At 30.4% G+C, this 115,343-nt stretch carries 113 protein-coding genes and 3 tRNA genes (2 of these 116 only partly in view); 74 read left to right on the forward strand and 42 right to left on the reverse strand.

Going from position 1 to position 115,343, the window contains the following annotated elements; translation table 11 throughout:
• Both MED152_RS08860 and mutS read right to left on the reverse strand, forming a co-directional pair.
• Positions 1 to 268 carry the 5' portion of an RNA methyltransferase gene (locus tag MED152_RS08860; RefSeq protein ID WP_015481528.1) on the reverse strand. 191 nt of this gene lie to the left of the window's left edge, so the window shows 268 of its 459 coding nt (coding positions 1-268); the start codon lies at positions 266 to 268; its stop codon lies beyond the left edge, outside the window.
• Positions 258 to 2,876, reverse strand: a complete 2,619-nt coding sequence (gene mutS, locus MED152_RS08865; protein WP_041383545.1) for a DNA mismatch repair protein MutS — start codon at positions 2,874 to 2,876, stop codon at positions 258 to 260. The genes MED152_RS08860 and mutS overlap by 11 nt, the downstream gene beginning before the upstream one ends.
• Positions 2,877 to 2,996: 120 nt before the next feature.
• Here mutS and MED152_RS08870 point away from each other — a divergent pair, with 120 nt between their 5' ends.
• Positions 2,997 to 3,530, forward strand: a complete 534-nt coding sequence (locus tag MED152_RS08870; protein ID WP_015481530.1) for an RNA methyltransferase — start codon at positions 2,997 to 2,999, stop codon at positions 3,528 to 3,530.
• Positions 3,531 to 3,649: 119 nt separating this feature from the next.
• Here MED152_RS08870 and mgtE read toward each other — a convergent pair whose 3' ends face one another.
• Genes mgtE through MED152_RS08890 form a run of 4 tightly spaced genes read right to left on the reverse strand, consistent with a single transcriptional unit; the run spans position 3,650 to position 7,945 of the window.
• Positions 3,650 to 5,002, reverse strand: a complete 1,353-nt coding sequence (gene mgtE / locus MED152_RS08875; RefSeq protein ID WP_015481531.1) for a magnesium transporter — start codon at positions 5,000 to 5,002, stop codon at positions 3,650 to 3,652.
• Positions 4,992 to 5,795 (reverse strand): 16S rRNA (adenine(1518)-N(6)/adenine(1519)-N(6))-dimethyltransferase RsmA, encoded by an 804-nt coding sequence (gene rsmA / locus MED152_RS08880; RefSeq protein ID WP_015481532.1) that lies wholly within the window; start codon positions 5,793 to 5,795, stop codon positions 4,992 to 4,994. Before rsmA ends, mgtE begins: the two co-directional genes overlap by 11 nt.
• A gap of 4 nt (positions 5,796 to 5,799) precedes the next feature.
• Positions 5,800 to 6,129, reverse strand: coding sequence for a DUF4286 family protein (locus MED152_RS08885; RefSeq protein WP_015481533.1), 330 nt, complete (start codon positions 6,127 to 6,129; stop codon positions 5,800 to 5,802).
• Positions 6,130 to 6,139: 10 nt separating this feature from the next.
• Positions 6,140 to 7,945, reverse strand: a complete 1,806-nt coding sequence (locus MED152_RS08890) for a tetratricopeptide repeat protein (protein WP_015481534.1) — start codon at positions 7,943 to 7,945, stop codon at positions 6,140 to 6,142.
• Between the two features lie 123 nt (positions 7,946 to 8,068).
• Between MED152_RS08890 and MED152_RS13740 the strand changes: the two genes are divergently transcribed.
• On the forward strand, positions 8,069 to 8,212 hold the full coding sequence (locus MED152_RS13740; protein ID WP_015481535.1) for a hypothetical protein: 144 nt from the start codon (positions 8,069 to 8,071) through the stop codon (positions 8,210 to 8,212).
• Here MED152_RS13740 and serS read toward each other — a convergent pair.
• Entirely contained in the window at positions 8,205 to 9,479 is a 1,275-nt protein-coding gene (serS, locus tag MED152_RS08895; protein WP_015481536.1) for a serine--tRNA ligase, read from the reverse strand. The genes MED152_RS13740 and serS overlap by 8 nt on opposite strands.
• 60 nt (positions 9,480 to 9,539) lie before the next feature.
• On the reverse strand, positions 9,540 to 10,472 hold the full coding sequence (locus MED152_RS08900; protein ID WP_015481537.1) for a bifunctional riboflavin kinase/FAD synthetase: 933 nt from the start codon (positions 10,470 to 10,472) through the stop codon (positions 9,540 to 9,542).
• A 191-nt stretch (positions 10,473 to 10,663) separates the two neighbouring features.
• Here MED152_RS08900 and MED152_RS08905 point away from each other — a divergent pair, with 191 nt between their 5' ends.
• From MED152_RS08905 to MED152_RS08925, 5 genes are all read left to right on the forward strand, one after another.
• Positions 10,664 to 13,477, forward strand: a complete 2,814-nt coding sequence (locus tag MED152_RS08905) for a TonB-dependent receptor (protein ID WP_041383547.1) — start codon at positions 10,664 to 10,666, stop codon at positions 13,475 to 13,477.
• An 18-nt stretch (positions 13,478 to 13,495) separates the two neighbouring features.
• Complete coding sequence (locus MED152_RS08910) at positions 13,496 to 15,031, forward strand: SGNH/GDSL hydrolase family protein (protein ID WP_015481539.1); 1,536 nt, start codon at positions 13,496 to 13,498, stop codon at positions 15,029 to 15,031.
• Positions 15,032 to 15,190: 159 nt separating this feature from the next.
• A tRNA-Gly gene (locus tag MED152_RS08915) sits at positions 15,191 to 15,262 on the forward strand.
• Between the two features lie 22 nt (positions 15,263 to 15,284).
• Positions 15,285 to 15,370, forward strand: a tRNA-Leu gene (locus MED152_RS08920).
• 167 nt (positions 15,371 to 15,537) lie between these two features.
• Positions 15,538 to 16,983 (forward strand): BLUF domain-containing protein, encoded by a 1,446-nt coding sequence (locus MED152_RS08925; RefSeq protein ID WP_015481540.1) that lies wholly within the window; start codon positions 15,538 to 15,540, stop codon positions 16,981 to 16,983.
• Positions 16,984 to 16,987: 4 nt separating this feature from the next.
• Here the strand turns inward: MED152_RS08925 and MED152_RS08930 are convergent, their stop codons facing one another.
• Complete coding sequence (locus MED152_RS08930) at positions 16,988 to 18,019, reverse strand: helix-turn-helix transcriptional regulator (protein WP_015481541.1); 1,032 nt, start codon at positions 18,017 to 18,019, stop codon at positions 16,988 to 16,990.
• A 140-nt stretch (positions 18,020 to 18,159) separates the two neighbouring features.
• Here MED152_RS08930 and MED152_RS08935 point away from each other — a divergent pair, with 140 nt between their 5' ends.
• The 14 genes from MED152_RS08935 to MED152_RS09000 all read left to right on the forward strand — a co-directional run bounded on the left by MED152_RS08935 (position 18,160) and on the right by MED152_RS09000 (position 32,299).
• Positions 18,160 to 18,741 (forward strand): HupE/UreJ family protein, encoded by a 582-nt coding sequence (locus MED152_RS08935; protein WP_015481542.1) that lies wholly within the window; start codon positions 18,160 to 18,162, stop codon positions 18,739 to 18,741.
• Positions 18,742 to 18,799: 58 nt separating this feature from the next.
• The gene (locus tag MED152_RS08940; protein ID WP_015481543.1) at positions 18,800 to 19,225 is read left to right on the forward strand and encodes a dCMP deaminase family protein; all 426 of its coding nucleotides are present in this window, start codon (positions 18,800 to 18,802) and stop codon (positions 19,223 to 19,225) included.
• The gene (locus MED152_RS08945) at positions 19,218 to 20,789 is read left to right on the forward strand and encodes a S41 family peptidase (protein WP_015481544.1); all 1,572 of its coding nucleotides are present in this window, start codon (positions 19,218 to 19,220) and stop codon (positions 20,787 to 20,789) included. Before MED152_RS08940 ends, MED152_RS08945 begins: the two co-directional genes overlap by 8 nt.
• A gap of 15 nt (positions 20,790 to 20,804) precedes the next feature.
• Positions 20,805 to 21,569, forward strand: a complete 765-nt coding sequence (locus tag MED152_RS08950; protein ID WP_015481545.1) for a UDP-2,3-diacylglucosamine diphosphatase — start codon at positions 20,805 to 20,807, stop codon at positions 21,567 to 21,569.
• Positions 21,570 to 21,687: 118 nt separating this feature from the next.
• The gene (locus MED152_RS08955) at positions 21,688 to 22,677 is read left to right on the forward strand and encodes a MoxR family ATPase (protein WP_015481546.1); all 990 of its coding nucleotides are present in this window, start codon (positions 21,688 to 21,690) and stop codon (positions 22,675 to 22,677) included.
• Between the two features lie 58 nt (positions 22,678 to 22,735).
• Positions 22,736 to 23,605: a DUF58 domain-containing protein gene (locus MED152_RS08960; RefSeq protein WP_015481547.1), complete on the forward strand. Its 870-nt coding sequence runs from the start codon at positions 22,736 to 22,738 to the stop codon at positions 23,603 to 23,605.
• An 8-nt stretch (positions 23,606 to 23,613) separates the two neighbouring features.
• Entirely contained in the window at positions 23,614 to 24,528 is a 915-nt protein-coding gene (locus MED152_RS08965; RefSeq protein ID WP_015481548.1) for a BatD family protein, read from the forward strand.
• Entirely contained in the window at positions 24,515 to 25,522 is a 1,008-nt protein-coding gene (locus MED152_RS08970; RefSeq protein ID WP_041383958.1) for a VWA domain-containing protein, read from the forward strand. Before MED152_RS08965 ends, MED152_RS08970 begins: the two co-directional genes overlap by 14 nt.
• Positions 25,523 to 26,572, forward strand: coding sequence for a VWA domain-containing protein (locus tag MED152_RS08975; RefSeq protein ID WP_015481550.1), 1,050 nt, complete (start codon positions 25,523 to 25,525; stop codon positions 26,570 to 26,572).
• Position 26,573: 1 nt separating this feature from the next.
• Entirely contained in the window at positions 26,574 to 27,401 is an 828-nt protein-coding gene (locus tag MED152_RS08980) for a tetratricopeptide repeat protein (protein WP_041383962.1), read from the forward strand.
• A gap of 21 nt (positions 27,402 to 27,422) precedes the next feature.
• Positions 27,423 to 29,186: a BatD family protein gene (locus tag MED152_RS08985; RefSeq protein ID WP_015481552.1), complete on the forward strand. Its 1,764-nt coding sequence runs from the start codon at positions 27,423 to 27,425 to the stop codon at positions 29,184 to 29,186.
• Between the two features lies 1 nt (position 29,187).
• Complete coding sequence (locus MED152_RS08990) at positions 29,188 to 29,946, forward strand: tetratricopeptide repeat protein (protein WP_015481553.1); 759 nt, start codon at positions 29,188 to 29,190, stop codon at positions 29,944 to 29,946.
• Positions 29,947 to 30,084: 138 nt separating this feature from the next.
• Positions 30,085 to 31,662 carry a SulP family inorganic anion transporter gene (locus tag MED152_RS08995; RefSeq protein WP_015481554.1) on the forward strand — a complete coding sequence of 526 codons (1,578 nt, stop codon included), beginning with the start codon at positions 30,085 to 30,087 and terminating at the stop codon, positions 31,660 to 31,662.
• Between the two features lie 7 nt (positions 31,663 to 31,669).
• Complete coding sequence (locus MED152_RS09000; protein ID WP_015481555.1) at positions 31,670 to 32,299, forward strand: carbonic anhydrase family protein; 630 nt, start codon at positions 31,670 to 31,672, stop codon at positions 32,297 to 32,299.
• Between the two features lie 60 nt (positions 32,300 to 32,359).
• On the opposite strand, the gene MED152_RS09005 is transcribed toward MED152_RS09000, so the two are convergent.
• Positions 32,360 to 32,878: a CvpA family protein gene (locus MED152_RS09005; RefSeq protein WP_015481556.1), complete on the reverse strand. Its 519-nt coding sequence runs from the start codon at positions 32,876 to 32,878 to the stop codon at positions 32,360 to 32,362.
• Between the two features lie 80 nt (positions 32,879 to 32,958).
• On the opposite strand from MED152_RS09005, the gene MED152_RS09010 reads away from it, so the two are divergent.
• Positions 32,959 to 33,312, forward strand: coding sequence for a hypothetical protein (locus MED152_RS09010; protein WP_015481557.1), 354 nt, complete (start codon positions 32,959 to 32,961; stop codon positions 33,310 to 33,312).
• Between the two features lie 3 nt (positions 33,313 to 33,315).
• Here the strand turns inward: MED152_RS09010 and MED152_RS09015 are convergent, their stop codons facing one another.
• Entirely contained in the window at positions 33,316 to 34,110 is a 795-nt protein-coding gene (locus MED152_RS09015; RefSeq protein ID WP_015481558.1) for an SDR family oxidoreductase, read from the reverse strand.
• Between the two features lie 98 nt (positions 34,111 to 34,208).
• Here MED152_RS09015 and MED152_RS09020 point away from each other — a divergent pair, with 98 nt between their 5' ends.
• Complete coding sequence (locus tag MED152_RS09020) at positions 34,209 to 35,579, forward strand: TlpA disulfide reductase family protein (RefSeq protein WP_015481559.1); 1,371 nt, start codon at positions 34,209 to 34,211, stop codon at positions 35,577 to 35,579.
• Here MED152_RS09020 and MED152_RS09025 read toward each other — a convergent pair.
• A complete protein-coding gene (locus MED152_RS09025; protein WP_015481560.1) occupies positions 35,576 to 35,935 on the reverse strand; it encodes a YraN family protein in 360 nt (119 codons plus the stop codon). The genes MED152_RS09020 and MED152_RS09025 overlap by 4 nt on opposite strands.
• 38 nt (positions 35,936 to 35,973) lie before the next feature.
• Between MED152_RS09025 and MED152_RS09030 the strand changes: the two genes are divergently transcribed.
• Both MED152_RS09030 and MED152_RS09035 read left to right on the forward strand, forming a co-directional pair.
• Entirely contained in the window at positions 35,974 to 37,149 is a 1,176-nt protein-coding gene (locus MED152_RS09030; protein ID WP_015481561.1) for an AraC family transcriptional regulator, read from the forward strand.
• Positions 37,150 to 37,226: 77 nt separating this feature from the next.
• Complete coding sequence (locus tag MED152_RS09035; protein ID WP_015481562.1) at positions 37,227 to 39,341, forward strand: serine hydrolase; 2,115 nt, start codon at positions 37,227 to 37,229, stop codon at positions 39,339 to 39,341.
• Here the strand turns inward: MED152_RS09035 and MED152_RS09040 are convergent.
• The gene (locus MED152_RS09040; protein ID WP_148284810.1) at positions 39,338 to 40,321 is read right to left on the reverse strand and encodes an LD-carboxypeptidase; all 984 of its coding nucleotides are present in this window, start codon (positions 40,319 to 40,321) and stop codon (positions 39,338 to 39,340) included. The genes MED152_RS09035 and MED152_RS09040 overlap by 4 nt on opposite strands.
• Positions 40,311 to 40,928 (reverse strand): hypothetical protein, encoded by a 618-nt coding sequence (locus MED152_RS09045; RefSeq protein ID WP_015481564.1) that lies wholly within the window; start codon positions 40,926 to 40,928, stop codon positions 40,311 to 40,313. Before MED152_RS09045 ends, MED152_RS09040 begins: the two co-directional genes overlap by 11 nt.
• A 124-nt stretch (positions 40,929 to 41,052) precedes the next feature.
• Here MED152_RS09045 and metG point away from each other — a divergent pair, with 124 nt between their 5' ends.
• The 7 genes from metG to MED152_RS09080 all read left to right on the forward strand — a co-directional run bounded on the left by metG (position 41,053) and on the right by MED152_RS09080 (position 51,882).
• Complete coding sequence (gene metG / locus MED152_RS09050) at positions 41,053 to 43,122, forward strand: methionine--tRNA ligase (RefSeq protein WP_302846646.1); 2,070 nt, start codon at positions 41,053 to 41,055, stop codon at positions 43,120 to 43,122.
• Positions 43,123 to 43,134: 12 nt separating this feature from the next.
• Entirely contained in the window at positions 43,135 to 44,670 is a 1,536-nt protein-coding gene (locus tag MED152_RS09055) for a sugar porter family MFS transporter (RefSeq protein ID WP_015481566.1), read from the forward strand.
• Positions 44,671 to 44,740: 70 nt separating this feature from the next.
• Positions 44,741 to 47,098, forward strand: a complete 2,358-nt coding sequence (locus MED152_RS09060; protein ID WP_015481567.1) for a hypothetical protein — start codon at positions 44,741 to 44,743, stop codon at positions 47,096 to 47,098.
• Positions 47,099 to 47,150: 52 nt separating this feature from the next.
• Positions 47,151 to 48,053 (forward strand): histone deacetylase, encoded by a 903-nt coding sequence (locus MED152_RS09065; RefSeq protein ID WP_015481568.1) that lies wholly within the window; start codon positions 47,151 to 47,153, stop codon positions 48,051 to 48,053.
• A 72-nt stretch (positions 48,054 to 48,125) separates the two neighbouring features.
• The gene (locus MED152_RS09070) at positions 48,126 to 50,501 is read left to right on the forward strand and encodes a hypothetical protein (protein WP_015481569.1); all 2,376 of its coding nucleotides are present in this window, start codon (positions 48,126 to 48,128) and stop codon (positions 50,499 to 50,501) included.
• Positions 50,502 to 50,715: 214 nt separating this feature from the next.
• Positions 50,716 to 51,174, forward strand: coding sequence for a lipocalin family protein (locus MED152_RS09075; protein ID WP_015481570.1), 459 nt, complete (start codon positions 50,716 to 50,718; stop codon positions 51,172 to 51,174).
• Positions 51,175 to 51,177: 3 nt separating this feature from the next.
• The gene (locus MED152_RS09080; RefSeq protein WP_015481571.1) at positions 51,178 to 51,882 is read left to right on the forward strand and encodes an OmpA family protein; all 705 of its coding nucleotides are present in this window, start codon (positions 51,178 to 51,180) and stop codon (positions 51,880 to 51,882) included.
• A 48-nt stretch (positions 51,883 to 51,930) separates the two neighbouring features.
• Here the strand turns inward: MED152_RS09080 and MED152_RS09085 are convergent, their stop codons facing one another.
• The 8 genes from MED152_RS09085 to MED152_RS09120 all read right to left on the reverse strand — a co-directional run bounded on the left by MED152_RS09085 (position 51,931) and on the right by MED152_RS09120 (position 59,342).
• Positions 51,931 to 52,812 (reverse strand): head GIN domain-containing protein, encoded by an 882-nt coding sequence (locus MED152_RS09085; protein WP_015481572.1) that lies wholly within the window; start codon positions 52,810 to 52,812, stop codon positions 51,931 to 51,933.
• A gap of 4 nt (positions 52,813 to 52,816) precedes the next feature.
• Positions 52,817 to 53,200: a hypothetical protein gene (locus MED152_RS09090; RefSeq protein WP_015481573.1), complete on the reverse strand. Its 384-nt coding sequence runs from the start codon at positions 53,198 to 53,200 to the stop codon at positions 52,817 to 52,819.
• Between the two features lie 9 nt (positions 53,201 to 53,209).
• Positions 53,210 to 53,707 carry a DoxX family protein gene (locus MED152_RS09095; RefSeq protein WP_015481574.1) on the reverse strand — a complete coding sequence of 166 codons (498 nt, stop codon included), beginning with the start codon at positions 53,705 to 53,707 and terminating at the stop codon, positions 53,210 to 53,212.
• Positions 53,708 to 53,854: 147 nt separating this feature from the next.
• A complete protein-coding gene (locus MED152_RS09100) occupies positions 53,855 to 55,039 on the reverse strand; it encodes an AraC family transcriptional regulator (protein ID WP_015481575.1) in 1,185 nt (394 codons plus the stop codon).
• A 4-nt stretch (positions 55,040 to 55,043) separates the two neighbouring features.
• A complete protein-coding gene (locus tag MED152_RS09105) occupies positions 55,044 to 57,194 on the reverse strand; it encodes a xanthine dehydrogenase family protein molybdopterin-binding subunit (protein ID WP_015481576.1) in 2,151 nt (716 codons plus the stop codon).
• A gap of 19 nt (positions 57,195 to 57,213) precedes the next feature.
• Positions 57,214 to 57,672, reverse strand: coding sequence for a (2Fe-2S)-binding protein (locus MED152_RS09110; RefSeq protein WP_015481577.1), 459 nt, complete (start codon positions 57,670 to 57,672; stop codon positions 57,214 to 57,216).
• An 88-nt stretch (positions 57,673 to 57,760) separates the two neighbouring features.
• Positions 57,761 to 58,915, reverse strand: a complete 1,155-nt coding sequence (locus MED152_RS09115; protein WP_015481578.1) for a glycosyl hydrolase 53 family protein — start codon at positions 58,913 to 58,915, stop codon at positions 57,761 to 57,763.
• Between the two features lie 91 nt (positions 58,916 to 59,006).
• Entirely contained in the window at positions 59,007 to 59,342 is a 336-nt protein-coding gene (locus tag MED152_RS09120) for a single-stranded DNA-binding protein (protein ID WP_015481579.1), read from the reverse strand.
• A gap of 158 nt (positions 59,343 to 59,500) precedes the next feature.
• Here MED152_RS09120 and MED152_RS09125 point away from each other — a divergent pair, with 158 nt between their 5' ends.
• Complete coding sequence (locus MED152_RS09125) at positions 59,501 to 59,854, forward strand: hypothetical protein (protein WP_015481580.1); 354 nt, start codon at positions 59,501 to 59,503, stop codon at positions 59,852 to 59,854.
• Positions 59,855 to 59,857: 3 nt separating this feature from the next.
• Here the strand turns inward: MED152_RS09125 and MED152_RS09130 are convergent, their stop codons facing one another.
• Positions 59,858 to 60,325: a CBS domain-containing protein gene (locus MED152_RS09130; protein ID WP_015481581.1), complete on the reverse strand. Its 468-nt coding sequence runs from the start codon at positions 60,323 to 60,325 to the stop codon at positions 59,858 to 59,860.
• A 106-nt stretch (positions 60,326 to 60,431) separates the two neighbouring features.
• Here MED152_RS09130 and MED152_RS09135 point away from each other — a divergent pair, with 106 nt between their 5' ends.
• Positions 60,432 to 62,729: a M20/M25/M40 family metallo-hydrolase gene (locus MED152_RS09135; protein ID WP_015481582.1), complete on the forward strand. Its 2,298-nt coding sequence runs from the start codon at positions 60,432 to 60,434 to the stop codon at positions 62,727 to 62,729.
• A gap of 40 nt (positions 62,730 to 62,769) precedes the next feature.
• Here the strand turns inward: MED152_RS09135 and pgk are convergent, their stop codons facing one another.
• Positions 62,770 to 63,957: a phosphoglycerate kinase gene (gene pgk / locus MED152_RS09140; protein WP_015481583.1), complete on the reverse strand. Its 1,188-nt coding sequence runs from the start codon at positions 63,955 to 63,957 to the stop codon at positions 62,770 to 62,772.
• A 103-nt stretch (positions 63,958 to 64,060) separates the two neighbouring features.
• Positions 64,061 to 64,840, reverse strand: coding sequence for a hypothetical protein (locus tag MED152_RS09145; protein WP_015481584.1), 780 nt, complete (start codon positions 64,838 to 64,840; stop codon positions 64,061 to 64,063).
• A gap of 77 nt (positions 64,841 to 64,917) precedes the next feature.
• Here MED152_RS09145 and MED152_RS09150 point away from each other — a divergent pair, with 77 nt between their 5' ends.
• Positions 64,918 to 66,060, forward strand: a complete 1,143-nt coding sequence (locus tag MED152_RS09150; RefSeq protein WP_015481585.1) for a DNA polymerase III subunit delta' — start codon at positions 64,918 to 64,920, stop codon at positions 66,058 to 66,060.
• A 186-nt stretch (positions 66,061 to 66,246) separates the two neighbouring features.
• Here the strand turns inward: MED152_RS09150 and MED152_RS09155 are convergent, their stop codons facing one another.
• Positions 66,247 to 66,834: a riboflavin synthase gene (locus MED152_RS09155; protein WP_015481587.1), complete on the reverse strand. Its 588-nt coding sequence runs from the start codon at positions 66,832 to 66,834 to the stop codon at positions 66,247 to 66,249.
• A gap of 58 nt (positions 66,835 to 66,892) precedes the next feature.
• Here MED152_RS09155 and pdxA point away from each other — a divergent pair, with 58 nt between their 5' ends.
• The 11 genes from pdxA (at position 66,893) to MED152_RS09210 (ending at position 75,026) form a co-directional block, all read left to right on the forward strand.
• On the forward strand, positions 66,893 to 67,927 hold the full coding sequence (pdxA, locus tag MED152_RS09160; protein ID WP_015481588.1) for a 4-hydroxythreonine-4-phosphate dehydrogenase PdxA: 1,035 nt from the start codon (positions 66,893 to 66,895) through the stop codon (positions 67,925 to 67,927).
• Positions 67,928 to 68,010: 83 nt separating this feature from the next.
• Positions 68,011 to 68,547 carry a DUF177 domain-containing protein gene (locus MED152_RS09165; protein WP_015481589.1) on the forward strand — a complete coding sequence of 179 codons (537 nt, stop codon included), beginning with the start codon at positions 68,011 to 68,013 and terminating at the stop codon, positions 68,545 to 68,547.
• 1 nt (position 68,548) lies between these two features.
• A complete protein-coding gene (gene rpmF / locus MED152_RS09170) occupies positions 68,549 to 68,743 on the forward strand; it encodes a 50S ribosomal protein L32 (RefSeq protein WP_015481590.1) in 195 nt (64 codons plus the stop codon).
• A gap of 155 nt (positions 68,744 to 68,898) precedes the next feature.
• The gene (locus MED152_RS09175; protein WP_015481591.1) at positions 68,899 to 69,894 is read left to right on the forward strand and encodes a beta-ketoacyl-ACP synthase III; all 996 of its coding nucleotides are present in this window, start codon (positions 68,899 to 68,901) and stop codon (positions 69,892 to 69,894) included.
• A gap of 25 nt (positions 69,895 to 69,919) precedes the next feature.
• Positions 69,920 to 70,402 (forward strand): acetyl-CoA carboxylase biotin carboxyl carrier protein, encoded by a 483-nt coding sequence (gene accB / locus MED152_RS09180; RefSeq protein WP_015481592.1) that lies wholly within the window; start codon positions 69,920 to 69,922, stop codon positions 70,400 to 70,402.
• Between the two features lie 74 nt (positions 70,403 to 70,476).
• Positions 70,477 to 71,817, forward strand: coding sequence for an acetyl-CoA carboxylase biotin carboxylase subunit (gene accC / locus MED152_RS09185; RefSeq protein ID WP_015481593.1), 1,341 nt, complete (start codon positions 70,477 to 70,479; stop codon positions 71,815 to 71,817).
• Between the two features lie 79 nt (positions 71,818 to 71,896).
• Positions 71,897 to 72,346, forward strand: coding sequence for an Lrp/AsnC ligand binding domain-containing protein (locus tag MED152_RS09190; RefSeq protein WP_015481594.1), 450 nt, complete (start codon positions 71,897 to 71,899; stop codon positions 72,344 to 72,346).
• A 119-nt stretch (positions 72,347 to 72,465) separates the two neighbouring features.
• On the forward strand, positions 72,466 to 72,867 hold the full coding sequence (locus MED152_RS09195; RefSeq protein ID WP_015481595.1) for a response regulator: 402 nt from the start codon (positions 72,466 to 72,468) through the stop codon (positions 72,865 to 72,867).
• A 45-nt stretch (positions 72,868 to 72,912) separates the two neighbouring features.
• Entirely contained in the window at positions 72,913 to 73,227 is a 315-nt protein-coding gene (locus MED152_RS09200) for a hypothetical protein (protein ID WP_015481596.1), read from the forward strand.
• A 22-nt stretch (positions 73,228 to 73,249) separates the two neighbouring features.
• Complete coding sequence (locus MED152_RS09205) at positions 73,250 to 73,948, forward strand: LytTR family DNA-binding domain-containing protein (RefSeq protein ID WP_041383554.1); 699 nt, start codon at positions 73,250 to 73,252, stop codon at positions 73,946 to 73,948.
• Between the two features lie 259 nt (positions 73,949 to 74,207).
• A complete protein-coding gene (locus MED152_RS09210; protein ID WP_015481598.1) occupies positions 74,208 to 75,026 on the forward strand; it encodes a DMT family transporter in 819 nt (272 codons plus the stop codon).
• 37 nt (positions 75,027 to 75,063) lie between these two features.
• Here MED152_RS09210 and MED152_RS09215 read toward each other — a convergent pair.
• A tRNA-Leu gene (locus MED152_RS09215) sits at positions 75,064 to 75,145 on the reverse strand.
• Between the two features lie 124 nt (positions 75,146 to 75,269).
• On the opposite strand from MED152_RS09215, the gene MED152_RS09220 reads away from it, so the two are divergent.
• The 3 genes from MED152_RS09220 to pth all read left to right on the forward strand — a co-directional run bounded on the left by MED152_RS09220 (position 75,270) and on the right by pth (position 77,577).
• Positions 75,270 to 76,211 (forward strand): ribose-phosphate pyrophosphokinase, encoded by a 942-nt coding sequence (locus tag MED152_RS09220; protein WP_015481599.1) that lies wholly within the window; start codon positions 75,270 to 75,272, stop codon positions 76,209 to 76,211.
• Between the two features lie 19 nt (positions 76,212 to 76,230).
• A complete protein-coding gene (locus tag MED152_RS09225) occupies positions 76,231 to 76,851 on the forward strand; it encodes a 50S ribosomal protein L25/general stress protein Ctc (RefSeq protein ID WP_015481600.1) in 621 nt (206 codons plus the stop codon).
• Between the two features lie 159 nt (positions 76,852 to 77,010).
• Entirely contained in the window at positions 77,011 to 77,577 is a 567-nt protein-coding gene (gene pth / locus MED152_RS09230) for an aminoacyl-tRNA hydrolase (RefSeq protein ID WP_041383964.1), read from the forward strand.
• 71 nt (positions 77,578 to 77,648) lie between these two features.
• Here pth and MED152_RS09235 read toward each other — a convergent pair whose 3' ends face one another.
• From MED152_RS09235 to MED152_RS09270, 8 genes are all read right to left on the reverse strand, one after another.
• Entirely contained in the window at positions 77,649 to 78,182 is a 534-nt protein-coding gene (locus MED152_RS09235; protein ID WP_015481602.1) for a hypothetical protein, read from the reverse strand.
• A gap of 76 nt (positions 78,183 to 78,258) precedes the next feature.
• Complete coding sequence (locus MED152_RS09240; protein WP_015481603.1) at positions 78,259 to 78,708, reverse strand: 6-carboxytetrahydropterin synthase; 450 nt, start codon at positions 78,706 to 78,708, stop codon at positions 78,259 to 78,261.
• A 75-nt stretch (positions 78,709 to 78,783) separates the two neighbouring features.
• Complete coding sequence (locus tag MED152_RS09245; protein WP_015481604.1) at positions 78,784 to 80,280, reverse strand: GH3 auxin-responsive promoter family protein; 1,497 nt, start codon at positions 80,278 to 80,280, stop codon at positions 78,784 to 78,786.
• Complete coding sequence (locus MED152_RS09250) at positions 80,280 to 81,146, reverse strand: M23 family metallopeptidase (RefSeq protein WP_015481605.1); 867 nt, start codon at positions 81,144 to 81,146, stop codon at positions 80,280 to 80,282. Before MED152_RS09250 ends, MED152_RS09245 begins: the two co-directional genes overlap by 1 nt.
• Positions 81,147 to 81,192: 46 nt before the next feature.
• On the reverse strand, positions 81,193 to 81,777 hold the full coding sequence (nadD, locus tag MED152_RS09255; RefSeq protein ID WP_015481606.1) for a nicotinate (nicotinamide) nucleotide adenylyltransferase: 585 nt from the start codon (positions 81,775 to 81,777) through the stop codon (positions 81,193 to 81,195).
• 45 nt (positions 81,778 to 81,822) lie between these two features.
• Entirely contained in the window at positions 81,823 to 82,410 is a 588-nt protein-coding gene (gene gmk / locus MED152_RS09260) for a guanylate kinase (RefSeq protein WP_015481607.1), read from the reverse strand.
• A 65-nt stretch (positions 82,411 to 82,475) separates the two neighbouring features.
• The gene (locus tag MED152_RS09265) at positions 82,476 to 83,342 is read right to left on the reverse strand and encodes a YicC/YloC family endoribonuclease (RefSeq protein WP_015481608.1); all 867 of its coding nucleotides are present in this window, start codon (positions 83,340 to 83,342) and stop codon (positions 82,476 to 82,478) included.
• Positions 83,343 to 83,379: 37 nt separating this feature from the next.
• The gene (locus MED152_RS09270; protein WP_015481609.1) at positions 83,380 to 84,276 is read right to left on the reverse strand and encodes a DMT family transporter; all 897 of its coding nucleotides are present in this window, start codon (positions 84,274 to 84,276) and stop codon (positions 83,380 to 83,382) included.
• Between the two features lie 87 nt (positions 84,277 to 84,363).
• Between MED152_RS09270 and upp the strand changes: the two genes are divergently transcribed.
• Positions 84,364 to 85,017 (forward strand): uracil phosphoribosyltransferase, encoded by a 654-nt coding sequence (upp, locus tag MED152_RS09275; RefSeq protein ID WP_015481610.1) that lies wholly within the window; start codon positions 84,364 to 84,366, stop codon positions 85,015 to 85,017.
• Here the strand turns inward: upp and MED152_RS09280 are convergent.
• The gene (locus tag MED152_RS09280; protein ID WP_015481611.1) at positions 85,012 to 85,941 is read right to left on the reverse strand and encodes a DUF6427 family protein; all 930 of its coding nucleotides are present in this window, start codon (positions 85,939 to 85,941) and stop codon (positions 85,012 to 85,014) included. The two genes, upp and MED152_RS09280, sit on opposite strands and share 6 nt — an antisense overlap.
• A gap of 41 nt (positions 85,942 to 85,982) precedes the next feature.
• Here MED152_RS09280 and MED152_RS09285 point away from each other — a divergent pair, with 41 nt between their 5' ends.
• From MED152_RS09285 to MED152_RS09360, 16 genes are all read left to right on the forward strand, one after another.
• Positions 85,983 to 86,204, forward strand: a complete 222-nt coding sequence (locus MED152_RS09285; RefSeq protein ID WP_015481612.1) for a hypothetical protein — start codon at positions 85,983 to 85,985, stop codon at positions 86,202 to 86,204.
• Between the two features lie 9 nt (positions 86,205 to 86,213).
• Positions 86,214 to 86,885 (forward strand): tRNA (guanosine(46)-N7)-methyltransferase TrmB, encoded by a 672-nt coding sequence (trmB, locus tag MED152_RS09290; protein WP_015481613.1) that lies wholly within the window; start codon positions 86,214 to 86,216, stop codon positions 86,883 to 86,885.
• A 42-nt stretch (positions 86,886 to 86,927) separates the two neighbouring features.
• Positions 86,928 to 87,263, forward strand: a complete 336-nt coding sequence (locus MED152_RS09295; protein ID WP_015481614.1) for an MGMT family protein — start codon at positions 86,928 to 86,930, stop codon at positions 87,261 to 87,263.
• 136 nt (positions 87,264 to 87,399) lie between these two features.
• Complete coding sequence (locus MED152_RS09300; protein WP_015481615.1) at positions 87,400 to 88,539, forward strand: Mrp/NBP35 family ATP-binding protein; 1,140 nt, start codon at positions 87,400 to 87,402, stop codon at positions 88,537 to 88,539.
• A gap of 4 nt (positions 88,540 to 88,543) precedes the next feature.
• Positions 88,544 to 88,780 carry a NifU family protein gene (locus tag MED152_RS09305; RefSeq protein ID WP_015481616.1) on the forward strand — a complete coding sequence of 79 codons (237 nt, stop codon included), beginning with the start codon at positions 88,544 to 88,546 and terminating at the stop codon, positions 88,778 to 88,780.
• 124 nt (positions 88,781 to 88,904) lie between these two features.
• The gene (locus MED152_RS09310) at positions 88,905 to 89,960 is read left to right on the forward strand and encodes an NAD(P)/FAD-dependent oxidoreductase (RefSeq protein ID WP_015481617.1); all 1,056 of its coding nucleotides are present in this window, start codon (positions 88,905 to 88,907) and stop codon (positions 89,958 to 89,960) included.
• Positions 89,961 to 90,204: 244 nt separating this feature from the next.
• The gene (locus MED152_RS09315) at positions 90,205 to 91,362 is read left to right on the forward strand and encodes a homogentisate 1,2-dioxygenase (protein ID WP_015481618.1); all 1,158 of its coding nucleotides are present in this window, start codon (positions 90,205 to 90,207) and stop codon (positions 91,360 to 91,362) included.
• 19 nt (positions 91,363 to 91,381) lie between these two features.
• Positions 91,382 to 92,542, forward strand: coding sequence for a 4-hydroxyphenylpyruvate dioxygenase (gene hppD / locus MED152_RS09320; protein ID WP_015481619.1), 1,161 nt, complete (start codon positions 91,382 to 91,384; stop codon positions 92,540 to 92,542).
• Positions 92,543 to 92,720: 178 nt separating this feature from the next.
• Positions 92,721 to 93,638 (forward strand): tryptophan 2,3-dioxygenase family protein, encoded by a 918-nt coding sequence (locus tag MED152_RS09325; protein WP_041383558.1) that lies wholly within the window; start codon positions 92,721 to 92,723, stop codon positions 93,636 to 93,638.
• Between the two features lie 101 nt (positions 93,639 to 93,739).
• The gene (locus MED152_RS09330; protein ID WP_015481621.1) at positions 93,740 to 94,510 is read left to right on the forward strand and encodes a DUF3108 domain-containing protein; all 771 of its coding nucleotides are present in this window, start codon (positions 93,740 to 93,742) and stop codon (positions 94,508 to 94,510) included.
• Between the two features lie 96 nt (positions 94,511 to 94,606).
• Complete coding sequence (locus tag MED152_RS09335; protein WP_015481622.1) at positions 94,607 to 95,875, forward strand: peptidoglycan DD-metalloendopeptidase family protein; 1,269 nt, start codon at positions 94,607 to 94,609, stop codon at positions 95,873 to 95,875.
• Between the two features lie 3 nt (positions 95,876 to 95,878).
• Positions 95,879 to 97,447: a glucose-6-phosphate isomerase gene (gene pgi / locus MED152_RS09340; protein ID WP_015481623.1), complete on the forward strand. Its 1,569-nt coding sequence runs from the start codon at positions 95,879 to 95,881 to the stop codon at positions 97,445 to 97,447.
• A 214-nt stretch (positions 97,448 to 97,661) separates the two neighbouring features.
• Complete coding sequence (locus tag MED152_RS09345) at positions 97,662 to 100,265, forward strand: TonB-dependent receptor (protein WP_015481624.1); 2,604 nt, start codon at positions 97,662 to 97,664, stop codon at positions 100,263 to 100,265.
• 100 nt (positions 100,266 to 100,365) lie between these two features.
• Positions 100,366 to 100,788 carry a hypothetical protein gene (locus tag MED152_RS09350; protein ID WP_015481625.1) on the forward strand — a complete coding sequence of 141 codons (423 nt, stop codon included), beginning with the start codon at positions 100,366 to 100,368 and terminating at the stop codon, positions 100,786 to 100,788.
• Between the two features lie 3 nt (positions 100,789 to 100,791).
• The gene (locus MED152_RS09355; protein ID WP_015481626.1) at positions 100,792 to 101,520 is read left to right on the forward strand and encodes a 1-acyl-sn-glycerol-3-phosphate acyltransferase; all 729 of its coding nucleotides are present in this window, start codon (positions 100,792 to 100,794) and stop codon (positions 101,518 to 101,520) included.
• Between the two features lie 4 nt (positions 101,521 to 101,524).
• Entirely contained in the window at positions 101,525 to 102,508 is a 984-nt protein-coding gene (locus MED152_RS09360) for an acyl-ACP desaturase (RefSeq protein ID WP_041383562.1), read from the forward strand.
• 99 nt (positions 102,509 to 102,607) lie between these two features.
• Here MED152_RS09360 and MED152_RS09365 read toward each other — a convergent pair whose 3' ends face one another.
• Positions 102,608 to 103,390: an amidohydrolase gene (locus MED152_RS09365; protein ID WP_015481628.1), complete on the reverse strand. Its 783-nt coding sequence runs from the start codon at positions 103,388 to 103,390 to the stop codon at positions 102,608 to 102,610.
• A 69-nt stretch (positions 103,391 to 103,459) separates the two neighbouring features.
• On the opposite strand from MED152_RS09365, the gene MED152_RS09370 reads away from it, so the two are divergent.
• A complete protein-coding gene (locus MED152_RS09370; RefSeq protein WP_015481629.1) occupies positions 103,460 to 106,198 on the forward strand; it encodes a PD-(D/E)XK nuclease family protein in 2,739 nt (912 codons plus the stop codon).
• Positions 106,199 to 106,200: 2 nt separating this feature from the next.
• Here the strand turns inward: MED152_RS09370 and MED152_RS09375 are convergent, their stop codons facing one another.
• On the reverse strand, positions 106,201 to 106,992 hold the full coding sequence (locus tag MED152_RS09375) for a universal stress protein (RefSeq protein ID WP_015481630.1): 792 nt from the start codon (positions 106,990 to 106,992) through the stop codon (positions 106,201 to 106,203).
• Positions 106,993 to 107,085: 93 nt separating this feature from the next.
• Here MED152_RS09375 and MED152_RS09380 point away from each other — a divergent pair, with 93 nt between their 5' ends.
• Genes MED152_RS09380 through MED152_RS09395 form a run of 4 tightly spaced genes read left to right on the forward strand, consistent with a single transcriptional unit; the run spans position 107,086 to position 111,201 of the window.
• Positions 107,086 to 108,417: an MATE family efflux transporter gene (locus MED152_RS09380; protein ID WP_015481631.1), complete on the forward strand. Its 1,332-nt coding sequence runs from the start codon at positions 107,086 to 107,088 to the stop codon at positions 108,415 to 108,417.
• Positions 108,418 to 108,457: 40 nt separating this feature from the next.
• Entirely contained in the window at positions 108,458 to 108,922 is a 465-nt protein-coding gene (locus MED152_RS09385) for a hypothetical protein (RefSeq protein WP_015481632.1), read from the forward strand.
• A gap of 50 nt (positions 108,923 to 108,972) precedes the next feature.
• Entirely contained in the window at positions 108,973 to 110,385 is a 1,413-nt protein-coding gene (locus MED152_RS09390) for an ATP-binding protein (RefSeq protein WP_015481633.1), read from the forward strand.
• A 33-nt stretch (positions 110,386 to 110,418) separates the two neighbouring features.
• Positions 110,419 to 111,201 (forward strand): enoyl-CoA hydratase/isomerase family protein, encoded by a 783-nt coding sequence (locus tag MED152_RS09395; protein WP_015481634.1) that lies wholly within the window; start codon positions 110,419 to 110,421, stop codon positions 111,199 to 111,201.
• Between the two features lie 55 nt (positions 111,202 to 111,256).
• Here MED152_RS09395 and MED152_RS09400 read toward each other — a convergent pair whose 3' ends face one another.
• The gene (locus MED152_RS09400; protein ID WP_015481635.1) at positions 111,257 to 111,838 is read right to left on the reverse strand and encodes a hypothetical protein; all 582 of its coding nucleotides are present in this window, start codon (positions 111,836 to 111,838) and stop codon (positions 111,257 to 111,259) included.
• Positions 111,839 to 112,135: 297 nt separating this feature from the next.
• Between MED152_RS09400 and MED152_RS09405 the strand changes: the two genes are divergently transcribed.
• Both MED152_RS09405 and MED152_RS09410 read left to right on the forward strand, forming a co-directional pair.
• A complete protein-coding gene (locus MED152_RS09405; protein WP_015481636.1) occupies positions 112,136 to 113,008 on the forward strand; it encodes an AraC family transcriptional regulator in 873 nt (290 codons plus the stop codon).
• Positions 113,009 to 113,011: 3 nt separating this feature from the next.
• Positions 113,012 to 113,197 (forward strand): hypothetical protein, encoded by a 186-nt coding sequence (locus MED152_RS09410; RefSeq protein WP_015481637.1) that lies wholly within the window; start codon positions 113,012 to 113,014, stop codon positions 113,195 to 113,197.
• Here MED152_RS09410 and MED152_RS09415 read toward each other — a convergent pair.
• The 3 genes from MED152_RS09415 to MED152_RS09425 form a co-directional block, all read right to left on the reverse strand.
• Entirely contained in the window at positions 113,194 to 113,859 is a 666-nt protein-coding gene (locus MED152_RS09415; RefSeq protein ID WP_015481638.1) for an HD domain-containing protein, read from the reverse strand. The two genes, MED152_RS09410 and MED152_RS09415, sit on opposite strands and share 4 nt — an antisense overlap.
• 2 nt (positions 113,860 to 113,861) lie before the next feature.
• On the reverse strand, positions 113,862 to 114,101 hold the full coding sequence (locus MED152_RS09420) for a hypothetical protein (protein WP_015481639.1): 240 nt from the start codon (positions 114,099 to 114,101) through the stop codon (positions 113,862 to 113,864).
• A gap of 72 nt (positions 114,102 to 114,173) precedes the next feature.
• Entirely contained in the window at positions 114,174 to 114,584 is a 411-nt protein-coding gene (locus MED152_RS09425) for a BrxA/BrxB family bacilliredoxin (protein ID WP_015481640.1), read from the reverse strand.
• A gap of 158 nt (positions 114,585 to 114,742) precedes the next feature.
• On the opposite strand from MED152_RS09425, the gene MED152_RS09430 reads away from it, so the two are divergent.
• Positions 114,743 to 115,343 carry the 5' portion of a TerB family tellurite resistance protein gene (locus tag MED152_RS09430; protein ID WP_015481641.1) on the forward strand. Its footprint extends 164 nt past the window's final position, so the window shows 601 of its 765 coding nt (coding positions 1-601); its start codon is at positions 114,743 to 114,745; the stop codon falls past the right edge of the window.

Consider the following 115,343-nt stretch of genomic DNA (forward strand, 5'->3'; position numbering starts at 1 on the left):
CCGATTTTTCATCTAGCTCTACACCAACTAACATTGCACCTTTGGGTAAATTATCAAAGAAATCATCAAAATTTTTGTAATGAAAGTAAGGCATTGCACCAGTTGCTTTATGTGTATCACAAGCTTGTTTTGCATATCTATTACCAATGGTAAAAATAAAACTTGCACCCATATTTTGTGCAGACCTCCAAAGAACGCCTAAATTTTCAGGTGTTTTTCCATTCTGAATACCTATGCCAAAAAAGCCTTGTTCTAGATTATTTACCATTTTCTTTAATCAACATTCGCTTTATTTCGTTCAGTTTCATTAAAGCCTCAATTGGTGTAAGTGTATCAATATTTGTTGCCAATATTTCTTCACGAATATTTTCTAATAAAGGATCATCTAACTGAAAAAAGCTAAGCTGCATTTCTTCGTGTTGTGTTTGTTTTAAAACATCCTTTACGTCATCATTTTTATTATTTTTTTCCAGTTGAGCTAGTATTTTATTCGCTCTATGAATTACCATATTTGGCATTCCAGCTAATTTAGCAACGTGAATACCAAAACTATGATTTGAGCCTCCAGATACTAATTTACGTAAGAAAATTATGTTGTCTTCTAGTTCTTTTACAGACACATTAAAGTTCTTAATGCGCTCAAAAGTGGTGGTCATTTCATTCAATTCGTGATAATGGGTTGCAAATAATGTTTTTGCTTTGGTAGGATGTTCGTGCAAGAACTCAGAAATGGCCCAAGCAATAGAAATACCATCATAAGTAGAGGTTCCTCTACCAATCTCATCTAACAAAATTAAACTACGCTCAGAAACGTTATTTAAGATTGATGCAGTTTCGTTCATTTCTACCATAAATGTAGATTCGCCCATAGAAATATTATCACTAGCACCAACTCTAGTAAAAATCTTGTCTACAATCCCAATTTTTGCATTTTGCGCAGGCACATAACAACCCATTTGTGCTAATAAAACAATCAAAGCAGTTTGACGCAAAATGGCTGATTTACCAGACATGTTTGGTCCAGTAATCATTATAATTTGTTGCTGATTTCTGTTTAAAACAACATCATTAGCAATATAGGTTTGATCAATAGGAAGTTGTTTTTCAATTACAGGATGCCTACCGTTTTTAATCTCTAAATCTGTACTTTCATCCATAATAGGACGAACGTAATTATTATCTACAGCCAATACAGAAAAAGACAACAAACAATCTATTTTTGCAATAATCTGTGCATTTTCTTGCACAACATCAACAAATTGAATGATGTATTGCAACAGTTTCGAGAAAATTTCTTGCTCTAATTTGGCAATTTTTTCCTCTGCTCCTAAAATTTTGGTTTCGTATTCTTTAAGCTCTTCAGTAATGTATCTTTCAGCAGAAACTAAGGTCTGTTTTCTAATCCATTGTTCAGGAACTTTATCTTTATGTGTGTTTCTAACTTCAATATAATAGCCAAACACATTGTTGAACGCAATTTTTAAGCTTGTAATTCCTGTAGCTTCAGTTTCACGCGTTAACATATCATCTAAAAACTGTTTTCCTGATGATGAAATTGCGCGTAAATCATCTAATTCTTGATGTACATTGTTGGCAATTGCATTTCCTTTATTGATGTTTACAGGAGCTTCATCAAACAAGGTTTCAGAAATTTTAGAGATTAGATCTTCACAAGTGTGGAGTTGTTTTCCTAAATTTTGAACTGCTTTATTTTTACTCTTTTCAGCTTCATTTTTTATAGGTAAAATTGCTTTTAGCGAATCTTTCAACAATACGATTTCTCTTGGAGAAGCTTTACCTGTAGCCACTTTAGAAATGAGCCTTTCTAAATCAGAAATTTGTTTTAATTGATAGGTTACAGTTTGCGAAAACTCATCAGAATCTATAAAAAACTTTACCAATTCATGACGATTTTTAATTTCATCAATATTTTTTAAAGGCAAAGCCAACCAGCGTTTTAACAATCTTCCACCCATAGGTGAAATAGTTTTATCAATTACATCTAAAAGCGTAACTGCGTTTACAGAATTTGGGTTGTACAATTCTAAATTACGCACTGTAAAACGATCCATCCAAACATAATTATCTTCAGCAATTCTGCTAATATTTTGAATGTGTTTTAATTGATTGTGTTGCGTTTCTGATAAATAATACAATACTGCACCTGCAGCAATAATTCCGTTTTTTAAATCTTGAATTCCAAACCCTTTCAGCGTTTTTACCTTAAAATGATTTTGTAACGTTTCATGAGCATATTCTTTTTGATACACCCAATCATCCAAGTAAAAAGTGTAATATCTATTCTCAAAAAGTTCTAAAAATTGTTGCTTATTTTGTTTCTGAACTAAAACTTCACTTGGGCTGAAATTCTGTAACAATTTATCAATATACTCTGCAGTTCCTTGTGCAACCAAATATTCACCTGTAGAAACATCAAGAAATGAAATTCCGAGTTGTTTTTTATCAAAATGAACAGAAGCTAAAAAATTGTTGCTTTTGCTTTGTAAAACCTCGTCATTTAACGAAACTCCAGGAGTAACCAATTCTGTAACTCCACGTTTTACAATGGTTTTGGTCATTTTTGGGTCTTCTAATTGATCGCAAATGGCAACACGCATTCCTGCTTTTACCAATTTTGGTAAATACGTATTTAAAGAATGATGAGGAAAACCAGCTAAAGCTGTTTCAGAGTCTGAACCTGCACCTCTTTTGGTAAGTGTAATGCCTAAAACTTGTGCTGCTTTTTTAGCATCATCACCAAAAGTTTCATAGAAATCTCCAACACGAAAAAGCAACATAGCATCAGGAAATTTAATCTTGATGGCATTGTATTGTTTCATTAAAGGCGTAACCTTTTTCGCTTTTGATTTTGCCAAGTTTTTGGAAATTTTCAGTTAGTTTTGCGAAGATAAAAAAAAGACTTTAGCCATTGGCTTTTACCTATTAGTTTTCATAGTAAACGAACTAAAAGCCAAAAGATAATAGTACAAGCAAACATGAGGAAATTAAAAAATAACGAGTTAGGTAGAATTTCTGTTGATGAATTTAAAGCCGTAGAAAAGACCCCTATAATTGTAATTTTAGATAATGTAAGAAGCCTAAATAACATTGGCTCTGTTTTTAGAACTAGTGATGCTTTTTTAATTGATAAAATTTACTTGTGTGGTATTTCTGCTACTCCACCTAATAAAGACATTCATAAAACTGCTTTAGGAGCTACAGAATCTGTAGATTGGGAGTATGTAGAAGATACTTTAACCTTGGTGAAAAAGTTGAAAAAAGAAGGTATAAAAGTACTATCTATTGAACAGGCTGAAAATTCTACAATGCTTGATACTTTTACTCCTAAACTAGCTGAAAAATATGCAATTGTTATGGGAAATGAAGTTAAAGGTGTGCAACAAGAAGTCATAAACGCTAGTGATTTTTGTATAGAAATTCCACAACTAGGCACCAAGCACTCTTTAAATATTTCTGTAACTACTGGAGTTGTAATTTGGGATTTGTTCACTAAAATTAGAGGCTTATAAAGTATAAGTTAGCTTATAAATTCTTATAGTTTATAAATAGGTTTAGCCCAGATTGAATGGCCTGTTTGAGCTCTTTTTATTTTTATAAAAAAGCGAGTAATGAAAGCTGGAAATTGCTTCTAAAAACCTAAAACTAGTTGGGCTATTGTAAAATAGATTAAAATACCCAAAATATCATTACTAGTAGTAATAAATGGGCCAGTTGCTAAGGCAGGGTCTACACCTCTTTTTGCTAAAATAATAGGTATAAATGTACCAATAATTGAGGCAATAATAATTACAGATATTAATGAAGCTGCGACTGTAATACCTAAGTTTAAAGGAAAACCAAGAAATAGCATTCCTGCAGACATTAAAAGTGCTGCCAAAACAAAACCATTTAGTAAACCTTGTAGAATTTCTTTTAACAAACGTTTAAAAAGCGAACCTTTAAGGCTATCATTTGCCAAACCTTGCACAATAATTGCAGAAGATTGTACACCAACATTACCAGCCATTGCTGCAATTAAAGGTGTAAAAAAGAAAAGCTCTGGATATTCATTCATGGCACTATCAAAACTACCTAAAACAGATACTGAAATAAAGCCGCCAAAAAGTGCTAAAATTAGCCATGGTAAACGTGCTTTAGTAATTTCCCAAATGCTATCATTTACTTCTACATCTTGAGAAAAACCTGCAGCCATTTGGTAATCTTTGTCTGCTTCATCTCTAATTACATCTACAATATCATCAATAGTAATTCTACCCAATAAAACATTGTTATCATCTACAACTGGTATGGCTTCTAAATCATATTTGGCCATAATTTTTGCAATTTCCTCATCATCTTCAGATACATTTACAGCATCTACTTTATGCTTAGAAATTTCAGCAATTTTTTGATCTGATTTTGCAATAATTAAGTCTTTTAAAGAAAGTCTACCAACTAATTTTTCTTCTTTATCTACTACATAGATAGAGTGAACTCTGGTTACTTCTTTGGCTTGCCCACGAATTCTGCGCATACAGCCTGCAACTGTCCAAGTTTCATATACTTTAACTAATTCTTTAGCCATTAAAGCACCTGCAGTATTTTCTTCGTAAGATAAAAGTTCTTTAATATCTGCTGCAAGTACATCATCTTCTAAGGCATTAATTACCCTGTTTTGACGCTCAATAGATAACTCTCCAATAATATCTGCAGCATCATCTGAATCCATCTCACCTACTTCATCTGCAATTTCTTGTGCAGATAAGTTTTGAAGAATTTTTTCACGAATATCTTCATCTAATTCAGTAAGAATTTCCGAGGTTTTTTCGCTATCTAAAAGTTTTATGATGTAAATAGCCTCATCAAAATTTACCTCATCTAAAACTTCTGCAATATCTGCAAAGTGAACATCAGCAAATAGGGCAGTAATTTCTTTAGATTTATCTAATGCAATTAAACCTGATAGGTTATCTAAGAATTCTTCTGAAATATCAAATGGCATTATTTGCTATTTTTTGCGTGAGTGAAATAAATTCTTGAACAGACAATTGTTCTGGTCTTCTCGCAAATATAGGGTCTTCTTTTAAAGAATCCGAAAGTTTAAAGGATTTTAAGCTAGACCTTAGCATTTTTCTTCTTTGATTAAAAGCGGTTTTTACGACTCTAAAAAATAGTTTTTCATCTACAGGTAAAGAATAGTCTTTTTTTCTGATTAAACGAATTACACCAGAATCTACCTTTGGTGGTGGATTAAAAACTGTTGGAGGCACTGTAAATAAATATTCTACATCAAAAAAAGCTTGTGTTAGTACAGATAGAATTCCGTAAACTTTAGAACCCTCTTTTTCTGCAATTCTTTTGGCTACTTCTTTTTGAAACATACCTGCAAATTCTGGTACAAATTCTCTATTTTCTATAGCCTTAAAAACAATTTGGGTAGATATATTATAAGGAAAGTTACCAATAATAGCTACCTGCTCTTTATTAAAAAGTGTTTGTAAATCTTTCTTTAAAAAATCGCCTTCTATAATTTGAAAATTATCTGAAGTAGTATTTAAATTTAAATGCTCTATTGGAAAAACCTCTTTTAAATAACTTACAGATTCTCTATCTAACTCTAAAACAGTAGTTTTAGGTTTTTTCTGTAACAAGTATTTGGTTAAAACACCCATTCCTGGCCCAATTTCTAAAACATGGTTATATCCTTCTTCAGTTAGAGCATCTGCAATATCTTTTGCAATACTTTCATCTGTTAAAAAATGTTGACCAAGGTGTTTTTTTGCTTTTACAGACATAGTTTTAGTTGCTCATTGCTGTTGGATAAAACTCTTTAATTAGTCTTAATTCGGTTCTGAAAGCTAAAATTTTATCGCCAAATTTTTGCAAAGTTTCTATACGTAAAGCCTCTGCATCATCATTATAATAATCTTCTAAATCATCTTTAGTTTCTGCAGTGTATTGCACAGAGTAAGACTTACCTCCCATTTCTTCTTCAACCATAATTTGGGTGAATTTTGCAGATATAAATTTGCCTGTGTTTAAAACATCTAAAATGTGAGTTTCCATCCAAGTTAACCATTCTTCATGAACAGCATCATCTACATTTATAGTTACGTTGTATATGTACATTTTATATTTTTTAAAGGTTATCTCCTCTTAATTTTCTAAACTTTTTTCTAGCCTCTACTAAATAAATGCTAGAAGGATGGTCAAAGATAATTTTTTGATAGAACTCTTTGGCTTTTTCTGCATCATTTAACTGATAATTGTACGTTTCTGCCATTAAAAAGTAAATATCATCTACCAAAAAACTTTGATTATCTGCTGCAATTATTTTTTCTAAACTGGCAATAGCCTCTAAAAACCTATCTTCTTTAATTAACAATTTGGCTTGTAAAAAAAGAGCATCATCATAAATTACTTCTCCAGGAACTAAACCATTTACAAATAAATCTTTAGATGAAAATAAATTAGCAATTACCTCTAAACCTTCTTGGTTTTTATTTTGATAAGATAACAATTCTGCTTTTGCCAATTGTTTTAATCCAGAAGGTATAGAATCTACAGGTTCATTGTCTGTGATTTTTAGAAACAAATCTATAGCATCGTTAGCAATAAGTTTGGTTGTAGCGCCTTTTAAAACTTTTAATTGTGCCTTAGCCCAAGTAAAATCGCCCTTAAAATAACTAGTCTGTGCTACTTTAAAACGTGCTTCTTGTGCTAATTCAGAGCCTTTTAACTGCGTTTGAATCTGTGAAAAATAAATGAGAGCTTTATTAAACTGCCCTCTAAAAACCAACACATCTCCTAATTTTAGTTTGATGTTGCCTTTTTCGAATTTAGAATAAGCATAAGACAAAGCTTCTTCTAAAACTTTAGTGGCTTGTAGAGGTTCGTTTTTAACAAAGGTTAAGTAGTCTGCATATTCTACTTGCAATGCTATTGTTAGTTGATTTTTACCAAGCTCATTAAATAAATTTTGAAATAAATTTTCTGTTTCTGGATTTTTGGTAGCAACTGCTATTTTGGCTAGGTATACATTTGAATCTACTCGCTCTTCTACTAAAAATGCTTTTTCATTAACAAAATTAAAACAATCTTGAGCCGCTTCATAAGCTCTGTTTTCAAATGCTATTTTACCTAAATTAAAAATTTGGTCTAAGTTGCCACTATTTCTTTGATACAAGGCTTTCTCTTGTATAAATGCTTTATTGTAATCTTTCTGTTGTGCAAAAAGCCAACTTAAGAGAATGTTCCATTCGTTTTTTGGATTACTAGTAGCTTTTCTTAATAGTGTTTTTCTAAAAATTTGATTGGTAGTATTTTCAGCATCATCTGTAATATATCTGCTAGCATATCTTTGCACCAAATCTAAATATGAACTGTTTTTATCTAAAAGGTTTATATACGATTCAAACATCTGTTGATAATCACCTTTTTCTCCATAAATCTGGGCAATTTGAAAGTTATAGTTAACATTCGGATTTTTCTGCATGGCTTTTTCATACGCCAATATTGCATTATCTAAAAGGTTGTAATCTTTAAAAAGCCTACCCATAATGCCTCCATAATTGGCAAATTCTTCTAAAGAGTTTATTGCTTTTTTATAGTTCGCATTTGCCAATTCTTTTAATTGTTGTCTATCAAAATTATAGCCTAATAAAACGTACAAATAACTATGAGTTGCATTTTCTTTAATTCTATTTTTTAATAAATTTTCTGCAACATCAAATTTATCTGTTTCTTGGTAGCAAGAAATTAGGCGTGTTAAATAGGTAGTATTGAATGAACTTTTTTGATAAAGCTTCTCAAAAATTTGAGTTGCTTTTTCGTATTCTCCTTGCCTATAGTAGGTTTCTGCTAAATAAAAACTGTTTTGATCTTCACTCTGTGCAAAAGACAAACAACTAATTAATATAAAAAAGGTTAGGAAAATTTGTTTCATACTTTTCAAAGATAATCAACATAAATGTTAATTTTTTACTAAACAAACCTTATTTAGATGAATTGTCTGTAACATTTTGGCACGAATGTTGTCTATATGATAAATAACTAAACTAATAAGATTATGAAAGATCTAACTAACAAATACGAAAACGCAAAATCTAGCTCTATAGAGTTTATGAAAAACGGACAAATAAGTGCTTATTTAAACTCGCTTTTAGAGATGAATAAATACAAGAGATTAATGGTAGCAATTACTGCTAATTAATCATATCAAAACCAGTATAAGGAATCAAGACTTCCGGAACTTGAATTCCATTTTCTGTTTGATAATTCTCTAAAATTCCAGCTAATACACGTGGTAAAGCCAATGAGCTACCATTTAACGTGTGTGCTAATTCGCTTTTACCTTCTTTGTTCTTAAAACGAAGTTTTAATCTGTTTGCCTGAAAAGTTTCAAAATTAGAGGCAGAACTAATTTCTAACCATCTATCTTGAGCTGTAGAAAACAATTCAAAATCGAAAGTTAAAGCAGAAGTAAAACCTGTATCTCCACCACACAAACGTAAAATTCTGTAAGGTAATTTAAGCTCTCTTAGAATATTTTTAATGTGTTCAACCATTCCATCTAAAGCCTTGTAAGAATTTTCTGGGTGCTCTACTCTTACAATTTCTACTTTATCAAATTGATGCAATCTGTTTAAACCACGAACGTGAGCACCATAACTACCAGCTTCGCGTCTAAAACAAGGTGTATAACCAGTTAAAGCAATTGGAAAATCTGATTCTTGAACCAAATCTCCACGAAACATATTTGTAATTGGTACTTCTGCAGTTGGTATTAAATACAAATCATCTACAGTTGAATGATACATTTGACCATCTTTATCTGGCAATTGCCCAGTTGCAGTTGCAGAAGCTGTATTTACCAAATGTGGCACTTGAACTTCTTTATAACCAGCAGCTGTATTTTTATCTAAAAAATAATTGATTAGAGCACGTTGTAACCTTGCTCCTTTTCCTTTATAAACAGGAAAACCAGCACCAGAAATTTTAGTACCCAATTCAAAATCAATAATATCGTATTTTTTGGCCAACTCCCAATGAGGAAGTGCATGATCTCCTAAATTAGGGATAGTGCCTTCACTAAAAATGTTCTCATTGTCTTCTTCTGAAGAGCCTGCTTTTACAGAAGCATGAGGTACATTTGGTATTTGATACAAAAGTTGGTCTAATTCATCAGAAAATTGAGACAGTTTTTCAGACAATTCTTTAGAACTCTCTTTTAATTGCCCTGTTTTTTCTTTTAAAACATTAGCCTCTTGCGCTTTTCCTGTTTTGTACAAGTTACCAATTTCTTTAGATAGTTTATTAGATTCTGCTAAGGTATTATCAAGCTCAACTTGTGTAGCTCTTCTGTTTTCATCTGCAGTTAAAACTTGTTCAATAAGTGTTTCAGCATTAGCAAAATTACGTTTTGCTAAACCTTCTAAAACTTTGGTTTTATTTTCTCTAATAAACTGTACTTGTAACATTTTTTCGATGTTTTATAAGCCGCAAATATACACGAAGATTAAGACTTTGGCAATCTACTTTTAGAGATTGTTTTTAATGTAATCTCTTGCAATATGTTCGTCTTTTTTAAGTTGATGAATTAGTAAATCTAAAGATTCGAATTTTTGTTCGTCTCTTAAAAAGTATAGCAATTCTATGGTTAAATTTTGATGATATAAATCTTTATTAAAATCAAAGAAATGTACTTCTATGGTTTGATGATTTCCATTAACAGTTGGCCTGTTGCCAATATTCATCATTCCAAACACTTCTTCTTTATCAATTGTAGATTTTACAACATATACCCCAGTTTTCGGAATTAATTTGTAATCCTCCTTAATATCAATATTTGCAGTTGGATAGCCAATTTTACCTCCTAATTTTTTGCCATTTACAACATTACCATTTAGCATAAAATTATAACCCAAATAATGGTTGGCCGTTTTTAAGTTACCTTCATGTAAGGCACGTCTAATTTTTGTGGAGCTTACAGAAACATCATCAATATCTTGTGCAGGTATTTCTTCTACCTTAAAATCGTATAAATGGCTGTATTCTGTTAATTGAGTTATGTTACCTTCTCTATTTTTACCAAAATGATGATCATACCCAATAATTAGTTTTGATATGTTTAGTTGATTTACCAAAATATTTCTAACAAACTCTAAAGCTGTGGTTCTAGAAAAAGCTCTACTAAAGGGATGAATTATCAGGTAATCTAACCCTGTTTTTTCTAATAAATTTGCTCTTTCGTTGATGGTATTTATCAATTCTATAGACGCATCTTTCTGCAAAACCATCCTTGGATGAGGAAAAAACGTCAATAAAACTGATTTTTTTTGCTCTTTTTTTGCTTCAGAAACTAATTTTTCGATAATTTTTTGATGCCCAAAATGTACACCATCAAAAGTACCAATTGTTACAAAAGTTTTCTCTTCTGAAGAAAAGCTAGAAGTTTTTTGAAAAATTTTCAAGAAAATACTGTTTTACATTACAAATGTACAATATCTAGAAATTAAAAAAAGACTTTTGTATTATCATTTTACACTAATTATATACTAAATAAAACTACTGATAATTGTTAAAATGATAAATTTAATAATCAATTATTCTGAAATTCAAAAAAAATTGTATTTTGCGTAGAAGTTAACAAACAATTCAAATTATGATAAAAAAGACTTTACTCTTGGTATTTATAGCATTTGCTAGTTTATCAATGGGTGCACAAACTACTATTACTGGTGTAGTTAAAGATGCTAAAACAGGTGAAACACTTCCTGGTGCAAATATTAAAATTTCGAGAAAAGCGGTTGGTACAAACACCGATTTTGATGGAAAATTTGTTTTAACAACAACTGATGTGCCCCCTTTTACATTAGAAATATCAATGTTAGGGTTTCAAACAGAAGAGGTTCAGATTACAAAAAACAATCAAGAAGTTACTGTAATGCTTAAAGAAAATGAAACTGCTTTAGATGAAATTGTAGTTTCTGCTTCTAGAACACCTGAGCGTATTATGGAATCTCCTGTAACCGTAGAAAGAATGGATACTAGAGCAATTAAAAACACCTCTGCTCCTTCTTTTTATGATGGGTTAGAAAATTTGAAAGGTGTTGATATTAATACAAACAGTTTAACGTTTAAATCTGTAAATACTCGTGGTTTTGCAACATTTGCAAATACACGTTTTATGCAGTTGGTAGATGGTATGGACAATTCATCACCAGCCTTAAACTTTGCAATTGGTAACTTATTAGGTATGTCTGAGTTAGACGTAAAAACGGTAGAATTATTACCTGGTGCATCTTCTGCATTATATGGTGCAAACGCATTTAACGGTATTATGTTCATGACTAGTAAAAGTCCTTTTGACGATCAAGGAATTAGCGTTTCTGTTAAAGGAGGTTATACAAGTCAAGAAGCTGCAGGTACAAATGAGTTTTACGACATGAATATTAGAATGGCGTATGCGTTTTCAGATAAATTTGCTGCAAAAGCAACTTTAGCCTATTTAGATGGTACAGAATGGTTTGCTACAGATTATAGAAACAATAGAGAAGGTACTTCTGTTGATGGTGACTATATTGCTGGTACAAGAGAAACTGATCTTAACTACGATGGTTTAAATATTTATGGTGATGAAGTTACAACAAACATAAATGGTGTTGCACAAACTTTAGAAGGTTTAGGTATTATACCTAATGGTTCTTCTGCTTTAATACCAAGTGTTGATGTAAGTAGAACTGGTTATGAAGAAAGAGATTTAATGACTTACGAAGCTAAAAGTGTAAAGTTTGGTGGTTCTTTAAACTACAGACCTTTTGGTGATGATCGTTTAGAAATTATTTGGAACTCGAAATTTGGTGTTGGTAATACAATTTATCAAGGTACAAATAGATATAACATTCAAGACTTTTACTTAGCTCAGCACAAATTAGAGTTTAGAGGTAAAAACTTTTTTGTAAGAGGTTATGTAACTAATGAAGATGCAGGTAATTCTTACGATACTCGTTTTGCAGCAATTAACATTAACAGAGCTTGGAAAGACGATAACACTTGGTTTGGTGAATATGTTGGTGCTTATTTAACAGGTACTTTAGGAGGTTTAAACTCAGATCAATCTCATGCTTTGGCAAGACAAACTGCTGAAACAGGAAGATTTGAGCCAGGAACACCAGAATTTCAAGCTGCTTTTAATAGAGTAACTTCAGATCCAGATTTAGTAACTGGTTCAAAATTCCAAGATCAAACTAAATTATATCATGGAGATGTAAACTACAATTTTCAAGATGTTATAGATTGGGCAGAGTTTCAAGTAGGTGGTTCTTATAGAAGATATTCATTAAATTCTAATGGAAGCATTTTTACAGATTATGATGGGCCAATTGATTATGATGAATATGGTGTGTATACTCAAATGCAGAAAAAGTTTTTAGAAGACGATCGTTTAAAGTTTACAGCGTCTATTCGTTATGATAAAGCTCAAAACTTTGATGGTAATTTCTCACCAAGAGTTTCTTTAGCATATGCAGGTGGTGAAAATAAAAACCAAAACTTTAGAGCATCTTTCCAAACAGGTTTTAGAAACCCAACAACTCAAGATCAATATATTGGTTTAAATGCAGGTAGAGCATACTTAGTAGGTTCTGCACCAGACAATTTAGACAGATATCAAACACAACCATTATTGGTTAGTGGATTTGGACAAGGTATATTAGGTACAGCAACAACTACTGTTTCAGGTAGAGCAGCATATGAAAACTCTTTTGCAGCATCATCTGTAACTGCAGGTGCACCAGTAGCAGCAAATGTAGATTTAGTAGCTCCAGAAAAAGTAACTGCTTACGAAGTTGGTTATAGAGGTTTAGTAAATGCAGGTTCACAAAGAATTACTGTAGATTTAAGTGCTTACTATAACAGTTATGAAGATTTTATCTCTGGTAAAAACGTAATTACTCCTTTTTACGGAACTGTAGGTGATAATTCATTATCATTAGCAGCATTAGCTAATGGAGATTTTACGGTATTTCAAACTTATACAAACACAGCAGCAGATATTAGTTCTTATGGTGCTTCAATTGGTTTAAATACAAAAATACTTAACGGTTTCGATTTAGGATTAAATTATACATATGCAAAGTTTGACTTTGATAGAGATTCAGATCCAGATTTTGAACCAGGATTTAATACACCAGAACATAAAGTAAAAGTTCAATTCGGAAAAACTGATTTATTTGAAAACTTTGGTTTCAATATTAATTTAAGATGGCAAGATGAGTATTTATGGGAGTCTACTTTTATGGATGCTACAATCGAAGGAAGAACTGTTTTAGATGCTCAAATCAACTATTCTGTGCCAAGCATTAAGTCTATATTTAAATTAGGTGGAGCTAACTTAACAGGTCAAGAATACTTAAGTGCTCCAGGTGTTGGTGCAATAGGTTCTCAGTACTACCTTTCTTGGACAATAAATAACTAATAATAATTAAAATATTTTATGAAAAATTATAAATATATATCACTTTTTTTACTGTCATTAGGACTTATTTCTTGTGATGTAAATAATGAATTAGATGAAATTCAAGCTGAGCCTGTAGAACAGGTAGAGTTGAATACAAACGGATTAGATTTTTCTTCGTATGTTTCTGTAGGTGCTTCTTTTACAGCAGGTTTTACAGATAATGCCTTATTTATTGCAGCACAAGAAAATTCTTTTCCAAATATCCTAGCAGGTAAATTTGGAACTAATTTTGCACAACCATTAATGAATGATAATATTGGTGGACTTTTATTTGCAGGAAATGTAATTCAAGGACCAAGATTGTTTTTTGATGGTGCAGGTCCAGCTGGTTTGCCAGCTACACCTTCTACAGAGGTTACTTCTGCATTATCAGGTGGCTTTAATAACTATGGTGTTCCAGGCGCAAAAAGTTTTCATTTTGTAGCTTCAGGTTATGGTAATGTTCAAGGTGTGCCAGTTGGTTTGGCTAATCCATACTTTGCAAGAATGGCTTCTAGTGCTTCTGCAACAGTTTTAGGAGACGCTATGGCTCAATCACCAACCTTTTTCACATTATCTGAAATTGGTGGTAATGATGTTTTAGGATACGCTTTATCTGGTGGTATAGGAGTTGATCAAACAGGAAATTTCGACCCAACAACTTATGGTGGTTCAGATATTACAGATCCAAATGTATTTGCACAAGTATTTACAACAATGGTTTCTACATTAACTTCTGGTGGAGCAAAAGGTGTTGTGGCTAACGTACCTTACATTACAGACTTAGCTTATTTTACAACTGTACCTCATAATGCAATTCCTTTAGATGCAGGAACAGCTGCTGTAGTAAATGGTGCTTATGCTCCATATAATGCAGGTATACAGCAAGCTTTTGGAGCTTTAGTACAATTAGGTGTAATGACGCAAGAAATGGCTGCAGCTGAAATTGCTAAAAGAACTATTTCATTTTCAGCAGGTCAGAATGCGGTTGTAATTATCGATGAAGATTTAACAGATTTAGAAGCGCTTAATCCTGCTTTTGCTGGCTTAAAGCAATTCAGACAAGCTACTGCAGATGATTTATTAGTATTAACTAGTTCTTCTTTTATTGGTACTTTAGCTGACCCTAACAATCCATTATCAGTAAATGGAGTAGGTGTAGCTTTAGCTGATCAATGGGTTGTAACACCAGAAGAGCAATTAGCAATTAAAACTGCTACAGATGCATATAATGCTACAATAGAGGCAACAGCTTCAGCAAATCCTAATGTTGCATTAGTAGATTTTAAAGCTGTTTTAGAAGAGGCTTCTATGGGTATTATGTTTGATGATTATACATTAACTACAAGCTTAGTTACAGGAGGTTTAATTAGTTTAGATGGTGTTCATTTAACAGCTAGAGGTTATGCTTTAATGGCTAATAAAATTATGGCTGCTATGGATGCTGATTTTGGAACTAACTTTACTTCTGCTACTGGAGGTTTAGCGGTGGCAGGAGATTATCCTACCAATTATTCACCAGCACTTAGATAGTAGTTTAATACAAAAAAATAAAGGGTTGAAAACGTTGTTTTTCAACCCTTTATTTTTTAATTACAGATATTTTAAAAAAAGTATTTGCAGGGTTAATAAAACTTATTATATTTGCACCTCTCTAATAACAATTTAGAGATTGTTCATTAAAATAAGACTGCGAAAGTAGCTCAGGGGTAGAGCATCACCTTGCCAAGGTGAGGGTCGCGGGTTCAAATCCCGTCTTTCGCTCTAAACCATATAAAATTTCCATGCTGAAGTGGTGGAATTGGTAGACACGCTGGACTTAAAATCCAGTGAGCAGTAATGCTCGTATGGGTTCAAGTCCCATCTTCAGTACAAGAACCGTAACATTTATGTTACGGTTTTTTTGTTTTAATACTTCCCTGTTTCCATATTTTAGTAATAACTGTTATTTCTGGGAATAAAGTTATTTTTCATCGCTTTTTTGTTACTCGTCTTATCAATATAAAAATATATTTGTTACTTAATTTTTATTTGATTTGATGAAAATTTTTGATGCCATAGATTCTTTAAGAAGAGTTTCTAAAGGAATAAATGGAGATTTTATTGAAAACATAAGTGGAGGGTTTCTGACATTTAAAAATAAATATGGAAAGGGAAATGCAAAAGCCTTTAAACTATTTACTGGTTTAGAGGTTTTATCCTTTAATATTTTAGCTTCCGAGACTATTGTTTTAGAGAAATTATATAAGAATAGTAATTGTTTACATTTTATTTTTTGTACAGAAGGTTTTCTAACTCATTATCTTGATAAAGACGTTGAAAAACAGAATATTCATCGGCTTCAAAATGTAATCATTGGTAACAATAAGAATAATGCTAGTACTATTGTTATACCTGCGAATACAAAGGTTAAGTTTACTATTATTACAGTTATAGAGGTCTCTCATTTATCTAACGATTTAAAAAACGGGAATCAACTTTCTAATTTGCTATCTAACATCATGTCTAATGTTAGTAACACAGAGAATTATACGTATTTTGGAGAGATTTCTAGTAAAACAGCCACTTTTGTAGATACAATAATCAATACTAATTTATCTGGTTTATCTAACAGGCTTATCAATGAAGCCTCAGTTTATAGAGCATTAGCCTCTCAATATTCTAGTCGTGGGAATAATATAAAGAAGGTAGAAAATAAAAACCCATTATCTAAGAAAGATACTTTGCAGATTATTGAGTTAAGTGATTATATCTCACAAAACTTACATGAAACAATTCCGTTAAAAAAGTTAACCTTAATTAGTGGCCTAAATCAAAAGAAAATTCAAAAAGGATTTCAGTATTTCTTTGGTGAAACAGTGAACAAATTCATCACTAATCTTAGAGTTTTAAAAGCTAAAGAATACTTAGAAGAAACCGATTTTTCTATCTCAGAAATTGTATACAAAGTTGGTTTAAATAGTAGAAGCTATTTTTCTAAGATATTCAAAGAAAAGTATGGTTTAATTCCTAAAGAATATAAAAAGTACCATCACCTTTCAAATCCTACATTTCAACTTTCTTACTATTCAGAAGCAGTAGAAGGCATTACTAAAAAAGATTTAATAGCTGTTTTAGAGGCTTCTAAAAGAAACAATAAGCTACAGAGTATTTCTGGTTGTTTAATTTATTATAAAGCTTCTTTTTATCAAATTTTAGAAGGACCAAAAACTGAAATTTTAAACCTTATTGAAATTATTAAAACAGATAAAAGGAACAAAAATGTGAACGTTATTTTTGAAGGGGTAAAGTCTGGTAGAACTTTTGGTGAATGGAATATGGCTTTAATACAGGATGATTTTAACACTATAGAGAGTAACGACGATTTTGATGTCATACCTATAGAATTTTTACCAATGACGGATATCAAAAATCCGTTAGCTAATAAATATTTATGGGAAAAGGCTAGAAATTACTTAATTATTAATCAAGAAGTAGATAAATAAAACTTTAGTAAAATCTAATTTTAGAAAGCTTAGAATCTCTATAATTAGATGGTGTTACTCCATATCTTTCTTTAAATGTTTTCGATAGATAACTATTGCTTCTTATACCCAACTCATGTGCAATTTCTGCCATAGACATTCTTGTAGTTTCCAATAGAATACGAGCTTGATTTAATCTTTTATTTCTTGTAAAATCGTTTACAGAACACTTATAATAGGTTTGAAAAAGCTTTTGCAATTTACTTTCAGAAACAAAATTACGCCTTGCAATTTCCTCGATAGTTGGTAAATTGTTTAGGTTGTTTACAATAAAATCAGAAATTTCTAAAACAGTATCTACTTCATCAGCAGCTAATTCATCTTCACAATCATCACACTTTCTACCCATGTATTGCTCTAAAGTATTAGACAATAGAGTGTAGGTAATTCCCTCTTTATATAAAGATCCTATAAAACCTTCTTTAGAATTGGTTATGATTTTTTTTATTTGATCAAACTCTTCTGCACCAAAAGGATATGTATAAAAGAAAGGATTAATTGCTTTAACATCTCTTAAAAGCTCTGTTAAATCATCACCCAAATCAAACTTAAAACTTTTTAATTTGTGTTCAAATAAGGTTCTGTTTAGTTCAATACTAAAAAAGTGAATGTTTTTTTCTTTCGGAATTTTAAATGTATGCACCTTTTCTATAGAGCTACCAATTATTGCTCCACTATATTTATTAATGCCTTCAAACTCACTTTCGTTATTAAATTTATGATAGAAAGTATCACCTAAATTGAAGATAAATTTTAAGGGATTTACCTTATGTTTTTGCATTTTAATAATAAAATCCTCACTTAAATTATAGTCTGTATCTATAATACCTAAACCAGATGCAAATTGAGTAGCTTCTATTTTTCCAGATCCAAATTCTTCAGGGACAGTTACTTTGGTATTGTTGTGTTCTTCCACATAAAGAGCGTGCATGCTCTTTGCCATTTCTTTAACAATTTCTTCTACAAAAAGGTCTTCAACAACTAGTTTTTGAGTCATTTTTAAGGTCTAATTTAAAACGCAATATACGTTTTTCAATATACTTTTTAAACTAGGTGTAAGTTTTAAAAAAATAACCAGATTGCACTTTTACTTTTGTTGATTTCAATATATTTGATGCTCATAAAATAACTCTCCCTATGAACGATTTTGTTTTGTATTTTAAAATGGGTTTAACCCATGTTTTAGATTTTGCTGCTTACGATCACATTTTATTTTTAATTGTATTGGCTGTTGTTTTTAGCTTTAGACAATGGCAAAAAGTATTATGGCTAGTTACGTTATTTACTATTGGGCATTCAATTACCTTAGCACTATCAGCATATAAAATAGTTCAATTTCCTATAGATATAATTGAGTTTTTAATACCATTAACCATTTTTATTACAGGGTTTATTAATGTTGTATTTATAAAAAATACAGGAGCAAAAAACGGTTCTTTAAACCTAATATTTGCTTTGTTTTTTGGCCTAATTCATGGTTTAGGTTTCTCTAATTATTTTAAAATGATGATTGGCCAAGAAGAAGACAAATTAATGCCACTTTTAGAATTTGCTTTAGGTATTGAAGCAGCACAAATTATAATTGTTTTAGGTATTTTAATACTAGGTGCTATTTTTCAAGGCCTTTTTAAAGTTTCTAAAAGAGATTGGGTTATGGTAACATCCTCTATTGTAATTGGTTTTGCTATTCAAATGATGATTGATAGAGTTTTCTGGTAGATTAAAAATTGTCTTATAATTAACGTTCAGTTTCTGTAAATCTCATTATTTTCGTGATATGACAGAAAAGAAACAATTAAAATATGATAAAGCCTATTTAAGAATGGCTTTAGAATGGGGTAAACTGTCTCATTGCAAACGCAAACAAGTAGGTGCCTTAATTGTAAAAGATAGAATGATAATTTCAGATGGCTTCAATGGAACTCCTACTGGTTTCGATAATTGTTGTGAAGACGAAAATGGCGCAACAAAATGGGAAGTTTTGCATGCAGAAGCCAATGCTATTTTAAAAGTAGCTTCCTCTACACAATCTGCTAAAAATGCAACCTTATATATTACACTATCACCTTGTACACAATGCAGTAAATTAATTCATCAAGCAGGTATTAAAAGGGTTGTTTATGCAAATGCCTATAAAGATCCTTCAGGCTTAGATTTCTTAAAAAAGGCTGGTGTTTCATTAACCTATTTGCCTTATGAATAAAAATAACTTACCAATATATTTTGCAATTGCTTTGGTTCTTGGAATACTAATTGGTGTATTTTTTGGAGGAGATGCAAAAGACTTATTATCATTTTCGGAAGGAAACAAACAAGAGCAAAAAATAAAAAAACTCATCAATTTCATAGAAAAAGACTATGTAGATGATGTAAATACAGATGATTTATTAGATGGAGCTATAACTCAAATGTTGGGCAAATTAGACCCACATTCTGTGTACATACCAAAAGAAAATTTGCAGGCAGTTACAGAAAGCATGCAAGGTAATTTTGTGGGTATTGGTGTACAGTTTAGAATGATAAAAGATTCTATTACAGTAATTCAACCTATTAAAGGAGGCCCAAGTATAAAAGCTGGTATAAAAGCTGGAGACCGAATTCTAATGGCTAATTCAGACACTTTATTTGGTAAAAATCTTAGAACTGGTTCTGTACCAAAATACTTAAAAGGAAAACCAAATACAGATGTTTCTTTGCAAGTTTATAGAAAAAGCAACGATTCACTTTTCAATGTAAACATCACCAGAGGAAAAGTAAACATTAAAAGTGTAGATTTGGCCTATATGATTAACGATTCTGTGGGATACATCAAGTTAGATCGTTTTGCAAGAAATACCTACACCGAATTTAAAACCTCTTTAAACCAGTTAAAAAAGAAAGGAATGACCGATCTTGTTTTAGACCTTAGAGGAAATGGAGGTGGTTTCATAGAAATAGCAAACAGAATAATAGATGAGTTTTTAGAAAGTGATAAACTCATGGTATTTACAAAAGACAATAAAGAACAGGTAGAAAATTTTTATGCAACTTCTATGGGTGCTTTTGAAAATGGTGGTTTATATGTTTTAATAGATGAAAACTCAGCATCAGCCTCAGAAATTGTAGCAGGGGCTTTACAAGATAATGATAAAGGTACCATTATTGGTAGAAGGTCTTTTGGTAAAGGTTTAGTGCAAATAGAAATGGATTTAGGTGATGGTTCTGCAGTTCGTTTAACCACTGCAAGGTATTACACACCAACTGGTAGATCTATACAAAAACCGTATTCTGGCAATGGTAATAAGAGTTATTTTAAAGATTATCAGCAACGAGTTTTAAGTGGAGAATTGTTAAGTAAAGACAGTATTAAAGTAGTAGATTCTTTGCAATACAAAACACCAAAAGGTAAAATCGTTTATGGTGGAGGAGGAATTATACCCGATGTTTTTGTAGCAATAGATACAACCTCTAGAATGACTAATTTCTACTTTAACACCATCAATAATTTTGCTTTTGATTATGTAGATGAAAATAGAAAAGAATTAAATGAATGGACTATTGATGCTTTTGTGCAAGAATTTGATGCCAATGATGAAGTTTATGAAAGTTATTTATCATCCATAAAAGACAAAGTAACTCCCTCTTTTAGAACAGAACAAACCATAAAACCCTATTTAAAAGCATCTATAGCAAACGTACTTTTTGGCGATGTTGGTTTTTACAGAATTATGCATCAAGATGATAAAATGCTACAAAAAGTCTTGGAGTTGGAAAGTAAAAAGGAATAGCTTTTCTTTGTAAGAATGATTTCTATAACAACATCAAAAAATAAGAAAGTTTACTTTGCTTCAGATCAGCATTTAGGAGCACCAACAACAGCTTTAAGTTTGCCTCGCGAAAAGAAGTTTGTAGCTTGGTTAAATGAAATAAAAGATAGTGCAGAAGCTATTTTTTTGATGGGTGATTTGTTCGATTTTTGGTTCGAATATAAAACAGTAGTACCAAAAGGGTTTGTGCGTGTATTAGGAAAGCTAGCAGAAATTTCAGATGCTGGCACACCCATTTATTTCTTTGTAGGTAATCATGATTTATGGATGAAAGATTACTTTAAAGAAGAATTAAACATTACTGTTTATCATAAGCCACAAGAATTTTTAATCAATAATAAAAAGTTTTATATTGGTCATGGAGATGGTTTAGGACCTGGAGATAAAGGGTATAAGCGAATGAAAAAAGTATTCACTTTTCCTTTATTTAAATGGATGTTTCAATGGCTTCATCCAGATTTGGGTGTTAAATTAGGGCAATACATGTCTGTAAAAAACAAAATGATTTCTGGTGATGAAGATGCAAAGTATTTAGGAGATGACAATGAATGGTTAGTGCAGTATTGCAAAAGAAAATTAACTCAAAATCATTACGATTATTTTGTATTTGGGCATAGGCACTTACCTTTAGAAATAAAATTACAAGAAAACAGCAAATACATAAATCTTGGAGATTGGATACAATATTTTACATTTGGTGCTTTCGATTCAGCTACATTTCGTTTAGAAAAATTTAACTGAAAGCCCTGTCATTACTAATAAATTGGCCAAAATCTTTAACCTTGTTTTAACAGATAAATTTTGTTAAAATTGTAGTTTTGTTTTTCAGAAAAAATTAATAATCAATTCGTATACTATAATGGACGTAGATGTTAGAGCAATTAACGAGAAAATAGAAAGAGAAAGTGCTTTCATAGACATTCTTACTTTAGAAATGAATAAAGTAATTGTGGGTCAAAAACAAATGATAGAAAGTTTGTTAATTGGTTTGTTAGGTAATGGTCATATTCTTTTAGAAGGTGTGCCTGGTTTAGCAAAAACTTTAGCTATTAATACACTATCTAAAGCTGTACAAGGCTCTTTTAGTAGAGTACAATTTACGCCAGATTTATTACCTGCAGATGTTGTTGGTACCATGATTTATAATATGAAAGAGAATGATTTTTCTATTAAAAAAGGACCAATATTCGCAAATTTTGTCTTAGCAGATGAAATTAACAGAGCACCTGCAAAAGTGCAGTCTGCTTTATTAGAAGCCATGCAAGAGCGCCAAATTACTATTGGAGATACTACTTTTAAATTAGATGAACCATTTTTAGTAATGGCAACTCAGAATCCAGTAGAGCAAGAAGGTACTTATCCTTTACCAGAAGCACAAGTAGATAGATTTATGCTAAAGGTGGTTATAGATTATCCAAAAATTCAAGATGAGCAAGTTATTATGCGTCAGAATTTGAGTGGAGGTTTTTCTAAAGTAAACCCTGTAATTTCAGTAGAGCAAATTAACAGAGCAAGAGAAGTTGTGAATGAGGTGTATATGGATGAGAAAATAGAAAAGTACATTTTAGATATCATCTTTGCAACACGTTACCCAGAAAAATACAACCTACCAAATTTAAAAGATTTAATAAGTTTTGGAGCATCACCAAGAGGTAGTATCAACCTAGCAAAAGCTGCTAAATGTTATGCCTTTATTAAAAGAAGAGGTTATGTAATTCCAGAAGATGTTAGAGCTGTTGTAGGCGATGTTTTACGTCATAGAATTGGTATTACTTACGAAGCAGAAGCAGAAAATGTAACCTCAGTAGAAATCATCAATCAAATTATTAACGAAGTAGAAGTACCTTAGAATTAGCTCTTAGCGTTTAGCAAAAATCAAAAAAGCAAAAAGCCAATAGCTTATAAAAATGGATACAAAAGAAATACTTAAGAAAGTTCGTAAAATAGAAATTAAGACAAAACGTTTGTCTAATGATATTTTTGGAGGTGAATACCATTCATCTTTTAAAGGACGAGGTATGACTTTTTCTGAAGTTCGTCAATACCAGTTTGGAGATGATGTTAGAACCATAGATTGGAATGTTACAGCACGTTATAACGAACCTTATGTAAAGGTTTTTGAAGAAGAACGTGAGTTAACCATGCTATTAATGGTAGATGTTTCAGGGTCAGAATTTTTTGGTACAACCAATCAATTTAAAAAAGACACCATTACAGAAATTGCTGCAACACTAGCCTTTTCTGCAACTCAAAACAATGATAAAGTTGGTTTGGTTTTATTTTCCGATGATATAGAGCTATACATTCCTCCTAAAAAAGGAAAAAGTCATGTTCTTAGAATCATTAGAGAATTAATTGAGTTTAAGCCTAAAAGTAAAAAAACCAATATTTCAGTAGCCTTAAAGTTTTTATCTAGTGTTTTAAAGAAAAGAGCAATTGTTTTTATGTTATCAGATTTTATGGATGATGATTACGAAAAAACGGCAAAGATTGCTGCCAAGAAACACGATTTAACAGGCATAAGAGTGTATGACAAACACGATGAAGAAATTCCGAATTTAGGAATGGTACCAATGTTAGATTCAGAAACAGGTACAATACAGTATGTAAATACATCATCTAAAACAACCAGAAATAACTATAAAGCAAACGCTTTAAGATTAACAGATTATTACACCAATACTTTTCAAAGAAGTGGTGCAGGTACTATTAACACTAGGGTTGATGAAAGTTATGTAAAAAAGTTATTGGGATATTTTAAACATAAAGGAAGATAGTTTAGAGCATGAAAAAACACATTTTATATATTTTTTTATGGATATCTGCCATTGGTTTTTCACAAACCTCAATGGTAAGTGCAGATATAGAAACCTCTAATATTAGAATTGGTGAACAGTTTAGTTACAAAATTGTAATTAATGAAACCGAAAACGTAATTTTGCCTAAGTTAGAACTTCAAGGTTTAGAAGTTATCGATTCTGCTAAGGTTGATACTATCAACAACAAGTTAATTCAAAAGTATATTTTAACAGGTTTCGATAGTGGAGCATATTACATTCCACAGCAACAAATATTCATTAAAAACCAAGCATACTTAACAGATTCTTTATTAATAAATGTAGCTACAGTAGCTGTAGACACAACTCAAATAAAGAAATACCCAATTAAATCCATTAAAAAAGAACCTTTTGTTTTTGATGATTTTAAAATATACATCTACCTTTTAATTGCTGCCTTACTAATTATAGGTTTCTGGATTTACTGGTTTGTTATTAGAAAAAGAAAAACACAAGAGGAAGAGCCAACTTACAGAGCATTGCCTCCATATGAAGAGGCTATGTATAGGCTGAATGAGTTAGATGAAAAATTGCTTTGGCAGAATAACAAAACCAAACAATATTATAGTGAGTTAACAGAAATTATTCGTGGTTATATAGAGCGTGAACTTAAAGTACCTGCTTTAGAAAAAACATCAGATGAAATTATAGAAACTTTAAAAGATTTTTACGATGCTAAAACCATTAGAACATCACAAGCAACAATTCAAAAGTTAAAAGAGCTATTCCAAGAAGCAGATTTAGTAAAATTTGCAAAATCGAAACCTTTAGCTTTAGAAATTGAAGAAGACAGAAAAGATGCAGAAGCTATTGTTGGCGACTTAAAACCTAAAATTATTAGCAAAGATGATGAATTGGAGTAATTTTGAGTTTCTAAACCCAGAGTTTTTATGGTTGCTAATTCTAATTCCGCTATTAGCATTATGGTACTTTTTTGTACGCAAAAAAGATGCTGCAGTATTAACAGTGCCAAGTATAAAAGGCTTTAAAACCAAAGCCTCTTTCTTAGCGAAGTTAAAGCCAATTTTATATGTTTTTAGATTATTGGCCTTAGCAGCAATAATTGTTGCACTTGCAAGACCTAGAAATGTATCTGTAAGCAAAAGAACTAAAACAAATAGAGGAATAGATATTGTTATGGCTATAGATGTTTCTGCAAGTATGTTGGCTAGAGATTTAAAGCCAAACAGACTAGAAGCTTTAAAAAAGGTAGCCGTAGATTTTGTAGATAGAAGACCAAATGATAGAATTGGTATCGTAGTTTATGCAGGAGAAAGTTTTACGCAAACACCAATTACTAGTGATAAAACCATTGTAAAAAGAACCATAAATCGTTTGCAATGGGGTCAATTAGAAGGTGGTACTGCAATTGGTATGGGTTTAGGTTCTAGGGTTAATAGATTAAAAGATAGTAAAGCCAAAAGCAAGGTTATTATTTTACTTACAGATGGTGTAAATAATGCAGGGAATATAGACCCTACAACAGCAACAGAATTAGCAAAAGAATTGGGCATTAAAGTTTATACAATTGGTATTGGTACAAATGGAATGGCCGACTTTCCTTGGAGTAAAGACCCAAGAACAGGAATGTTAAACTTTAGAAAGCAACAAGTGCAAATAGATGAAGATTTGCTGAAAAATATTGCAGAAGAAACACAAGGGAAATACTTTAGAGCTACAGACAATACATCATTAAAAGAAATCTATGATGAAATTGATGCTTTAGAAAAAACAAAAATTGAAGAATTCAAATACTATAACTATCAAGAAATGTATAGAGATTTGGTATTCTTGGCCTTAGGTTTATTGATTTTAGAATTTTTATTAAGAAACACATTATTTAAGAGTTTTATTTAAATGTACAGATTAGAAGAACCAATTTATTTTTATGCATTAGCAATCATACCAGTTATGATTGTAATCTATTTGTTGGTTTTATGGTGGAAAAAAAGCACGCAGCGTAAATTCTCGAATGCAGAATTATTACAAAAAATAGCACCAAATTCTTCAGTTTTTAAATCAACATTAAAACTAATTATGTTGTTATTAGGTATTTCTTTTTTAATACTTTCTTTAGTAAACCCAAAAATGGGATCTAAACTAAAAACGGTTAAAAGAGAAGGTGTAGATGTGGTTTTTGCTCTAGACGTTTCTAAAAGTATGTTGGCAGAAGATATTGCACCAAACAGATTAGAAAAGGCAAAACAAATTATATCAAAAATTATCGATAAATTAGGCTCAGATAGAGTGGGTGTTATAATTTATGCAGGTAATTCGTATCCGCTTTTACCAATAACAACAGATCATGCAGCTGCAAATATGTTTTTGCAAAATGCGAATCCAGATATGGTTTCTAGCCAAGGAACAGCAATTAATGAGGCTTTAGAACTGGCAAAAACGTATTATAATAACGACGAACAAACCAATCGTTTTTTAGTAATTATTTCTGATGGAGAAGATCATCAAGAAGAAACAAAACAAGTGGCACAAAATTTGTCTAATGATGGTGTAAAGATCTATACTATTGGTGTTGGTACAGAAAAAGGTGGCCCAATTCCTATGCGTTTAAATGGTTCTATGATTGGTTATAAAAAAGACAATCAAGGAGAAACTGTGATAACAAAATTAACGCCAGATGTTTTAGAAGATATTGCAGATGCAGGAAATGGAAGATATGTGAATGGTAACGTTACAGAAACTCCAGTAAATATAATTTCTGAAGTTATTGCTAATGCTCAGAAAAATGAATTTGAAACCAAACAATTTTCTGATTATAAAGACCAATTTCAATGGTTTTTAGGAGCAGGTATTCTATTTTTATTGCTAGATATTTTCTTATTCGATAAGAAAACAAAATGGTTAAGAAAAGTAGATTTGTTTAATGAAGAAAAGATTAAAAACAAATAATATGAAAACGTATTTAAAAATAACAATGCTCTTTTTGATGCTGTTTTCTATCAACGAAATAACAGCACAAAAAGATTCTACAGCTTTACAACGTAAAGCCAGAAGTATGGTTAGGCAAGGCAATGAATTGTACCAAAACAAGCAATATACAGATGCTTCTGTTGCCTATAAAAAAGCACTAAGTAACAGCTCTTATTATGATAAAGCCAGTTACAATTTAGGTAATGCTTTGTATCAAAGTAAAAACTTTAAAGAAGCCTTGCCTCAATATGAATTAACTGCAAAAACAGCAGAAGATAAACTTACTAAAGCACAAGCTTATCACAATATTGGTAATGCACATATGGAAACCAAAAATTATCAAGGTGCTGTAGATGCTTACAAAAATTCGTTAAGAAACAACCCTACAGATGATGAAACTCGTTATAATTTAGCTGTAGCTCAAAAATTGTTAGACAAAGAAAATCAACAAAATAAAGACGATAAAAACAAGGATAACAAGGATAAGAAAGATCAAAAAGACCAAGATAAAGATCAAAAAGACGATCAAAATAAAGATCAAGACAAAGACAAGAAAGAGGGTGATGATAAGGATAAGAAAGATGACAAAGATGGTGAAGGAGATAAAGACAAAGACAAGAATCAAGATCCTAAAAAAGACGATAAAAAAGATCAAAATAAAAAGCCTAAACCACAGCAAGGAAAAATGTCTCCTCAGCAAATTAAGCAGTTGTTAGAAAGCTTAAATAATGAAGAAAAGAAGACACAAAAGAAAATGAATGCTAAAAAGGCGAAAGGCAAAAAAACAAAACAAGAGAAAGATTGGTAAAACTAGCAATTTAGAAAGACGATGAAGTTGAGATTTTACATATCACTATTTATAACCTTATGCACACTATCTGTTGCTGCTCAAAAAGCAGAGCTAAGTGTTGCTGTAAGCAAGAATAAGTTAGGCTTAAATCAGCGTTTACGAATTGAATATTCTATAAATAAACAAGGTGCAGATAACTTTAAGGCCCCAGATTTTACAGGGTTTGATGTTATTCAAGGGCCAAGCCAATCTGTGAGTCAATCTTGGATTAATGGTAAAGTAAGTTTTTCTCAATCTTATTCTTACATCTTAAAACCCAAAAGAAGAGGAGAATTAATTATACAGCCTGCAAGTATTAAAATTAATGGTAGCACAATAGATTCTAAAATGATGAAAATCATTGTAACAGAACCTATTGCAACTCCAGATAATCCTAATGATCCAGATTATATTGCTGAACAGAACATACATTTAGTTGCAGAGATTTCAAAATCTAGACCTTATGTAGGTGAAGGTATTTATGTAGAATACAGATTGTATGTTAGCGAAAATGTAAGTGTTTACGATACGTCTGTAACAGAAGCACCTCAGTACAATGGTTTCTGGAATCAAGAAATTAAAATAAACGGTTTCCCAGTAAAAATGGGAAAATACAATGGAGAAAACTATAGATATATTGTTTTACAGAAAGCACTGCTAATACCTACTAAAACTGGTAGACTTACTATAGATCCTATGAAAATGGATATTGTTATTGGTGTACCAACAGGAAGAGCAGATTTCTTTGGTAACGTAATTACAAAAAACATCAAGAAAGATTTTTCTTCTGTTAAAAAGGTAGTTCAGCCAAAAAGTTTACCATTAGAAGGTAAGCCAGAAAATTTTACAGGTGCTGTTGGTCAATTTAATTTTGAGGTTAGTTTGAGTAAAGACATCTTAAAGGCAAATGAATCATCGCAAATAAAAGTGGCCGTAAATGGTAGAGGAAACTTAAAGTTATTTGAGTTGCCAGCAGTAAAAACACCAAAAGAATTAGAAACTTATCAACCAGAAAGAAAAGAAAGCGTTAGAATAACTAGCAATGGTTTGTCTGGTTCTTTCTCAGACACCTATACTGTTGTTCCTCAATACAAAGGAAAATACAAGTTACCAGATATTTCATTTTCTTATTTCGATCCTAAGACAGAACAATACAATACCATCAATACAGATGATTTATATGTAGATGTTTTAGAAGGTAAAGAGCTAATTACAACAACAGAAAATACAGCTGTGCAGCAGAAAAACGTAGTTTCTTCTGGTAAAAGTTTTAGGTACATACAAACTAAAACAGAATTAGAAATAAAAGACGATAGCGATTTTTATCAATCTAACCTTTTCTATATTCTACTAATTTTACCATTATTATTCATTCCACTTGCTATTTTAATTGGTAAGAATAATGAGAAGAGAAGAAGCGATGTTGTTGGTTTACGTTTAAGAAAAGCAGAGAAATTGGCTAAGAAATACTTGTCTGAAGCCCAAAAACAATTGGGTAAAAAAGAAGCTTTTTATGAGGCTTTAGAACGTGCATTGCACAATTACCTTAAAGCAAAATTAGGTGTGGAAACTGCAGATATTAGTAAAGAAAATATTACGTTAATTTTAGAAAAGAGAGCAATTAGTGATGCTACCATAAAGCAGTTTATAGATGTTTTAAAAGCTTCTGATTTTGCAAGATATACACCTGTTACAGATACAGAAATGAAACAGGAGTATGAAAGAGCCAAAAAAGTAATCGTTGAATTAGATAAACAGTTATAAGATGAAGAAAATCCTATTTTTATTACTGCTAGTTGCTAATGTATTTTATGCTCAAGATGAGCAAAAGATATTCGAATCTGCGAATGAAATGTACAAACAGCAGAATTATGAAAAAGCGATTGAATTTTACAAAACTTTAGAAAAACGCAACTTAGTTTCTTCAGAGTTATTTTACAACATTGGTAATGCACATTACAAATTAAATGAGGTTGGGCCTGCTATTTTCTATTATGAAAAAGCATTGCAATTAGACCCAGATAATGAAGATGTAAAAAACAATTTGGTATTTGCGAAAAGGTTGGCTTTAGATACTATAGAAGAATTACCAAAAACATTCTTTCAAAAAATTAATAGTAATTATTTTCAACAATTATCTTACAATGAATGGGCTATAGCAGTTATAATCTTTGCCTTTTTAGGAAGCATTTTATTCTTACTATTTTATTTTTCTAACAAACCTGGTACCAAACGATTTTTCTTTATTTTTAGCATGTTTAGCTACTTACTTTTAATCATCACTTTTGTTATTACTATCAACCAACATTCTTTAGCAGGCAAAAGTAAAATTGCTATTGTGTTTGCAGAAGAAACAGAGGTTATGAATGCGCCTACTTTAAATTCAGAAGAGTTATTTACTTTGCATGAAGGTACTAAGGTTACTGTTTTAGACAGAGTTGATAATTGGAAAAAAATTAAGTTAGCAGATGGCAAAATTGGCTGGATCATAGCTAACGAAATTAAAGAGTTAGACGAAATATAATTTTCAATTTCACTTAGAAATATCTTTTTCTTTTTATATTGCATTGTTTCCAGTACATGGATACAAAAATCAATCAATCAAAAAACTTCTCTCGATTTACGATATCGATATAAGTTTATTTAATACAAAGTAAAATTTATGTTTAAGTATTTAAAGAATGATTTACCTGCAAGTGTTGTAGTCTTTTTTGTGGCTTTACCTCTTTGTTTAGGTATAGCTTTAGCAAGTGGTGCACCCTTATTCTCTGGTTTAATAGCAGGTATTGTTGGTGGAATTGTTGTTGGTGCATTATCTGGTTCTAAAATTGGTGTTAGTGGGCCTGCAGCAGGTTTAGCAGCAATTGTTTTAACTGCCATTGGTACTTTAGGAGGTTATGAAAACTTTTTAGTAGCAGTAGTTATAGGTGGTGTAATTCAACTTATTTTTGGAGTTTTAAAAGCAGGTATTATTGGATATTATTTTCCATCATCTGTAATTAAAGGGATGTTAACTGGTATTGGTATCATCATTATTTTAAAACAAATTCCACACTTTTTTGGTTATGATGCAGATCCTGAAGGAGATTTTGCATTTTTTCAGGTTGATGGAGAAAACACATTTTCAGAAATTTTTAAATCGATTAATAACATTAGCTTAGGGTCTACTATTGTTGGACTTGTAGGTTTAGGTATATTAATTCTATGGAGCAATGTTTTATCTAAAAAAGGAAAGATTTTTCAATTAATTCAAGGGCCATTAGTGGCTGTAGTTTTTGGTATTGTTTATTACATATTTACAGATTCTACTTCTAAATTTGGTATCAGTTCAGAGCATTTAGTAAGTGTTCCTGTTCCTGATAGTTTCGATTCATTTTTAGGCCAATTTAGTTTTCCAAATTTTGCAGCAATAACAAATCCGCAAATTTGGGTAGTTGGTTTTACAATTGCATTGGTAGCAAGTTTAGAAACATTATTATGTGTGGAAGCAACAGATAAATTAGATCCGCACAAAAATGTAACACCTACTAATAGAGAATTATTAGCACAAGGAACAGGTAATATACTATCTGGTTTAATTGGTGGTTTACCTGTAACACAAGTAATTGTAAGAAGTTCTGCAAACATTCAATCTGGAGGAAGAACCAAGTTATCTGCAATATTTCACGGGTTTTTATTATTGATTTCAGTAATATTAATCCCTACTTTATTAAATAAAATTCCACTTTCTGTACTAGCAGCAATTTTATTAGTTGTTGGTTATAAGTTAGCTAAACCAGCATTATTTAAAAAAATGTGGGATTTAGGCTGGAAACAATTCATTCCATTTACAGTAACAGTTGTGGGTATTGTGTTTACAGATTTACTAGTGGGTATCGCTTTAGGTTTAGCAGTAGGTATTGTTATCATCTTAATTAAGAGCTTCCAAAACTCACACTTTTTGCATATTGAAGATAAAAGTGATGGTAAAAACAGAATTAAAATGACGCTTGCAGAGCAAGTAACTTTCTTTAATAAAGGTGCTATTTTAAACGAGTTAGATAGTTTGCCAGAAAACACCTATTTAGAATTAGATGTTAGAAAAACAATCTATCTAGATAATGATATCGTCGAAATTTTAGAAGATTTTGCAGTAAAAGCAAAAGAAAGACATATAGACATTAAAATCATTTCAGAGAGAGGAATTGTAGAAAACCCAGACAGTTTTATAGAGTTCTTTAAATTGGAAAAAAAATCATAAAAATAGCATGAGAAATACAGCCATAAATAAACAAGTACAAGACAATTTAACTCCTGATGATGTTTTATCTGATTTGTTAGCAGGTAATGAACGTTTTATAAATAACGAATTAGATGAGGTTTCTCATTTAGATTTGGTGCAACAAACAACAACGGGTCAATACCCAAAAGCAGTGGTACTTTCGTGTATAGACTCTAGAGTTCCTGTAGAGCAGGTTTTTGATCAAGCAATTGGCGATGTTTTTGTGGCTAGAGTTGCTGGTAATTTCGAAAATGAAGATATTTTAGGTAGTTTAGAATATTCTTGTGCAGTTGCTGGTAGTAAATTGGTGATGGTATTAGGTCATGAAAGTTGTGGTGCTGTAAAGGCTGCTTGTGATGATGTTAAGTTAGGTAACATAACTCATTTGCTTTCTAATATTATGCCAGCTGTTAAAAAATCGGCAAAAGAAATAGATGGTGATACTACCTCTGCAAACCCAAAGTTTGTAGCCAAAACAGTAGAGAATAACGTACTTTTAACTATTGATAGAATTAGAGAAAGAAGCGAAATTTTAGCAGATTTAGAAAGTTCTGACTCAATTAAAATTGTTGGTGGTGTATACTCACTGCAAACAGGTAAGGTAACAATGTTGTAGTAAATAAAAACAACAAAATAATAGATAAGCTGAGAATAATCTCAGCTTTTTTTATGCCTATTATTTACCTTTAATAAACTTTAAGGAAGGATTATCTTCATCCATTATAGATGGTATAAGTGTGGGTATAATTGATTTTATAGGATAAAACATTACAGACTCCTCTAACATTTCCTCTTCTACAAAAGGTATGGTTTTGTTAAATTTATCAAACAATAAAAAGATTACACTTAAAATGAAAGACCATTTTAAGGCACCAAAAATGGCACCAAGTATTTTATTTAATAAACCTAAAGCAGTAATATCTGCTAGTTTGGTAAGTAATTTACCTACAAAAATTACAGCAAGGACTACAGCTAAAAAAGTAACTGCAAAAGCTACAATTTTATTGGTTTGATGAGACCATTCTAAAACAGAATCATTCAGAGCATATTCTATGTAATACGAATAATGTATAGCACAAAAAACGCCTGCAATTATAGCCACTAAAGATGCAATTGCAGCAAACAGCCCAGTCATAAAACCTCTTACAGCTGCAAAAAGTAATATTACAATGATTATAATATCAATTACATTCATGGTTTATAATTTATGTAAATCTACAGTATATTTTATCAAATTAAAAATGCGCATTGTATCTTTGCATTATAATTCTAGAAATGATAAAAGAGAATACTTTAAAAGAAAAATGGAGTCTTTTAGTAAGCAGATTATCTGCTGATTTTGCAGATGGAGATGAGCTAAATGTAGATGGTATTATCTATTTAATAGGTGTTCAAGAATTAGGGCAAGGACATAGGGCGTTTAAAAAAGACGAGAAAATGAACCTAATGCACATTGCCATTTGTAAATTACTAGAACCTTATGGCTATTATGAATTTGATTATTTTGATGATGATGGCTGGCCTCATTACAAAATACTTACAGATTTACCTAACCTAAAACCAGGTGAGCAAACTGTTTTAATGAAAGAAGCCATTGTAACTTATTTTGAAATTTTAGAATATTTTTAAGTTCTAGGTTACACTCATTTTACGAATCATTACAGAAAATACCTTAGGCATCCAGCGTTTTACGTAAACCCCTAATTTTTCTTTGGCACCAGAAATATAAACTTCTTCTTTTTTCCTTAGTACAGCTTTCGCCATTAATTTTGCAAAACGATCTGGCTGAATACCATTTGCAGTGGCATTATCCATTTTATTTTGTGGAGATCCATCTCCTGTTAGCGCATTTTTAGAAATATTGGTGTTTACAAAACCAGGGCAAACTAAAGTTACAGCAATATTATCGTTAAAATGTTCCGCTCTTAAACTATCGTAAAAACCATGCAAAGCGTGCTTACTTGCTGCATAGCTAGATCTTAATGGTGTACCTATTTTACCAACAATACTCGTTGTAATTACAAATTGCCCACTCTTATTGGCAATAAAATGTGGTAATAAAGCTTTTGCCAATGCTACATTGCCCAGATAATTAATATCCATTATTCTTTTATCTACCTCTATTTCTGTGTCTTTCACTAAAGAACGCTGACTAATACCACCATTATTTACCAAAACATCAATTTTACCAAAAGCTGAAATTGCTGTATTAGTAACCTCTTGTAAATTGGTATAATCTTCCAAATCTAAGGGTATCACTTTTACCTTATTTGGATCTTTACAGGCCATTTTTACCTTTTCTAAATCCTGTTTATTTCTAGAAGATAAAATTAATTGTGCATTCTGTTTTGCTAGTTCAATTGCTAACGCTTTTCCTATTCCAGAAGATGCTCCAGTTACCCAAATTGTCTTATCAGAAAAACTCATTCTTATATATTTAACGTTACAATATACCTATTTAAAAAGAGAAATGGTATTTTTGGTATGCTTCTTGAAAAAAATTATACAAACGTAAATTAATTAAAATGGTAAAGAGAATTCTTCTATTGCTGCTATTTGCTAGTACTTATATGCATGCTCAACATTCTGTAACAGGAGTTATGAGCCCTAAATTAGAATCAGATTGGCTAATTTTATACAAGTTAGAAGGTACTAAACAAGTGTTTGTAAATAATACAAAGATAAAAGCTGATAGTGCTTTAATAGGGGGCAAGCAAGAAGCTATTGGTAGATTTCAAATTCAGTTGCCAGCAAATGCAAAACCAGGAGTTTACAGAGCTACTTACAGATTAGAAGGTGCAGGTTTTGTAGATTTTTATTATAATAATGAAGACGTTACTTTTATTTTTAATCCAGAATATCCTCAAGAATCGATTGCATTTTCTGATAGTGAAGAAAACAAACTGTATCAAGAATATTTAGTTGATATTTCTAAGGCGCAACAAAAATTAGATAGTATTCAAGTTGCTGTTTTGCAAGATTCAACATTAAAAATGGCAGAGGCCTACAAAGCTGCTTTTCAAAATTTAAATAGCTTACAAAACAAGTATGAAAACCTTTCAAAAAACAAATACGTAGCTCCAGTAATTAAAGCTAGTTTAAGAGTTAATTCACCAACAATTTTAAATTCGGTTAATAAATATTTATCAAGTATTAAAAGTACCTTTTTTGATCGTTTAGATTTTTCGAACCAAACCTTAAGAAACTCATCATTTTTAACCAATAGAATTTTAGATTACATTTTTTACATCAATTATTCAGATGATTTACAAGAACAAAAAAATCTGCATAAAAAGTCTATAACCACTGTACTTTCTAAGATATCAGATCAAAAATATAAAAGGGATATTATAGTATTTTTAATAGATCAATTTGAATCTTCTAAGAACATAGCTATTATAGATTATCTATTTAAAGAACATTATAATAAGTTGCCAATTGCATTGCAAGATGCTAAGTTTAAAAAAGAAAAAGAAGCTTTATTTGCTACAGAAATAGGTAGAACAGCACCCGATTTTTCATGGACAGAAAATGGAAAATCAACAAAACTTTCTAATTTAAACGATGCAGAGAATTATGTATTGGTATTTTGGAGTACAAGCTGTTCTCATTGTTTAAGAGAAATTCCTCAACTGCATATGTATATGAAAAGTAAACCTGCTGTTAAAGTGGTAGCTTTTGCTTTAGAGAATGATTCTTTTGTTTGGGAGACCTACAAGAAAGCAAATTTACGTGGTTGGCATAATGTGTTAGGCTTAAAAAAGTGGGAAAATAAAGTAGCCAGAACTTACCAAATAAATGCAACCCCTACTTATTTTGTTTTAGATAAAAACAAAAAAATTATTGCCAAACCTAATGATATAGATGATGTTAAATCTTTCTTAGAAAAGCTTTAGAAGTGTAAAAAAGCATTTTCGATATGCTCTATTTTAGTTTCGTTTTTATTACAAATTATTGCTATAATATCAAAACGAACCTCAACATCTAAATCAGCATTAGTTACATAGAAATCTATTGCAGAAAGTAATAGTTTTATTTTCTTCGGATTTACAAAATCTTGAGGATTGCCAAAGTACGCAGACGTTCTGGTTTTTACTTCAACAGCAATAAGGATGTCATTTTTTTGGGCAATAATATCTACTTCTGCTTTTAAATATCTATAATTTTTTTCAAGAATAGTATACCCATTTTCCCGCAAAAAAGAAGTAGCAAGTTGCTCACCTTTTTTACCCAATTCATTATGTTGTGCCATTGTGTGAATTTACAATTATTTACTTATTTTTAAGCCCTATGGATTTTCCCTTTGCTTTTGGCCAAAAAAGTTCGCTGCTTTTAATTTTCTTTTTTCACGGAATTGTATTTTCTTTTTTATTAGCAAGAAAAGGAATTCTCTATAAAAACAAAGCAAGCAAATGGTTAAGCTTTTTTTTGTTTTTGTGTGCACTTTATATTTCTCCTTACATGTTGGGCTATGCCAATTGGTATTCTAATAAAATAACAAGAGAAATTTTGTTTTTTGTGCCTTTTATGCAAGTCTTATTAATTGGTCCAGTAATTTATTTTTACACAAAAACGCTATTAAACAATCAATTTAAAATTGCCAAAAAAGATTGGATTCATTTTATTCCTGCAATTTTGTATTTGCTTTATAGCTTGATTGTTTTTATTACTGATAAACTCATTTTAGACGAATTCTATTTTTATGCAGATGGTAGAGATAAAGATTTGGCAAATTGGTATCAAATAGTAGGCGTAATTTCTATGAGTTTTTACCTGATTTTTAGTTTAAAACACTATGCAAATTACAAAAAACTAGTATTTGAAAAGGTAAGTTTTGCTGATTCTATTTTGTTTCAATGGATACAAAACTTCCTCATTGCTTTTTTAAGCATTTTAATTTTACGCGTTCTCTTATTTATATTAAATCCAGAATGGGGCGAATTTGGAAGCCAGTTTTGGCATTATATTGTGTTTTCAATCGTTGTTTTTTACATTTCCATTAATGGATATGCAAATGCAGTTAAAATGTCTTTTTTGGGTGATATAAATTCAGAAAGCGTTGCAATTTTCTCTGAATCAATAATTGAAGAAAAACCAAAACAAGAAACCATTAATCAAAAAGAAATTGAGTTTTGGAAACAGAAAATTTTACAGCTAATTGAAAAAGAAAAGATATACACAAACGCCAAATTAACACTTTCTGATGTATCTAAATTGTTAGAAACAACACCTAAAACTATTTCTAAAAGTATCAATTCAGGATTTGAGATGAATTTTAATGATTTTATCAATAAGTTTAGAATTGAAGCTGTAAAAGAAAAATTAGAAAAAGGAGAACATAAAAAATCAACTTTATTATGCATCGCTTTTGATTGTGGCTTCAATAGCAAAGCGACTTTTAACAGAGCTTTTAAAAAAAGCACAGGTTTATCACCCAAAGATTATTTACAAAACATGAGCTCGTAAATTGGTCTCAAATCAAGATTTGAAGCGATTCAGCTTGATATTCATCTCATCTTTGCATCAAAATAAATATCATATCAATGAAAACTAAAATTCTATTTGTTGCACTTTTAATTTCAACATTTTTAAACGCTCAAGAAAATAAAATTACTAAAATTGATTCGATAGTAAATGCTAAAGTGAAACCAAATCATCCTGGAATTGCAGTCGGAATTGTTAAAGATGGAACTATCATCTATGAGAAATATTTGGGTTTAGCCAATTTGCAACATCAAGTAAAATTTGACGAAAAAACAAGATCGAACATTGCATCAACCGCAAAACAATTTACGGCTTTAATGATTTTAGATTTATCTATAAAAGAAAAATTGAGTTTAGAAGATGATATCAGAAAATACCTAACGAAACTATATCCAACAGTAAAAGAGAAAATAAAAATTAGAAACTTATTGAATCATACCAGTGGAATTCGAGATTATGTAGAATTATTGGATTTAGATGGTGCTGTTTGGTGGCAAAGGTTTGGCTTAGATAATGATGATGTTTTGGAGATGTTAAAAAATCAAGAAGATTTGGGATTTCAACCAAGCTCAAAATACAGTTATAGTAATTCAAACTATATTGTTCTTACCAAGATTATTGAAAAAATAACCGGTAAAACATTTAATGAATATTCTAAAAGTTTCTTTGAAAATTTAGGAATGAACGAAACTTCTTTTGTAGAAAGATATATGAAAGTAATTCCTAACAGAGCAAACCCTTATTCAGATTGGGGAAGAGGCGAATGGTGGGAAGTGCCAACCGTTACCAAAACGAATGGTGAAGGTTTTCTGTTTACGACGTTAAAAGATCAGTTGACTTATGAGATTGCCGTTCAAAATGCAAATTATAACAATAATGTTTTGCTAATTGAAAGTCAAAAACCGATTTCTAATAGTAAAATTAAAACCTACGGTTTTGGTTTAGAATTAAAAGATAAACTAGGCAGAAAATCGGTACATCATTCAGGAGGAACTTACGGATTTCACTCACAAACGTATCGATTTCCAGAAGAAAAACTAACCATTTTTGCAATGAGTAATAATGGTAACATTAGCACCAATTTAATTGCACAAAGTATCGCTAAATTGTTGCTTCCAAAGTCGACCGAAAAACCGAAATATGATTCTAAATTTTATGAAGCTAAGAGCATAAAAAATGAGGTTACTGTTTTAGGAAAATATACCTATCCTAATGAAAATAGTGTTGTAGAAATTCTACAGAAAAACGGAAAAACATTTTGGAAAGAGAAAAATTTTACTGTAGAAATGGTTTCTGAAAGTAAAAACACATTTTCTTTCACAAATAATCCAGAATTAAAAGTTGTTTTTTATCAAGATAAAATGACAGAATATTATGCTTCAGGAAAAACGATGCATTATAAAAGAATCAATACTTTACCAGTTTTACTTTATGATTTAGAAGGATTAACAGGTAATTATTATAATAAAGAATTAGCTATAAATTTTGATTTAAAATTGACAAAAGAGAATAAATTAAAATTTAAACTTTCTACCAATAAAGATTCTAATGATGTTGAAATTTATAATAGAAAATATATGCAATCAGATAACTTTTTTCTGAAAATAGTTAAAGATCAATTTGATAGAGTTACTGAAATACTACTCACATATGGTAGAGCTAAAAATATAAGATTCAGAAAGAAAACAAATCTAAAATTTCAACCAAAAATTAAAACCGAAAATGGTTCTATAAACGTTACTACAATTGGTTCAAGAAAAGGAAATTCATCCCAAATTTTATTGACAAAAAATTATGAAAATGGAAATGAAATTTGGTTTAAAAAATTTGGTGGAAAAAGTTATGATAAAGCCAATTCAATTTTAGCAACAAACGATGGTTATTTAATTATTGGCTCCACAAGTTCTTATGGAAATGGTAATTATGATATGTATGTAATTAAAACTAATAAAAAAGGTAAGAAAATTTGGCAAAATACATATGGTGATTTTTATAACGAATATGGCTATTTTGCAGAAAAAACTTCAACTGGCTTCTTGATTAAAGGAACCAAACAAAATTGCACATCAAATTCAGATATTAATAGAAAATGCACCACCAATGTTTGGTTTGTTAATATTGATAAAAATGGGAAAGAGGTTTCTAATAAAATTTTAGAGCAAATAAAAGACTAGTTAAAAACTAGGTTTACATCTTCCATATCTTCTTCAACTTTTACTTTTCTGCCAAAAATTAAAGCTCTATTATCTGCTTCATGGCCTGCAGGAAAATCAAATATAACAGGGATATCATTGGGTATTGCATCTAAAATAAGTTGTTCTATAGAACTGCCCCATTTTGTAGAGTTTTTTTTGATTAAAGACATGTCTCCAACTACAACAGCCTTCAATTTATTAAAATAGCCAGCTCTTTTTAGGCTTTGTAACATTCTATCGATAGCATATTTATATTCACCAATTTCTTCTATGAATAGTATTTTATTATCTGTATTCATTTGACTCTTAGAACCCAACATAGAAGCTTGTATAGCCAAATTACCTCCTAACATTTTGCCTTCAATTTTAGATAAACCTAAAGTTCTGTTGTAGCTAGAATTAGGTATGGTGTAAGACAATTTATCACCAAAAAGAGCATTTTTAAAACTAGCAATGGTTTCAATAATTTCTTCAGGTTTTTCCTCTAAACTTGTAGCCATCATTGCATGTAAGGTTTCTACACCTAGTGCATTTACGTGATTATGAAAGGCAGTAATATCAGAATACCCAATAATCCATTTAGGATGTTGTTTAAATTTAGTAAAGTCTAATAAATCTAATATTCGAACAGAACCATAACCACCTCTTGCAGCCCAAATTGCTTTTATAGAAGCATTATCTAGGGCATCTTGAAAATCTTGACATCTTTCAATATCTGTTCCAGCAAAATGATTGTTATTATTATAAATATTCTTACCAATAAGTACATGTAAACCCCAATTCTCAGCAAGTTTTTTAGCTTTTAAAATAGTTGCTTGCCTATTTTTTAAAATACCTGCAGGTGCAACAATTGCAATAGTGTCTCCTTTCTGTAAATAAGGTGGACTTACTAATTTTTCTTGAGCTTGAAAAACTGTACAAACTATTAGAATTAAAAAGGTAATTATCTTATTCTTCATCATTATAAATTTTATGCCAACCTAATCCAAAGGTTAGCCCTAATCCAACATAGGATCTTTTGGCAATATTTGCATGTAGTTTAAAACCAATAGACCTGCCAAAACTAGTGGGTTTACCAACAGGAATTAAACCATATAAAACTCTAAAACGTCGCTTTTTATTTTTAAACCAACTTATTCCAACTTCAACTAGAAATCCAAAGTAATTTAAAGCTAAATTATCATTTTCAAAGTTTTTATCATAAGTAGCAAAAGAAATTCCTCCAGAAAAATAATATGAGAATCCCTCTTCAATATATCTCTTACCATATAATAAAGAATATTCTGTCATTGTTTCACTTTCTATATTATAAGGGAATATTAGAAAAAAATCTATTTTTTTTATATTAATAACTTGTAATGTTCGAAATGTAAATAGATTGTTTTTTTTCTGATAGTTTACAGAACCACCTACAGTAAACCCTTTAACAAAGCCATTTGAATAACCTAAACTGAAATCACCAAAAATAATAGGGTTAAGTTTCGTATATAAACTATCTATATTTTCTTGCGCTTTTATCGATGAAAAAATTACTAAGAAAATTACAAGAGGTAATTGTTTCATCATTTAAAAAGGTATTCGTTAATTAGATAACTATTTTAAAAAGTAGACCATAGTAAATGTATTACTTTTCGATGGTTTTTAAAACCATGTTTTCGTACTTTTGTCTCTTCAAAAATGATTCCAAAAAATTAAGAGAAACACTATGAGTGCTCCAAAAAGATATACAATTACAGCAGCTTTACCTTATACAAATGGGCCTATTCACATTGGTCATTTAGCTGGGGTTTATGTACCTGCAGATATTTATGCGCGTTATTTACGTTTAAAAGGTAAAGATGTGGCCTATATTTCTGGTTCAGATGAACATGGAGTAGCTATACCAATGAGAGCTAAAAAAGAAGGTGTTACTCCACAAAATATTATAGATAAGTATCACACAATTATTAAAAAATCTTTTGAAGATTTTGGAATTTCTTTTGATAATTACTCAAGAACATCTTCAGAAATTCACCACAAAACAGCTTCAGACTTTTTTATAAAAATGTATAATGAAGGTGATTTTATAGAAGAAGTTACAGCACAATTGTATGATGCTGAAGCAGATCAATTCTTGGCAGATAGATTTGTAGTAGGTACTTGCCCTAAATGTGGTTTTGAAGAAAGTTATGGAGATCAATGTGAAAATTGTGGTACAAGTCATAATGCAACAGACTTAATCAGCCCAAAATCTGCAATTACTGGTAATGTACCAACTGTAAAAGAAACAAAACACTGGTTTTTACCTTTAGATAAGCACGAAGATTTTTTAAGAAAATGGATTTTAGAAGGGCATAAAAAAGATTGGAAACCTAACGTTTATGGTCAAGTAAAATCTTGGGTAGATGATGGTTTAAGACCAAGAGCTGTAACCAGAGATTTAGATTGGGGAATCCCTGTGCCTGTTGAAGGTGCAGAAGGTAAAGTGCTGTATGTTTGGTTTGATGCACCTATTGGTTACATTTCATCAACCAAAGAATGGGCAGAAAGAGAAGGTAAAAACTGGGAAGATTATTGGAAAAAAGACGATACTAAATTGGTGCACTTTATAGGGAAAGACAATATAGTTTTTCACTGTATTATTTTTCCGAGTATGTTAAAAGCACATGGAGATTATATTTTACCAGATAATGTGCCAGCAAACGAATTTTTAAATTTAGAAGGCAACAAATTATCAACGTCTAAAAACTGGGCAGTTTGGTTGCACGAATATTTAGAAGACTTTCCAAATCAGCAAGATGTTTTGCGTTATACGTTAACAGCAAATGCCCCAGAAAGTAAAGACAATGATTTTACATGGAAAGACTTTCAAGCAAAAAACAATAATGAGTTGGTTGCCATTTTTGGTAACTTTATCAATAGAGTAGTAGTATTAACTAACAAATATTACACAGGTGCTGTACCAACTCCAAATGATTTTACAGAAGTAGATGAAGATGTTTTAGCAGCTGTAAAAGAGTTTCCAAACGTAATTGGTAAATCTATAGAAAGATATAGATTTAGAGAAGCAAGTCAAGAATTAATGAATTTGGCGCGATTAGGAAATAAATATTTGGCAGATGAAGAGCCTTGGAAAGTTATAAAGGTAGATGAAGAGCGTGTAAAAACAATCATGTATGTTGCCTTACAAATTTCAGCGGCGTTAGCTGTGGTTGCAGAGCCATTTTTACCATTTACTTCAACAAAATTAAAAGGAATCTTAAATTTAGAAACTTCTATTTCTTGGGATGATATTTCTGATAAAAATGTATTAATTCCTGCAGAACATCAAATAAATAAAGGTGAACTTTTGTTCTCTAAAATAGAGGATAAAACAATCGATGCACAATTAGAAAAACTACAAGCTACAAAGTTGGCAAATGAACAAGAAAATAAGGTTGTTGAGCCACAAAAAGAAACAATTGAATTTGATGATTTTACCAAATTAGATATAAGAATTGGTACAATTCTAGAAGCAGAAAAAGTAGCGAAAACTAAAAGACTACTAAAACTTAAAGTTGATGTAGGTATAGATACAAGAACAATAGTTTCTGGTATTGCAGAGAGCTTTTCTCCTGAAAACATTATTGGCCAACAGGTATCTGTCTTAGTGAATTTAGCTCCAAGAAAAATTAGAGGTGTAGAAAGTCAAGGTATGATTTTAATGACAGATACTCCAGATGGTAAATTGGCTTTTGTAGAACCAGAAAAAACGGTAAAAAACGGGCAACAAATAAGTTAGTATATTTACTTTATGTCAAGAAAGTTAATATTTATTTCATTTGTTGTTTCTATTGGAGGCTTTTTGTTTGGCTTCGATGCTGGTATTATTTCTGGGGTTATGTCTTATGCAGGTCCAGAATTTAATTTAAACGATATACAATCTGGTTGGGTTGTAAGTTCGCCTTCTTTTGCAGCCATGATTGCTATGCTTTTTTCAGGTAGATTAAGCGATATTTTTGGACGAAAAAAAATCCTAATCCTTGTAGCCCTTCTTTATGCTGTTTCAGCACTTTTTTCTGCCATAGCTAATTCTTACGAAATGCTTTACATAGCTAGAATGATTGGTGGCTTAGCCTTTGGTGCAGCTCTAGTTTTAGCACCAATGTATATTGCAGAAGTTTCCACAGCTAAGAATAGAGGAAAACTTGTGGCAATTCAACAATTGAATATTGTACTTGGGTTTTTTGCTGCTTTTTTAAGTAACTATTTCTTTAACAAATACAATCAAGAAGTTTCTTTCTTAAATGATGCTACAGTTTGGAGGTACATGTTAGGGGTAGAGTTTTTGCCTGCTATCGTATATTTTTTAATCTTGTTTTTTGTACCAAAAAGTCCAAGGTGGTTATTTTTAAAGAATAAAGCAAAAGAGGCTAAAGATGTTTTAGTAAGTATTCATGGTAAGATTGTTGGTGAAATAGAGGTAAAGGCAATTCAAGAGAGCACGAATACATCAGAAAATGACAAAAAAATTAGTTTAAAAGAACTGCTCAAACCATCCCTTCGTTTTTTATTTCTAGTTGGTTTAACTGTTGGTATTTTACAACAAATTACAGGTATTAATGCAGTTTATTTTTATGCAACATCAATCTTTAAACAAACAGGTATAGGTACAGATGCTGCTTTTTCATCTGGAATTTTACTTAGTTCTGTAACTGTTGTTTTTACCATTATTGCTATGTATTTAATCGATAAAATGGGTAGAAGGCCTTTATTATTAGTTGGTACATTAGGTATTGCCATTAGTTTATTGGTATGTGCATATGGTTTTAAACAAGCTACATATCAACTCTCTAAAGAAAAAATTGAAGCCTTAAGTTTTAGTGGTTCAGAAAAACTACAAACAATAGCAAATAAACAATATGCTTTTGATGTTGATTTCAAAAATGACTTAAAATCAATTTTAGGCAATCAAACCTATGCTAAAAACGATGGCGAAATTTTAGAGGCTGCAATTACCATAAATGCAAACTTGGTTTTATTTGGTATACTTGGTTTTATAGCATGTTTTGCCTTTTCCTTAGGGCCTGTAATGTGGGTTTTATTATCAGAATTGTATCCATTAAAATATAGAGGATTAGCTATTGGAGTAATCGCATTTGTAAATTCTTTAATAAGCTCTTTGGTTCAACTTGTTTTTCCTTGGGAGCTGTCTAATTTGGGTAATGCCATGTCTTTTTTCTTGTTTGGTAGCATTGCTTTAATAGGCTTTTTTATCATGCTAAAAATAGTACCAGAAACCAAAGGAAAATCTTTAGAAGAAATTGAAAAGGAGTTTGTAAAAGGGTAATTTTTTAGCTTAAGCAATTTTTTTTGGCATTGTTGTTGGTGTTTTTTCAATTCAAAAAAACCAACAAACTATGAAAAAAACTACTATTCTATTTCTTATTTTATGCTGCAGTTATACTTTTTCTCAAAATAAACTCAATGGAAAAGATCTTAAAAATGCTTACGATAAGTATACCAATTCTTACCAAGAAGTTGTATTTGCACATTTAAATAAAGATAAATTAATTCAAGGTGAAGCTTTAGGTTTTACAGCTTACGTTTTACATAAACAATCTAAAAAGCCTTCTGAGTTAACCAAAAACTTATACTGTGTAATTGAAGATGAAAATAAAAATATTGTTAGGAAGAAGCTCTATAAAGTAGAAAACGGAATAGCTAATGGCATTTTTAACATAGACAGTAAATTTAAGGGAGGGAATTACACCTTTAAGGCGTACACCAACTATATGTTAAACTTTACTGATCAACAAAATTATTATTCTTCTAATTTTCAAGTTCTAGATGTAACCTTAGATATAAATATTGCAAAAATTAATAGAAGTAAAAGTTTAGATGTACAGTTGCTTCCAGAAAGTGGGCATTATTTGCACAATACAAGCAATACAGTAGGTGTAGTGGTTAAAGATAGCTTGGGCTATGGAGTTGCTAATTTAAAAGGACAAATAATAACTAATGAGAATAAAACCGTAAGTAGCTTTGCACTGAACCATTTAGGAATAGGTAGATTTTTATTTACACCAGACATTACAGAAAGCTATACAATAGTTTTAAAGGAGAAAAATAAAATTATTTTAGAAAAGAGCTATAGGCCTAATGTAAAAATTAATGGTATAATTTTAAAAGTGGGTTACAATGGCGAAAATTGTATAGTTTCAGTAAAGACCAATGCAGAAACACTACCTAAAATTACAAATAAGAAATTTGTACTTAGCATACATGATGGAAAACAATTAAACCATTTAGATATTGTTTTTAATGATAAGCCAGAGTTGACTAAAAAAATACCTTTTTCTTATATGGCAAAGGGTATAAATGTAATTACACTTTTATCGGATAAAAATATACCCATAGCAGAAAGACTTTTTTTTAATTATCACAATCTAAACATTTTAAAAAGTAAGGTTACCCTTGAGCAAAAACGAGATACTGCTAGTTCTATAAGCTTGAATTATAGCAAGTTTAGAGAAAGTCAATTTAATAATGTAAGCATATCAATTTTACCTTTACAAACTAAATCTTACAATAAAAACACCAATATTATATCTCAGACTCTTTTATTACCCTATATAAAAGGGATTATTGAAAAAAGTGGTTATTATTTTAAAGAAATAAATAAAAAAACGAAATACGATTTAGATAATTTATTAATTACACAAGGATGGAGTAGCTACAATTGGAGCAATATCTTTAATAATAACAACATAAAACGTTTTAATTTTGAAAGAGGAATTTCTTTAAAAATTAATATTCCTAAAAAAGAAAAAGCTACGCGTTTTTACCTACACAATACATCACAAACAAGACCAGAAAGTTTTGAATTAAATAAAGGTGTTAAAACTTTTATTTATGATAATTTTTATCCAAAAGATAAAGAACCCATCTATTTTTCTAAAATAAATAAAAAGGGAGAAGCAAGCACAATTGGTTTATATGTACAATACTTTCCTAGTATTATCCCAACTTTAAATAAAGATGCAAATAGATTAAGACTAAAAAAGGAATACTTTACAATAGAAGAAGACACAGAAAATTTCTCTTACCTTAATCTAAACAGAACACAAATACTAGACGAGATTGAAATAAAAACAAGTTTAGAGGATATGAGAAGAAACTCTATTAAAAACGCAACCAGAGGCGAAGTATTTTTTATAGAAGAAAGAGATAGAGAAACTACATTAGCAGACTATTTGAATGATATTCCTTATGTTTTTGCTGAAGAAGATTTTATAAAAAAAACATTTAGGTCTTTTAATAGAAATAATGGGGAGCCTTATACTATGGTTGTAGATGGAGTGGAAAAAAGACAGAGAGAATTGCATAATTTTTTATTAGATTATATAGACTTTATAGATATAGACCCATATAATCGTTCTTATGGTGATATTATGAGCATGGGTGCAATAAAAATTACAACGCATCCAGAAAGATATAAAGCAACCATAAAACAAACCAAAAGCAAATTTAATGTGCCTTTAGGTTTTACTGCATCTAAAACATTTTATAAACCTTTATACCCTACTTATAAAGATAGTTTTTTTAAAGAATTTGGAGTTATAGATTGGTTGCCCATTAATGAAATTGATTCAAATGGTAACTTGTCTTTTTCTTTCTGGAACAATCAACCCAATTCATATAAACTTTTTATTGAGGGGGTAACAGCAGATGGCGATTTTATCTTCGAAGAAAAAATTATTTCAATGATTAAATAAATATTTAGTTTTTCTAAAATAGAATTTAGATGCAAAATTTCTAAATTTGTTTATGCTAAAAATTGCACATCATCCTATTTATCATCATCCTTTAAAAGAAGGGCATCGTTTTCCGATGATAAAATACGATTTGCTGCCTGAGCAATTAATTTATGAAGGTACTTGTTCTTTAGAAAATTTTTTTGAACCAGAAATTCCTGATAATAAGCACTTTTTCACGGTTCATGAACCAGACTATTTTTTCGATTTACTAAATATTACTTTAGATCAAAAGGCAGCTAGAAAAATTGGTTTTCCTCTCTCTGAAGTTTTAATAGAAAGAGAAATGGTTATTGCAGATGGTACAATGAAAGCATCTGAATTTGCGCTAAGAAATGGTATTGCAATGAATATTGCAGGAGGCACACATCATGCATTTTCAAATAGAGGAGAAGCGTTTTGCATGTTAAATGATCAAGCAATTGCAGCAAAATATCTTCAGCATAAAAATTTAGTCAAAAAAGTTTTAATAGTAGATTTAGATGTTCATCAAGGTAATGGAACTGCAGAAATATTTGCAAATGATAATTCTGTTTTTACCTTTTCTATGCATGGTAAAAGCAACTATCCTTTTATTAAAGAATCGTCAGATTTAGATATTGCTTTAGAAAACGATACTAATGATGATGAGTTTTTATCAATCTTAAAGAAAACTCTTCCAAATTTAATTGAGTCAGAACAACCAGATTTTATTTATTATTTATGTGGTGTAGATGTTTTGGCTACAGATAAATTAGGAAAATTGGGGATGAGTTTAGAGGGCTGTAAAGAAAGAGATCGATTTGTTTTACAAACCTGTTTTGATACTAAAATACCAGTAATGTGTTCTATGGGAGGTGGGTATTCTAAAGATGTAAATATAGTTGTAGAGGCACACGCAAACACATTTCGGTTAGCACAAGAGATTTTTTATTAAAAAGCATAATTTTATGTTAATTTGGCATGATTTGTGTTAATTTATTAAAAAATTATTTAAATCCTTCAAATTATGAAAAGAACTACAAACCAACCACACATCACATTAGCATTTTTAACCTTTTTCTTTACTACATTTTCAATATTTAGTCAGCAATCTTTTCAAGATTTAAATATTGAAGATGAATTTAAAAATTATACCCAACCTTATGAAGAGTTGATGTATGCACATTTAAATAAAACTAAATTTATTGTAGGAGAAAATATCGGGTACACAGTATATGCTTTTAACAAGAAAAATAAAATACTGTCTTCTGTTACCACTAATATTTACTGTGTTATTACAGATAAAAACAACAAGGTTGTGAAAGAACAAATGATAAAGGCTGAAGATGGCATTGCAAGTGGTTCTTTTGTTATAGATGATAAGCTATTTAAAGAAGGGAGTTATAATTTTAGGGCCTACACAAATTGGATGATGAACTTCTCATACCAAAACATATTTTCGGAAAACTTTGAAGTTTTAGGTACAAATTCAAATCAAAATAAATCAAAATTAAATAGTTTTAAAAATATAGATTTACAGGTTTTACCAGAAAGTGGTCACCTTTTAGGGGGTTTAATTAATACAGTAGGTATAATTGCAAAAGACTCTTTAGGCTTTGGCTTATCTAATGTAGAAGGTAAAATTTTAAATAGTGAAAATGAAGAAATCACCAATTTTAAATTAAATGATTTAGGTATTGGTCGTGCTTCATTTATTCCTAAAAATCTTGAAGTTTATAAAGCTGTTATTAATTATAATGGAACAAAACAAACCATATTATTAAAAAATAAAGTGGAACCTAAAGGAGTTATTTTAAAGGTTACTTCGAATAATGATTATGCACTATTATCTATAGTTGCCAATGAAAATACAAGAGAATTTATTAAAAACAACAATTACAAACTTGTGTTACATGATGGTAAAAATATAGAAACAATACCTGTAAATTTTAACGATAAACTTACGCATACATTAAAAATTCCATTAGAAGAAATATCAAAAGGGGTTAATATTTTTACGCTGTTTAACGAAGAAAACATTCCAGTATCAGAAAGGCTATTTTTTAATTTTAAAGGGTTAAACCTTAAAGAGAGCAAATTGGTTTCTTCGAATACAAAAAATGGAAAAACAACTGTAAATTTTCAATTTAACAATTCAAAAATCATTAATAACAATAATGTTAGTGTTTCTGTTTTACCAAAAGGTACAAAATCATACAGAAAGAATACGAATATGATTTCTCAAATTCTTCTAGAACCTTATGTAAATGGTTTTATAGAAAATGCCAATTATTATTTTTCGGATATGAACCTAAAAAAACAATTAGAGTTAGATAATTTATTACTTACCCAAGGATGGAGCAGTTACGATTGGCTAAATATCTATAACAATAAACAAAAAATCAATTATACTTTTGATGAGGGAATTGCCATAAAATTTAATGTACCAGCAGAAAAGAAAGAAAGTAAATTTTTAATTCATCCGTTAAAAGAAAACGAACCTCAATTAATTTCCTTTAATGAGAAAGTATCCTCTTTTACAGCTAGCAAATACTTTCCAGAAGATGATGAAAAACTTTATTTATCTAAAATAAATAGAAATGGTAAGGCTGTTAAAACACCTGTTTATGCGCAGTTTTCACCTAATCAAATACCAGATTTAAAAGCTAAACTTCCCTTTTTAAAAGCTAAACCTAACTATTATAGTTATGAGAATTTAGTAGATATTAATAGTTTTATTAAATTAAACAATACAGAAGTTTTAAGTGAAATAGAAATAAAGGCGAAAACAGAAAGAGATAGAATAGAAAGAATAAAAAATACAGCTTTTGGTAAGGTAAAATTTTTAAATGATAACGACAGAGTAAGTACTTTGGCTACATATTTAAATGCTCAAGCAGGAATTGCTGCTATAGACGATCATAGAAATTCAACATTCCGTGTTTACTCCAGATCTGCAGATGGTGTACCTTCAATATTTATAAATGATTTTTTTACTAACGATTATTCTATATATTATAATTATTTTCTAGATAATGTAGAGTATGTAGAAATAAACCCACTTGGAATTGGACCTATGCAATTAGGAACTGGAGGAACAATCAAGATTTATGAAAATTATAAAAAGTTTAAGAATTATAGACCTACTTTGTCTAAAATAGATTTTCCTGTAACATTCTCGAAATCAAAACAGTTTTACATACCAAAATATGCTAACTCTAATAATAATTTCTTTAAAAGTTATGGGGTTTTGGATTGGTTGCCAAAAAATAAAATCAATGAATCTGGTAATTTAAATTTATCTTTTAATAGTAATAATGTTAAAGAAGTAGTTTTATATATAGAAGGTATCACAGAAAGCGGAGATTTTATTTTAGAAGAGAAAGTAATAAAAACAGAGTAACAAATAATTAACCTATTTTTTACAACAGCACCTTTATTTAACCAATGTAAATGGCTAAATTTAAAGGTGCTTTTGCTTTTATAATATTTTAAAGGTTGTTTTTTAAGTTTGTGATGGTTTTTCATCATAATCTAAATGAAGTAACTTTTATTCTATTTGAGTTAACAAAACACTAGCAATTAGCGTTACTTTGTTTCAAATTAAAAAATCAATTATGAAAAAACTTTTAACATTGATGTTAACCATACTATTATTTTCTTGTGGTGCATCTAAAAATGTAAGAACTCAGCAGAAGGTTATAAAAGGAAATTGGGTATTAACAGATATAGTTTATAGTAAAACTGGAGACTATAAAGTTGTTCTTTTTAATGATGCAAATAAAGAATGTTTAGAGGGCAGTACTTGGAAATTTGTACCAAACAACAATACTGGTACTTACACCATTTCTGACCCAAACTGTATTGAAGGAGAAAGAGAGTTTGTTTTTGTAATCCAAGAAACAGATGTAAACACGGGTTATTATGATTTTCTTTTAAAACCCAAAAACAATGAAAATAATATAGGTTTTCGTTTAGACTTAATGCAATTAACCGAAAATACCATGGTTTGGCAACAAAATATTATGGTAAATGGATCTCCGTTTTTAATTAAAATGAACTTTACAAAACAATAAAACATGAAAAATCTTACAAAAAAAATATATACAGTAGCATTAGCATTATCAGTAGCTTTTACTTTTTCTAGTTGTGAAGCAACTAAAAATGCAAATAATAAACAAAAAGGTGCAGCAATTGGTGCAGCTGGTGGTGCCATTCTTGGAGCCATTATTGGTAACAATGTAGGTAGTGGAAAAAACAGTGAGCTAGGAGCTGTAATTGGTGGTGTTATTGGTGGTGGAGCAGGTGTGCTTATTGGTAAGCGAATGGATGAACAGGCTAAGAAAATTGAAACTGAAGTTCCTGGTGCAAAAGTAGAAAGGGTAGACGATGGTATTGTAGTAACTTTTGATGAGAATAGTGGTGTTTATTTTGATACAAATAAATCTAACATCAATACAAAATCTCAGCAAACCTTAGATAGATTGGCAAAAGTGTTTTTAGAATTTCCAGATACTAAGATTTTAGTTGTTGGTCATACAGATAACACAGGTAATGCAGACTATAATTTAACGCTATCCGAAAAAAGAGCGAAATCTGTAACCAATTATTTAATTAGTGATGGTATTGCTAGCCCAAGGTTTCAAACACTTTGGTATGGTGAAGCACAACCAAAATATGATAATTCAACTGCAGAAGGTAGAGCAAAAAATAGACGTGTAAACGTTGCTATTGTACCTAATGAAAAAATGAAAAATGAAGCAATTAAAGATGCTCAAAATTAGTAATAAGATATTATTTGAATAAAAAAAGCCGCATTTAGCGGCTTTTTTTTATTCAAATAATTTAACAGTTTTGTCTTTATCATCTTCTTTTATTTCTACTAATAATTTTCTAAGTCCAAGTCTATTTACCTTGTAAACTTTAGTACCAACACTCCAATTTTCTTTTCTTGTTGTGCCTGGCATCATAGGAAAACCATAACTAAAGCTACTACCATCTTTTTTAGGGCCTACAACCACAAAATTGTTTCTATTCCATGAGTTGTTCTTAATCTTAAATGGTATCCAGGTAACCTTTTTATTTCTATATTTCTTTGTTTTTGCTAAAGCTTTTTTAGTATCTCCTTTTAATGATTTTGGGGTATTTGCCAATACCAATGTTCCATCATTTTTAACAATAGAGTAAATTTCATTGTTAGCAAAAACTGTAGCTTTTCCTCTTCCCCAAATATTTACTTTAGCATTTTCTGCAATTAATTTAGAAGCTTGAATTTCACCTAATTCTACGCCAATATTTAGTTGATTTACCTTACCATTAACAACTATTTTACCTACAAGAGCCATCAGATTTAGATACTCACTATGCACATTATTTAAGAATAAAGTTTCATGTGTACCAGTTTCAATTCTTTGCAAAAGAGGTGCTCCAATTTTAATGATGATATTCTTTGAAGGTTGTATCCATTCTAATTGATTTAGGTTCAATTTACCATCAACAATTTCTGTATCAATTTTTTCAAAAAGGTTGCTGTCTGCAGTAATTTGCATGCCATTTTTTAGTGATTGATCTACAGTTATTTTTGCATATAAATTCACTTTTAATTCCTTTAAATTAGCAACGTCAAAAGTTCTAGTTTCAATGTTCTTGTTTCCTTTGATCTGCCCAATTAAAGTTGAGCTGGTAAAAACGAGCAGTATTAGTAATTTTTTCATGATATTATTTTTTAATGATTGTAGCTGTTGTATCGTTAAATTTTGTTTGATAGATTAAAGTTTCGGGTTTGTACTCGAATGTTATTTTTCTGTTGTCTTCATTTTTTAATTCGTAGTCAAATCCGTTTTTAACAAATTTAAAGGTGATGCTATTTACAGCTGTTTCTTCTTGAAAATTAACTTCATAAATACCATCATTATTTTCATCGGTTAAAGGATAGCTTTCTCGCCATTGATTTGGTAAAAAACTACCTCTAATCCCTAAGGATTCTATGCCATCTATTCCATTTGTGTCTACTATAAAAGTTACATTTTTTTGATGTTCTTTTTGAACGCAGCTTGCAAATACCCCTAAAAATAGTAGGCTTGTTGTTATAAATTTTTTCATAATTTTAATTTATTGATTTAATTTTTTTGCGATTATATAGTCAATTCCAAATCTTCCAGATCCTAAATAAAGGTGATACAATGAGACCCATAAAAATCCCATTGCTGGCAACATAGACCACATTCCTTGGTTCCATTTTTGCAAGAAAATTGCGACTAACATTGTACACATAATCAAGAAAGATGCAATTCTGGTTTTAAAACCAAGAGCCAGCATTAAACCACCAACTGCTTCAGAGAAAGCACCCATCCATGCAAAAAATACTGGAGCTAAGGCAAAGATTCCACCATATTCTGCAACATCTTTTGGAAACCATGCTACCACTTCAAAAAAGCCTAAATTTTCTGTATTAGACCAAGGCAAGCCAAATTTGTCTGAGCCAAAGCTTAAGGTTAGTAATAAACCGCAAATAATTCTTGGTATGCTAAAAAGTAAATCTGCAAACCAACTTTTTTGGATAATTGGAGTAATAATAAATTTTGATAAACGAATGAATTGTGCTTTCATAATAGAGTTATTGTTCTGTTTGTATTTGGTTACAAAGTTGAACTTAATCTATCTTTTAAAAGACTTAGAAGGTAAAAGCTGGGCTCATTTACAATTTGAGACGTCTTATTTTGGGCTAGAGCCCTATCAAACTCAATCTAAATTTAATTAAGATTTTAAGGTATTTAAAAATTCGGTAGGCGAGCTTTGTGTAATTTTTTTAAACACTCTATTAAAGGTTGCTTTGCTGTTAAAACCACAATCGTAAGCAATACCTAAAAGAGAAAGTTGTTGGTGTTCTCCTGATTTTAATTTTGCTTTAAAGGTGTTTACTCTGTATTCGTTAATAAAGTCGTTAAAGTTTTTGCCAAAACCAGTATTGATGATTTTGCTTAATTCAGCTCTCGTAAGATTTAAGGATTTAGACAAGTCAGAAAGATTTAAATCTGGATTTAAATAGGGCTTTTCTCTATTCATAAAAGTGCTAACCTTTTCTAAGTCTGATTCTAAAAACTCACTAGAATTGTTTTTTTGTTGAGGTATACTTTCTGGATTTGGTGAGAAACTAAAGGATAATTTATTCAGTTTTGTGGTATCTGTAAAATAGCCTTTAATGCCTACAAATAACACAACAAGTGCCATAAAAATGTTTAACCACCATCGTTGTGTATAATTTAATTCAATAATAAGGCTACCCACAATATCTTGTAAAGAACTGTAAAGAAAAAGCAGTGTAAACGCAATTAAAAAACTAAGTATCCAATTCAGTTCTAGTTTATAAGTATTAGAAAAGTATTCTCTGATTCTTTTTCTGTAATTGTAAAAAAGTTGAAAAGTAAAGGCTAAATATAGAAGCATTTGAGCAAAACTAACAAATATTAAAATAGGTTGTATTATTGGCTCATCTAAGGAAAGTTTTAAAATTCCGTTTTGAGTTTCATCAAAACCTGGTTGTAAGCTGTCATAAAAATAAATGGTTAAACGAAAGAGAATTAAAGAGAAAGCTAATACAAAATGAAGCCAATCTTTTTTGCGAAATGTAAAATTAGACGTTGTAATTGCTTTCACATAAAAATAAATTAAAGGCGCAATTGCAACTCCCATTGGTATTAAGAAATAATTGATTTTTGTATTTCTAAAAACATTATACCAGCCCATAAAACCAACTGTATAGCAGGTTTGCTCGTAACATATGATAAGTAGAATTAAACCTAGAAATAAATCGGATATATTTTTCTTTTTAAAATATCTCGCCAACAATAATGCAACAAAAACTAATCCTTGAAAAACAAGAATTAATAATGGTGTGCTGTACAGATTAAAATCTGGAAAGGATAAGAAAAATGATGGCATTATATTATCCTAAAACAGTGCTCTTTTTTAATTCTTTTACAAAAGGCTGGCTATACAATCTTTGACCTAATGCTGCATGAATAGCATTGGAAATTGCTCCAGCTGCAGGTGGTAAACCAGGTTCTCCTAAACCAGTTGGTTTTTGGTCATTTTCTACAAAATAAACATCTACTTTAGGTGTTTCTTGTATTCTAATAAGTCTGTAAGTATCAAAGTTTTTATGCTCGGGTTTACCGTCTTTAAAAGAGAAATCAGAATACATGGCATGACCAATTCCGTCTAAAACTCCACCTTCAACTTGATTTTTAGCTCCTGTAGGATTTACCAATATTCCACAGTCTACAGCAACTGTAACCTTTTCAATAATAGGATAACCATCTTTTAAAGTGATGTCTGCAATTTCTGCAACATGAGTATTATGGCTGTAATAAGCTGCAAAACCTTGGTAAACTCCCTCTTTAGTTTTACCCCAATTTGCTTTTTCTCTTACCAATTTTATAGTGTCTTCCATTCTTTGACCTGAATATTCTATATTTTCATCGGTAGTATTTTTTACATTCTGTAACAAGTCTAAGCGTAATTGAATTGTGTCTACCCCAAGTTCATTAGCCAATTCATCAAAAAACGATTGTTCTGCAAATGCTAAAAAATTAGTGTAAGGTGCTCTCCAAGCACCTGTGGTAATATTGCTTTTGTAACTTTCTGTATCTACTTTATAGTTTGGTATACATCCTGCAGGAAAAAAGTTAGGAATTAAACCATACATATTACCATTTATAGCTGCTTCTTTTAAATGATAACCTGATACTTTACCATCTTTTAAAGAGGCTTTTATTCTGTATTTAATTGCTGGTCTGTATGTACCTGCAGTCATATCATCTTCTCTAGAGAAAACAACTTTTATAGGTTGTTTTGCGATGTTGGAAATTTCTGCTGCTTCTAAAGCAAAATCTCCATACAAACGTCTTCCAAAACCACCACCCATTCTTGTCATTTCACAATGAATAGTTTCTACTTTTCTATCTAATAATTGAGCAACTCTATTTACTGTCCATTGTGGAGTTTGAATTGGCCCTACCAAATGTACTTTGTCTGCTGTTACATTTGCATAAAAGTTCATTGGCTCTAAACAATTATGAGGTAAAAAAGGTGAATGATATGTTCTCTCAATAACCTTATCTGCATTTTTGAAAGCCTTATTAATATTACCATCTTCTCTTCTAGTATTAAATTTTTTACCATCTAAAATTTTGGTCAGAATCTCATCGTGATTTTTTGTGCTTTCTGGTTTTTCAGATTTCCAATTCGCAGATAATGCTTTTTTACCTTTCATTGCAGCCCAGGTAGAATTGGCTAAAACAGCCACTTTATTACCAAATTTTATAACATCAACTACACCATTCACGGCTTTAGCTTTTGAATCGTCAAAATCTACTAATTGTTGTCCAAAAGCAGGTGGTCTTAAAACAGAAGCAATCATCATATTGTCTGCTTTATAATCTAAACCAAATAATGGTTTACCTGTAATAATTTTATCTATATCTACGTTTACAGCATCTTTACCTATAATAGTAAAATCTTTTTGGTCTTTAAGTTTTACATCTTCAGGTACTTCTAATAAAGCAGCTTCTTTTACTACATCTCCATAATTAAATTCATCGCCATTTGCGTTGGAAATAATTCCTTTTGAGGTTGATAATGTATTGACATCTACATTCCATTTTGTTGCTGCAGCATTTAGTAACATTTGTCTAGCAGTTGCTCCTGTTTGTCTAAGAGCATCCCAACCTTGACGAATTGACTGACTTCCTCCTGCAACTTGTCTTGTAAAATTTTTGGTATCTAAAGCACCTTGTGCTACAGTAACTTTGCTCCAATCTGCATCTAATTCTTCTGCAATTATCATTGGCATTGCAGTTTTTACACCTTGACCAATTTCTGGGTTAGGAGAAAAAATGGTTACATAGCCTTCATCAGAAATTCTTATAAAGGCATTAAAATCATTAAAATTAAGGCTAGCAACATCAACAGGCATTGTAGCTTCTGGCTTACAGGCTGTTAAAAAATTGAATCCTATAAGTAAACCACCACTAGCCAAAGCAGAGGTTTTTAAAAAATTTCTTCGACTAAAATTATTTTTGTTTTGTAGTTTCATGTTGTTCTAATTTTAGTGATTACATTTTACTTGCAGCTACCTTTACTGCTTTTTCAATTCTATTATAAGATGCACATCTACAGATATTACCATGCATTGCTTCTCTTATTTCTTCTTCTGATGGATTACTGTTTTCGTTTAAAAAGGCAGATGCTGTCATAATTTGTCCTGCTTGACAGTAACCACATTGTGGTACATCAATTTCTTTCCAAGCTTCTTGCACAGGGTGTTTACCATCTTCAGACAAGCCTTCTATAGTAGTAATTTTTACATCATCTAAAAGCGAAACTTGCATTTGACAACTTCTTACGGCTGTTCCATCTAAATGAACAGTACAAGCACCACATTGTGCAATTCCGCAACCAAATTTTGTACCCACTAAATTAAGTTCGTCTCTTAAAATCCATAAAAGAGGAGTGTCTTCATCTGCAGTAACAGATCTATTTTTTCCATTAATATTTAATGTATAGTTTGGCATAGGAAGTATTTTTAGAATTTGATTTGTAAGTTACAAAAAATTCTAATTGAAAATAATGAGCAGAATAATTTAACAATTCTATAATTTATTACTCTGATTTATAGAAATCAAAACCTAAGGTTGGTTTGGCATTGTTATCAAAAAGAGTGGCATTATCCCAATGAGAACCTTGGCCCCATCTTGTAGCACAGTTATTAGAAAGCCAAGCAGGCTCCCAATAAACAAGGCCTGAGCCACCTGCAGTTTTTATGGCTTGTTTTAAATCTAAAAGATATTTTAACTGACCAGCTTGAGTAGCTTCATAACCCGTAATTAGGGCATCTGTACCTAAGATATTATTTGCACTATCTGCATTTAGAAGGCTAAATGGATAAGCGGTTTCTACAATCATTAATTTTTTACTGTAAGTATCTATTAAGTTTTTTAAAACTGGAGCTACATTTTGAATGGTATACTGAGACCAATTTGGGTAATAAGAAAGCCCAATCCAATCAAAATCTTTAACACCATTTTCTTTAGCTTCTTTAAACCACCAAAGACCATTTTCTGGTTGAGCGATGTGAAGCATTACTTCTATGTTTTTATTCTTCTCTTTAGATAAATCTCTAACTGCTTTAATGCCTTTATTTAGTAAAAATGAATTCCTAGGCCAATCCATAGGATTTGCATTGTTGTCTTTTTGTAAAATCATTAAATTGATTTCATTACCAACTTGTACCATTTCTGGTAGCAAATTTTTATCAGATAGTTTTTCTAAAACATTATAGGTATAATTGTAAATAGAATCTCCTAACACTGGTAAATTATCTATTACTGGTAACCAAGCTTTAGGTATTTTTTGTTTTTCTGGATCTACCCAATCATCAGAATAATGAAAATCTAAGAGTACTTTGGTATTTGTGTTTTTTGCTCTTTGAATGGTTTTTTCTACGTCTTCATAGTTAGAATAATTGGTCCAAGTTGGATTGTGCCATAAACGAACCCGAACTAAATTGCATCCACCCTCTGCAAAAATTTTAAAAACATCTTCAGTTTTACCTTCCTTGTTTTTGTAGGATACACCACAATTTTCCATCTCATTTACATAAGACAAATCTGCTCCTAGATAAAACTCCTCTGGATTTACATCAACTATAGAACTGCTTGAGTCAGTTTCTTCTTTTTCTGATGAGCATGAGAAAAGTGCAAATATTGATAGGATGAAAAATGAAAATTTCAGTTTTTTTAGCACAACCACTAGCATTAATTTCTTTTATAATTTCTAAGTGAAGTTAGTAAAAGTTTACAGCTCTAAAAAATTAAAGCCTGAGTTTTAAAACTCAGGCTTTCTAAAACTATTTGTTTCCAAGCATTAGCAACTCATTACAGACTATTTCTGTAATGTATCTTTTTTCTCCTTCTTTGGTTTCATAATTTCTGCTAGTAAGTTTACCTTCAATAGCAACTTCGCTGCCTTTTTGCAGGTATCTTTCTATAATATCTGCTGTTTTATTCCAAGCCACAATATTGTGCCATTGCGTGTCTGTAACTTTATCGCCATTATTATTTTTATAACTCTCGTTTGTAGCAATAGAGAATTTTGCTAATTTTTTACCACTATCTAAAGTGATGATTTCTGGGTTGTTTCCTAAATTTCCAATTAGTTGTACTTTGTTTCTTAACGTACTCATAAGATAAGTTTTTAAATTAATTTATTTGTTTTGCCATTATTGTTAGACACTGCAAAGATGCAATTCAAGGAAAGTTATAATCGGTTATAAAGCGCTTACTTTCGGTTGTAAATATTTGTAGTCGTTTGTAAACGAATAAATAGTTGTACTTTTACAGCATGGAAAATAGAACTTGTTTAGAGTGTGGAGAACCTGTTAAAGGCAGAGTAGATAAGAAATTTTGCTCTGATTATTGTAGAAATTCTTACAATAATAAAGTAAATAAAGATAGTAAAAACCTTATTAGAAATATTAATAATAGACTTAGAAAAAATTATAAAATTTTATCTGATTTAAACGTTTCAGGCAAAACCAAAGTAACTCGAACCAAGTTATATGACAAGGGTTTCGATTTTCAATTTTTTACATCAATCTATAAAACAAAAACAGGTAACACCTATTTTTATGTGTATGATGAAGGTTATTTAGCGCTAGAAAACGAAGTATTTTTATTAATTAAAAGAGAAGCGTAAAACTTATTTCCAAGTATTGCCTTTTACTTTTATAGCCGCTTTTAAAACATCTTTTTGACTTAATTGCCCTATTAACTTTCCATTATCACATACAGGAAATCTTCTTCTGTGAGAACTTATAAATTTAAAAGCCGCATCAAAAATATTCATGTCTTTATCTATGGTATCTACATCTGTAACCATGTATTTACCAACTGTGTTATTAGTATCAGAAGGCATGTTGTAGTATTTGCTTTCAGAAATATGTTTGATACAATCCGTTTCAGAAATAATGCCTATTAGTTGATTGTTATCGTTTACAACTGGACCTCCAGAAATTTTGTTCTTTATTAATAATGCAATAACATGGTCTAAAGAATCTTCTGCTTTAAACGTTATTAATTTTGTAGTCATGTAATCTGAAACTAAAATTTGTTCTTCACTCTTTGAGTGAGACTCGTCTCTTTTACCTTGAAAGCTCTTAATTCCCATTTTAGTTAGTTTTTAGTTTCTTCTAAAATTACAGATTTTTCTGTTTTATCCAACATTTAACAAAAGTTTTTTTTATTTCATACATTTATAAAAACTTAACAATCAAATGAAAAAGACTTCATCCCTAATATCTTTCTTACTAATTCTTGGTATAGTTTATTGGAGTTTTTACGATTTAAAACCTACTTCATCTACAGAAAAAGCCTTGGAGAAAAAAGGTTTTTACATGAGTAAAGCTTTAAATCATTTACAGAAAATTAGCAAAAAAACACATTTTGTAGGCTCTAAAAATCATAAGGAAGTACAGAATTATATTGTTGATGAATTAACAAAGTTAGGTTTAGAAGTCAGCATTCAAACCCAGACTGCAATAAACAAAAAATGGGTTGCAGGCACAACTACAGAGAATATTTTAGCGCGAATTAAAGGTTCTGAAAAAGGCAAGGCTTTGCTACTTTTAACTCATTACGATTCTAACCCACATTCAGCTTTAGGAGCAAGTGATGCAGGTTCTGGAGTTGTTACAATTTTAGAAGGAGTTAGAGCTTTTTTGGCCAATGGAGAAACGCCCAAAAATGATATTATAATTTTAATTTCTGATGCTGAAGAAATAGGTTTGTTAGGTGCACAAGCTTTTGTAGATGCACATGACTGGGCAAAAGACGTAGGCTTAGTATTAAACTTTGAGGCTAGAGGTAGTGGAGGTCCAAGCTACATGTTGATGGAAACAAATGGAAAAAACAGTAAGCTTTTAAATGCTTTTTTAGAAGCAGAACCTAACTTTCCTTCTGCAAATTCTTTAATGTATAGTATTTATAAAAAATTACCTAATGATACAGATTTAACCGTTTTTAGAGAAGATGGCAATATTAATGGTTTCAATTTTGCTTTTATAGATGATCATTTTGATTATCATACAGCACAAGATTCTTACGAACGTTTAGATAGAGAAACGTTAATGCATCAAGCAGATTATTTAATGACGTTGTTAAATTATTTTGCTTTTTCAGACATCGAAAATTTAGACTCTGATGAAGATTCAGTATATGTAAATTTTCCATTTATAAAAATGCTAACCTTTCCTTTTGCTTGGGTAAATGCTTTGCTAGTTGGTGCTATTTTAGTATTTCTAGTTTTACTGTTTTTTGGCTTCTCTTTAAACAGGATAAAAGGGAAAGAAGTGTTGCTGGGCTTTGTTCCGTTTTTGGGTTCTTTACTTTTATGTGGTTTACTTTCTTATTTTGGTTGGGAGTTGTTGAAAATAATTCATCCACAGTATAAGGATATTTTGCATGGTTTTACCTATAATGGTCATGCCTACATTGCAGCATTTACTTGCCTAAACTTATTTATTACATTTAAAATTTATAGTTATTTTTCAAAACTTGAAAAGCCAACAAGTTTAATCATTGCACCTATTTTTTTATGGTTGATTATTTGTACAATTATCACCTTTACTTTAAAAGGAGCAGGGTTTTTTATTATTCCTGTTTTTATAGGTTTAGTGATATTGGCTTTGGCAATATTTACAAATTTAAATTCTAGTTTTAGGTCCCTTCTATTTACCATTTTATCTATACCAACAATTTATATTTTTGCGCCTTTTGTAAAAATGTTCCCTGTTGGTTTAGGGTTAAAAATGTTATTAATTAGTGCCGTTTTTGTTGTACTAATTTTTGGTTTACTTGTGTTGTCATTCAACCATAAAAGAACAGGAATTATCATAAAATTAAGTGGTTTATTCTGTGTGCTATTTTTTGCGTATGCTACTTATAATAGCGGCTTTTCAGTAGACAATAAAAAGCCAAATAGTATTGTGTACATTCAAAATTCTAACGATTCTACAGCATATTTTGGTACTTATAATAAAACTTTAGATGCCTACACTTCTCAAATTTTTAATGAAAATTCTGTTAAAGGTAGTATTGAAAGTGCAGAAACAAAAAGTAAATATAATTCACGTTTTACATATCATAAAAAAACCAAGTTTAAAAATATAGCTTCTGCAAATATTACGATTACTACAGATACAATAATGGGTAAAAAGCGTTTTTTAGAAGTAATCGTTTCACCTGAAAGAAAAGTAAATAAATTAGAATTTATCACTAAAGATAAAGTAACCTTACAGCAGTTTAAAGTAAATGACGCTTTGGTTTTAAAAGGCAAAAATTACACTATTAATTACGGTACATTTTTAATTTATCATATGGCAAATTCTGATGAAGATGTTACTTTAACTTTTACTATAGATAAAAACGAAAAGCTAGATTTTATTCTGAATGAAATTTCTTACGATTTATTAACGAATGATAATTTTAAGATTATACCTAGAACAGATGAAATGATGCCTATGCCATTTGTTACAAATGATGCAATTATTATAACAAAAAAGCTGAAAATATAATTCTATATTTTCAGCTTTTTCAATAATTTATATTTAAATACTATTTTAAAATAGCTTCTATACCTGGTAAAGATTTACCTTCTAACATTTCTAACATTGCTCCACCACCTGTAGAAACATAGCTTACTTTATCTGCAAAGCCAAATTGTTTTACTGCAGCAACAGAATCACCTCCACCAACTAAAGAAAATGCGCCGTTTTTTGTTGCATTATCAATTGAGTTTCCAAGAGCAATGGTTCCTTTTGCAAAAGATTCCATTTCAAAAACACCTAAAGGCCCATTCCATAAAATGGTTTTACACTTGTTTACAACTGCATCAAAATTTTCTAAAGATTTAGGTCCAGCATCTAAACCTTGCCAACCATCAGGAATTACAGTTACATCTATAACTTGTGTATTTGCATCGTTGTTAAAAGCATCTGCAGCAATTACATCTACAGGTATATGTACTTCAACACCTTTTTCTTTAGCTTGTTTTAAAATATCTAAAGCCAACTCCATTTTATCATCTTCACAAATAGAATCTCCAACAGAACCACCTTGCGCTTTTATAAAAGTAAAAGTCATTCCACCACCAATAATTAAATGATCTACTTTGTCTAGAATATTTTTAATTACAGTAATTTTAGAAGATACTTTTGCACCACCTAAAATGGCTAAAACCGGTTTTTCTGAATTGTTTAAAACCTTATCTATACTTTCAATTTCTCTAGCTAATAAGTTTCCAAAACACTTATTTTCTTCAAAAAACTGTGCAATTATTGTAGTAGATGCATGCGCTCTATGAGCTGTACCAAAGGCATCATTTACATAAATGTCTCCAAATTTAGATAACTTTTCTGCAAAGGCTACATCACCATTTTTTTCTTCTTCATAAAAACGTAAATTTTCTAAAAGTAAAATCTCACCAGCATCTAAATTAGCAACAGCTTCTTCCACTTTAGGTCCTATACAGTCATCTACAAATTTTACATTACACCCAATAACATCTACAACAGATTTTACTACATGCTTTAATGAAAATTCTTCTTGTTTACCTTTTGGACGCCCTAAATGCGACATTAAAACACAACTACCTCCATCTTCTAACACCTTAATAATTGTAGATTTTGCAGCCTGAATTCTAGTATTGTCAGTTACTTCAAAATTATCATTTAAAGGCACATTAAAGTCTACTCTAATAATGGCTCTTTTTTTATCGAAATTAAAATCGTTTAAGGTTTTCATGTTTTTTATGTATCGCTTTTCAACAAAAATACTTTATTATTTAGGTTTACCGAAATTGAAATCTTAAAAATTAAGATATCGTTTTCGCGCTTAAACCATTCTTTTAAAACTTAATAAAAGGATTGCTTTTCCTGTTTTTAAATCCATGATAAGCAGCTAAAACAAACAGTATAACTGCAGCTATAAAAGCATTATTGGCCACAGTTGTGTAATTATCATAATTTGCTACACCAATAGCAATTAAGGCCCAAGTGCCTACTAAAGCAAACTCTCTCATATTTCTTTTAAATATAACAATGATGTTAATAATTGTTGCAATTGCAATCATTATTATAGTCCAAACTTCTGCAGATAATCCAAAGCCATTCCAGTTTATTTTTACCAAATAAGAAGAAACATTGGCAATACTTGCAACTGTTACCCAGCCACTATAGATTACAAATGGCCACCATAAAAATACAATGGTAGATTTTGTGGCATCAAAAAGCTCCATATTATTATTTACTACTATTTTTAAAAGTGATATCAGCAAAACAAAAATGCAAATGCATGATAGACCTGTGTAACCGTAAATCCAACAGAAAACCCAGGCACTATTTGCAATGCAAGAAATGATAAACCAAAAACCTATTTTTAGTATAAAATCATCGTTTTTAACTTTTACGAACAAACTTCTGCCTTGATAAATAGCAAACCCAAGCAGTAATAAATAAATGATACCCCAAATTGAAAATGCATAGCCTGCAGGCGTAAATAAAGATTTTATATTATCTGAAACTCCACCAATTGTTTTGCCATCCATAGCACCTGTATTTGATAAGTAGTTGATAAAAATCACAGATACAAAGGCAATACCATTTAAAATTTGTAATAATTTCTTCATTATTTATGTTTGATAAGTTCAGTGATTAAAATTACAAAATCTAAATTTAAAATTTTCTAAAGTTCTATATTTGCTATATGCTTTTCAACCAAATTATAGGTCAAGAACATATTAAAAATCACCTTAAAAAGTCTGCAGAAAATGGCAGAATACCTCATGCTCAATTATTTGTTGGTAAAGAAGGTTCAGGTACTTTGCCAATGGCAATTGCTTATGCTCAGTATTTGTTGTGTAATTTTTCTAGTGATGCAGATGCTTGTAATTTAAAGTGTAATAAACTACAACATCCAGATTTACATTTTGCTTTTCCTGTAACTACTAACGATGTTGTAAAAAAGCATCCAGTTAGTAATCTGTTTTTAGAAGATTGGAGAGATTTTGTCGAAAATCAACCTTATGGAAGTTTATTCAATTGGTTGCAACACATAGGTGTAGAAAATAAGCAAGGCCTAATTAATGTTGATGAGGCAGAAGATGTTGTAAAGAAATTAAAACTTAAAAGTTTTGAAGGTGGTTTTAAAGTGATGATAATTTGGATGGCAGAAAAAATGAATATTGCAGCTGCTAATAAATTATTAAAGTTGATAGAGGAGCCACCAGAAAAAACGGTGTTTATTTTAATTACAGAAAACGAAGAGCAAATTATAAACACGATTAAATCGCGTTGTCAAGCATTACATTTTCCTGTTTTGGCAGAACAAGACATAATAAATGCCTTAATTGTAAATCATCAGGTAGAAGACAAAAAAGCTGCAAATATTGCGCATCAAGCAGAAGGTAACTTTAATAAAGCTTTACATTTATTACATAATGATTCTTCTGATTTAGTTTTTGAAGAGTGGTTTATTGCTTGGATAAGAACTGCCTTTAAAGCCAAAGGAAACGCAACAGTTGTTCAGCAATTAATTGCATGGTCTGATACAATTGCAAAAACAGGTAGAGAAACCCAAAAACGATTTTTAGAATATTGCTTACAGTTTTTTAGACAAGCTTTATTAATGAACTATAAGTCTGATCAGTTGGTTTTTATGGAAACAAAAACCAATTTTCAGTTGTCTAAATTTGCACCTTTTGTGCATTCAGGAAACATCTTAGAAATTGAGAAAGAAATTAGCGAAGCTATTTATCATATAGAAAGAAATGGTAATGCAAAAATTATTTTGTTAGATCTTTCTATGAAATTAACACGATTCTTACATAAGAAAGAAGAGAAGGTTTAAAAATTATCTTTTCCAAGTGCCTCCATAAACGTAATAAGGATTGTCTTTTTTTACTTCTAACAAACATTTTTCACAGGTAAAAACCCATTTTTTAGGTTGTTTGTATTGTATTCTATACATGGTAGAAAAATCTTTTTTACAGATTTCGCAATATTTAATTCTAGATATAGCCACTAGAAATATAGGTTAAGACAAGTTTGTTAAACGAGCTACATATTTACCAATTACATCAAATTCTAAGTTTACAGTATCACCAATTTGCAAAGTTTTAAAGGTTGTGTTTTCCCAAGTATAAGGAATTATGGCTACAGAAAAGCCAGAATTGGTTGAGTTAACTACAGTTAAACTAACACCATTTATCGTTATAGAACCTTTTTCAATGGTAACATTATTTTTATTAGAGTTGTATTCAAAAGTATACACTGTACTTCCATTTTCATCTTTAATGTTTTTACAAATACCAGTTTCATCTACATGACCTTGTACTATATGTCCATCTAACCTATCACCCAATTTCATAGCGCGTTCAAGATTTACAATGTCTGTAGGTTTAAGATTGCCAATATTGGTTTTATCTAAGGTTTCTTTAATGGCAGTTACAGTATACTCGTCATTATTAATACCAACCACAGTTAAGCAAACACCATTATGAGCTACACTTTGGTCTATTTTTAATTCATTAGTTATAGAACTTTCTATGGTTAGATGAACATTTTCTTGTTCTTTAACTACATTTTTTACGGTACCAAGTGTTTCAATTATTCCTGTAAACATATCATTAAAAATTAGTTACTTTTGTAGTAACAAAAATAAGCATATTACAAGGTTTACTATGGATAAAACTGATAAAATAATTGTTGGTATTTCAATTGGAGATTTAAATGGAATTGGTGTTGAGGTAATTTTGAAGACTTTCGAAGACAAACGAATGCTAGATTTTTGTACCCCTGTACTTTTTGGAGCTACAAAGGCCATTTCTTATCATAAGAAAACATTGGGTTTAGAAACTCCTGTTCATGGAATTACATCAATAAACCAAATAAACCACAACAAGATAAATGTTTTAAATATTTGGAAAGAGGAGGTTAAACTAGAATTAGGGAATGCTACTAAAGAATCTGGTAATTATGCCTTTAAATCTTTAGAAGCTGCAGTAGATCATCTCAAAGAAAATAAGATAGATGTTCTTGTAACTGCACCAATTAATAAAGAGAATATTCAGTCAGAATTTTTTAAGACACCTGGTCATACAGAATATTTAGAAGAAAAATTAGATGGGAATAGCCTAATGATTTTAATGACGGATGAATTAAGAATTGGTTTAATTACGGGTCATATTCCTATATCTAAAGTTGCAGAAACAATTACTCCAGAATTAATTAAGAGTAAAGTATCAACCATGTATAACTCCTTACGCAAAGATTTTGGCATCAATAAACCTAAAATTGCGGTTTTATCTTTAAATCCACATTGTGGTGATAATGGAATTATAGGTGAAGAAGATGATGCTATAATAAAACCAACTGTAACAGAAATTGCAGCATCTGGTATGCTAGTATTTGGGCCCTATGCAGCAGATGGTTTCTTTGGTTCAGAAACCTACAAGCAGTTTGATGGTGTCTTGGCTACTTATCACGATCAAGGTTTAGCACCATTCAAAGCCTTGTCTTTTGGCAAGGGTGTAAACTTTACAGCAGGCTTAAATCATGTAAGAACTTCTCCAGATCATGGTACAGGTTATGACATTGCAGGTAAAAACCAAGCCAACCCATCTTCTTTTAAAGAAGCATTATTTACTGCAATTCAAGTATATAGATCTAGAGAGGAGTATAAAGAATTAACGCAAAACCCTTTAAAAGTAAGGTAATTTTAAAGTATTTTAATTTTTTAATAAAAATATGGCAGAAATACATTTTTTTGTATCTTTGCACGCTCAATTGATGTTTGACAATGAAAGACTTAAAACAATTCAACATACAGTTTGTAGGATTAAAAGAAGGAAAACATGAGTTCAATTATTCTATTGATAATAAGTTCTTTGAAGCTTTTAATTTTGATGATTTTGAAAGTGCATCTATAAAAGTTTCATTATATTTTGTAAAAAAAAGCACATTATTCGAGCTTACATTTATAGCAGAAGGTACAGTAGAAGTGCCTTGTGACGTTACAAATGAGTTGTATGATCAAGAAATTGATTCAGAATTGCCTTTAGTTGTAAAGTTTGGTCCTGAATATAATGATGATAATGAGGAGATTTTAATTTTACCTCATGAAGCATATGAGTTTAATGTTGCACAATTTATTTATGAAATGATTGTTTTAGCGGTTCCTAATAAAAGAGTACATCCAAAAGTATTAGATGGCACAATGGAATCTGAAGCGTTAAACAAATTAAAAGAACTAGAAATAAAAGAAGAAAAAACTGTAGAAACTACAGACCCAAGATGGGATAAATTAAAGAATTTAATAACAGAAAAAAAGACATAAAATGGCACATCCTAAAAGAAAAATATCTAAAACTAGAAGAGATAAGAGGAGAACACATTATAAAGCATCTGCTCAACAAATAGCTACAGATCCAACAACTGGAGAAGCACATTTATATCATAGAGCTCATTGGCATGAAGGTAAATTATATTACAGAGGCCAAGTTGTTTTAGAATCTGCATCTGCAGAGGCTTAAGAACAAGCTTATCAAAATATCAAAAAACCCTCAATTTTGAGGGTTTTTTTTCGTTATTTATCTAAAAACTGTCTATTTTGATGTTTTTTAGGTAAAACAGTGTTATAATTTTCATTACTTTTGACTATTCTAAATTTTAGAAATAAACCTTAATTATGACAAAAATAACTGCAGCAATTACAGCAGTAGGAAAATATGTTCCTGATTACATTCTAACCAATAAAGAGTTAGAAACTTATGTAGATACGAATGACGAATGGATTACGTCTAGAACAGGAATTAAAGAAAGAAGAATTCTTAAAGGTGAAGGTTTAGGTACATCATATATGGCCATAAAAGCGGCTGAAGATTTACTTCAAAAATCAAATACCAAAGCAGAAGATATAGATTTATTAATTGTAGCAACAGCAACACCAGATTTACCAGTTGCAGCTACAGCAGCATACGTTGCTACTAAAATAGGTGCAAAAAATGCATTTTCTTACGATTTGCAAGCAGCCTGTTCTAGCTTCTTATTTGGTATGTCTACAGCTTCAAGTTACGTTGAATCAGGTAGATACAAAAAAGTACTTTTAATTGGGGCAGATAAAATGTCTTCTATTATAGATTATAAAGACAGAGCTACATGCATCATATTTGGAGATGGAGCAGGTGCAGCTTTATTTGAGCCAAATGAAGAGGGTTATGGTTTACAAGATGAGTTTTTGAGAAGTGATGGAATTGGAAGAGATTTCTTAAGAATTGAAGCTGGAGGTTCAATTTTACCTCCTTCTGAAGAAACTGTAAAAAACAAACAACACTTTGTACATCAAGAAGGTAAAACTGTGTTTAAATATGCAGTTTCTAATATGGCAGATGTATCAGAAAAAATGCTTACCAGAAATAATCTTAAAGAAGAAGATATTCAATGGTTAGTACCACATCAAGCTAATAAAAGAATCATAGAGGCTACAGCCAATAGAGTAGGTGTAGGTTCAAATAAGGTTATGATGAATATCCATAAATATGGAAACACCACATCAGCAACCTTACCTTTATTATTAGCAGATTACGAAAATCAATTAAAAAAAGGAGATAACTTAATTTTTGCCGCTTTTGGTGGTGGTTTCACATGGGGAGCCATTTACTTAAAATGGGCGTATAATTCTTAATAACAAAAACTAAACAGTAAGAAGTATGGACATTAAAGAGATTCAAAATCTTATAAAATTTGTAGCAAAATCTGGCGCAAGCGAGGTAAAGTTAGAAATGGAAGATGTAAAAATTACAATTAAAACTGGTACAGGTAAAACAGAAACTACTATTGTGCAAGCAGCACCAATGGCTGCAATGCCTCAAGCAGCAGCACCTGCTCCTGCAGCAGCACCAGTAGCTGAGCCAGCAGCACCAGCAAAAGCAGCTAGCAATGATGAAGATAAATACATCGTTGTAAAATCTCCAATTATTGGAACATTTTATAGAAAGCCAGCTCCAGACAAACCAAATTTTGTAGAGGTTGGTTCAGACATTAATTCAGGAGATACAGTTTGTGTTATTGAAGCAATGAAGTTATTTAATGAAATTGAATCTGAAGTATCAGGAAAAATCGTTAAAGTTTTAGTAGATGATTCATCACCTGTAGAATTCGATCAGCCATTATTTTTAGTTGATCCTTCTTAAGTAATGAGTTTATTTTAGAGTTATAGATTATTTACTAACTCCCCTTAAAACTCATAATTCAAAATTATTATACGATGTTTAAAAAAATATTAATTGCAAACAGAGGAGAAATAGCCTTACGTGTTATTAGAACCTGTAAAGAAATGGGTATTAAAACTGTTGCAGTATACTCTAAGGCAGATTCTGAAAGTTTGCATGTTAGATTTGCAGATGAAGCAGTTTGTATTGGACCAGCTCCAAGTAGCGAATCTTATTTAAAAATGTCTAATATCATAGCAGCTGCAGAAATTACAAATGCAGATGCCATACATCCAGGTTATGGATTCTTATCTGAAAACGCTAAATTCTCTAATTTATGTGAAGAGCATAATATTAAGTTTATTGGAGCTACAGGTAAAATGATAGATCAAATGGGAGATAAGGCAAATGCCAAATCTACCATGATTGCTGCTGGTGTACCTTGTGTACCAGGATCTGAAGGAGTAATAAAAGACTTTGAAGATTGTGAAAAATTAGCAGTTGAAACAGGTTACCCAGTTATGCTTAAAGCTTCTGCAGGTGGTGGAGGTAAAGGTATGCGTGCTGTATGGAAACCAGAAGACTTAAAAGACGCTTGGGATTCTGCAAGACAAGAAAGTAAAGCAGCCTTTGGTAACGATGATATGTATATGGAAAAGCTTATTGAAGAGCCAAGACATATAGAAATACAAATTGTTGGAGATTCTTTTGGTAAGGCTTGTCATTTATCAGAAAGAGATTGTTCTGTACAAAGACGTCATCAAAAATTAACAGAAGAAACACCTTCTCCATTCATGACAGATGAATTAAGAGATAAAATGGGTGAAGCTGCTGTAAAAGCTGCAGAATACATTGGTTATGAAGGTGCAGGAACTGTAGAATTCTTGGTAGATAAACACAGAAATTTCTACTTTATGGAAATGAATACCAGAATTCAAGTAGAGCACCCAATTACAGAAGAAGTAGTGAATTACGATTTAATTCGCGAGCAAATTTTAGTAGCTGCAGGTGTGCCAATTTCTGGTAAAAATTATTATCCACAATTACATTCTATTGAATGTAGAATAAATGCAGAAGATCCTCATAACAACTTTAGACCTGCTCCAGGTAAAATTACGGTTTTACATACTCCTGGAGGTCATGGAGTAAGAATGGATACTCATGTATATGCTGGTTATATGATACCACCAAATTACGATTCTATGATTGCCAAATTAATTGTAACTGCTCAAACCAGAGAAGAAGCAATTAATAAAATGAAAAGGGCTTTAGATGAGTTCGTAATTGAGGGTGTAAAAACTACAATACCTTTCCATAGACAATTAATGGATCATCCAGATTATGTTTCTGGTAACTATACCACTAAATTTATGGAAGATTTTGAAATGAAAGCTTAACATTCATTTTAGATATATAATAAGAGCATACTTAAAGGTATGCTCTTTTTTTTTATCTTTAAACCAAATAAATTAGAGCATGAAGATTGATGGGATTGACAAAATAATCATCAAAAGATTAGTGAAAGATGCAAGAACACCTATTTTAAGCATTGCAAGAGAAGTAGGTATTTCTGGTGCGGCCATTCATCAACGACTAAAAAAGTTAGAAAAATCTAAGCTTATAGATGGTTATAAAATGGTTATAAACCCTAGGTCCTTAGGTTATACAACAACGGCTTTTGTAGGTATATTTCTCGATTCATCTAGTCTTTATTCATCAGCAATAAAAAGGTTAAAAGATATACCAGAAATTGTAGAAAGCCATTACACAACTGGTAATTATGCAGTATTTATTAAAATTTTGTGTAAGAATAATGAAGATCTTATGCATCTATTAAATAAAGACATACAAAATATAAAAGGTGTCTCTAGAACAGAAACCTTTATTTCATTAGATCAGCAAATTAGTAGGCAAATAAGTATCTAAAGTTATAGGATTAACCTTCAAATTGTACCATTTAAAGGTTTTACACCACATTTTATCAAATAATAATTGATTATCTAAATATTTTAGTTGATTTTTACATACCCATAAATACGCCTAACATGAAATCTTTATCGATACTTTTTATAGATGATGACGAAATTGAAAGATTGAAGTTTAAAAAGGTATGTAATGAGTTTAATGCCAACAATACCATTTTAGAAGCAGAAAATGGTAAGAAAGCATTAACATTGGTAAATGAGAAAAACGCAACTTTTGATTTAATCATTTCTGATTTAAACATGCCTGTAATGGATGGTTTCCAGTTTTTAGCTGAACTTAAAAAGAATTCTAGTCTTAAAAGAATACCAATCGTTATCATTTCTTCTTTAGATGATAAAGAAACCATAGAACAATGTTACGATTTAGGTATCTCTAGTTACTTCAATAAATCAGAAGAATTTTCTAAGCACAAAAGCAATTTACAATCAATTTTAGATTACTGGCAAAAAGTAGTTTTATAATTTCTATAATTTTATTAAATTAGAGGTAGAAATCAAAACACTAAAATGGAGCAACCAAACCTATCCTTAATCAAAGAAATTGCTGGCAATGATGAGGATTTTCAAAACAGTATTTTTAGTATTTTAAAAAAAGAGTTTCCTATAGAAAGAGATTTGTATATGGAAAATTTTGGTGCCCAAGATTTAGAAAAAGCCGCTGATGATGTGCACAAGCTTAAGCACAAAATTAGTTTATTAGGCCTACCTAAAGGATTTGAAATTGCCACAAAATACGAGAAAGAACTAAGAGCAAGCAATACAGAATTGCATGATAATTTTGTTGAGATATTAAACAAAATTCATGTATATTTAAACAATTAACCTTTTTTTTGAGATGAAAAATATGAACTGTATAATAATTGATGATGATGAAACTGCAAGATTAATTATAAAGCAACATTGTATAAACTCAGAAAAGATTAATGTTTTAGATGAATTTTCATCAGCAATAGAAGCTATTAAATATTTAAATACAGCAAAAGTAGATTTGGTGTATTTAGATATTCATATGCCTTCGTTTTCTGGGTTCGATTTTATACAAACACTTAAAAACCCGCCAAAAATAGTACTAACTACTAGCGATAAAAATTTAGCAATTGAAGCTTTTGAATTTAAAAGCGTAGTAGATTACTTACTAAAACCAATTACCAAAGAGAGGTTTACTAAATCTTTAGAAAAAATAGAATCATTATCGGTAACTGAAGATCCTCAAAGTGAAATTAAAACAAACGCTGAGTCACTATTTGTAAGTGTTGATAGACGTTTGGTAAAAATAAATATTGCAGATATTTATTTAATTGAAGCCAAAGGAGATTATATTAATATTAAAACCGATGGTAAAAACTATATTGTTCATTCAACTTTAAAGAAAATAGAAGATAAATTACCTGCAGAAAACTTTTTTAAAGTACATAGATCATTCATTATCAATACTACAGAAATTGTTGATATTGAGGATAATACAGTGTTAGTTCGTAAGGATGTTGTACCTGTAAGTAGGTCTAACAAAAGCGAATTAATGAACAAACTTAATCTATTATAATTTACAACTCGTCGAAACTTATCTACCATTCATCGAATGAAAAAGTTCAATTAACGAACGTAAATAAGCATGGCCCTAAATAGCATTAAATTTAAAGAATAGAACAATTATAAGTTGGGGGATTTATAAATTGTATTCAATGGAGCTGATTTTTTAAATCAGCTCTTTTTTTATGTCATTCATTTAAACCTAAATCCACTACATTTGTTTCAAGAAGGTAATTTATAAAGTTGTGAAGTCTAATAAGCCCATTTTTTACATGATATTTAGCGTAGTTGCTTTTGCGCTAATGAGTTCTTTTGTAAAGTATTTAAGTGATTTTAATGTATATCAAATTGTGTTTTTTAGATCAATTGGGACCTTATTTTTTACGCTACCATTAATTATAAAAAACCGAATTTCATTTTTTGGTAATAAGAAAAAGTGGTTGTTTTTAAGAGGTCTACTAGGAGTAGTTTCTTTAACTTGTTTTTTTCAATCGTTAAATTATTTACCTGTAGGCACTGCAGTATCATTAAGGTATGTAGCACCAATTTTTGCTGCTATTTTTGCATACATTTTCTTAAAAGAGAAAATTAAACCCATTCAGTGGTTTTTATTTTTCATTGCTTTTGTAGGTGTTCTAATCATTAAAGGATTTGGTACAGATGTAAATTATATTGGGTTATTCTTTGTACTCTTATCAGCTATTTTCTTAGGTTTAATTTTTGTTGTAATTCGTAAAATAGGTACTAGTGAAAATCCATTAATTATCATTAATTATTTCATGGTTATGGCTTTTGTTTTTGGAGGGCTAATGAGTATTCCTTATTGGAGAAATCCTACTACCATTGAGTTGTTATTGTTTCTAAGCACAGGAGTTCTAGGTTATATGGGTCAGTTATATATGACCAAAGCTTTTCAAGCTCAAGAAACTAATTTAATTGCACCCATTAAATATTTAGAAGTAGTAATTACAATTATTATAGGAGCATTTTGGTTTGGTGAAGTTTATAATTTATGGACTATATTAGGTATACTATTAATTGTTTCAGGCCTTATCTATAATATTTATGTTAAGCAAAATGATACCAAATAAAAAACCTTTAAAATCGATGGGATTTTAAAGGTTTTTGTACTCAAGGTGGGAATCGAACCCACACTCCCGAAAGAACTGGATTTTGAATCCAGCGCGTCTACCAATTCCGCCACTTGAGCTTTTAATAGAGAATGCAAATCTACTAATAATATTTAGTATTTAAAGTGAAAATTTTAATTTCAAACTCAATAAATAATTTCTACTTTTGTACGCTTACAACAACACAACAAAAATCCTTATTAGATGATTAATAATCAACTTGCTCCAAAACTTTTTGCTTGCAGGCAAAGTACTGTTTTAGCTGAAAAAATTGCCAAAGAATACAACACTGAGTTAGGTAACGTACACACAACTTATTTTAGTGATGGTGAATTTCAACCAGCTTTTGAAGAATCTGTTCGTGGTAGAAGAGTTTTTATTATTGGCTCTACATTTCCAAATGCAGATAACTTAATGGAAATGTTATTAATGTGTGATGCTGCAAAAAGAGCGTCTGCAAGACACATTACAGCTGTAATGCCATATTTTGGTTGGGCAAGACAAGATAGAAAAGATAAACCTAGAGTTGCAATTGGTGCAAAATTAGTAGCTAAATTATTAGAATCTGCAGGTGCTACCAGAATTATGACAATGGATCTACATGCGGATCAAATTCAAGGATTTTTCGAAAAACCAGTAGATCACCTATTTGCTTCTACTATTTTTATGCCTTACATAGAAAGCTTAAAGTTAGATAATCTAACAATAGCTTCACCAGATATGGGAGGTTCTAAAAGAGCATATGCATATTCTAAGCACTTATTATCAGATGTAGTTATTTGTTACAAACAAAGAAAAAAAGCCAATGTTATTGGGCATATGGAATTAATTGGTGATGTTAAAGGTAAGAATGTAATTCTTGTAGATGATATGATAGATACAGGAGGAACACTTGCACATGCTGCTAATTTAATGAAAGAAAGAGGTGCATTAAGTGTAAGAGCTATTTGTACACACCCAATCCTTTCTGGAGGGGCATATGAAAAAATAGAAAACTCAGCCTTAACAGAATTAATAGTTTCAGATACAATTCCTTTAAAAAAGGAGACTTCCAAAATAAAAGTTGTATCTTGCGCGCCCTTATTCGCTGATGTTATGCATAAAGTACAGGATAACACCTCAATAAGTGGACAATTTTTAATGTAAATAATTAACAAAAAAAGTAATGAAATCAATTACAATTAAAGGATCAAAAAGAGAAAGCGTGGGCAAGGCAGCAACCAAAGCCTTACGTAATGCTGGTATGGTTCCTTGCGTTATATACGGAGGAGAAACACCAATACACTTTTCAGCAGAAGAAAAAGCGTTTAAAAACTTGGTATATACTCCAAATGTATATACTGCAAGTCTTGAAGTTGATGGAGAAAAAATTCCTGCTATTTTACAAGACATTCAGTTTCATCCTGTTTCTGATAAAATCTTACATGTAGATTTTTATCAATTATTCGATGATAAAGAAGTTACAATGAACATTCCAGTTCAATTAACAGGTACTTCTCCAGGGGTATTAAATGGTGGTTCATTACGTTTTACAAACCGTAAATTAAAAGTAAAAGCAATACCTGCTAATTTACCAGATTTTATTACTGCAGATATTTCTAAATTAAAAATCGGTCATAAATTAGTGATTACTTCATTATTTAATGATGATTATACTTTTATGCACCCAGATAACACTGTTGTTGTTCAAGTTAGAACTTCACGTAATGCAGCAGCTGGTTCTGATGATGAAGATTTAGAAGATGCAGCAGAAGTTGAAGCAACTGCAGAAGGAGAAACTACATAGTAGTTATCGACAATAAATTTTAAAGAAGCGTTACAATTTTGTAGCGCTTTTTTTTTGTAAAACTTTCAAAGACAATTATCTAATTTCTTTATACTTTTGAAAGCTAATAACGATGTTAAATTTAATTTTAAAGCAATTAAAGTTAGAATAGAGAAGAACATGAAGAAAAAATTAATTGTTGGTTTAGGCAATATTGGCGATAAATACACTAACACGCGTCATAACATTGGGTTTAAGATTTTAGATGAAGTTGCTGAAGAACACAATGTAAGCTTTGAAACAGAAAAGTTAGGTGATATTGCTAGTTATAGATTTAAGGGCAGAACTTTTATCCTTTTAAAACCTAGTACTTTTATGAATCTAAGTGGTAAAGCTGTAAAGTATTGGATGGATAAAGAAAAAATTTCTATTGAAAATATACTTGTTGTAACTGATGATTTAAATATCGATTTTGGAACTATAAGACTTAAAGCTAAGGGAAGTGATGGTGGTCATAATGGATTAAAAGACATTCAAGAGAAATTATGTACGAACAAGTATCCAAGATTCAGATTTGGTGTTGGCGCTAACTATTCTAAAGGTCGCCAAGTAGATTATGTTTTAGGAGAATGGAATAAAGAAGAAACGAGCTTACTAATAGAAAGACTACCTCTATCAGCTAAGGTAATTACATCTTTTGGTACAGATGGTTTAGCAAATACTATGAATAATTATAATAATAAATAGTTATCAAATAGAACTAAAATAAAAAAGAGCTTGAAATCATCAAGCTCTTTTTTTATTTAAATTTTAAGGATTTAATCCCTTACAAAATCTATGGTAACTGAACTGGTTATAGTATTGGATCCTGAAGTTTCAATATCTTCTTGATTAATACTAAAAATGGTATTATTAAAGTTGATTACATTATAAGTATCTACTAAAAAATCACCATTTATTGCAGTAAATGTAATGGTATTATTTATTCCATTTAATTGATAAGTACCATTAGTATCTGTAGTTAAAATACTCGTAGTTTCTGTTGTAGAACCTCCATTTGGAGTAGTATTTTTTACTTCTCTATACAATCCAGAAATGGAATACGTACCATTTGCGTTAATTAATAAATCTACTTGAAAAGTATCTCCTTCAATAGTTGAAGTTGCTAAATCTACTACAGCACCTGTGCTTGAAGTAGCTGTTTCTTTTTCTTCGCCAGTTAAATTTCCAATGGTATAAGTACCTGCCAAGTTCGCATTAGAAAGTAGTAAAGGGGTATCGTTATTATCATCTCCACAACTTACCAAAAAGGTTGAAAGGAATAATAGTAAAACGAATTTATAATTTTTCATATCGATGATTTTTTTATCAAATATAACTTCAAAAGAAACAGAAAAGTATATTTTGATGTTACTTTTATGCTAATTTCTAGTTTTCACTAGCAAACCATTCTGCAAAGCTAGAATCTGTTTCTTGTAATTTTATAGAATGTAGTTTAATATTATCTGGCAATCGTTTTTTTATTTTATCAGCAAAATCAATAACCATCATTTCACTGGTGGGTTGATAATCAACTAAGATAACATGATGATCTCTATCCATCAATTCTTTAGCCAATTCTACGTGAGGCGTATTTTTATTAAACACAGTAGCATGATCGAAGACATCTACAATCTCCTCGTTTACAATCTTTTTTAAATCACCAAAATCGATAACCATACCAAACTTTACATGAGAATTGTCTGTAATAGGTTGCCCAGAAACAGTAACAGAAAGTTTGTAAGAATGTCCATGAACATTTTTACATTTACCATCATAACCATATAATGCATGGCCAGTTTCGAATTTAAATTGTTTGGTAATTCTAATAGTACTCATGAAGATTGATTTCTAAATTTGAGGCAAAAATAAGCAATAACAAAGAGTATAGCTAAATCTGTAAAATTTATTTAATTATTGATGTAAAAAATTCTCAAGAACATCTGCAATTTTACGGTTGTCTGACAATTGCGGAATCTTATTTTGACCTCCAAATTTACCTATTGATTTCATGTACTCATGAAAGCCACCTTTTTTAACCTTTCTAATAACAAGTGGTCTTAAAATTTTACCTTCAATCAAATCTAGATAATATATGTTCTGAGCTTGCATAGAGGCATCTATTTTAGAGGCAAATTCTTCTAAATTACTTGGTTCGTTTTCAAATTCTATAAACCATTCATGATAAGGTAAACCCTCTGTTGGATTTACTTGAGGCGCAACAGTAAACTCACTAATATTTATTTCTGTCCCAAGAATGGCATCATTTAGTGCTTTTTCTACTTCTTTGCCAATAACATGTTCTCCAAAAGCAGAAATAAAGTGTTTAATTCTACCTGTAACTTTAATTCTATAAGGTTTTGTAGATGTAAATTCTACAGTATCTCCAATATTATAACCCCATAAACCAGCTGTTGTGTTTAAAATGATTACATAATTAACTCCTAATTGTACCTCTTTTAAAGAAATTCTAGTAGGATTTTCATCAAAAAATTCTGTTGCAGGTATAAATTCATAAAAAATACCAGAATCTAATTGCAATAACATCCCTTTTGCTGTCTGTGAATCTTGATAAGCAATAAAACCTTCTGAAGCAGGATATAGCTCTATATAATCTATTTTTTTACCAATAATACTCTCAAATTTATTTTTATAGGGTTCAAAATTGACACCTCCATAAATAAAGAAGTTAAAATTTGGGAAGATCTCAGAGATAGATTTACCCGTTTTTTCAATTAGTTTTTCAAAGTACATTTGCACCCAAGAAGGGATACCACTAATAACAGACATGTCTTCATTAACGGTTTCTTCTACAATGGCATTTACTTTTGTATCCCAATCTTCGATACAATTAGTTTCCCAACTTGGTAGTCTGTTTTTTAACAAATATTGAGGTACATAGTGAGCTACAATACCACTTAACCTTCCTAGTTTAATTCCGTTTTTATCTTGTAGAACAGGGCTACCTTGTAAAAAAATCATTTTACCATTTACAAAACTGGCATCGTTTTTTTCTGCGATATAAAACAACAATGCATTTCTTGCTGCTTTAATATGAGTTGGCATAGAATCTTTGGTAATTGGTATGTATTTTGCACCAGAAGTTGTACCTGAAGTTTTTGCAAAATAAAGAGGTTTACCTGTCCAAAGCACATCAGATTCACCTTTAACAATTCTATCTACGTAAGGCCTTAAACCTTCGTAATCTATTACTTTTACGCGCTTTTTAAAATCTGTATAGGTAGATATGTTTTTAAAATCATGATCTTTACCAAAAGCAGTTTGCTGTCCTTTAGCAATTAAGTTTTTAAAAACTTTTTCTTGAGTTTTAAAGGGTTTGTTTGCCCATTTCCAAACTTGCTTACTGGCAAATTTTGCAAACGGAATTGCGAAAAATGATTTTATACTCATTATTTAAAGTCGATCAAATTTGTTGGATTCACTGCATAACCATCACTCCAAAGTTCAAAATGTAAATGTGGTCCAGTGGTTAGCTCTCCTGTAGAACCTACACTTGCTATAACCTCTCCAGACTTTACAAAATCACCTTGTTGTTTAAGTAAATTACCATTGTGTTTATATACAGAAATATAATTGTAAGCATGTTTTAGAATAATTACATAGCCAGTTTCTGTTGTCCAACCAGAGAAAATTACAGTACCATCTGCAGTTGCTTTTACTGGGGCATTTTTACTAGCAGTAATATCTACAGCCAAATGTTTTGTTTTAGCATCAAAAGGTTGAGAAATACTACCTGTTACTGGAGCAAAGAATACAATTTTTACGTTAGAAGAAGTGCTATTTTGTATTGGAAAACGATCTCTACTTTCTATTTTTTCTCTAAACAAAGAATCTTCTCTACTTGCGTTTAACAAACTGTCTTTAATTACAACTTTACTAGATTCTATTTTAGTGGTATCTAAAACATCTGCCTTAATTTGCCCTGTTAATATAGGTTGTAAGGCTTTAGTATAATTATTTAAAACATCTAATTTACGTTTTAGAGAATCTGTTTGAAAAGCCAACTTGGTAGCTTTAATTTTTAAATCGGTTGATGAATAACCAGGAATAAATTCTTTGATTGGCGTAAAAGTGATAAAAAAAGTGGTTATTAAAATTAGTAAGAACGATAAAACTCCACCCAAAACAAATACATTTAAACGAGATAGTTTTAAAGAAAAACGTTCTTCAAACGTATCTTCATTTAAAACCACCAATCTGTATTTATCAGTTAGTTTTTGCTTTAATTTGCCTTTACTTTTTGGTTTTTTACTCACTATTTTTTTGTGCTTTTACCTTTAGATTAACGTAAAAATAACGAAACTATTTTTTATAAAAATTCATTTCATCTATATATTGCCAAACTTCGTTGGTTAATAGTGGCTTAATATTTTTTTTATTTTTAATTCCGTTTCTAATCATGGTAGAAGAAAGCTCAATAATTGGAGCATCGACTTTATGAATTTTAGGATGATTTTTAAATTGATGTTCTACAGTTCCATCAGAAATTCTTGGATAGACATAAATGTGATTGTGCTCTAAAATAGTCTCATAATTCTTCCATTTATGAAAACTCTTCAAATTATCTTCGCCCATTATCAAACAAAATTCTTTATTTGGGTAGGTATCTGCAATGTGGGCTAGAGTATGTACAGTATAATTTGGCTGAGGTAGTTTAAATTCGATATCTGAAGGTTTAATTTTTTCATAATCTTCAGTTGCTCTATACACCAACTCAAATCTATGATGATTTTCTAGGAGTGAACTCTTTTTCTTAAAAGGATTATGAGGTGTAACTACCATCCAGATTTCATCTAAGTCAGAGTTTTCAACCATATGGTTTGCAATGATTAAATGACCTACATGAATAGGGTTAAAAGTGCCAAAGTATAAACCAACTTTACTCATAATTTTATTATAACTTCTAAAATAGAACTAAACTTGCAGTACGTTTTACTTTTTGTCTAAATTTAAAAAATCACCTACTAAATCTTCAGCTTCTTTTAAAGCCACTTCTAGGTCGTAATTTTTTATAATTCTGTCAAATTGGGGTGCAGTAGCCAACTCTACAGAAGCCTTTGCAATTCTCATATTAATTTTTTCTTCGCTTTCGGTTTTACGCTTTTTCAAGCGAATTTTAAGTTCATCTACACTTGGTGGTTTTACGAAAACCGATAAAGTTCTTTCAGGATATTTCTTTTTAATTCGCAAACCACCAGCAACATCAATATCAAAAATAACGTGTTTTTTCTGAGCCCAAATTCGTTCCACTTCACTTTTTAAAGTTCCGTAGAAATTATCTCTATACACTTCTTCCCACTCTAAAAAATCATCAGCTTTAATATGTTCTTTAAACTCATCTAAAGAAATAAAATAATAATCTGCACCGTTTTTTTCAAATCCTCTAGGAGCTCTAGAAGTTGCAGAAATTGAGAATTCTAAATTAAATTTTTCTTGGGCTAATAAATGACGAACTATGGTGGTTTTACCAGAACCTGAAGGTGCTGAAAAAACAAATAGTTTACCCTTAAAATCAGACATAGTATGTGGTTTTTACTTTTATGAATGTACAGTAACCTTGTAAACTTTACTGAAAAAAAATCACTTTAAAGTACGTTTAATATTTGTTCTTTTATTTGTTCTAATTCGTTTTTCATTTGAATTACTGCCTTTTGCATTGGTGCAAAATTTGCTTTAGAACCAGTGGTGTTTATTTCTCTACCCATTTCTTGAACAATAAAACCAAGTTTTTTACCATTAGAATCTGCAGTGGCTAAAGTTTCTAAAAAGTAGTTTAAATGATTTTCTAAACGCACCTTTTCTTCATTAATATCTAACTTTTCTAGATAGTAAATTAGTTCTTGCTCAAAACGATTTTCATCTGCATCTACCTGCAAATCATTAATGGCTTTTTGCAAACGCGTTTTTACGTTTTCTATTCTATCTGCATCTAAAGCTTTTACTTCTTCTAAATACATTCTAATATTGGCAACTCTTTCTTTAAAATCTATTTCTAAAGAAGCAGCTTCATCAATTCTATATTGAGTTATTTTTTCTATGGCTTCATCTATATTTTGGTTGATGATTGTCCACTCATTTTCATCTAACTCTTCACGTTCTGTTTTAAGAGCATCAGGCATAGAAATTGCCATTTTTAAAAGCTCTACATCAGAAGCTCTGCCAGTGTCAACAACATTTTTTAGTTGATTAATGTAGTCTTTAACCACACCTTTATTAACAGTTGTAGAAGTTTCATCTGCAGTCATCTCAACAAAAATTGAAAAGTCTACTTTACCTCTAACTAAAGCACTAGCTAATTTTTTACGAACAGCTAGTTCTTTTTCTTTGTAATAAGAAGGTATTCTAACGTTTAAATCTAAATTTTTACTATTTAAAGATTTAATTTCTATAGTTACTTTTTTTGTTGGCAATTGCAATACAGATTTTCCAAAACCTGTCATAGATTGAATCATACAATCAATTTTTTAAATGAGGAGCAAAGATAAGTTTTTATTTTATTGATTTCTTGGTTTGCTTGGTAACTAAGTAAACACCTAAGAAGATAATTAAAGTAGCCGAAATTTTAATGATGTTTAAAGAATCACTGCCTACTAATAATGCATAAGTAGATGCTATAACTGGCTGTAAATAAATAAAGACACTTACAGTGGTTGGTTTTAATTTAGATAAGCCATACAAATTGAATAAATAAGTAATACAGGTTGTAAAAAGAATAACAAAACCTATTTTTAAGTAGATTGTGTTTGGCATAGCTATCCAATTAATATCGCCCATTTCAGATAACCCAAATGGAATAATAAAAATTAGCCCAAATAAGTATAACCATTTTATAAAAATTAAAGGATTGTATTTAGATATTAAATTTTTAACCAAAACCAAGTATAAACCATAAGAGGTTGCATTTATAAAAACTAAAAAATTACCAAGAGCAACATTACTGGCGTTTTCGTTAGAAGTATTGCCATAAACTATTAAAAGTATGGCACCAATTAAGCCAATACCAATTCCTAAAATTTGTCTTGGAATAATTTTACTTTTTAAAAGTAAAAAAGAGAATAACAAAACCATTATTGGCGATGTTACCATCATTACAGAGGCGCTTATTGGCGTTGTTAAACTTAGCCCTTTAAAAAAAGATAGCATGTTTAATGCAATACCAAAAAACGATGCCAATGCAATTTTTTTATAATCTTGTTTTTCTATTTTTTGTGATTTTATAAATAAACTTAAAAACCAAAAAATAAGAGTAGCACCAGAAACTCTTAGCAAAATAAAAGCATATGGTTTAACATAAGTAGGCATAACATCTTTTGCAATAGTATAGTTAACACCATATATCATAGTAGCAATAGAAACCGCAATTAAGGCTAATGTTCTTGTTTTCATTGTTAAAATTAGAATTGCAAAGTTGATGATTATTTTTAATTTAATTCAAACAAATTAGTTACTTTAGAACGTATAATAAATAGCATTATGAAAGTACATTACATAGGAGAAAACAATTCTGTTCTTAACTCATTTATTGCCGAAATTAGAGATAAAAACATTCAAAAAGATTCCTTACGATTTAGAAGAAATATTGAAAGAATTGGAGAGATTTTAAGTTACGAATTAAGCAAAGAATTGTCTTATTCTAGTGTTTATGTAGAAACCCCTTTAGGAAAAAAGAAAATGCAACTTTCTTATAACGATTTGGTTTTATGCTCTATCTTAAGAGCAGGCTTACCTTTGCATCAAGGTTTACTTAATTATTTTGATAAAGCAGAAAACGCATTTATTTCGGCTTATAGAAGTCATACTAAAAATAAAGAAAAATTTGATATTGTTGTAGAATATTTTGCATCACCAGAAATTGAGAACAAGACATTATTATTGGCAGATCCAATGTTGGCCACAGGTAAATCTTTGGTAGCAGTTTATGAAGCAATCAAGAAAAAAAGTACACCCAAAGAAATTCATATAATTGCCGTAATTGGTTCTAAAGAAGGAGTTGATTTCATTGCTGGTAATTTTCCAGAAAACACTCATTTATGGATAGCAGCCATAGATTCTGAACTAAATAATAAAGGATATATTATTCCTGGGCTTGGAGATGCAGGCGATTTAGCTTTTGGAAATAAATTATAACATGATATAAAACCCAGTTGCACAAAAAATCATTAAGTACAAAGCAATATTTTTAAATAACTTTTTGGTAATCATTTCAATTCCGTTTGCAAGAATTATAGCAATTGTAAACAAAATATAAATGGTTTCAGATCCATTTTTATCAGCAACAAAAAACAAATAAATTATAGCAATTAAGGTGTGTATAATTAATAATACCCAATTTCTTCTAAACGTATTGTTTATGGTTAAGGTTTTTAAAGATTTAAAAATTAAGGAAACAAAACTAAGTATCAATAAAATAGTGATAAGTAATAAGTATTTTGAATTTGTGTAGAAATCAAAATTTAAACTAAAATTAGGTTCAAATAAATTGGTAAACTCCTCTGTTTTATCATACCAAAAATTGTAGGTAAAATAGATAAACAATGGAGTTGCAAAACCAACCACAGGCACAAGAGTTGTATGTATGGTTATTTTATGATGAATATAAATAGCAGCATAAATAAGAGGAACAAATATTAAAGTTCTTGAGTCTAAAATAAACAAAATTCCTAACCACAGACCTGCATCAAAAAGCTTTTCTAACACCTTGTTTATAGATCTTAAACTGTATATTTTTCTTACAAACAAAAGGTAAATAACAAATAGTATCAACACCTTATAGTTTGCAATTACAGGCAGCATGCAGAATGTTAAAAGTATAAAAAAGAAAAAAGCATAAGAATTGTCAAATGTTAATCTATTTTTAACCATAATAAAGTTAAAAATAAAGAAGATAACTATAAAGAGCGCCAAAAGTAAGATGCTTTCTAATAAGGTGTTAAAGCTAAATTCTTTAGAAGAAAATAAACGAAACAAATACGATAAGTAACCCAAAAAGAAAAAAACAGTTAAACCAATAAAATTGATTGGTTTAGATTTGTTTAAAAAATTGGCTAGCATTGATTCTTTTGTTATTTTTGCAGTGTAAAGATAAATAAGTTATGATAGCAAGCAATATTTTTAAATGGATTGGTAGTTTATTCACAGATATTTTATTCATCCCTTTTAGATGGTTAAGATTAGAGGTTGCAACTGCAGATTTAGGATGGTGGATATCAAATGCTGTTAACTGGGCATTTTTAGTAGTGCTTTTAGTTTTATTCGCTTATTGGATGAAGCAGTCTAAAAGATTTTTAGACGAAGGAACAGAAGATAGAGCATAATTTAGCAATTTGGGAAGTAAAAATAAACTGAAACGTTTTCAGGAAAATGAAACGTTTAAAAATGTCATTCAGCCAACTAGAGAAGAGGCTATAAACTACTTTTCTCACAAAGGTAAATGGCATTCTTTTTTTGGTAACAATAATCCTATTATTGTAGAATTAGGTTGTGGTAAAGGTGAGTATACAATTGCTTTAGCTCGTAAAAATCCGAATAAAAATTATATTGGTATAGATATTAAAGGAGCTCGTTTTTGGAGAGGCGCAAAAACGGCCATTGAAGAAAATTTAGAAAACGTAGCTTTTGTAAGAACTCAAATTGAGTTGGTAGATTTTATTTTTGCAGAAAATGAAGTTTCAGAAATCTGGATTACTTTTCCAGATCCACAAATTAAGTACCAAAGAACAAAACATAGAATGACAAATTCTTCTTTCTTAAAGAAGTATAATAAGGTTTTAAAAGACGATGGTATCATTAATCTTAAAACCGATTCTGAGTTTATGCATGGGTATACTTTAGGGTTACTGCAAGGTGAAGGCCATGAAATTTTATATGCAAATCATAATGTATATAACAACGAAGGTGCACCAAAAGAGGTAACAGAAACCCAAACTTTTTACGAAAATCAATACTTAGAAGTAGGTAAATGGATTACTTACATTCAATTTCGCTTAAAGTACTAAGCAAATTCTTTATTCTTTTTAGTTATTTCATATCTTCACAACATGAAGAAATCTGATAATTTTTTCGAAAAAGTATATGATGTTGCACGTAAAATTCCTTCAGGAAGAGTTACAAGTTATGGCGCAATTGCAATTTATTTAGGAGCAGCGAGATCTGCAAGAATGGTAGGTTGGGCTATGAATAACTCTCACAATCAACAGCAAGAAGTACCTGCACATAGAGTTGTAAATAAAAAAGGTTTGCTTACAGGCAAACATCATTTTAATGGTACAAACCTTATGCAACAATTGTTAGAAAATGAAGGTATTGTTGTGGTAGATAATCAAATTCAAAACCTAGAAACTATATTCTGGAATCCATCAGAAGAATTAAAATAAACTCCTCTTATAAAAGCATAAATTTTCACAATTTATTCACTTTATTATCTTGTAGTTAAGACGTATCTTTGTAATCAAGATTAAATAAAAATAAGTCTTTAGAATTTTAATATATTCTAAGAACTAAATATAAATTATGAGTTTTAAAAAGCAAGATATTTATTCAGCATTAGAAACTATTACAGCACCTGGAGAAGGTAAAAGCTTAATAGAAAACAACAATGTTACAAATGTGGTTATTTTTGGTGATGAGGTTAATGTAGATGTTACAATAAGCAACCCAACATTACAAGCAAAAAAGAAAATTGAATCTGAGATAACCAAAGCAATTAAAACCAATGTTTCAGAAAAAATTGAGGTAAAAATCAATTTAAAGGTAGAAAAACCAGTAGAAAAGAAAGACCCAAATTTAATTAGAGGTAAAGAAATACCAAATATTAAAAATATTATTGCAGTAGCTTCTGGTAAAGGTGGTGTAGGTAAATCTACCATAACTGCAAATACTGCTATTTCTTTAGCAAAAATGGGTTTTAGTGTTGGTGTTTTAGATGCAGATGTATATGGGCCATCACAACATATAATGTTCGATGTAGAAAAAGAAAGACCACTTTCTGTAAATGTAGATGGGCGTTCTAAAATGAAACCTGTAGAAAATTACGGAGTAAAATTATTGTCTTTGGGCTTTTTTACAAATCCAGACCAAGCTGTAATTTGGAGAGGGCCAATGGCATCTAAGGCATTAAATCAATTAATTTTTGATGCAGCTTGGGGTGAGTTAGATTTTTTATTGATTGATTTACCTCCAGGAACAGGAGACGTGCATTTATCAATAGTACAAGCCTTGCCAATTAATGGAGCAGTTGTAGTTTCAACGCCACAAAATATTGCTTTAGCAGATGCTAAAAAAGGAGTTGCAATGTTTCAACAAGATAGCATTAAAGTACCAGTTTTAGGTATTATAGAAAATATGGCCTACTTTACACCAGAAGAATTACCAGATAATAAATACTATATTTTTGGTAAAGATGGTGCTAAAAACTTGGCAGAAGACATTAATACTAAGTTCTTAGGAGAAGTTCCTTTAGTGCAAAGTATAAGAGAATCTGGAGATGTTGGGCACCCTGTAGCATTGCAAGAAGGTACAGTTTTAGAAACTGCATTTAGCGATATTACCAAAGAAATGGTTGCACAATTATTAGAAAGAAATAAAAATTTACCACCTACAGAAGTTGTAAGAATTACTACAATGAGTGGCTGTAGTTCAGTTAAAAAATAAGATTATGACAGCACAAGAAATACATAATAACGTAGAAAAAGCGTTAGATGAAATTCGTCCTTTTTTAATGAGTGATGGAGGAAACATTAAGTTGCTTTCCATAGAAGATGCCATTGTAAAAGTACAATTGCAAGGTGCATGTACAGGTTGTTCTGTAAACCAAATGACCTTAAAAAACGGTGTAGAAGCTACCATTAAAAAGTACGCTCCACAAATAGAGCAAGTAATAAACGTTGCTTAATTAAATTTTTATTCGGGCGTTACCTAAAGGTCAGGCTTTACATTATATCTTTTTTGTGAAAAACAAAAAAGGATGTCACTACAATCCTTAACGCGCTCAGCAAACTCAAAATATTTTTATCAAAATGATAAAAACAGATATATTAATAATAGGTGCAGGACCAACAGGTTTATTTACGGTTTTCGAAGCAGGTTTATTAAAACTGCGTTGTCATTTAATAGATGCTTTACCACAAGCAGGTGGTCAGTGTTCAGAAATTTATCCTAAAAAACCTATTTATGATATTCCTGCCTATCCAGAAATTTTAGCAGGCGATTTAACAGATAAATTGTTAGAACAATCTAAACAATTTGAGCCAGGTTTTACATTAGGAGAAAGAGCAGAAACTATAGATAAGCAAGAAGATGGTTCTTTTATAGTTACTACAAACAAAGGCACAAAGCACCATGCACCAGTAGTTGCAATTGCAGGTGGTTTAGGTTCTTTTGAGCCAAGAAAACCACCTATACCAAACATTGCAGATTTTGAAGACAAAGGTGTAGAGTATATTATTAGAGACCCAGAAGTGTATCGTAACAAAAATGTAGTCATTTCTGGTGGTGGAGATTCTGCTTTAGATTGGTCTATATTCTTAACAGATGTTGCAGCATCTGTAACTTTAATTCATAGAAGAAATGAGTTTAGAGGTGCTTTAGATTCTGTAGATAAAGTTCAAGAATTAAAAGATGCAGGTAAAATTCGCTTAATTACGCCAGCAGAAGTTATTGGTATTTCTGGTAAAGAAAAAGTAACAGCTGTTGAAGTGAAGCAAAAAGATAAAGAGAATTTTATCATTGAAACAGATCATTTTATTCCATTATTTGGGTTGTCACCTAAATTAGGGCCAATAGGTAGTTGGGGCTTAGAAATAGAGAAAAATGCTATTAAAGTAAACAATGCTTTAGACTATCAAACCAACATTCCTGGTATTTATGCAATTGGAGATGTAAATACTTATCCAGGTAAATTAAAGTTAATTTTATGTGGTTTTCATGAGGCAACTTTAATGTGTCAAAGTGCATACAAGCGTATTTTTCCAGATAAAAAATATGTTATGAAATACACAACAGTGGGTGGAGTAGATGGTTTTGATGGTACAAGAAAAGAAGCACCAAAGGCCGTAATTAAAAAAATTGAGTAATTTAATACTTACTTAACAGCCTCAATTTGTATTATATTTAATAAACTTCTTTAGTTTTCATACCTTTGTTAAAACTACGAAATCGATTAAGATGTTTTCAGATTTACTTTCTTATCTAAAATTCTTAATAAAGCGCAATCCAGAATGAGCGTTTAATGTATGAGTTTTGCAAACTAAAGATATAGCAGTTAGTGTTTAACGCTACTTTGTTATATTATTTATTAACGTATAAATACATTAGAAAATGCCTTTTTATCATAAATTAGGAGAAATTCCACCTAAAAGACACACACAATTTCGTAAAAAAGACGGTAGTTTATATTACGAACAATTATTTGGTACTATTGGTTTTGATGGTATGTCTACCAACAGTTATCATGAACACAGACCAACAATGGTTAAAAAAATAGGGAAACAGTACTCTGTTAAACCTAAAATTGCAAAAGCCAATAACATTCAATCTTACAGATTTAGAGGTTTCCAAGTAAAACCAGAAAACGATTATTTAGATAGCAGAAAAGTAGTGCTTACAAACTCTGATTGTAACATTATATTATCAGCACCAAAAAAATCGACAGAAGACTATTTTTATAAAAATACAGATGCAGATGAGGTTATTTTTATTCACAAAGGTTCTGGTAAATTAAGAACACATCTTGGAAATATTGATTTTAAGTATGGAGATTATTTAGTAATTCCAAGAGGAATTATTTACAAGTTAGATTTTGATGACGAAAATAATCGTCTTTTTATAGTTGAATCATACAGTCCTGTTTATACTCCAAAACGTTATAGAAATTGGTTTGGGCAATTGTTAGAGCATTCACCATTTTGCGAGCGTGATTTAAGAAGGCCTTATGAGCTGGAAACCTACAATGAATTAGGAGATTTCTTAATTAAAGTGAAAAAACAAGGAGAAATTATAGAAATGACTTACGCTTCTCATCCTTTTGATGTAGTAGGTTATGATGGTTATAACTTCCCTTATGCTTTTTCTATTCACGATTTTGAACCAATAACAGGTAGAATACATCAACCACCTCCAGTTCATCAAACTTTTGAAACAAATGCTTTTGTAATTTGTAGTTTTGTGCCACGTTTGTATGATTATCATCCAAATTCAATTCCTGCACCTTACAATCATAGTAATATAGATTCAGATGAGGTTTTATATTATGTAGATGGTGATTTTATGAGCAGAAATGATATCGATCAAGGACACATTTCATTACATCCTGCAGGTATTCCTCATGGTCCACATCCTGGAGCAACAGAAAGAAGCATAGGTCACACATCAACAGAAGAATTAGCAGTAATGGTAGATACATTTAAGCCATTACAAGTAACAGAAGAAGCTATGAAAATTGCTGACGAAGATTATTATAAATCTTGGTTAGAATAATCAATCAATAATAAAAAAAATGTCAAAAAAAATAGAATCAGTAAACTACGGTTTAGAAAAAATATTTGAAGGAGCTCAAGACTTTCTTCCATTGTTAGGTACAGATTATGTAGAGTTTTATGTAGGTAATGCAAAACAAGCTGCACACTTTTATAAAACAGCATTTGGGTTTCAATCTTATGCATATAGAGGTTTAGAAACTGGTGCAACAGACTCTGTAAGCTATGTGCTTACTCAAGACAAAATAAAACTAATTTTAACAACACCATTAAACAGTAAATCACCAATAAACGATCATATTGTAAAACATGGTGATGGAGTTAAAGTTGTTGCACTTTGGGTAGAAGATGCTAGAAAAGCTTATGAAGAAACAACTTCTAGAGGTGCTAAATCTTATATGGAGCCAACTGTAGAATCAGATGAATTTGGTGAAGTTGTAAGAGCAGGAATTTATACTTATGGTGAAACTGTGCACATGTTTGTAGAGCGTAAAAATTATAATGGTGTATTCTTACCAGGTTTTCAAAAATGGGAATCAGATTATAATCCGCCAACTGCAGGCTTAAAATATATAGATCATATGGTTGGTAATGTAGGATGGAACCAAATGGATGTTTGGGTAAAATTCTACGAAGATGTGATGGGCTTTGTTAACTTTTTATCTTTTGATGATAAGCAAATTCACACAGAATATTCTGCCTTAATGAGTAAAGTAATGTCTAATGGAAATGGACGAATTAAATTCCCAATAAACGAACCTGCAGAAGGTAAAAAACGCTCGCAAATAGAAGAATATTTAGACTTTTATGAAGGTGCAGGCGTGCAACATATTGCAGTTGCTACTGACGATATTATAAAAACCGTATCTCAATTGCGTGCAAATGGAGTAGAATTTTTATCAATTCCACCAGAAGATTATTATCATCAAGTGCCTGTTAGATTATCTGCTTTTAGTCATGAATTAGCAGAAGATATAGAAAAGTTGAAATCTTTAGGGATTATGATAGATGCAGATGAAGAAGGGTATCTACTTCAAATTTTTACCAAACCTGTAGAAGATAGACCAACATTATTCTTTGAAATTATTCAAAGAATGGGAGCCAAAGGTTTTGGTGCTGGTAATTTTAAAGCCCTTTTTGAATCAATAGAAAGAGAACAACAAAAAAGAGGAACGCTTTAAAAAAGTAAAAAGAGAGAAAATAAAACCAAGAATCAAGAGTAAGTACTTTTGGTTCTTGGTTTTTTTGTTTTTAAAAATTTCACTCAATTTATAAACCTAACATTTGTATTTCCGCAAATAAATTAGATTTTCAAAAAAAAGTCTTGTTTCTTTGTTCTTATATCTTGATTCTAAAAAAATGAATAGAGAAGAAATTTTAAAAGCCATAGAAGAAAAGTACGATAAATTAGGTGTGCCTGTAGATGCTATGCTAGAGGGTTTATTGCACAGTACACCAATTACATATTGGGATTATATTCAAACAGACGCTTTGTTAGGCTTGCAAACACCAAGAACCAATCAGCCAGATGAAATGGTTTTTATCATGTACCATCAAATAAATGAGCTTTTATTTAAAATGATTTTGTGGGAAATTGAACAAGTTGCTAAAACTAACGAGGTTTCTGCAGACAAGTTTTCGATGCATTTAGATAGAATTAGTAGGTATTTTGATATGCTTTGTAGCTCTTTTGTGGTAATGACAGAAGGTATGGAAAGAGAGCAATATTTAAAATTTAGAAATACTTTAACACCTGCAAGTGGTTTTCAATCTGCACAATATAGAAAAGTAGAGTTTGCATCAACAGAATTGATTAATTTAATCGATGCTAGATATAGAGATACCATAGATCAAAATTCATCATTTAAAAATGCCTACAATCATTTGTATTGGCAAGCTGCAGGAAAAAATTATACAACTGGTCAAAAATCAACCTTATTAAATCTTTTTGAGAAAAAGTATAAAGGAGATTTTATTGATTTTATGGAAGATTACAATGACATTAACTTGTCTTTAAAGTTCAAGCAGTTGCCAAAAGAGGTTCAGCAAAATAAAGATTTGATAAAAGCAATGCGTCATTATGACTATACTGTTAATGTAAAATGGGTAATGGCTCATTACAATGCAGCTGCAAAATATATTGGAGGAGATGACTCTGAACTTAAAGCAACTGGTGGTAGTAATTGGCGTAAATACATGCATCCAAAATACCAGCGAAGAATCTTTTATCCTTATTTATGGTCTGAAGAAGAACTTAAAAATTGGGGAACGTTTTAAACCAAGATTACAATAATATAAACTCATTTTTACTTTTGTTTAAATGAGTTTTTTTGTTTTGGAACAGTAATTGTCATTACTTTTTTATAAGTTTGAGAGTTATGAAGAAAAAGACCCTTTTATTAATAGCCATATTTACAACTACGCTTTTTTTAGCGCAAGAAAAAACACCTGCATTCCAGTCTGGTGAATGGTTGCGTTATAAGATGAGTTATAGTGGGTTTTTAAGAGCAGGTTCTGCAATTTTAGAAGTAGATGAATCTGAAATTAATGGTAAAAAAGTGTACCATACTAAAGGTAAAGGCTGGACTTCTGGAATGATAAAATGGTTCTTTCAAGTAGAAGATTTGTATGAATCTTACTTTGATCAGGCAGAAACTAAACCTTATCTATTTAAAAGAAAAATTAACGAAGGTGGCTATAAAAAACATAGAATAACCTCTTTTAATTACCATTCTAATCAAGCCTATATTCAAGATTTTATAGCTCAAAAAGATACCACTGTTGCTTTTAGTAATGTACAAGATGTGTTATCATCGTTTTATTTTTTAAGAAATCAAGACGTTAGTAACCTTACAAAAGGTGAAGAAATTAAGTTAGATATGTTTTTAGATTCGCAAGTGTATCCCTTCAAACTTAAATTTTTAGGAGAAGAAGTCATAAAAACAAAATTCGGAAAAGTAAATACGCTTATTTTTAGACCCTTAGTGCAGTCAGGTAGAGTGTTTAAAGAGCAAGAAAGTGTTACTATTTGGATTACTGATGATGCCAATAAAATACCAATTAAAATGAAAGCTTCTTTAACTGTAGGGTCTTTAAGAGCAGAATTAGAAGAATACAAAGGATTGGCAAATCCGTTTAAAAAGTTGTAAAACTACAGTTAATTCTTTTTTAGAAGTTCTATTTTTAGATTAAGAATAAATCATTTTTATTTGTATTTTTGAGGTTGATATTAAACTACTCGCTTCTTGAAAAATATAGTAATTCTCTTCGTTTTTATTCTTGCATTTACATCTTGTAAAGAAGAAGATAAAGCACCTGAAAGCCAGAAAATTGTTGAACCAGAGCCAGAAATAAGATTTGGTTACAAAATAGACGATTATAAGGTTATTCAAGATACTATAAAAAGTGGTGAAAGTTTTGGAATCATCTTAGACAGGCATCATGTTTTTTATCCTAAAATAAATCAAATTGCGGCAACTGTAAAAGAAACTTTCGATGTTAGAAAAGTAAGAGCAGGTAAGCCTTACACCATCTTAGCAAGTAAAGATTCTACAGAGAAAGCACAAGTTTTTATTTATAAGCACGATAAAATAAATGCCACAATTGTAGATTTTAAAGACTCTGTAATTACAGCCAAAGTATATAAAAAGCCAATTCGTTTGGTAGAAAAAGTGGCAAGTGGCGTTGTAAATAGCAATTTTACAATCTCTATGGACAGTTTAGGTTTAAGACCAAACCTTACCTATAAAGTTGCAGATATTTATGCTTGGACTTTAGATTTCTTAAGACTTCAAAAAGGGGATTCTTTTAAAATTGTTTATGAAGAAAAATTTATAGACGATTCTACATTTGCAGGTTATGGAAATGTAAAATCTGCAGTATTTAGACACAAAGGAAAAGATTTATATGCATTTCGTTTTTTAGCAGATTCTACTTTAAACATTCATGAATATTATGATGATGAAGCAAATATGCTTAGAAGTCAATTTTTGAAAGCTCCAATAAAATTTCAATATAGAATATCATCTAGATATAACTTAAGAAGAAGAATCGCTTATTATGGCAATAAAATAAGACCTCATAGAGGTACAGATTTTGCTGCTAAAATAGGTACTCCAATTATTGCTACAGCAAGCGGAACTGTTGTAGAATCTACAAGAAGAGGTGGTAATGGTAAATATGTAAAAATTAAACACAACAGTACCTATTCTACCCAATATTTACATATGAGTAATCAAGCTGTAAAAAAGGGGCAATATGTAAAACAAGGTGATGTTATTGGTTATGTTGGCATGACAGGTAATACTGGAGGTCCACATGTTTGCTATCGTTTCTGGAAGTATGGAAAACAAGTAGATCCTCTAAGAGAAAAATTACCTGCAGCAGAACCAATGAAAAACAATGTTAAACCATCATTTTTCGAGTATATCAAACCTTTAAAGTATCAATTAGATTACGAAAGAGTAGAGGTTCCTGAACCACAAGAAGTTAAAGAAATTATTGCACAAAACTAAACAATGGCTTTACCAAACAACAACCCAACCAAAACAAATGCTTGGCAGCAATTAACAAATCATTTTAATGAAATTAAAGACATTAAAATTCAAGATTTGTATAAAGATGAAAACAGAAAAGAAGACTTTACGCTCGCGTTAAAAGATTTAACTGTAGATTTTTCTAAAAACAGAATAACATCAGAAACCATAAAGTTATTGGTAGATTTGGCTGAAGAAGTTGGTTTAAAACAAGCCATAGAAAGTCAGTTTAATGGCGAGGTTATTAATGTAACAGAAGGCAGAGCTGTTTTGCATACTGCTTTAAGAAGTAACTCAGAAGATGCTGTTCTAGTTGATGGTAAAAACATTAAGCCACAAATACAAACCGCTTTACGTAAAATTAGAAGTTTTAGTAATAAAGTGATTTCTGGAAAATGGAAAGGTTATACAGGTAAATCTATTACAGATATTGTAAACATAGGAATTGGTGGTTCTGACCTTGGGCCAGATATGATTGTAGAATCTTTACAATATTATAAGAATCATTTAAATACACATTTTGTTTCTAATGTAGATGGTGATCATGTTTCTGAAATTATAAAACGTTTAAACCCAGAAACTACTTTATTTGTAATTGTATCAAAAACATTTACAACGCAAGAAACCATTACTAATGCAGAAACCATTAAAAATTGGTTCTTAAAATCTGCTACAATTTTTGATATTCCAAAACACTTTGTTGCAGTTTCTACAAATTTGGAAGCCGTAGATAATTTTGGAATCGATAAAAAAAATGTTTTTCCTATGTGGAATTGGGTTGGTGGTCGTTTTTCTTTATGGTCTGCAGTAGGTTTATCAATTAGTTTATCTGTTGGTTTTGATAATTACAGAGCATTATTAGATGGTGCAGAAGAAATGGATATCCATTTTAGAAATCAAGATTTTGAAAGTAATATTCCTGTAGTTTTAGCCCTTTTAAGTATTTGGTATAACAACTTTTATATGGCAGAAACAGAAGCTGTTTTACCTTACTCACAATATTTAAAGAAGCTTCCAGATTATTTACAACAAGCTATTATGGAAAGTAATGGTAAAGGTGTAGATAGAAATGGAGAAAAGATAGACTATCAAACAGGAACAATTGTATGGGGTAGTACAGGTACTAATATGCAACATGCATTTATGCAATTGGTACATCAAGGTACAAAGTTAATTCCTGCAGATTTTATTGGTTACAAAGAATCTTTGTATGGCTTAACAGATCATCATAAAAAATTAATGGCCAATTACTATGGTCAGATGGATGCTTTAGCATTTGGTAAAACTAAAGAAGAAGTTCATTTAGAACTACAATTTTCTGGTAATACCGAACAAATTAATACTTTACTACCATTTAAAGTTTTTGAAGGTAACAGACCAAGTAACTCAATTTTGTTTGATAAACTTACACCTAAATCATTAGGTAAATTAGTAGCTTTATATGAACATAAGATATTTACACAAGGAATTTTATGGAATATCTATAGCTATGATCAATTTGGAGTTGAGCTAGGAAAAGAATTGGCAAAAAAATTACTGGATAAGCAGTAATCTGCCCTTATTTCGAGGCTAATTTTAATTAATTAACAACTTCTTAAAATAGACTTTTATTTAAAAATAACCTAAATCATTACTCATTAGTGATTTAGGTTGTTTTTTTTATTTTATTGATTCATAATTATATGTTAAACCTTAACATTCAATTAACAACACACGTGTAAAAATTAGAGAATTTTGCAAAACATTTAACAAACTTAATTCAACAATGAAAAATTTTAAAAACTTATTATTTGTAGCGTTATTCTTTATTTCGGCTACAGTTTTAGGACAAACCAAAATTACTGGTGTGATTGTGGATGACACAAATCAACCAATGCCAAGTGCTAGTATTCTTGAGAAAGGTACTACTAATGGTACTCAAACAGATTTTGATGGTAACTTTACGTTAACTACTAAAAGCAACTCAGGTGTTTTAGTAATTTCTTACATTGGTTACAAGTCTAAAGAAGTTAGTTTCAGCAGTTCAAAAACGAACTTAGGAACAATTAAATTATTTATGGATGAAAACTCTTTAGAAGAAGTAGTTATCGTTGGTAAAGGTGTAATTGATTTAGCAGGTGGTAGAAAAACTCCTGTTGCTGTTTCTACAATTAAAGCAGCTGAAATTCAGAAAAAAGTAGGTACACAAGATGTTACTATGACATTAGTAAACACACCTTCTATCTACGTTGCTGGTCAAGCAGGTGGTTTTGGAGATTCTAGAATTTCTGTTCGTGGTTTTGATCAAACAAACACTGCATTCTTATTAAATGGTCAGCCAATTAACGGAATGGAAGATGGTAGAATGTATTGGTCTAACTGGTCTGGAGTTAATGACATTGCTAGTGCAATTCAAATTCAGAGAGGTTTAGGTGCATCTAAATTAGCTATTTCTTCAGTTGGTGGTACAATGAACTTTGTAACAAAAACTACAGACAAACAAGAAGGTGGTTATTTCTATGCAGGTACTGCAAACGATAGTTACTTAAAAACTACTGTATCTTACAATACAGGAATGAATGATAATGGATGGGGAACAAGCGTTATGTTATCTCATTGGCAAGGTGAAGGTTACAACAATGGAACAAAAGGTCAAGGTCAAACTTACTTCATTTCTTTTGGTTACAAGCCTAATGACAACCATAACTTTAACTTCTTAATTACAGGAGCTCCACAATGGCATGATCAAAACTTTACAAAAAGTATTTCTACATACTTAGAGAATGGTTTTAAATACAACAACAACTTTGGTTTTTACCAAGGACAATACTTAACAGAAAGAAGAAACTTCTACCACAAACCAGTTTTAAACTTAAACTGGGATTATACAATCTCTGATGACACTAGTTTATCTACAGTATTATATGCTTCTTTTGGTAGAGGTGGAGGAACTGGAAACAGAGGTAACAGAGAAAGAACTGCAGATGGTTTAATTGACTATGATGCAATCTATGCTAACAATGCTGCTACAGGTGGTGATGGTAACTTCGGAAACGACGCTTATATTACAAGAGCTTCTATGAACTTACATAGCTGGTATGGTGTTGTATCTAACTTAGAAACTAAAATTTCTGAAAATGTAACTTGGAATGTTGGTACAGACTTAAGAACATACTATGGTACTCACTTTAGACAAGTTGAAAACTTTCACGGTTTAACTTCTTGGACAGAAGACAGAAGTTTAAGAGATGATACAGACAATAGAGTTGGGCCAAGTGTATCTGTTACTGCAACAGAAAGCATGAACGCTAACCCATGGGAAGCAACTTTCAATACAATGTCTGAAGATCAAAGAATTGATTACGATAACAGCGAAAGAATTTCTTACGGAGGTTTATTTACTCAATTAGAGTATGCTGATGAAACTGTATCTGCATTTTTCCAAGGATCTGTATCTAATCAATCTCACCAGAGATTTGACAGATATGATTATCAAGAAGAATTTGAGGATTCAGAAAAAATCAACAACTTTGGTTATAACATTAAAGCAGGTTTAGGTTTTAAATTAAGCGATAACAGTAACTACTATTTCAATACAGGTTACTATTCACGTCAGCCTTACCATGATAATATCTTTAACCAATTTACAAATGCAGTTAACCCATCATCTCAAAACGAAAAAATCTTCGGTTTAGAAATGGGATATAACTACAGAAGCGAAAAGTTTAGTGCAAACGTAAACTTATACAGTACTTCTTGGAGAGATAGAGTAGATGGTTTTTCAGATGTAGATCCAACTACAGGTGTAGTTACAATTACTCAAACTACAGGTCAAAACCAATACCATATGGGTGTTGAGGTAGATTTCATTGCTAACATTACAGATAACTTCAGATTAAAAGGATTTACTTCTATTGGAGACTGGAAATATAAAGGTGAATTAACTACTTTAGTTTTTGACGAAGACAGAAACCAAATTGGTGCTGCTTCTACTGTTGATGTAGATGGTATTAATGTTGGAGATGCTGCTCAGTTTACTGCAGGTTTAGGATTTGATTATTCAATCTTAGATAACTTAAGTATTGATGCAGATTACAGATTTTACGATAACTTATTTGCTAACGTAAGTCCAACTCAAGGTCAATTACAGTTACCTTCTTATAACATTACAGATGCAGGTGTATCTTACACTTTCAACTTAAAGAATGATAAGTCATTAGACTTTAGAGCTAACGTAAACAACGTATTCGATGCTAGATATATTTCTGAATTATCTTCAGCAAATCAAGCAACTTCTAACTCAACACTTTATAAAGGAATCGATGTTTCTAACAGAGGTTACTTTGGTTTAGGTAGAACTTGGAATGCAAGTGTTAGATATAACTTCTAATATTTAAGAGTTTATTTATTATATAGAAAACCACCTCATTTGAGGTGGTTTTTTTATACTTAAAATTGTAACTTTACACTATTAAACATCACTATCTATTATGAAAGAAGTACACTCTTATTGGGCCTATTTAGTTTTAGCTATTTTAATTTTTGCTGTAATAAATGCAATCATTGGTTTAACACAGAAAAAACAATTTACAGATAAAGATTTAAGAATAGGTTTATTTACTTTAATTGTAACTCATATTCAATTATTAATTGGTTTGGCTTGGTATTTTATGTCTCCTTGGTTTGAGGCATTAACTAATGATGCCAGCACAGTTATGAAAACTAAAGCGGTTAGATTATTAGCAGTAGAACACCCAAGTATGATGATTATTGCAATAATCTTAATTACAATAGGATGGTCTAAGCACAAGAAAAAAACAACAAGTGAAGGTAAATTTAAAACCTTTGCAATCTTTTATGGTTTAGGTTTATTAGTGATACTTTCAAGAATACCTTGGAGCAACTGGATTTAGTGAATGAGGATAATTAGTTATTTACTATCACCAATATTTGCAGTTACATTTATATTGCTATTGGTAATATTTCATCCATTACAATGGATTGCCTTTAACGTTTTTGGCAGAAAAGCACACGAAGCTGTTGTTGCAGCACTTAACTTTTTTCTGGTCAAATCTTTGTTGATTTTAGGAGTACCTATGTTCTTAAAAAACGAACACGAACTCCCTAAAAACACTTCGTTAATATTTGTAGCAAATCATCAAAGTACTTTCGATATTCCTCCTATAGGTTGGTATTTTAGAGAGTTTAAACCAAAATTTGTAGCCAAATATGAATTAGGAAAAGGTATACCAAGTGTTTCTTACAACTTAAGACATGGAGGTGCAGCTTTAATCAATAGAAAAGATCCTAAGCAAGCAATTTCTGCATTAGTAGACTTTTCAAAACGAATTAATAAAAATAAATGGGGAGCTATTATTTTTCCTGAAGGAACAAGAAGTAAAACTGGCGAACCTAAAAAATTTGCTTCAAACGGTTTAAAGGTAATTACGAAATACAATAAAGACGGTTATGTTGTACCTTTAACCATAAACAATTCTTGGAAAGTGTTTAAATACGGTAAATTCCCTTTGGGTATTGGAAGCCCAATTACCATTACTACACACAAACCTATTAAAATAGATTCTATGCCTTTTGATGAACTATTGGCACAAACAGAATCAGTAATTAAAGAACATATAAATTAAAAAAATGTCGATAAAAAACATAAGGATTGAAGTTATGCAAACTTTAGAAAAAAAGATGCAGAGCTTCATGGATACTTATTTAATACCTGCTGAAAAAATTTGGCAGCCAACAGATTTTTTACCTAATTCTCAAGATGATTCATTTATTAGTGAAGTAGAAGAAATTAGAGAAATATCTAAAGAATTACATGATGACTTTTGGGTTGTTTTAGTTGGTGATACCATCACTGAAGAAGCATTACCAACTTACGAATCTTGGTTGTTAGATTTAGATGGGGTAACTCAAGATCCAGATAATAGCTGGGCAAAATGGGTAAGAACATGGACAGCCGAAGAAAACAGACATGGAGATGTTTTAAACAAATATCTTTATTTATCTGGTAGAGTTAATATGCGTGAAGTAGAAATTTCTACCCAGCATTTAATTGCAGATGGTTTTGATATTGGTACTTCCACAGATCCCTACAAGAATTTTGTGTATACAACTTTTCAAGAATTAGCAACTTACATTTCTCATAATAACGTAGCTAAAATCGCACGTAAGAAAGGACATAAAGCATTAGCAAAAATGTCTAAAATTATTGCTGGAGATGAGATGCGTCATCATCAAGCATATTCACACTTCGTCAAAGAGATATTTAAGATAGATCCTTCAGAAATGATGTTGGCTTTTCAACATATGATGAAACATAAAATTGTAATGCCAGCCATGCATTTAAGAGAATCTTTTGGAGAAAAAGGAAGTCTTTTCGACGACTTTTCTACAGTAGCTCAAAGAATAGGGGTGTATACAGGTTTTGATTATGTAGATATCTTAAAGAAATTAAACGCAGCTTGGGAAATAGATAAGATTACAAACCTTACACCTGAAGCAGAAAAGGCAAGAGATTTCTTAATGAATTTGCCTAACAGAATGTACAGAATTACAGAACGTATAAAAGTACCAGATACCGAATTTAAGTTTAAATGGATGTTACAACCAAGTTAGACTTTCTTATTCTTAGAAATGATACAGAACTATACTTGAAATAGTATAGCCAAAAAAAATTCCCATTAGTTTCTAATGGGAATTTTTTTATCATACCATTTATTTATTGATAGTAAATGAGTCTTTATCCTTTAAAAAACCAAGTTTATTTCTAACCTTATTTTGATGATCTTTTTTTAAAACAGCAGAAATAATTCCAACTTCATTCTCATCTAAATTAGAAAGTGTTTCACCTAAATAATCTACAATTAAAGAACTTCCAGAATATTGATAGTTATTAGCATCTAGCCCAGTTCTATTTACGCCAATTGTATAACTCATGTTTTCTATTGCACGTGCTTTTAAAAGCGTTCTCCAAGCTTTAATTCTTGTAACAGGCCAATTAGCCATATAAATTAGGATGTCATAATTTTCAGTATTTCTTGCCCAAACAGGAAACCTTAGATCATAACAAATTAGTGGGCATATTTTCCATCCTTTAAAATCTATAATTATCCTATCAGTTCCTGATGAATACACCTTATGTTCACCTGCCAAAGTAAATGAATGCCTTTTGTCATAAACATCAATTTTACCTGAGGGTTGTATAAAAACTAACCTATTATAAAACTGATTACCATCTTCAATAACCAAACTTCCTGTAATAGCAATATCATATTCATTTGCTATTTTCTTCATCCAAGTAATGCTTAAACCGTTCATAGATTCAGCAACATTTTTTGGTTGCATTGTAAACCCTGTAGTAAACATTTCAGGTAAAATTACTAAATCTGTGCTAGCAGATAAGTTTTTAATTTTATCCTCAAAAAATTTTAAATTTTCAGCTGGATTTTCCCAAATTAAATCTGCTTGTATACCAACTACATGTAATTCGTTTTTCATCAAAATAAAATTAAGGTTTACAGAACTATAAATGTAAGTTTTTGTAATTTAGAAAACCAAAAAAAGGCTATGCAATCTTTTATTTCAGAAACTTTAGACGATATTTTACAAACTACCCAAACGTTTGAAGATGTGGTTTTTATTTTGCCATCACAAAGAGCAAAAGTATTCGTAAAACAAGAATTTAAGAATAAAATTTCTGTTGGTTTTTTACCAGAAATTTTAAATATAGAACAGTTTATTCAGCAGGTTTCTGGGGTACAAAAAGCAGATAATATTCAGTTATTATTTCATTTTTACAGTATTTATAAAAATGTAGAGAAAAATGCAGATGCTTTTGATGTTTTTTCTTCTTGGGCACTAACTGTTTTGCAAGATTTTAATGAATTAGATCAGCATTTAGTAAATACAAAAGACATCTTTATCTATTTAAGAGATATTGAACGCCTTAGAAAATGGTCTGTAAAAGGTACTTTTAAAGAAACAGATTTAATTAGAGACCATTATTCTTTCTTAGAAAAACTGAATGTTTATTATGATGCGTTTTATGCTTTTTTAATTGATAAAAATATTGGTTATCAAGGTTTAATGTATAGAGAGGCTGTAAAAAAAATAGACCATTTTTTATCTCAAAACAGGAATAAAAAATTCTTTTTCATTGGCTTTAATGCTTTAAATAAATCAGAAGAAAAACTTTTTCAAAGAGTATTAGAATTAGGTAATTCAGAAATTTATTGGGACATAGATGAGGCTTTTTTTAACAGCAGCCATCAAGCAGGAAAGTTCATAAGAAAGTACGAAAGTGAATGGAAGTATTTTGAGAAAAATCAGTTAAAAACTATTGGTAATTCCTTTTCAAACACAAAAAACATTAAGGTAATAGGCGCAGCTAAAAATACTACTCAAATAAAATATGTAGGAGAAATTTTAGAAGAAATGCCAAGTTTCGCGAATACAGCATTAGTATTGGCAGATGAAACCTTGTTACCAATTACCTTAAATTCCTTACCAAAAGCTATCAATGCAATTAATATAACAATGGGTTATCCTTTAAAAGATGTACCAACTACGAGTTTATTATTTGCAATTTTTCAATTGTACACCTCTCAAGAAAAGTTACAAAAAACAACTTTAAATCAGTTTTACTATAAAGATGTTATACGCTTTTTAAAACATCAATCTATTTATAAATTACTGTGTTCTGTTGACGTTTTTACAACGCAAATAGCCAAGAATAATCAAACTTTTATAGCAGAAAGCGATATTGAGCTATTGCTCAAAAATGAAGATGATTCTATTAAAAATGTAATTCATAATTTATTTAAACCATTTATTTCGGTTACCGATTTTATAAATCAAATATTAGCATTAATCGACGTTTTAAAAGTAGAAGTTAATACGTTAGAAAAAGAATATTTATTTCGTTTTTATACCGCTTTTACACAACTTAAAACATTACAAACTGAGTTTGAATACTTCACAGATTTAAAAACTTTATCGCAATTTTTTAAACAACTTATAGATTCAGAAAGTTTGTCTTTTCAAGGAGAACCTCTAAAAGGCTTACAATTAATGGGGATGTTAGAAACACGTGTTTTAGATTTTGAAAATGTAATTTTAACATCAGCAAACGAAGGTGTTTTACCTGCTAGCAGTCAGCAAAATTCTTTTATTCCTTTTGATGTAAAAATTGAGTTTGGTTTGCCAACTTACAGAGAAAAAGATGCCATATTTTCTTATCATTTTTTTAGGTTGATGCAAAGAGCAAAAAACATCTACATTTTATACAATACAGAACATGATGTATTTGGAAGTGGAGAAAAAAGTAGGTTTGTAACCCAACTAGAAATGCTAAGAACAGATATTGTTCATAAAATAGTATCACCAAAAGTAGTTGCACAACACACAGCATTAAAGCAAGTAGCTAAAAATAATGATGTATTAGAAAGGTTAAAAGAGATTGCAAAATCTGGTTTTTCGCCTTCATCACTAACCAATTACCTATACAACCCAATTGCCTTTTACAAACAGAAAATATTAAAAATTAAAGAGTTTGATGATGTTGAAGAAACTGTTGCTTACAATACACTAGGTACTATTGTGCACGAAACTTTAGACGAGCTTTACAAACCTTTTGTAGGTAAATTTTTGCAAGAAGAAAATGTTGAGGAAATGCAAAAAATAGCCAAAGATTTGATAATAAAGTATTTTAAAATTGAATTTAAAAATGGTGATATTTCTACAGGTAAAAATCGGTTAATTTTTGAGGTTGCAAATCGATTTGTGGCTAATTTTCTAACAAAAGAAAGAGCTCTTTTAAAGGATGAAAATAATCAACTTAAAATTGTGGCAACAGAAGAAAATTTATCTGCAGAAATTACAGTAGATGGTTTAGATTTTCCTATAAAATTGCATGGTAATGTAGATAGAGTTGATGAGTTAAATGGAGAATTACGTATCATAGATTACAAATCTGGTATGGTAAAATCGCCTGAATTAAAGGTTTTAGATTTTAATGCCCTTAGAGAAAAAGAACAGTATAAAGCAATTCAGGTTTTATTGTACGCTTTTCTATATACAAAAAGCAAAAATTTCGATTTCACTAAAAATTTAAAAGGCGGAATTTATTCGTTTAAGAATTTAAACGAAGGTTTTTTAAGTATCAATTTTTCATCAAGCTATAAAAATCCAGAAACAAATATCACCCAAGAAAAGTTAGAGGAATTTATTTCCCAATTAAAAGAGTACCTGCTAGAAATTTATAATATGGAGCAAGAGTTTTTAGAACCTGCAGATTTAAAGTACTAAACTTATTTACCTTTAAGAACTAGTAAAGGCACATTTGTAAAAAACTCTTCTTTTAAAATGGTGCTTTTTTCCCAAAGCTTTTTAAAGAATCCTCTTTTACGTCTAAATACACAAAGCATATCTGGGTTGTGAGTATTTATGTGTTCTAAAACACCTTGAAAAGTAGTAGCGTTTTCTGTTGTAGTTAACGTACTTTGAAGTTTTGCCAATTCATCGTTTATGACCAAATCTTCTTCTGTATAGTTAGGTGTTTTTACCAATAATAAATTCACTTTTGCCGAAAATTTATCAGCTATAAACTGTAAAGGTTTTAGTGCGGTTTTACTATTAATATTTCCTGATTTAAAAGCAGTTAATATGTTTTTTACAGGTTTGTATTTGTATCCTTCAGGTACTGTTAATAATGGTAATTCTGTTTGTTTTACCAAGCTACCAGCAGTTTTACCTAAGAATAATTCTTCTTTAATAGAATTACTTTTGGCGCCAACTATTATAAGGTCTATACCTAATTCTTCATTAATACTTTCTACGCTATCTATCAAAGATCCTTTAGCAGAAATTAATTGAATTTTTACATCTTTAGTATCTGAAGCATTAACCATAGTTCTTAAATATAGATTGGTTTCACGCTCTATGATTTTATCAAGATTAATCATAGTACCAGCTTTAGATTGTGAGCTGTAAGCCCTAAAAACAAAAACTTTTGCGTTAATTTCTGAAGCGAAATCTATTGCATATTGTAAAGTGTTTAAAGCATTCTCTGTAAAACCTATGGGTACTAGAATATTTTGCATAATCAATTTAATTTTAAAACAAAGTTACTCATTTTTTAAAAAGTAAAAGCAGTTCTCGTTTTTAGATATGTACCTTTGTGAAAAAGCAACGTTTTGAAGGCAGATATTAGTTTTAAAAACATTAATAGATTGGCAATTCCTGCCTTAATTGCTGGTATTGCAGAACCACTTTTATCGATTACAGATACTGCAATTATTGGTAATATAGATGAAAATGCTACAGAAAGCTTGGCAGCTGTAGGTATTGTTGGTGCTTTTATTTCTATGCTAATTTGGGTTTTTGGACAAATTAGAAGTGCAATATCTTCTATTATTTCACAATACGTAGGTGCTAATAAAATAGATCAAATTCAGAAATTACCTATACAAGCTATTGCTATAATAATAACTGGTAGCTTATGTATTTTGGCCATTAGTTATCCTTTTGCAAAACAAATATTTCAGTTTTATAATGCATCTGGACAAGTTTTAGAATACTGTATAACTTACTTTAAAATCAGAATTTTTGGATTTCCATTTTCATTATTTGTATTCGCAATTTTCGGAGTTTTTAGAGGTCTACAGAACACTTTTTACCCTATGATAATTGCAATAATTGGTGCTCTTTTAAACATCGTCTTAGATTTAATTTTTGTTTATGGTATAGAAGGTTATGTACCTGCAATGCAAATTCAAGGAGCAGCTTATGCAAGTGTAATTGCGCAAATTACTATGGCTGTAATTGCAATAGTTTTATTGATAAAAAAGACAACAATTTCGTTAAAATTCTCTTTGCCTCTTCATGTAGAAATCCCCAATTTATTGGGTATGATTGGCAATCTTTTTATTAGAACACTTGCCTTAAATACAGCTTTATATTTTGCAACTTCTTATGCTACAAATTATGGCCCAGCTTATATTGCAGCCTACACTATTGGCATAAATATTTGGCTATTGGGTGCTTTTATGATAGATGGTTATTCGAGTGCAGGTAATATATTATCAGGAAAATTACTTGGCGCAAAAAACTACAAAACTTTAGTAGAATTAAGTACTAAATTGTTCAAGTACGGAATTTCAACTGGATCAATAATTGCCTTAGTTGGGTTTGTTTTTTACAATTTTATAGGTGAAATTTTCACAAAAGAACCAGAAGTGCTCACTCAGTTTTATAATGTTTTTTGGATAGTTCTATTAACTCAACCTATAAGTGCAATTACATTTATTTTTGATGGAATGTTTAAAGGAATGGGTAAAATGAAATATTTAAGAAATGTATTATTATTCTCTACAGGGCTTGTATTTATACCAACTTTACTATTTTTTGATTATCTCGATTTAAAACTTACAGCCATTTGGATTGCTTTTACATTATGGATTATGGCTAGAGGAATACCATTAATTATAAAGTTTAGGCAACTATTTTTACCTTTAGCAAAAGACTAGTTTATTATTTATAATATCTTGTACCTTAAAACTATTAAACATGAAATTTAAATCTTTATTCTTCTTTTTATTTTTTGGAACACTTATTGTTGCTTGTAAAAAAGAAAAAACAACAGAAGAATATATGATTAACTCTTGGCAAACAACGTACATGAAAATAGAAATGCCAACTTATGAGAAATCAGATTCCTTGTATGTTTATGAAGATAAATTTGAAAATAACCCAGAATTAATAGCACAATCTACCTATAATGCAGATGGCACATTTAAAGCTTGGTTTGTAAATTTAAAAGGAGAAAAAATCTCTGAGTCTTCAGGAAATTGGAGTGTAGAAAACGATTCTCTCTTTGTAGATTTTTTTTACAATAATAGAGATATAAAAGTAGGGTATCACATAGAAAAAACAGAAGAAGGTTTTACTGCTACAAGTAAATTTGATTGGGATAATGATGGCGAATTTGATGATGCTCTTTTAATGAAAACAAAACAAATTAAAATACAATAAGGTTGTTTAAACTAAAAAATATTTCTTTAAAAATACGTATTTTCTTAAGTATGATACTTTTGGTGCTTTTAGCATCAATCTTAATATTAGTAGTTACAGTAATTCAATATGATGAGCAAACAAAAGACTACAATATAAAACGTTTTGAGCGTAAAGAGGCTACTACATTAGAAACCATAAATTTAGAACTTACCAACAAAACTACTTACCCAGTTAATACAGAGAACTTAGCAAAGATTTTTCAAGATCGTATTTACGAAATATCTTCTATCAACAAATTAAATGTTTCCATTTTTGATTTGCATGGTAATTTGTTGGTTTCATCAAAAAAGAATGCTTTTGAAACCATTAAAACAAAACCATTAACTTATGATGTATTAAACAAACTTTCTCAAAATTCGAGTAATAGAATTCTATTGCCTTTAGTAATGGAGGATGGTATGGGTTATGAAACTTCGTATACATACATAAACGACCCAAAATTTAAAAGAATCGGAATTGTAGAACTACAATTTACACAAGACAATACAGAAATAGAAGAAGAATTAGAGGAGTTTATTCAAAGACTGAGTCTAGTTTATATTTTAATGTTTTTTATAGCAATTGCACTGGCTTATTTTTTATCAAGTTACATTACAAGATCTATACAAACCATTTCTGATAAAATGCAGCAGACTCGTTTAAATGAGAGAAACGAAAAAATAATGTTGGGGTCAGCTAGTTCAGAAATTGAGGTTTTGGTAGATGCTTATAATAGCATGATAGATCAGTTAGAGGAAAGTGCAGCTAAATTAGCCAGGAGCGAGCGTGAGCAAGCATGGAGAGAAATGGCAAAGCAGGTAGCTCATGAGATAAAAAATCCGTTAACTCCTATGAGACTTTCTGTGCAAAGTTTTGAACGTAAGTTTAATCCTGATGATGAAAATATCAAAGAAAAATTGGCAGAATATAGCCAAACACTTATTCAGCAAATAGATGTTATGAGTTCTATTGCCTCTGCATTTTCGGATTTTGCGAAAATGCCAAGTCAGAAAAGAGAACGAATAAATGTAGTAAGTGTTGTAAAGTTGGCTTTAGATATTTTTAATGAAGATTCTATTAGGTATTTGCCAAGTGAAGATGAAATTTACGCAAACCTAGATAAAACACAATTAATTAGAATTGTAAATAATCTGGTTAAAAATGCAACACAAGCAACAGATAAAGAAGAAAATCCGTTAATAGAAGTTAAAGTTATTTCTGATAATAAAAATGTAACTATTTTAGTATCTGATAATGGTAAAGGAATTCCTGAAGAGGTAAAAGACCTAATTTTTGAACCAAAATTTACAACAAAAACAAGTGGTATGGGTCTTGGTTTAGGTATGATAAAAAACATCATAGAAGCCTATGATGGTTCAATTTCATTTACCTCGAGAGTAGGGGAAGGTACTGTGTTTACAGTAATTTTGCCTAAAGAATAAAAATAATCAAAAGAATAATTTAAAATATATAAAATGAGTTTCAACAACATTTTAGTAGATAAAAATGATGCTTTAGCACAAGTTACTATCAATAGGCCAAAAAAGTTAAATGCGCTTAATAAAGAAACTATTACAGAATTAAGTAATGCTTTTACAGAATTAGAAAACGACGAAGCTATTAGAGTTATAATTTTAACAGGTTCTGGAGAGAAAGCATTTGTAGCAGGTGCAGATATTTCTGAGTTTGCCAATTTTTCTGTAGAAGAAGGTGGAGCATTAGCAAGAAAGGGTCAAGAAATATTATTCAATTTAGTAGAAAACTTATCAAAACCAGTAATTGCTGCTGTTAATGGTTTTGCTTTAGGAGGTGGTTTAGAATTGGCCATGTCTTGTCATTTTAGAGTAGCCTCAGACAATGCTAAAATGGGTTTACCTGAAGTATCTTTAGGAGTAATTCCTGGTTATGGAGGCACGCAACGTTTATCTCAATTAGTGGGTAAAGGTAAAGCTATGGAAATGGTTATGACTGCTGGAATGATTCCTGCTGATGAAGCATTTACTTTAGGTTTGGTAAACCATGTAACCACTCAAGAAGAATTGTTGCCTTTAGCCAATAAATTGGCCAGTAAAATTTTAAGAAACTCTTCAGTAGCTATTTCAGGAGCTATTAAAGCTATTAACGCCAATTACAAAGAAGGCGTAAATGGTTATGATGTAGAAATAGAAGAATTTGGTAATTGCTTTGGTACCGAAGATTTTAAGGAAGGTACAACTGCATTTTTAGAAAAAAGAAAGCCTAATTTTCCAAACAAATAGATAAAAAAAAACGAGCCTTTTTAGGCTCGTTCTTCTTTTGGCGAAAAGTAGAAAATTAGATTTTAAACTGGTTGGTATAACTTCTATTATTATTTCTAATAATTACTTTATACTCTCCTTTTTGTTCGCTGTCTAATTTGTAAACTCGGTTTAAAATTGTTTCAGAAACAACAGTTTCAGAAAGAATTACTTCATCATTAAAGAATAAAGTAACTTGTAAAGGCTTTTTATCAAAAGCTATTTTGCTAATCATTAAAGTGTTTGCTTCGTTTCTGACAACTGGCTTAAAGATTTTTCTTTCTGATGCTTCATCAAAAATAATTTCAGTTTCGTTTACTTTAACAGACTTAATAATAATTTCAAAATCTTTTTCTAATTCTAAAGTATAATTTCCATTTTTTAATTTAGAAAAATCAAATATTTTTACTAAATCACCTTTCTTTTCAACTTCTTCAGTATGTAAAATTACACCTGCACTGTTTTTGATAATTAATTGATGACCTTTCTTAGCATCTTTAAATGCAACCTTAATTTTCTTTGCATCTAAGTTAGTTTCTAAATTCGTGTTGTTTGCGTAGTTTACCAATGTTCCCAACATAAAAACTACTACTAGTACTCTTGTTTTAATTGACTTCATAACTTATTGTATTTAGTTAAATTGTTTTAATTCTATTTTGTAAACATTTAATTATTAGAATATTAATATCTAATTTTTGAAATGCTTTTTAATTTTTATAAATACAGTTTTAATTTTTGTTGTATTTATTTTTGTGCAAAGTTACAGGTGAAATACAGTCTGAAAAACAACAGAATTGGCTATTTTATATGCTAAATTAACAAAATAGACTATGTTAATTAGATGTTAAGTTAATTTAGCATAGAATATTGATAATTTTATATAGATAGTCTTATTTATGTGTTGTATTTTTGCATCATGATACAGAAGAAACCAACATTAGAAAAAATTACGCCCAATTTTGGTAGTTCATTGTTGGTAAAAAAACATGAGGAGTTCTTAAAGACCAATGTTCCTTTTTGGCATTTTCATCCAGAGATTGAGCTGGTATATGTTAATAAGGGAAAAGGGAAAAGACATATTGGTAATCATTTAAGTTACTTTAATAATAGTCAGTTAGTATTAATAGGTTCTAATTTGCCACATATTGGGTATATAGATCGTTTAACTACAAATGGTTCAGAAACATTAATTCAGTTTTTACCAGATTTTTTAGGAAAAGACTTTTTTAAGATTCCAGAGATGGCTGCTATTGATGCTCTTTTTGAGCGCGCAAAAAAAGGAATTCGTTTTAACATCGAAATAAAGCAAAGAATTGGTGCTAAAATTGAAAAGCTGGTTGAGTTAGAAGGTGCAACAAGAATTACCTCTTTTATAGAAATCTTAAATGATTTAGCAACCACAGACGATTATACGTTGTTAAATGCTAATGGTTATGCTTTTGAAAGCACACATCAAGACAGTGATAAAATAGAAATGGTGTACAAACACATCAACAAAAATTTTAAGGAACACATTAGTTTAGATGAAATTGCAGAACTTGTAAGTATGACAGTGCCTGCTTTTTGCAGATATTTTAAAAAGACAACAGGTAAAACCTTTACAAAATTGGTTAACGAGTATAGAGTAGTACATGCAACAAAATTATTAGCAGAAAGTAATATGAGTATTACAGATGTAAGTTTTGAGTGTGGTTTTAATAATTTTTCTCATTTCAATAAACTATTTAAAGAGTTTACAGGTAAAAGTGCCTCTATTTATAGAAGTGAAATGAAAGACTTAATACAATAAATAATGGCCTTATCTTCAGAAAAAAATATTAAAAAAGCCTTAGAGTACTATACTTTTAAAAGTAGAGAACTTAAAGCATTTATTAATGATAACAACAATTTAACTGTAGAGCAAATTATAGAATCTGGTAAAGAACTAGAAATCTTAGAATATAAAATTACAGCCTTAGAGGTAGTAGAAGAAAATTAAAGTTCTAATTTACCATTCCACTCATTATAGAATTGTTTTAAAAATCCTTCCATATATTGATGTCTGTTTTCTGCAATTTTTTTGCCAGTTTCAGTATTCATTTCGTCTTTTAAAAGCAATAACTTTTCGTAAAAATGATTGATTGTTGGGGCTTTAGAATTTTTATACTCTTCTTTGGTCATATTTAAATTTGGCTGTATTTGAGGATCATACAATGCTCTATTTTTAAAGCCACCGTAATTAAAACAACGTGCAATACCTATAGCACCAATAGCATCTAGCCTGTCTGCATCTTGCACAACCTGTAATTCTTTAGAATTAAACTGGTTTTTATTGTGCTCTAAAGAATTTTTAAAAGAGATGTTTTTAATAATATTAACTACATGTATGCCAATTTCTTTAGGTACTTTTTGTTCAATTAAAAATTTAGTGGCTTTCTTAGGGCCTAGTTTTTCATTTCCATTATGAAACTTAGGATCTGCAATATCATGTAATAAAGCAGCTAAAGAAACTACAAGCACATTTACTTTTTCATCTTGTGCAATTAACAAAGTATTTCTAAAAACACGCTCTATATGAAACCAATCATGGCCACCTTCTGCATCTTTTAGTTCTTCTTTTACAAATTCGATGGTATTTTGTATAACTTCTTCTTGATTCATTTTTAATTTCTTAAGCGTAGTTCTTTTTTAATTTTTGTAAACTCAAAGTACATTACAAAAAACATTGGAGCAAAGAATAAAGGTAAAAAGGTATGAAAGGTAATACCTCTGTCTGCAGTAGAAAAAACAGCAAAAATGATCATTAGAAAAACTAAAAAGCCCTGAATAAATAAAATTGCTCTTTGTTTTTTTAATTTCTTTTCTAGTTCAGGTTTTGTGTAAGTAGAATATTGAGAAGCCATAATTTATTTGATAAAAATACAAAATCCACTTTATAGAAAGTGGATTTTGATTTGTTTCTTAATACGTAAAGATTAACAGTGCTCTTCGTAAGCAGCAGCTAAATTTTGTGCAATCATTTGTGCAGAACGTCCTTCAATATGATGTCTTTCTAACATGTGCACCAAATTACCATCTTTAAATAAGGCAATTGCAGGTGATGAAGGTGGAAAAGGAATCATAAATTCTCTTGCTTTTTGAGTAGATTCTTTTTCTACACCAGCAAAAACTGTAGTTAAATTGGTTGGTGTTTTGTCTGCACCTAAAGAAGCAATTGCTCCTGGTCTAGCAGTACCAGCTGCACAACCACAAACAGAGTTTACCATTACTAAAGTAGTACCTTCTTTAGACATTGCGTTTTCAACATCTTCACTTGTATATAATGCTTCAAAACCAGCGTTAATTAACTCATCACGCATTGGTTTTACTAATTCTTCTGGATACATAATTAATTATTTAGGTTGCAAATATAATCAATATTAAAGCAAAATTCAACTTCAAAATAATTCTTCTGACTATGTGTTTATCAATTAAATTGATGCTTAAAATTACCAACAATAATCCTAACGTTTGTTTATATTTGAAGCTAAATTTTAAAAAGAAGATGAGTAATTTTTCTAAGTGGTTAGGAGCAGGTTTAGGTTTTACTTTAGGAGGCCCAATAGGTGCAGCAATTGGTTTTGCAATTGGTAGCTTTGTAGATGGTTTTACATTAGACGAATTTAAGCAAGAACAAATAGATTACAACAGAGATCGTAAACCAAAAGGTAATTTTAGAAGGGCCAATACACAATCTGGAGATTTTGAAATGAGTCTTTTAGTCTTAGCTTCTATTGTTATAAAATCTGATGGAAAAATAGATAAACGCGAATTAGATTTTGTTCGCAGTCAATTCTTAAAAATGTATGGTAAACAAAGAGCAAATAATGCTTTTAAATTGTTTAAAGGAATTGTAAAAAAGCAAATTTCTGCACGTCAGGTTTGTATACAAATTAGAGAACACATGTCTCATTCTGCACGTTTGCAATTGTTACACTTTTTATTTGGTATTGCTAAAGCAGATGAATTTGTAACCGAAAAAGAGGTAGAAGAAATACGCAAAATTGCTGGCTATTTATACATTAATCAAAGTGATTATGAATCTATCAAAGCCATGTTTTATAACGAATCTGATAATGCTTATAAAATTTTAGAAATTACTAAAA

Origin of the sequence: Polaribacter sp. MED152, assembly GCF_000152945.2 — a bacterium.
Lineage (GTDB): Bacteria > Bacteroidota > Bacteroidia > Flavobacteriales > Flavobacteriaceae > Polaribacter.

Excerpts from the sequence above, each read along its gene's own strand:
- MED152_RS08870 (WP_015481530.1), top strand. The coding sequence starts at position 2,997 with ATGAGGAAATTAAAAAATAACGAGTTAGGTAGAATTTCTGTTGATGAA.
- mgtE (WP_015481531.1), bottom strand. The coding sequence starts at position 5,002 with ATGCCATTTGATATTTCAGAAGAATTCTTAGATAACCTATCAGGTTTA.
- rsmA (WP_015481532.1), bottom strand. The coding sequence starts at position 5,795 with ATGTCTGTAAAAGCAAAAAAACACCTTGGTCAACATTTTTTAACAGAT.
- MED152_RS08885 (WP_015481533.1), bottom strand. The coding sequence starts at position 6,129 with ATGTACATATACAACGTAACTATAAATGTAGATGATGCTGTTCATGAA.
- MED152_RS08890 (WP_015481534.1), bottom strand. The coding sequence starts at position 7,945 with ATGAAACAAATTTTCCTAACCTTTTTTATATTAATTAGTTGTTTGTCT.
- MED152_RS13740 (WP_015481535.1), top strand. The coding sequence starts at position 8,069 with ATGAAAGATCTAACTAACAAATACGAAAACGCAAAATCTAGCTCTATA.
- serS (WP_015481536.1), bottom strand. The coding sequence starts at position 9,479 with ATGTTACAAGTACAGTTTATTAGAGAAAATAAAACCAAAGTTTTAGAA.
- MED152_RS08905 (WP_041383547.1), top strand. The coding sequence starts at position 10,664 with ATGATAAAAAAGACTTTACTCTTGGTATTTATAGCATTTGCTAGTTTA.
- MED152_RS08910 (WP_015481539.1), top strand. The coding sequence starts at position 13,496 with ATGAAAAATTATAAATATATATCACTTTTTTTACTGTCATTAGGACTT.
- MED152_RS08925 (WP_015481540.1), top strand. The coding sequence starts at position 15,538 with ATGAAAATTTTTGATGCCATAGATTCTTTAAGAAGAGTTTCTAAAGGA.
- MED152_RS08930 (WP_015481541.1), bottom strand. The coding sequence starts at position 18,019 with ATGACTCAAAAACTAGTTGTTGAAGACCTTTTTGTAGAAGAAATTGTT.
- MED152_RS08935 (WP_015481542.1), top strand. The coding sequence starts at position 18,160 with ATGAACGATTTTGTTTTGTATTTTAAAATGGGTTTAACCCATGTTTTA.
- MED152_RS08940 (WP_015481543.1), top strand. The coding sequence starts at position 18,800 with ATGACAGAAAAGAAACAATTAAAATATGATAAAGCCTATTTAAGAATG.
- MED152_RS08945 (WP_015481544.1), top strand. The coding sequence starts at position 19,218 with ATGAATAAAAATAACTTACCAATATATTTTGCAATTGCTTTGGTTCTT.
- MED152_RS08950 (WP_015481545.1), top strand. The coding sequence starts at position 20,805 with ATGATTTCTATAACAACATCAAAAAATAAGAAAGTTTACTTTGCTTCA.
- MED152_RS08955 (WP_015481546.1), top strand. The coding sequence starts at position 21,688 with ATGGACGTAGATGTTAGAGCAATTAACGAGAAAATAGAAAGAGAAAGT.
- MED152_RS08960 (WP_015481547.1), top strand. The coding sequence starts at position 22,736 with ATGGATACAAAAGAAATACTTAAGAAAGTTCGTAAAATAGAAATTAAG.
- MED152_RS08965 (WP_015481548.1), top strand. The coding sequence starts at position 23,614 with ATGAAAAAACACATTTTATATATTTTTTTATGGATATCTGCCATTGGT.
- MED152_RS08970 (WP_041383958.1), top strand. The coding sequence starts at position 24,515 with ATGAATTGGAGTAATTTTGAGTTTCTAAACCCAGAGTTTTTATGGTTG.
- MED152_RS08975 (WP_015481550.1), top strand. The coding sequence starts at position 25,523 with ATGTACAGATTAGAAGAACCAATTTATTTTTATGCATTAGCAATCATA.
- MED152_RS08980 (WP_041383962.1), top strand. The coding sequence starts at position 26,574 with ATGAAAACGTATTTAAAAATAACAATGCTCTTTTTGATGCTGTTTTCT.
- MED152_RS08985 (WP_015481552.1), top strand. The coding sequence starts at position 27,423 with ATGAAGTTGAGATTTTACATATCACTATTTATAACCTTATGCACACTA.
- MED152_RS08990 (WP_015481553.1), top strand. The coding sequence starts at position 29,188 with ATGAAGAAAATCCTATTTTTATTACTGCTAGTTGCTAATGTATTTTAT.
- MED152_RS08995 (WP_015481554.1), top strand. The coding sequence starts at position 30,085 with ATGTTTAAGTATTTAAAGAATGATTTACCTGCAAGTGTTGTAGTCTTT.
- MED152_RS09000 (WP_015481555.1), top strand. The coding sequence starts at position 31,670 with ATGAGAAATACAGCCATAAATAAACAAGTACAAGACAATTTAACTCCT.
- MED152_RS09005 (WP_015481556.1), bottom strand. The coding sequence starts at position 32,878 with ATGAATGTAATTGATATTATAATCATTGTAATATTACTTTTTGCAGCT.
- MED152_RS09010 (WP_015481557.1), top strand. The coding sequence starts at position 32,959 with ATGATAAAAGAGAATACTTTAAAAGAAAAATGGAGTCTTTTAGTAAGC.
- MED152_RS09015 (WP_015481558.1), bottom strand. The coding sequence starts at position 34,110 with ATGAGTTTTTCTGATAAGACAATTTGGGTAACTGGAGCATCTTCTGGA.
- MED152_RS09020 (WP_015481559.1), top strand. The coding sequence starts at position 34,209 with ATGGTAAAGAGAATTCTTCTATTGCTGCTATTTGCTAGTACTTATATG.
- MED152_RS09025 (WP_015481560.1), bottom strand. The coding sequence starts at position 35,935 with ATGGCACAACATAATGAATTGGGTAAAAAAGGTGAGCAACTTGCTACT.
- MED152_RS09030 (WP_015481561.1), top strand. The coding sequence starts at position 35,974 with ATGGATTTTCCCTTTGCTTTTGGCCAAAAAAGTTCGCTGCTTTTAATT.
- MED152_RS09035 (WP_015481562.1), top strand. The coding sequence starts at position 37,227 with ATGAAAACTAAAATTCTATTTGTTGCACTTTTAATTTCAACATTTTTA.
- MED152_RS09040 (WP_148284810.1), bottom strand. The coding sequence starts at position 40,321 with ATGAAGAATAAGATAATTACCTTTTTAATTCTAATAGTTTGTACAGTT.
- MED152_RS09045 (WP_015481564.1), bottom strand. The coding sequence starts at position 40,928 with ATGATGAAACAATTACCTCTTGTAATTTTCTTAGTAATTTTTTCATCG.
- MED152_RS09055 (WP_015481566.1), top strand. The coding sequence starts at position 43,135 with ATGTCAAGAAAGTTAATATTTATTTCATTTGTTGTTTCTATTGGAGGC.
- MED152_RS09060 (WP_015481567.1), top strand. The coding sequence starts at position 44,741 with ATGAAAAAAACTACTATTCTATTTCTTATTTTATGCTGCAGTTATACT.
- MED152_RS09065 (WP_015481568.1), top strand. The coding sequence starts at position 47,151 with ATGCTAAAAATTGCACATCATCCTATTTATCATCATCCTTTAAAAGAA.
- MED152_RS09070 (WP_015481569.1), top strand. The coding sequence starts at position 48,126 with ATGAAAAGAACTACAAACCAACCACACATCACATTAGCATTTTTAACC.
- MED152_RS09075 (WP_015481570.1), top strand. The coding sequence starts at position 50,716 with ATGAAAAAACTTTTAACATTGATGTTAACCATACTATTATTTTCTTGT.
- MED152_RS09080 (WP_015481571.1), top strand. The coding sequence starts at position 51,178 with ATGAAAAATCTTACAAAAAAAATATATACAGTAGCATTAGCATTATCA.
- MED152_RS09085 (WP_015481572.1), bottom strand. The coding sequence starts at position 52,812 with ATGAAAAAATTACTAATACTGCTCGTTTTTACCAGCTCAACTTTAATT.
- MED152_RS09090 (WP_015481573.1), bottom strand. The coding sequence starts at position 53,200 with ATGAAAAAATTTATAACAACAAGCCTACTATTTTTAGGGGTATTTGCA.
- MED152_RS09095 (WP_015481574.1), bottom strand. The coding sequence starts at position 53,707 with ATGAAAGCACAATTCATTCGTTTATCAAAATTTATTATTACTCCAATT.
- MED152_RS09100 (WP_015481575.1), bottom strand. The coding sequence starts at position 55,039 with ATGCCATCATTTTTCTTATCCTTTCCAGATTTTAATCTGTACAGCACA.
- MED152_RS09105 (WP_015481576.1), bottom strand. The coding sequence starts at position 57,194 with ATGAAACTACAAAACAAAAATAATTTTAGTCGAAGAAATTTTTTAAAA.
- MED152_RS09110 (WP_015481577.1), bottom strand. The coding sequence starts at position 57,672 with ATGCCAAACTATACATTAAATATTAATGGAAAAAATAGATCTGTTACT.
- MED152_RS09115 (WP_015481578.1), bottom strand. The coding sequence starts at position 58,915 with ATGCTAGTGGTTGTGCTAAAAAAACTGAAATTTTCATTTTTCATCCTA.
- MED152_RS09120 (WP_015481579.1), bottom strand. The coding sequence starts at position 59,342 with ATGAGTACGTTAAGAAACAAAGTACAACTAATTGGAAATTTAGGAAAC.
- MED152_RS09125 (WP_015481580.1), top strand. The coding sequence starts at position 59,501 with ATGGAAAATAGAACTTGTTTAGAGTGTGGAGAACCTGTTAAAGGCAGA.
- MED152_RS09130 (WP_015481581.1), bottom strand. The coding sequence starts at position 60,325 with ATGGGAATTAAGAGCTTTCAAGGTAAAAGAGACGAGTCTCACTCAAAG.
- MED152_RS09135 (WP_015481582.1), top strand. The coding sequence starts at position 60,432 with ATGAAAAAGACTTCATCCCTAATATCTTTCTTACTAATTCTTGGTATA.
- pgk (WP_015481583.1), bottom strand. The coding sequence starts at position 63,957 with ATGAAAACCTTAAACGATTTTAATTTCGATAAAAAAAGAGCCATTATT.
- MED152_RS09145 (WP_015481584.1), bottom strand. The coding sequence starts at position 64,840 with ATGAAGAAATTATTACAAATTTTAAATGGTATTGCCTTTGTATCTGTG.
- MED152_RS09150 (WP_015481585.1), top strand. The coding sequence starts at position 64,918 with ATGCTTTTCAACCAAATTATAGGTCAAGAACATATTAAAAATCACCTT.
- MED152_RS09155 (WP_015481587.1), bottom strand. The coding sequence starts at position 66,834 with ATGTTTACAGGAATAATTGAAACACTTGGTACCGTAAAAAATGTAGTT.
- pdxA (WP_015481588.1), top strand. The coding sequence starts at position 66,893 with ATGGATAAAACTGATAAAATAATTGTTGGTATTTCAATTGGAGATTTA.
- MED152_RS09165 (WP_015481589.1), top strand. The coding sequence starts at position 68,011 with ATGAAAGACTTAAAACAATTCAACATACAGTTTGTAGGATTAAAAGAA.
- rpmF (WP_015481590.1), top strand. The coding sequence starts at position 68,549 with ATGGCACATCCTAAAAGAAAAATATCTAAAACTAGAAGAGATAAGAGG.
- MED152_RS09175 (WP_015481591.1), top strand. The coding sequence starts at position 68,899 with ATGACAAAAATAACTGCAGCAATTACAGCAGTAGGAAAATATGTTCCT.
- accB (WP_015481592.1), top strand. The coding sequence starts at position 69,920 with ATGGACATTAAAGAGATTCAAAATCTTATAAAATTTGTAGCAAAATCT.
- accC (WP_015481593.1), top strand. The coding sequence starts at position 70,477 with ATGTTTAAAAAAATATTAATTGCAAACAGAGGAGAAATAGCCTTACGT.
- MED152_RS09190 (WP_015481594.1), top strand. The coding sequence starts at position 71,897 with ATGAAGATTGATGGGATTGACAAAATAATCATCAAAAGATTAGTGAAA.
- MED152_RS09195 (WP_015481595.1), top strand. The coding sequence starts at position 72,466 with ATGAAATCTTTATCGATACTTTTTATAGATGATGACGAAATTGAAAGA.
- MED152_RS09200 (WP_015481596.1), top strand. The coding sequence starts at position 72,913 with ATGGAGCAACCAAACCTATCCTTAATCAAAGAAATTGCTGGCAATGAT.
- MED152_RS09205 (WP_041383554.1), top strand. The coding sequence starts at position 73,250 with ATGAACTGTATAATAATTGATGATGATGAAACTGCAAGATTAATTATA.
- MED152_RS09210 (WP_015481598.1), top strand. The coding sequence starts at position 74,208 with ATGATATTTAGCGTAGTTGCTTTTGCGCTAATGAGTTCTTTTGTAAAG.
- MED152_RS09220 (WP_015481599.1), top strand. The coding sequence starts at position 75,270 with ATGATTAATAATCAACTTGCTCCAAAACTTTTTGCTTGCAGGCAAAGT.
- MED152_RS09225 (WP_015481600.1), top strand. The coding sequence starts at position 76,231 with ATGAAATCAATTACAATTAAAGGATCAAAAAGAGAAAGCGTGGGCAAG.
- pth (WP_041383964.1), top strand. The coding sequence starts at position 77,011 with ATGAAGAAAAAATTAATTGTTGGTTTAGGCAATATTGGCGATAAATAC.
- MED152_RS09235 (WP_015481602.1), bottom strand. The coding sequence starts at position 78,182 with ATGAAAAATTATAAATTCGTTTTACTATTATTCCTTTCAACCTTTTTG.
- MED152_RS09240 (WP_015481603.1), bottom strand. The coding sequence starts at position 78,708 with ATGAGTACTATTAGAATTACCAAACAATTTAAATTCGAAACTGGCCAT.
- MED152_RS09245 (WP_015481604.1), bottom strand. The coding sequence starts at position 80,280 with ATGAGTATAAAATCATTTTTCGCAATTCCGTTTGCAAAATTTGCCAGT.
- nadD (WP_015481606.1), bottom strand. The coding sequence starts at position 81,777 with ATGAGTAAAGTTGGTTTATACTTTGGCACTTTTAACCCTATTCATGTA.
- gmk (WP_015481607.1), bottom strand. The coding sequence starts at position 82,410 with ATGTCTGATTTTAAGGGTAAACTATTTGTTTTTTCAGCACCTTCAGGT.
- MED152_RS09265 (WP_015481608.1), bottom strand. The coding sequence starts at position 83,342 with ATGATTCAATCTATGACAGGTTTTGGAAAATCTGTATTGCAATTGCCA.
- MED152_RS09270 (WP_015481609.1), bottom strand. The coding sequence starts at position 84,276 with ATGAAAACAAGAACATTAGCCTTAATTGCGGTTTCTATTGCTACTATG.
- upp (WP_015481610.1), top strand. The coding sequence starts at position 84,364 with ATGAAAGTACATTACATAGGAGAAAACAATTCTGTTCTTAACTCATTT.
- MED152_RS09280 (WP_015481611.1), bottom strand. The coding sequence starts at position 85,941 with ATGCTAGCCAATTTTTTAAACAAATCTAAACCAATCAATTTTATTGGT.
- MED152_RS09285 (WP_015481612.1), top strand. The coding sequence starts at position 85,983 with ATGATAGCAAGCAATATTTTTAAATGGATTGGTAGTTTATTCACAGAT.
- MED152_RS09295 (WP_015481614.1), top strand. The coding sequence starts at position 86,928 with ATGAAGAAATCTGATAATTTTTTCGAAAAAGTATATGATGTTGCACGT.
- MED152_RS09300 (WP_015481615.1), top strand. The coding sequence starts at position 87,400 with ATGAGTTTTAAAAAGCAAGATATTTATTCAGCATTAGAAACTATTACA.
- MED152_RS09305 (WP_015481616.1), top strand. The coding sequence starts at position 88,544 with ATGACAGCACAAGAAATACATAATAACGTAGAAAAAGCGTTAGATGAA.
- MED152_RS09310 (WP_015481617.1), top strand. The coding sequence starts at position 88,905 with ATGATAAAAACAGATATATTAATAATAGGTGCAGGACCAACAGGTTTA.
- MED152_RS09315 (WP_015481618.1), top strand. The coding sequence starts at position 90,205 with ATGCCTTTTTATCATAAATTAGGAGAAATTCCACCTAAAAGACACACA.
- hppD (WP_015481619.1), top strand. The coding sequence starts at position 91,382 with ATGTCAAAAAAAATAGAATCAGTAAACTACGGTTTAGAAAAAATATTT.
- MED152_RS09325 (WP_041383558.1), top strand. The coding sequence starts at position 92,721 with ATGAATAGAGAAGAAATTTTAAAAGCCATAGAAGAAAAGTACGATAAA.
- MED152_RS09330 (WP_015481621.1), top strand. The coding sequence starts at position 93,740 with ATGAAGAAAAAGACCCTTTTATTAATAGCCATATTTACAACTACGCTT.
- pgi (WP_015481623.1), top strand. The coding sequence starts at position 95,879 with ATGGCTTTACCAAACAACAACCCAACCAAAACAAATGCTTGGCAGCAA.
- MED152_RS09345 (WP_015481624.1), top strand. The coding sequence starts at position 97,662 with ATGAAAAATTTTAAAAACTTATTATTTGTAGCGTTATTCTTTATTTCG.
- MED152_RS09350 (WP_015481625.1), top strand. The coding sequence starts at position 100,366 with ATGAAAGAAGTACACTCTTATTGGGCCTATTTAGTTTTAGCTATTTTA.
- MED152_RS09355 (WP_015481626.1), top strand. The coding sequence starts at position 100,792 with ATGAGGATAATTAGTTATTTACTATCACCAATATTTGCAGTTACATTT.
- MED152_RS09360 (WP_041383562.1), top strand. The coding sequence starts at position 101,525 with ATGTCGATAAAAAACATAAGGATTGAAGTTATGCAAACTTTAGAAAAA.
- MED152_RS09365 (WP_015481628.1), bottom strand. The coding sequence starts at position 103,390 with ATGAAAAACGAATTACATGTAGTTGGTATACAAGCAGATTTAATTTGG.
- MED152_RS09370 (WP_015481629.1), top strand. The coding sequence starts at position 103,460 with ATGCAATCTTTTATTTCAGAAACTTTAGACGATATTTTACAAACTACC.
- MED152_RS09375 (WP_015481630.1), bottom strand. The coding sequence starts at position 106,992 with ATGCAAAATATTCTAGTACCCATAGGTTTTACAGAGAATGCTTTAAAC.
- MED152_RS09385 (WP_015481632.1), top strand. The coding sequence starts at position 108,458 with ATGAAATTTAAATCTTTATTCTTCTTTTTATTTTTTGGAACACTTATT.
- MED152_RS09390 (WP_015481633.1), top strand. The coding sequence starts at position 108,973 with ATGATACTTTTGGTGCTTTTAGCATCAATCTTAATATTAGTAGTTACA.
- MED152_RS09395 (WP_015481634.1), top strand. The coding sequence starts at position 110,419 with ATGAGTTTCAACAACATTTTAGTAGATAAAAATGATGCTTTAGCACAA.
- MED152_RS09400 (WP_015481635.1), bottom strand. The coding sequence starts at position 111,838 with ATGAAGTCAATTAAAACAAGAGTACTAGTAGTAGTTTTTATGTTGGGA.
- MED152_RS09405 (WP_015481636.1), top strand. The coding sequence starts at position 112,136 with ATGATACAGAAGAAACCAACATTAGAAAAAATTACGCCCAATTTTGGT.
- MED152_RS09410 (WP_015481637.1), top strand. The coding sequence starts at position 113,012 with ATGGCCTTATCTTCAGAAAAAAATATTAAAAAAGCCTTAGAGTACTAT.
- MED152_RS09415 (WP_015481638.1), bottom strand. The coding sequence starts at position 113,859 with ATGAATCAAGAAGAAGTTATACAAAATACCATCGAATTTGTAAAAGAA.
- MED152_RS09420 (WP_015481639.1), bottom strand. The coding sequence starts at position 114,101 with ATGGCTTCTCAATATTCTACTTACACAAAACCTGAACTAGAAAAGAAA.
- MED152_RS09425 (WP_015481640.1), bottom strand. The coding sequence starts at position 114,584 with ATGTATCCAGAAGAATTAGTAAAACCAATGCGTGATGAGTTAATTAAC.